Annotated in this window: 120 protein-coding genes, 3 riboswitches and 1 other annotated feature (2 of these 124 only partly in view); of the genes, 87 read left to right on the top strand and 33 right to left on the bottom strand. The window is 49.8% G+C overall.

Going from position 1 to position 114,104, the window contains the following annotated elements; translation table 11 throughout:
* A protein-coding gene (locus PGL02S_RS11255) for a M23 family metallopeptidase (protein WP_036644752.1) crosses the window boundary here: on the bottom strand, nt 1-960 show its 5' portion. 123 nt of this gene lie to the left of the window's left edge; the window shows 960 of its 1,083 coding nt (coding positions 1-960); its start codon is at nt 958-960; its stop codon lies off the left edge, out of view.
* A gap of 222 nt (nt 961-1,182) precedes the next feature.
* On the opposite strand from PGL02S_RS11255, the gene lipA reads away from it, so the two are divergent.
* On the top strand, nt 1,183-2,076 hold the full coding sequence (lipA, locus tag PGL02S_RS11250; protein WP_006212643.1) for a lipoyl synthase: 894 nt from the start codon (nt 1,183-1,185) through the stop codon (nt 2,074-2,076).
* Between the two features lie 27 nt (nt 2,077-2,103).
* Nucleotides 2,104-2,661: a YutD family protein gene (locus PGL02S_RS11245; RefSeq protein ID WP_006212642.1), complete on the top strand. Its 558-nt coding sequence runs from the start codon at nt 2,104-2,106 to the stop codon at nt 2,659-2,661.
* Nucleotides 2,662-2,709: 48 nt separating this feature from the next.
* Here PGL02S_RS11245 and PGL02S_RS11240 read toward each other — a convergent pair whose 3' ends face one another.
* On the bottom strand, nt 2,710-3,513 hold the full coding sequence (locus PGL02S_RS11240; protein WP_036644790.1) for an NAD kinase: 804 nt from the start codon (nt 3,511-3,513) through the stop codon (nt 2,710-2,712).
* Nucleotides 3,514-3,578: 65 nt separating this feature from the next.
* Complete coding sequence (gene ylbJ, locus PGL02S_RS11235; protein ID WP_006212640.1) at nt 3,579-4,811, bottom strand: sporulation integral membrane protein YlbJ; 1,233 nt, start codon at nt 4,809-4,811, stop codon at nt 3,579-3,581.
* Nucleotides 4,812-5,220: 409 nt separating this feature from the next.
* Between ylbJ and PGL02S_RS11230 the strand changes: the two genes are divergently transcribed.
* Nucleotides 5,221-5,598, top strand: a complete 378-nt coding sequence (locus PGL02S_RS11230) for a globin domain-containing protein (protein WP_006212639.1) — start codon at nt 5,221-5,223, stop codon at nt 5,596-5,598.
* 57 nt (nt 5,599-5,655) lie between these two features.
* Entirely contained in the window at nt 5,656-6,351 is a 696-nt protein-coding gene (locus PGL02S_RS11225; protein ID WP_172963903.1) for a DUF2225 domain-containing protein, read from the top strand.
* 79 nt (nt 6,352-6,430) lie between these two features.
* On the opposite strand, the gene PGL02S_RS11220 is transcribed toward PGL02S_RS11225, so the two are convergent.
* Together PGL02S_RS11220 and PGL02S_RS11215 are read right to left on the bottom strand one after the other, a co-directional pair.
* Nucleotides 6,431-6,661: a hypothetical protein gene (locus PGL02S_RS11220; RefSeq protein WP_009591425.1), complete on the bottom strand. Its 231-nt coding sequence runs from the start codon at nt 6,659-6,661 to the stop codon at nt 6,431-6,433.
* Complete coding sequence (locus PGL02S_RS11215) at nt 6,658-6,843, bottom strand: YycC family protein (RefSeq protein WP_006212637.1); 186 nt, start codon at nt 6,841-6,843, stop codon at nt 6,658-6,660. The genes PGL02S_RS11220 and PGL02S_RS11215 overlap by 4 nt, the downstream gene beginning before the upstream one ends.
* 127 nt (nt 6,844-6,970) lie before the next feature.
* Between PGL02S_RS11215 and PGL02S_RS11210 the strand changes: the two genes are divergently transcribed.
* On the top strand, nt 6,971-8,764 hold the full coding sequence (locus PGL02S_RS11210) for a M3 family oligoendopeptidase (protein ID WP_036644789.1): 1,794 nt from the start codon (nt 6,971-6,973) through the stop codon (nt 8,762-8,764).
* Between the two features lie 293 nt (nt 8,765-9,057).
* Nucleotides 9,058-9,462, top strand: a complete 405-nt coding sequence (locus tag PGL02S_RS11205; RefSeq protein WP_006212634.1) for a hypothetical protein — start codon at nt 9,058-9,060, stop codon at nt 9,460-9,462.
* 93 nt (nt 9,463-9,555) lie between these two features.
* Here PGL02S_RS11205 and PGL02S_RS11200 read toward each other — a convergent pair whose 3' ends face one another.
* Complete coding sequence (locus PGL02S_RS11200) at nt 9,556-9,777, bottom strand: alpha/beta-type small acid-soluble spore protein (protein WP_006212633.1); 222 nt, start codon at nt 9,775-9,777, stop codon at nt 9,556-9,558.
* 218 nt (nt 9,778-9,995) lie between these two features.
* On the bottom strand, nt 9,996-10,985 hold the full coding sequence (locus tag PGL02S_RS11195) for an aldose 1-epimerase (RefSeq protein WP_036644747.1): 990 nt from the start codon (nt 10,983-10,985) through the stop codon (nt 9,996-9,998).
* Nucleotides 10,986-11,161: 176 nt separating this feature from the next.
* Nucleotides 11,162-11,403 (top strand) — a binding site (T-box leader).
* Between the two features lie 106 nt (nt 11,404-11,509).
* On the opposite strand from PGL02S_RS11195, the gene trpS reads away from it, so the two are divergent.
* Nucleotides 11,510-12,496, top strand: a complete 987-nt coding sequence (gene trpS / locus PGL02S_RS11190) for a tryptophan--tRNA ligase (protein WP_036644745.1) — start codon at nt 11,510-11,512, stop codon at nt 12,494-12,496.
* Nucleotides 12,497-12,511: 15 nt separating this feature from the next.
* Here trpS and PGL02S_RS28150 read toward each other — a convergent pair whose 3' ends face one another.
* Nucleotides 12,512-12,679 carry a hypothetical protein gene (locus PGL02S_RS28150; RefSeq protein WP_006212630.1) on the bottom strand — a complete coding sequence of 56 codons (168 nt, stop codon included), beginning with the start codon at nt 12,677-12,679 and terminating at the stop codon, nt 12,512-12,514.
* Nucleotides 12,680-12,800: 121 nt separating this feature from the next.
* On the opposite strand from PGL02S_RS28150, the gene PGL02S_RS11185 reads away from it, so the two are divergent.
* The 3 genes from PGL02S_RS11185 to PGL02S_RS11175 all read left to right on the top strand — a co-directional run bounded on the left by PGL02S_RS11185 (nt 12,801) and on the right by PGL02S_RS11175 (nt 14,939).
* The gene (locus PGL02S_RS11185) at nt 12,801-13,019 is read left to right on the top strand and encodes an alpha/beta-type small acid-soluble spore protein (protein WP_006212629.1); all 219 of its coding nucleotides are present in this window, start codon (nt 12,801-12,803) and stop codon (nt 13,017-13,019) included.
* A gap of 283 nt (nt 13,020-13,302) precedes the next feature.
* A complete protein-coding gene (gene cyoE, locus PGL02S_RS11180) occupies nt 13,303-14,241 on the top strand; it encodes a heme o synthase (protein ID WP_006212628.1) in 939 nt (312 codons plus the stop codon).
* An 80-nt stretch (nt 14,242-14,321) separates the two neighbouring features.
* Nucleotides 14,322-14,939, top strand: a complete 618-nt coding sequence (locus PGL02S_RS11175; RefSeq protein ID WP_036644742.1) for an SCO family protein — start codon at nt 14,322-14,324, stop codon at nt 14,937-14,939.
* A 120-nt stretch (nt 14,940-15,059) separates the two neighbouring features.
* Here the strand turns inward: PGL02S_RS11175 and PGL02S_RS11170 are convergent, their stop codons facing one another.
* Both PGL02S_RS11170 and PGL02S_RS11165 read right to left on the bottom strand, forming a co-directional pair.
* The gene (locus PGL02S_RS11170; protein WP_036644739.1) at nt 15,060-15,407 is read right to left on the bottom strand and encodes a toprim domain-containing protein; all 348 of its coding nucleotides are present in this window, start codon (nt 15,405-15,407) and stop codon (nt 15,060-15,062) included.
* A gap of 427 nt (nt 15,408-15,834) precedes the next feature.
* Nucleotides 15,835-16,986: an MFS transporter gene (locus tag PGL02S_RS11165; protein WP_036644738.1), complete on the bottom strand. Its 1,152-nt coding sequence runs from the start codon at nt 16,984-16,986 to the stop codon at nt 15,835-15,837.
* A gap of 176 nt (nt 16,987-17,162) precedes the next feature.
* On the opposite strand from PGL02S_RS11165, the gene PGL02S_RS11160 reads away from it, so the two are divergent.
* The 6 genes from PGL02S_RS11160 (at nt 17,163) to PGL02S_RS11135 (ending at nt 24,123) form a co-directional block, all read left to right on the top strand.
* Nucleotides 17,163-17,609 (top strand): hypothetical protein, encoded by a 447-nt coding sequence (locus PGL02S_RS11160; RefSeq protein WP_006212624.1) that lies wholly within the window; start codon nt 17,163-17,165, stop codon nt 17,607-17,609.
* 120 nt (nt 17,610-17,729) lie between these two features.
* Complete coding sequence (locus PGL02S_RS11155; protein ID WP_036644735.1) at nt 17,730-18,878, top strand: transglutaminase domain-containing protein; 1,149 nt, start codon at nt 17,730-17,732, stop codon at nt 18,876-18,878.
* Nucleotides 18,879-19,006: 128 nt separating this feature from the next.
* The gene (locus PGL02S_RS11150; RefSeq protein ID WP_036644733.1) at nt 19,007-21,058 is read left to right on the top strand and encodes a peptidoglycan D,D-transpeptidase FtsI family protein; all 2,052 of its coding nucleotides are present in this window, start codon (nt 19,007-19,009) and stop codon (nt 21,056-21,058) included.
* A gap of 151 nt (nt 21,059-21,209) precedes the next feature.
* The gene (locus PGL02S_RS11145) at nt 21,210-21,956 is read left to right on the top strand and encodes a Cof-type HAD-IIB family hydrolase (RefSeq protein WP_036644731.1); all 747 of its coding nucleotides are present in this window, start codon (nt 21,210-21,212) and stop codon (nt 21,954-21,956) included.
* Nucleotides 21,957-21,963: 7 nt separating this feature from the next.
* A complete protein-coding gene (locus PGL02S_RS11140) occupies nt 21,964-22,443 on the top strand; it encodes a DUF456 domain-containing protein (protein ID WP_036644728.1) in 480 nt (159 codons plus the stop codon).
* Between the two features lie 54 nt (nt 22,444-22,497).
* The gene (locus tag PGL02S_RS11135; protein ID WP_036644726.1) at nt 22,498-24,123 is read left to right on the top strand and encodes a putative polysaccharide biosynthesis protein; all 1,626 of its coding nucleotides are present in this window, start codon (nt 22,498-22,500) and stop codon (nt 24,121-24,123) included.
* A gap of 50 nt (nt 24,124-24,173) precedes the next feature.
* Here the strand turns inward: PGL02S_RS11135 and PGL02S_RS11130 are convergent, their stop codons facing one another.
* Complete coding sequence (locus tag PGL02S_RS11130; protein WP_235187509.1) at nt 24,174-25,532, bottom strand: DUF2515 family protein; 1,359 nt, start codon at nt 25,530-25,532, stop codon at nt 24,174-24,176.
* A 183-nt stretch (nt 25,533-25,715) separates the two neighbouring features.
* Between PGL02S_RS11130 and PGL02S_RS11125 the strand changes: the two genes are divergently transcribed.
* The 8 genes from PGL02S_RS11125 to PGL02S_RS11090 all read left to right on the top strand — a co-directional run bounded on the left by PGL02S_RS11125 (nt 25,716) and on the right by PGL02S_RS11090 (nt 33,856).
* Nucleotides 25,716-26,060: a thioredoxin family protein gene (locus PGL02S_RS11125; RefSeq protein ID WP_036644721.1), complete on the top strand. Its 345-nt coding sequence runs from the start codon at nt 25,716-25,718 to the stop codon at nt 26,058-26,060.
* A 243-nt stretch (nt 26,061-26,303) separates the two neighbouring features.
* Nucleotides 26,304-27,278, top strand: coding sequence for a COX15/CtaA family protein (locus PGL02S_RS11120; protein ID WP_036644719.1), 975 nt, complete (start codon nt 26,304-26,306; stop codon nt 27,276-27,278).
* Nucleotides 27,279-27,399: 121 nt separating this feature from the next.
* Nucleotides 27,400-29,169 carry a UbiD family decarboxylase gene (locus PGL02S_RS11115; RefSeq protein WP_036644717.1) on the top strand — a complete coding sequence of 590 codons (1,770 nt, stop codon included), beginning with the start codon at nt 27,400-27,402 and terminating at the stop codon, nt 29,167-29,169.
* 46 nt (nt 29,170-29,215) lie between these two features.
* Complete coding sequence (locus tag PGL02S_RS11110) at nt 29,216-29,935, top strand: Cthe_2314 family HEPN domain-containing protein (protein ID WP_036644715.1); 720 nt, start codon at nt 29,216-29,218, stop codon at nt 29,933-29,935.
* A 121-nt stretch (nt 29,936-30,056) separates the two neighbouring features.
* Nucleotides 30,057-30,203: riboswitch (SAM riboswitch) on the top strand.
* Between the two features lie 107 nt (nt 30,204-30,310).
* Nucleotides 30,311-31,327: a methionine ABC transporter ATP-binding protein gene (locus tag PGL02S_RS11105; RefSeq protein ID WP_036644713.1), complete on the top strand. Its 1,017-nt coding sequence runs from the start codon at nt 30,311-30,313 to the stop codon at nt 31,325-31,327.
* A complete protein-coding gene (locus PGL02S_RS11100; protein WP_006212612.1) occupies nt 31,327-31,995 on the top strand; it encodes a methionine ABC transporter permease in 669 nt (222 codons plus the stop codon). Before PGL02S_RS11105 ends, PGL02S_RS11100 begins: the two co-directional genes overlap by 1 nt.
* A 66-nt stretch (nt 31,996-32,061) precedes the next feature.
* Entirely contained in the window at nt 32,062-32,904 is an 843-nt protein-coding gene (locus tag PGL02S_RS11095) for a MetQ/NlpA family ABC transporter substrate-binding protein (RefSeq protein ID WP_036644711.1), read from the top strand.
* 178 nt (nt 32,905-33,082) lie between these two features.
* Nucleotides 33,083-33,856, top strand: a complete 774-nt coding sequence (locus tag PGL02S_RS11090; RefSeq protein ID WP_036644707.1) for an SDR family oxidoreductase — start codon at nt 33,083-33,085, stop codon at nt 33,854-33,856.
* A 76-nt stretch (nt 33,857-33,932) separates the two neighbouring features.
* Here PGL02S_RS11090 and PGL02S_RS11085 read toward each other — a convergent pair whose 3' ends face one another.
* Nucleotides 33,933-34,178 carry a NifU family protein gene (locus tag PGL02S_RS11085; protein ID WP_006212609.1) on the bottom strand — a complete coding sequence of 82 codons (246 nt, stop codon included), beginning with the start codon at nt 34,176-34,178 and terminating at the stop codon, nt 33,933-33,935.
* A 91-nt stretch (nt 34,179-34,269) separates the two neighbouring features.
* Between PGL02S_RS11085 and PGL02S_RS11080 the strand changes: the two genes are divergently transcribed.
* The gene (locus tag PGL02S_RS11080; protein WP_376168090.1) at nt 34,270-34,509 is read left to right on the top strand and encodes a YuzB family protein; all 240 of its coding nucleotides are present in this window, start codon (nt 34,270-34,272) and stop codon (nt 34,507-34,509) included.
* A gap of 38 nt (nt 34,510-34,547) precedes the next feature.
* On the opposite strand, the gene PGL02S_RS11075 is transcribed toward PGL02S_RS11080, so the two are convergent.
* On the bottom strand, nt 34,548-35,606 hold the full coding sequence (locus PGL02S_RS11075; RefSeq protein WP_006212608.1) for an NAD(P)/FAD-dependent oxidoreductase: 1,059 nt from the start codon (nt 35,604-35,606) through the stop codon (nt 34,548-34,550).
* Nucleotides 35,607-35,760: 154 nt separating this feature from the next.
* Nucleotides 35,761-36,867: an aminofutalosine synthase MqnE gene (mqnE, locus tag PGL02S_RS11070; RefSeq protein ID WP_006212607.1), complete on the bottom strand. Its 1,107-nt coding sequence runs from the start codon at nt 36,865-36,867 to the stop codon at nt 35,761-35,763.
* Between the two features lie 391 nt (nt 36,868-37,258).
* On the opposite strand from mqnE, the gene PGL02S_RS11065 reads away from it, so the two are divergent.
* Both PGL02S_RS11065 and PGL02S_RS11055 read left to right on the top strand, forming a co-directional pair.
* The gene (locus PGL02S_RS11065) at nt 37,259-37,618 is read left to right on the top strand and encodes a HesB/IscA family protein (RefSeq protein ID WP_006212606.1); all 360 of its coding nucleotides are present in this window, start codon (nt 37,259-37,261) and stop codon (nt 37,616-37,618) included.
* 401 nt (nt 37,619-38,019) lie between these two features.
* Nucleotides 38,020-38,757, top strand: a complete 738-nt coding sequence (locus PGL02S_RS11055; RefSeq protein ID WP_036644701.1) for a hypothetical protein — start codon at nt 38,020-38,022, stop codon at nt 38,755-38,757.
* A gap of 909 nt (nt 38,758-39,666) precedes the next feature.
* Here PGL02S_RS11055 and PGL02S_RS11050 read toward each other — a convergent pair.
* Both PGL02S_RS11050 and PGL02S_RS11045 read right to left on the bottom strand, forming a co-directional pair.
* Complete coding sequence (locus PGL02S_RS11050; RefSeq protein ID WP_036644699.1) at nt 39,667-40,218, bottom strand: zinc metalloprotease; 552 nt, start codon at nt 40,216-40,218, stop codon at nt 39,667-39,669.
* A gap of 269 nt (nt 40,219-40,487) precedes the next feature.
* Nucleotides 40,488-40,697 (bottom strand): hypothetical protein, encoded by a 210-nt coding sequence (locus PGL02S_RS11045; RefSeq protein ID WP_006212602.1) that lies wholly within the window; start codon nt 40,695-40,697, stop codon nt 40,488-40,490.
* A 223-nt stretch (nt 40,698-40,920) separates the two neighbouring features.
* Between PGL02S_RS11045 and PGL02S_RS11040 the strand changes: the two genes are divergently transcribed.
* Both PGL02S_RS11040 and sda read left to right on the top strand, forming a co-directional pair.
* Nucleotides 40,921-41,583: a YheC/YheD family protein gene (locus PGL02S_RS11040; protein ID WP_036644697.1), complete on the top strand. Its 663-nt coding sequence runs from the start codon at nt 40,921-40,923 to the stop codon at nt 41,581-41,583.
* A 298-nt stretch (nt 41,584-41,881) separates the two neighbouring features.
* Nucleotides 41,882-42,025 carry a sporulation histidine kinase inhibitor Sda gene (gene sda / locus PGL02S_RS11035; RefSeq protein ID WP_006212600.1) on the top strand — a complete coding sequence of 48 codons (144 nt, stop codon included), beginning with the start codon at nt 41,882-41,884 and terminating at the stop codon, nt 42,023-42,025.
* Between the two features lie 194 nt (nt 42,026-42,219).
* Here sda and PGL02S_RS11030 read toward each other — a convergent pair whose 3' ends face one another.
* Nucleotides 42,220-43,221, bottom strand: coding sequence for an NAD(P)/FAD-dependent oxidoreductase (locus PGL02S_RS11030; protein ID WP_036644695.1), 1,002 nt, complete (start codon nt 43,219-43,221; stop codon nt 42,220-42,222).
* Between the two features lie 478 nt (nt 43,222-43,699).
* Here PGL02S_RS11030 and PGL02S_RS11025 point away from each other — a divergent pair, with 478 nt between their 5' ends.
* Complete coding sequence (locus PGL02S_RS11025) at nt 43,700-44,893, top strand: NAD(P)/FAD-dependent oxidoreductase (protein WP_006212599.1); 1,194 nt, start codon at nt 43,700-43,702, stop codon at nt 44,891-44,893.
* Complete coding sequence (locus PGL02S_RS11020; protein WP_006212598.1) at nt 44,894-45,157, top strand: hypothetical protein; 264 nt, start codon at nt 44,894-44,896, stop codon at nt 45,155-45,157. It begins immediately after the preceding gene.
* A 158-nt stretch (nt 45,158-45,315) separates the two neighbouring features.
* On the opposite strand, the gene hemQ is transcribed toward PGL02S_RS11020, so the two are convergent.
* Nucleotides 45,316-46,065 (bottom strand): hydrogen peroxide-dependent heme synthase, encoded by a 750-nt coding sequence (hemQ, locus tag PGL02S_RS11015; RefSeq protein WP_006212597.1) that lies wholly within the window; start codon nt 46,063-46,065, stop codon nt 45,316-45,318.
* Between the two features lie 250 nt (nt 46,066-46,315).
* Here hemQ and PGL02S_RS11010 point away from each other — a divergent pair, with 250 nt between their 5' ends.
* The 3 genes from PGL02S_RS11010 (at nt 46,316) to dnaI (ending at nt 49,306) form a co-directional block, all read left to right on the top strand.
* Nucleotides 46,316-46,615 (top strand): YuiB family protein, encoded by a 300-nt coding sequence (locus PGL02S_RS11010; RefSeq protein ID WP_036644784.1) that lies wholly within the window; start codon nt 46,316-46,318, stop codon nt 46,613-46,615.
* Nucleotides 46,616-46,814: 199 nt separating this feature from the next.
* Entirely contained in the window at nt 46,815-48,320 is a 1,506-nt protein-coding gene (locus PGL02S_RS11005; protein ID WP_036644694.1) for a replication initiation and membrane attachment family protein, read from the top strand.
* Between the two features lie 32 nt (nt 48,321-48,352).
* Complete coding sequence (gene dnaI, locus PGL02S_RS11000; RefSeq protein ID WP_006212595.1) at nt 48,353-49,306, top strand: primosomal protein DnaI; 954 nt, start codon at nt 48,353-48,355, stop codon at nt 49,304-49,306.
* A gap of 124 nt (nt 49,307-49,430) precedes the next feature.
* Here the strand turns inward: dnaI and PGL02S_RS10995 are convergent, their stop codons facing one another.
* Nucleotides 49,431-49,586, bottom strand: a complete 156-nt coding sequence (locus PGL02S_RS10995) for a hypothetical protein (RefSeq protein WP_006212594.1) — start codon at nt 49,584-49,586, stop codon at nt 49,431-49,433.
* Between the two features lie 252 nt (nt 49,587-49,838).
* Between PGL02S_RS10995 and trxA the strand changes: the two genes are divergently transcribed.
* Nucleotides 49,839-50,156: a thioredoxin gene (gene trxA / locus PGL02S_RS10990; protein ID WP_006212593.1), complete on the top strand. Its 318-nt coding sequence runs from the start codon at nt 49,839-49,841 to the stop codon at nt 50,154-50,156.
* A gap of 136 nt (nt 50,157-50,292) precedes the next feature.
* Nucleotides 50,293-52,302 carry an excinuclease ABC subunit UvrC gene (uvrC, locus tag PGL02S_RS10985; protein WP_036644691.1) on the top strand — a complete coding sequence of 670 codons (2,010 nt, stop codon included), beginning with the start codon at nt 50,293-50,295 and terminating at the stop codon, nt 52,300-52,302.
* Here uvrC and PGL02S_RS10980 read toward each other — a convergent pair.
* Nucleotides 52,274-53,962 carry a CPBP family intramembrane glutamic endopeptidase gene (locus PGL02S_RS10980; protein ID WP_036644688.1) on the bottom strand — a complete coding sequence of 563 codons (1,689 nt, stop codon included), beginning with the start codon at nt 53,960-53,962 and terminating at the stop codon, nt 52,274-52,276. The two genes, uvrC and PGL02S_RS10980, sit on opposite strands and share 29 nt — an antisense overlap.
* A 289-nt stretch (nt 53,963-54,251) precedes the next feature.
* A riboswitch (cyclic di-AMP (ydaO/yuaA leader) is annotated at nt 54,252-54,397 on the top strand.
* Between the two features lie 65 nt (nt 54,398-54,462).
* On the opposite strand from PGL02S_RS10980, the gene PGL02S_RS10975 reads away from it, so the two are divergent.
* Both PGL02S_RS10975 and PGL02S_RS10970 read left to right on the top strand, forming a co-directional pair.
* Complete coding sequence (locus PGL02S_RS10975; protein WP_036644685.1) at nt 54,463-55,803, top strand: TrkH family potassium uptake protein; 1,341 nt, start codon at nt 54,463-54,465, stop codon at nt 55,801-55,803.
* A gap of 16 nt (nt 55,804-55,819) precedes the next feature.
* Nucleotides 55,820-56,494, top strand: a complete 675-nt coding sequence (locus tag PGL02S_RS10970; protein WP_006212590.1) for a potassium channel family protein — start codon at nt 55,820-55,822, stop codon at nt 56,492-56,494.
* A gap of 34 nt (nt 56,495-56,528) precedes the next feature.
* Here PGL02S_RS10970 and PGL02S_RS10965 read toward each other — a convergent pair whose 3' ends face one another.
* A complete protein-coding gene (locus tag PGL02S_RS10965) occupies nt 56,529-57,446 on the bottom strand; it encodes a LysR family transcriptional regulator (RefSeq protein WP_006212589.1) in 918 nt (305 codons plus the stop codon).
* A gap of 479 nt (nt 57,447-57,925) precedes the next feature.
* Between PGL02S_RS10965 and PGL02S_RS10960 the strand changes: the two genes are divergently transcribed.
* The 5 genes from PGL02S_RS10960 to PGL02S_RS10940 all read left to right on the top strand — a co-directional run bounded on the left by PGL02S_RS10960 (nt 57,926) and on the right by PGL02S_RS10940 (nt 62,907).
* Nucleotides 57,926-58,597 (top strand): succinate dehydrogenase cytochrome b558 subunit, encoded by a 672-nt coding sequence (locus tag PGL02S_RS10960; RefSeq protein ID WP_006212587.1) that lies wholly within the window; start codon nt 57,926-57,928, stop codon nt 58,595-58,597.
* 16 nt (nt 58,598-58,613) lie between these two features.
* Nucleotides 58,614-60,356 (top strand): succinate dehydrogenase flavoprotein subunit, encoded by a 1,743-nt coding sequence (sdhA, locus tag PGL02S_RS10955; RefSeq protein ID WP_006212586.1) that lies wholly within the window; start codon nt 58,614-58,616, stop codon nt 60,354-60,356.
* A 19-nt stretch (nt 60,357-60,375) separates the two neighbouring features.
* Complete coding sequence (gene sdhB / locus PGL02S_RS10950; protein ID WP_006212585.1) at nt 60,376-61,140, top strand: succinate dehydrogenase iron-sulfur subunit; 765 nt, start codon at nt 60,376-60,378, stop codon at nt 61,138-61,140.
* A gap of 120 nt (nt 61,141-61,260) precedes the next feature.
* Nucleotides 61,261-62,061: an AAC(3) family N-acetyltransferase gene (locus tag PGL02S_RS10945; RefSeq protein ID WP_036644682.1), complete on the top strand. Its 801-nt coding sequence runs from the start codon at nt 61,261-61,263 to the stop codon at nt 62,059-62,061.
* A gap of 156 nt (nt 62,062-62,217) precedes the next feature.
* Nucleotides 62,218-62,907, top strand: coding sequence for a potassium channel family protein (locus tag PGL02S_RS10940; RefSeq protein WP_006212583.1), 690 nt, complete (start codon nt 62,218-62,220; stop codon nt 62,905-62,907).
* 83 nt (nt 62,908-62,990) lie between these two features.
* Here the strand turns inward: PGL02S_RS10940 and PGL02S_RS10935 are convergent, their stop codons facing one another.
* The gene (locus PGL02S_RS10935; protein WP_006212582.1) at nt 62,991-64,370 is read right to left on the bottom strand and encodes an aldehyde dehydrogenase; all 1,380 of its coding nucleotides are present in this window, start codon (nt 64,368-64,370) and stop codon (nt 62,991-62,993) included.
* Nucleotides 64,371-64,472: 102 nt separating this feature from the next.
* On the opposite strand from PGL02S_RS10935, the gene PGL02S_RS10930 reads away from it, so the two are divergent.
* A complete protein-coding gene (locus tag PGL02S_RS10930) occupies nt 64,473-65,381 on the top strand; it encodes a metallophosphoesterase (protein WP_036644680.1) in 909 nt (302 codons plus the stop codon).
* Nucleotides 65,382-65,612: 231 nt separating this feature from the next.
* Here PGL02S_RS10930 and PGL02S_RS10925 read toward each other — a convergent pair whose 3' ends face one another.
* Both PGL02S_RS10925 and PGL02S_RS10920 read right to left on the bottom strand, forming a co-directional pair.
* Entirely contained in the window at nt 65,613-66,422 is an 810-nt protein-coding gene (locus PGL02S_RS10925; RefSeq protein WP_006212578.1) for a histidinol-phosphatase, read from the bottom strand.
* 59 nt (nt 66,423-66,481) lie between these two features.
* Nucleotides 66,482-67,384 (bottom strand): LysR family transcriptional regulator, encoded by a 903-nt coding sequence (locus PGL02S_RS10920; RefSeq protein WP_006212577.1) that lies wholly within the window; start codon nt 67,382-67,384, stop codon nt 66,482-66,484.
* A 420-nt stretch (nt 67,385-67,804) separates the two neighbouring features.
* Between PGL02S_RS10920 and PGL02S_RS10915 the strand changes: the two genes are divergently transcribed.
* Nucleotides 67,805-68,263: a chemotaxis protein CheX gene (locus PGL02S_RS10915; RefSeq protein ID WP_006212576.1), complete on the top strand. Its 459-nt coding sequence runs from the start codon at nt 67,805-67,807 to the stop codon at nt 68,261-68,263.
* A gap of 96 nt (nt 68,264-68,359) precedes the next feature.
* On the top strand, nt 68,360-69,133 hold the full coding sequence (locus PGL02S_RS10910) for an SDR family NAD(P)-dependent oxidoreductase (RefSeq protein WP_036644781.1): 774 nt from the start codon (nt 68,360-68,362) through the stop codon (nt 69,131-69,133).
* A 13-nt stretch (nt 69,134-69,146) separates the two neighbouring features.
* Here the strand turns inward: PGL02S_RS10910 and PGL02S_RS10905 are convergent, their stop codons facing one another.
* Nucleotides 69,147-69,980, bottom strand: a complete 834-nt coding sequence (locus tag PGL02S_RS10905; protein ID WP_036644679.1) for a nucleotidyltransferase domain-containing protein — start codon at nt 69,978-69,980, stop codon at nt 69,147-69,149.
* Between the two features lie 62 nt (nt 69,981-70,042).
* Nucleotides 70,043-70,984: a helix-turn-helix transcriptional regulator gene (locus PGL02S_RS10900; protein ID WP_036644677.1), complete on the bottom strand. Its 942-nt coding sequence runs from the start codon at nt 70,982-70,984 to the stop codon at nt 70,043-70,045.
* 150 nt (nt 70,985-71,134) lie between these two features.
* On the opposite strand from PGL02S_RS10900, the gene PGL02S_RS10895 reads away from it, so the two are divergent.
* Nucleotides 71,135-71,884 (top strand): alpha/beta fold hydrolase, encoded by a 750-nt coding sequence (locus PGL02S_RS10895; protein WP_036644675.1) that lies wholly within the window; start codon nt 71,135-71,137, stop codon nt 71,882-71,884.
* Here PGL02S_RS10895 and PGL02S_RS10890 read toward each other — a convergent pair.
* Complete coding sequence (locus PGL02S_RS10890) at nt 71,868-73,151, bottom strand: adenylosuccinate synthase (protein ID WP_036644673.1); 1,284 nt, start codon at nt 73,149-73,151, stop codon at nt 71,868-71,870. The genes PGL02S_RS10895 and PGL02S_RS10890 overlap by 17 nt on opposite strands.
* 210 nt (nt 73,152-73,361) lie before the next feature.
* Between PGL02S_RS10890 and PGL02S_RS10885 the strand changes: the two genes are divergently transcribed.
* From PGL02S_RS10885 to PGL02S_RS10870, 4 genes are all read left to right on the top strand, one after another.
* Complete coding sequence (locus PGL02S_RS10885; protein ID WP_036644671.1) at nt 73,362-74,246, top strand: LysR family transcriptional regulator; 885 nt, start codon at nt 73,362-73,364, stop codon at nt 74,244-74,246.
* A 261-nt stretch (nt 74,247-74,507) separates the two neighbouring features.
* Nucleotides 74,508-75,854 (top strand): DEAD/DEAH box helicase, encoded by a 1,347-nt coding sequence (locus PGL02S_RS10880; RefSeq protein ID WP_036644668.1) that lies wholly within the window; start codon nt 74,508-74,510, stop codon nt 75,852-75,854.
* Between the two features lie 132 nt (nt 75,855-75,986).
* Complete coding sequence (locus tag PGL02S_RS10875; RefSeq protein ID WP_036644665.1) at nt 75,987-76,739, top strand: ABC transporter ATP-binding protein; 753 nt, start codon at nt 75,987-75,989, stop codon at nt 76,737-76,739.
* A complete protein-coding gene (locus PGL02S_RS10870; RefSeq protein WP_036644662.1) occupies nt 76,736-77,956 on the top strand; it encodes an ABC transporter permease in 1,221 nt (406 codons plus the stop codon). Before PGL02S_RS10875 ends, PGL02S_RS10870 begins: the two co-directional genes overlap by 4 nt.
* 143 nt (nt 77,957-78,099) lie before the next feature.
* Here PGL02S_RS10870 and PGL02S_RS10865 read toward each other — a convergent pair whose 3' ends face one another.
* The 3 genes from PGL02S_RS10865 to PGL02S_RS10855 all read right to left on the bottom strand — a co-directional run bounded on the left by PGL02S_RS10865 (nt 78,100) and on the right by PGL02S_RS10855 (nt 80,544).
* Complete coding sequence (locus PGL02S_RS10865; protein WP_081742878.1) at nt 78,100-78,216, bottom strand: sporulation protein YjcZ; 117 nt, start codon at nt 78,214-78,216, stop codon at nt 78,100-78,102.
* 289 nt (nt 78,217-78,505) lie between these two features.
* Nucleotides 78,506-79,804: an aminotransferase class I/II-fold pyridoxal phosphate-dependent enzyme gene (locus tag PGL02S_RS10860; protein ID WP_036644661.1), complete on the bottom strand. Its 1,299-nt coding sequence runs from the start codon at nt 79,802-79,804 to the stop codon at nt 78,506-78,508.
* Between the two features lie 125 nt (nt 79,805-79,929).
* Nucleotides 79,930-80,544, bottom strand: coding sequence for a pyridoxamine 5'-phosphate oxidase family protein (locus tag PGL02S_RS10855; protein WP_036644659.1), 615 nt, complete (start codon nt 80,542-80,544; stop codon nt 79,930-79,932).
* 120 nt (nt 80,545-80,664) lie between these two features.
* On the opposite strand from PGL02S_RS10855, the gene pdxR reads away from it, so the two are divergent.
* The 3 genes from pdxR (at nt 80,665) to PGL02S_RS10840 (ending at nt 84,378) form a co-directional block, all read left to right on the top strand.
* Nucleotides 80,665-82,128, top strand: coding sequence for a MocR-like pyridoxine biosynthesis transcription factor PdxR (gene pdxR, locus PGL02S_RS10850; protein WP_036644657.1), 1,464 nt, complete (start codon nt 80,665-80,667; stop codon nt 82,126-82,128).
* A gap of 61 nt (nt 82,129-82,189) precedes the next feature.
* Nucleotides 82,190-82,975, top strand: a complete 786-nt coding sequence (locus PGL02S_RS10845) for a helix-turn-helix domain-containing protein (RefSeq protein WP_006212562.1) — start codon at nt 82,190-82,192, stop codon at nt 82,973-82,975.
* A 551-nt stretch (nt 82,976-83,526) separates the two neighbouring features.
* Complete coding sequence (locus PGL02S_RS10840; protein ID WP_036644654.1) at nt 83,527-84,378, top strand: SDR family oxidoreductase; 852 nt, start codon at nt 83,527-83,529, stop codon at nt 84,376-84,378.
* 60 nt (nt 84,379-84,438) lie between these two features.
* On the opposite strand, the gene asd is transcribed toward PGL02S_RS10840, so the two are convergent.
* Nucleotides 84,439-85,242 (bottom strand): archaetidylserine decarboxylase, encoded by an 804-nt coding sequence (asd, locus tag PGL02S_RS10835; protein WP_036644651.1) that lies wholly within the window; start codon nt 85,240-85,242, stop codon nt 84,439-84,441.
* Between the two features lie 165 nt (nt 85,243-85,407).
* A riboswitch (TPP riboswitch) is annotated at nt 85,408-85,520 on the top strand.
* A 91-nt stretch (nt 85,521-85,611) separates the two neighbouring features.
* Between asd and PGL02S_RS10830 the strand changes: the two genes are divergently transcribed.
* The 7 genes from PGL02S_RS10830 to PGL02S_RS10800 all read left to right on the top strand — a co-directional run bounded on the left by PGL02S_RS10830 (nt 85,612) and on the right by PGL02S_RS10800 (nt 91,399).
* Complete coding sequence (locus PGL02S_RS10830; protein ID WP_036644649.1) at nt 85,612-86,241, top strand: ECF transporter S component; 630 nt, start codon at nt 85,612-85,614, stop codon at nt 86,239-86,241.
* Nucleotides 86,234-87,910 carry an ABC transporter ATP-binding protein gene (locus PGL02S_RS10825; protein ID WP_081742877.1) on the top strand — a complete coding sequence of 559 codons (1,677 nt, stop codon included), beginning with the start codon at nt 86,234-86,236 and terminating at the stop codon, nt 87,908-87,910. Before PGL02S_RS10830 ends, PGL02S_RS10825 begins: the two co-directional genes overlap by 8 nt.
* Complete coding sequence (locus tag PGL02S_RS10820; RefSeq protein WP_036644647.1) at nt 87,907-88,713, top strand: energy-coupling factor transporter transmembrane component T family protein; 807 nt, start codon at nt 87,907-87,909, stop codon at nt 88,711-88,713. Before PGL02S_RS10825 ends, PGL02S_RS10820 begins: the two co-directional genes overlap by 4 nt.
* Before the next feature lie 224 nt (nt 88,714-88,937).
* Nucleotides 88,938-89,507, top strand: a complete 570-nt coding sequence (locus PGL02S_RS10815; protein WP_036644645.1) for a TetR/AcrR family transcriptional regulator — start codon at nt 88,938-88,940, stop codon at nt 89,505-89,507.
* A 4-nt stretch (nt 89,508-89,511) separates the two neighbouring features.
* On the top strand, nt 89,512-89,871 hold the full coding sequence (locus PGL02S_RS10810; protein WP_006212555.1) for a DMT family transporter: 360 nt from the start codon (nt 89,512-89,514) through the stop codon (nt 89,869-89,871).
* Between the two features lie 144 nt (nt 89,872-90,015).
* Nucleotides 90,016-90,612 (top strand): LysE family translocator, encoded by a 597-nt coding sequence (locus tag PGL02S_RS10805; RefSeq protein ID WP_036644642.1) that lies wholly within the window; start codon nt 90,016-90,018, stop codon nt 90,610-90,612.
* Nucleotides 90,613-90,619: 7 nt separating this feature from the next.
* Nucleotides 90,620-91,399 carry an AraC family transcriptional regulator gene (locus PGL02S_RS10800; protein WP_006212553.1) on the top strand — a complete coding sequence of 260 codons (780 nt, stop codon included), beginning with the start codon at nt 90,620-90,622 and terminating at the stop codon, nt 91,397-91,399.
* 319 nt (nt 91,400-91,718) lie between these two features.
* Here PGL02S_RS10800 and PGL02S_RS10795 read toward each other — a convergent pair whose 3' ends face one another.
* Both PGL02S_RS10795 and PGL02S_RS10790 read right to left on the bottom strand, forming a co-directional pair.
* Nucleotides 91,719-92,144 carry an ImmA/IrrE family metallo-endopeptidase gene (locus tag PGL02S_RS10795; RefSeq protein WP_006212552.1) on the bottom strand — a complete coding sequence of 142 codons (426 nt, stop codon included), beginning with the start codon at nt 92,142-92,144 and terminating at the stop codon, nt 91,719-91,721.
* Between the two features lie 77 nt (nt 92,145-92,221).
* Nucleotides 92,222-92,641 (bottom strand): helix-turn-helix domain-containing protein, encoded by a 420-nt coding sequence (locus PGL02S_RS10790; RefSeq protein ID WP_006212551.1) that lies wholly within the window; start codon nt 92,639-92,641, stop codon nt 92,222-92,224.
* A 296-nt stretch (nt 92,642-92,937) separates the two neighbouring features.
* On the opposite strand from PGL02S_RS10790, the gene PGL02S_RS10785 reads away from it, so the two are divergent.
* From PGL02S_RS10785 to PGL02S_RS10670, 26 genes are all read left to right on the top strand, one after another.
* On the top strand, nt 92,938-93,414 hold the full coding sequence (locus tag PGL02S_RS10785; RefSeq protein WP_006212550.1) for an ArpU family phage packaging/lysis transcriptional regulator: 477 nt from the start codon (nt 92,938-92,940) through the stop codon (nt 93,412-93,414).
* Between the two features lie 539 nt (nt 93,415-93,953).
* Nucleotides 93,954-94,793 carry a hypothetical protein gene (locus PGL02S_RS10780; protein ID WP_036644639.1) on the top strand — a complete coding sequence of 280 codons (840 nt, stop codon included), beginning with the start codon at nt 93,954-93,956 and terminating at the stop codon, nt 94,791-94,793.
* 10 nt (nt 94,794-94,803) lie between these two features.
* Entirely contained in the window at nt 94,804-95,013 is a 210-nt protein-coding gene (locus PGL02S_RS10775; RefSeq protein WP_006212548.1) for a hypothetical protein, read from the top strand.
* Nucleotides 95,014-95,015: 2 nt separating this feature from the next.
* Nucleotides 95,016-96,482 (top strand): phage tail sheath family protein, encoded by a 1,467-nt coding sequence (locus tag PGL02S_RS10770; RefSeq protein WP_036644637.1) that lies wholly within the window; start codon nt 95,016-95,018, stop codon nt 96,480-96,482.
* Between the two features lie 93 nt (nt 96,483-96,575).
* Nucleotides 96,576-96,983, top strand: a complete 408-nt coding sequence (locus PGL02S_RS10765; protein WP_006212545.1) for a phage tail tube protein — start codon at nt 96,576-96,578, stop codon at nt 96,981-96,983.
* 587 nt (nt 96,984-97,570) lie between these two features.
* Complete coding sequence (locus tag PGL02S_RS10760) at nt 97,571-98,005, top strand: phage tail assembly chaperone (RefSeq protein ID WP_006212544.1); 435 nt, start codon at nt 97,571-97,573, stop codon at nt 98,003-98,005.
* A gap of 14 nt (nt 98,006-98,019) precedes the next feature.
* Complete coding sequence (locus tag PGL02S_RS28140; RefSeq protein ID WP_160164037.1) at nt 98,020-98,163, top strand: hypothetical protein; 144 nt, start codon at nt 98,020-98,022, stop codon at nt 98,161-98,163.
* A 17-nt stretch (nt 98,164-98,180) separates the two neighbouring features.
* Nucleotides 98,181-99,914, top strand: a complete 1,734-nt coding sequence (locus PGL02S_RS10755) for a hypothetical protein (protein ID WP_036644636.1) — start codon at nt 98,181-98,183, stop codon at nt 99,912-99,914.
* A 65-nt stretch (nt 99,915-99,979) separates the two neighbouring features.
* Nucleotides 99,980-100,624: a LysM peptidoglycan-binding domain-containing protein gene (locus tag PGL02S_RS10750; RefSeq protein ID WP_006212541.1), complete on the top strand. Its 645-nt coding sequence runs from the start codon at nt 99,980-99,982 to the stop codon at nt 100,622-100,624.
* Entirely contained in the window at nt 100,621-101,598 is a 978-nt protein-coding gene (locus tag PGL02S_RS10745; protein ID WP_036644634.1) for an XkdQ/YqbQ family protein, read from the top strand. The genes PGL02S_RS10750 and PGL02S_RS10745 overlap by 4 nt, the downstream gene beginning before the upstream one ends.
* Nucleotides 101,591-101,980: a hypothetical protein gene (locus PGL02S_RS10740; RefSeq protein WP_036644632.1), complete on the top strand. Its 390-nt coding sequence runs from the start codon at nt 101,591-101,593 to the stop codon at nt 101,978-101,980. The genes PGL02S_RS10745 and PGL02S_RS10740 overlap by 8 nt, the downstream gene beginning before the upstream one ends.
* Nucleotides 101,973-102,431: a DUF2634 domain-containing protein gene (locus PGL02S_RS10735; RefSeq protein ID WP_036644630.1), complete on the top strand. Its 459-nt coding sequence runs from the start codon at nt 101,973-101,975 to the stop codon at nt 102,429-102,431. The genes PGL02S_RS10740 and PGL02S_RS10735 overlap by 8 nt, the downstream gene beginning before the upstream one ends.
* Nucleotides 102,431-103,585, top strand: a complete 1,155-nt coding sequence (locus PGL02S_RS10730; RefSeq protein ID WP_036644627.1) for a baseplate J/gp47 family protein — start codon at nt 102,431-102,433, stop codon at nt 103,583-103,585. The genes PGL02S_RS10735 and PGL02S_RS10730 overlap by 1 nt, the downstream gene beginning before the upstream one ends.
* Nucleotides 103,586-103,592: 7 nt before the next feature.
* Nucleotides 103,593-104,144: a YmfQ family protein gene (locus PGL02S_RS10725; protein WP_081742879.1), complete on the top strand. Its 552-nt coding sequence runs from the start codon at nt 103,593-103,595 to the stop codon at nt 104,142-104,144.
* A gap of 1 nt (nt 104,145) precedes the next feature.
* Complete coding sequence (locus tag PGL02S_RS10720) at nt 104,146-105,642, top strand: hypothetical protein (protein WP_051449367.1); 1,497 nt, start codon at nt 104,146-104,148, stop codon at nt 105,640-105,642.
* Nucleotides 105,643-105,702: 60 nt separating this feature from the next.
* Nucleotides 105,703-106,140 carry a phage tail terminator family protein gene (locus PGL02S_RS10715; protein WP_036640749.1) on the top strand — a complete coding sequence of 146 codons (438 nt, stop codon included), beginning with the start codon at nt 105,703-105,705 and terminating at the stop codon, nt 106,138-106,140.
* A complete protein-coding gene (locus tag PGL02S_RS28135; protein WP_006212531.1) occupies nt 106,137-106,310 on the top strand; it encodes a hypothetical protein in 174 nt (57 codons plus the stop codon). The genes PGL02S_RS10715 and PGL02S_RS28135 overlap by 4 nt, the downstream gene beginning before the upstream one ends.
* On the top strand, nt 106,311-107,630 hold the full coding sequence (locus tag PGL02S_RS10710) for a phage tail sheath family protein (RefSeq protein ID WP_036640746.1): 1,320 nt from the start codon (nt 106,311-106,313) through the stop codon (nt 107,628-107,630). It abuts the gene before it with no gap.
* Between the two features lies 1 nt (nt 107,631).
* Nucleotides 107,632-108,090 (top strand): phage tail tube protein, encoded by a 459-nt coding sequence (locus PGL02S_RS10705; RefSeq protein WP_036640744.1) that lies wholly within the window; start codon nt 107,632-107,634, stop codon nt 108,088-108,090.
* A gap of 28 nt (nt 108,091-108,118) precedes the next feature.
* Entirely contained in the window at nt 108,119-108,541 is a 423-nt protein-coding gene (locus PGL02S_RS10700; RefSeq protein WP_006212528.1) for a phage tail assembly chaperone, read from the top strand.
* A gap of 194 nt (nt 108,542-108,735) precedes the next feature.
* Nucleotides 108,736-110,664 carry a phage tail tape measure protein gene (locus PGL02S_RS10695; RefSeq protein ID WP_036640742.1) on the top strand — a complete coding sequence of 643 codons (1,929 nt, stop codon included), beginning with the start codon at nt 108,736-108,738 and terminating at the stop codon, nt 110,662-110,664.
* A 1-nt stretch (nt 110,665) separates the two neighbouring features.
* Nucleotides 110,666-111,385, top strand: a complete 720-nt coding sequence (locus PGL02S_RS10690) for a LysM peptidoglycan-binding domain-containing protein (RefSeq protein ID WP_036640740.1) — start codon at nt 110,666-110,668, stop codon at nt 111,383-111,385.
* 12 nt (nt 111,386-111,397) lie between these two features.
* On the top strand, nt 111,398-112,363 hold the full coding sequence (locus tag PGL02S_RS10685; RefSeq protein WP_036640739.1) for an XkdQ/YqbQ family protein: 966 nt from the start codon (nt 111,398-111,400) through the stop codon (nt 112,361-112,363).
* Nucleotides 112,364-112,369: 6 nt separating this feature from the next.
* Nucleotides 112,370-112,666, top strand: coding sequence for a DUF2577 domain-containing protein (locus tag PGL02S_RS10680; RefSeq protein ID WP_036640738.1), 297 nt, complete (start codon nt 112,370-112,372; stop codon nt 112,664-112,666).
* Complete coding sequence (locus PGL02S_RS10675; RefSeq protein WP_036640736.1) at nt 112,663-113,091, top strand: DUF2634 domain-containing protein; 429 nt, start codon at nt 112,663-112,665, stop codon at nt 113,089-113,091. Before PGL02S_RS10680 ends, PGL02S_RS10675 begins: the two co-directional genes overlap by 4 nt.
* Nucleotides 113,069-114,104, top strand: partial view of a baseplate J/gp47 family protein gene (locus PGL02S_RS10670; RefSeq protein WP_036640734.1) — the 5' portion only. It continues 23 nt past the right edge of the window; 1,036 of the gene's 1,059 nt are visible here — the first part of the coding sequence; the start codon lies at nt 113,069-113,071; its stop codon lies beyond the right edge, outside the window. Before PGL02S_RS10675 ends, PGL02S_RS10670 begins: the two co-directional genes overlap by 23 nt.

Genomic DNA, 114,104 nt, shown 5'->3' with positions numbered 1-114,104 from the left:
AGGGAATTTGCCTTGGGTTCCGGGTTTTCCGTACCCGGAGCTGCCGACCCAGCCCAGGGTTTGCCCCGGCGTCACAACATCCCCAAGCGAAATGCCTTTGTCGAAGCCTTGCAGATGGGCGTAATAGTGGTAATGGTTATTCAGGTCACGGATGCCGATACGCCAGCCGCCGTATTTATTCCAGCCCTTGATTTCAACAACACCGTAACAGGTACTGCGAACGGGGACTCCATAATGGGCGAATAAGTCGGTTCCTTCATGGACTCTTCTGCCACCCCAGTTGCGTCCCATTCCGAATGTGCTTCGGTAGGAATAGTCGCTTTGGACAGGCAGAGGAAAGGCATGATCGAACAAATCCAGCTTCCCAAAGGTCTCATACAGCTTGGCATACTGCATCACGCGCTGTACGGCCCGAGTGTTCTGATAGTACGACCACAATCCGATGCTGAAATCATCAGCGGCATGCCCATACGGAGATAGTCTTGTCGCAACCGTATAGAGAAGATCGATATTATTATTGGGGTCTGCCTTGCCATCTCCGTCACCATCCAGACCGATCCCTGAAAACACGCTGATCGACATCGGATCAACATCTTCCTGATTGGGATTTAAGGGACCGGTCCATCTTGTGGGAGGGATGAAGATGCCGATTGTCCGCTCTGGATGCTTGCGATCCTTGGGATGGACCCGGGTAAGTGTTCTTTCATACTGGTCGATGGCCGCAAGGCGATACCATGGAATCTGGGTCACGGTAGCAACCTGGTCGTACAACGATTTCCGATCAGCAAAAATGGCTGCGGCATCGATGCTTTCTACGGATTCATCGGCTTTGTTTATCGCGATAGAAGCGGATGCAAACACAGGTCCGCACATGCAGCAGGCAGCGGTCACTGCAGCCACTGCTGCAGTGGTCCAGCGATAATAGATGCCGCTGCGGCTCAATGGTTGTAATATCCTCAATGTGTCCTTCTCCTCCTTCTAGATTGTCATAATTAAGGACGGACAGTCATGCCTACACTGTAGGGTGAATCGAAATAAGGATTTTTATCCATGCCGCAAGTAGATTAATCTCATATCGATGCGAAACAAGTAATATGATGGTTTTCATGATATAATATGGGACAGTAAACGATGGGTTATGTCTTGCGTTATATCATTACAATTCGAAAGAAGGTTTTTTCTTTGTCTAAAACCAAACAGCCAAAACCTGACTGGATTCGAATCAAGCTGACTACTGGCGATAATTATAAAGAAATCAAAAGCATGATGCGATCCAAGACGCTGCATACGGTGTGTGAAGAGGCTCGCTGTCCAAATATTTACGAATGTTGGGCAAACCGCACGGCAACCTTCATGATTTTGGGCGATATCTGCACCCGTGCATGCCGATTCTGTGCCGTGAATACAGGGCTCCCAACAGAGCTGGATCTGCAGGAGCCGGAACGCGTAGCGGAAGCAGCAGAACAGATGAACCTGCGCCACTGCGTAGTAACAAGCGTGGCCCGCGATGATCTGAAGGATGGCGGAGCATACATATTTGCAGAAACCGTGAAAGCCATTCGCAGACGTTTGCCGTTGTGCTCCGTGGAAGTGCTGATTCCCGACTTCATGGGAAGTGAGGAAGCACTGAAGATCGTCATGGATGTGAAGCCGGACATTCTGAACCATAACATTGAAACAGTAGAAAGAATGTCGGATCGGGTTCGTGCAAAAGCCAAGTATGAACGTTCTCTGCAATTGCTGAAGAATGCCAAAGCGATGCAGCCTGATATTCCAACCAAGTCCAGCATCATGCTGGGTGTTGGGGAGCAATGGCATGAGATCCTGGAGGCTATGGACGATCTGCGGTCCGTTGGCTGCGATATTATGACGATTGGACAATACTTGCAGCCTTCACCGAAACATCTGAATGTGGATAAGTACTATACGCCTGAAGAGTTTGCTATCTTGAAGGAAGAAGGAATGAAACGTGGATTCAGTCACGTGGAGTCCGGTCCGCTTGTGCGCAGCTCTTATCACGCCCATGAGCAAGTGAAATCTGCGGAACGCAACAAGGAAGAGACTGTACAGTCTTAACCTTTGGAAAGGCAGGGGAAGCTTTCAATGATCGTTATCGGAAACAAAAGTTATGAAGTGTTAAAGGACCATCGAAACGGCTGGAATCCGGAAGCTTTCCGTGAGCGGTACAGCGAGGTGCTGGAACGCTATGACTATATCGTGGGAGACTGGGGTTACAATCAGCTTCGACTTAAGGGTTTCTACCGGGACAACCATCCCAAGGCTGCCAAGGATTCCACCTTCTCCAGCATGTCCGATTACATTAACGAATACTGCAACTTCGGCTGCGCCCACTTTGTGCTGCAGAAATCCAAGGAGCAGAAGGAAGCGAAAGAACGGGATTCCAAAGAGCCTGCAGAGGGTCCCGCATCTCCCAAAGAAATTCGGGTAGATGGGGATCCTAAGGGAAACATGGATAACAAAGAAACCAAGGAAATGAAAGAAACACCGCAGGATGCCAATAAGGTTAGCAAGGATAACAAGAACCAGCGCGAGCGACGTGAAGCGAAGGAAGCGAGACGCGAGCAGCGCGATCTTAAGGAATCCAAAGAGAAGGAAGCCAAGCCGAAGGAGCTTAACCCTCCTGCAGAGCAGCACCAATAAAAAAGATCGGTCATCTGTTAAACAGATGACCGATCTTTTTTAGTTCAATCAGCCAAGAAATGCATCCCTCACACGATTCCAGAACGGGAACGGCCGATAACGGGCAAAGCTGACCTGCTGCTCCGCCACTTGACAGCGCACGGAAACGAGATCATCAATCGAGATGTTGACATGATCGATGGTCAGCAGCAGACGCTGCTCTTTACGCGAGAATATATCACAATGATGATGCTTGGGCAGGAGGAGCGGTGAGCCCAGCGTACGGAATATCCGATTGTTAATTGAGGCGATCTCCGCGATCTGAAGGGCATCGATGGAGGGGTGTACCATGGCGCCGCCGACACTCTTGTTATAGGCCGTGCTGCCGGACGGCGTGGACACGCAAATGCCATCTCCCCTGAACATCTCAAAGGTTACGTCGTTGATGTCAATCTGAGCGACGACAGTGCCGTCAACGCCCTTAAGCGTAAATTCGTTTAAGGCAATGTAAGAGGACGTCCCTGATTTCTTATGGATTTCCAGCTGAACCAGGGGATACTTGACGAGACGCGGCTTCATGCCGCTGTGTTCGCCTTCTCCGCTCATATGATCAATTAGCTCCGTCAGTTCATCCGCCTTCCAGTCTGCATAGAATCCCAAGTGTCCCGTGTGGACACCAACAAAAGCGAGGTCAGGAATCCGGTCAATAAAAGTATGAAAGGCGTGCAGCATCGTACCGTCTCCACCGATGGAGACCACAATCTCCGGAGATTCTGCATCCAGCACAAACCCCCGCTGTTCCGCCAGCTTGTGAAACTGCTGGGTCAGCTCTACAGACAATGGGTCACCGCGGTCCAGAACATAATATCTCAAGTTGATAAGCTCCTTTGTAAAGGTTATATAAAGATGATAATCAATCTTGAAGAAGAACACAATGTTCACCTTGGGAATTTGCGGAATTTCTGCTGCAGTCCTTTTATGACCTGGATCAACAACGTAAATGTTATGAGGAAACCAAGCAGCATGCAAAAAGCCGCCATAATATGGGTATACCCGTTTAGAACGGAATTCGAAACAGCCGGCAGCGCCATGGTCGGAATGGAAGATCCCATCACGCTCTTCCACAACAGCATGACTGCTGTCGCGGCAATCAGGCCATGAACGAGTCTTGCGATGACAAACGGGAAATACCTGAGGTTCGTAGAGTTCAGGATGCTGATGATCTGTGCATGAACGGACAAGCCGCCCCATGACAAGATGAAGGCCGCTGCAGCCGCTTTGTACGCCAACGGAATGGCGGCACCCGCTTCCCCGGCGTAACGCGCTCCGAGTGTTACTTCAAAAATCCCTCCTACGATGGCAGTGGAGAGGGACTCGGGCATGCCAACCAGGGACAGCATCAAACCGATAGCCTCGGTAAGCGCCGGGATAACGCCGGCACGGGTCCAAAGCTCGAGAAAGACGGAGAAGAATACCACGAGCCCGCCAACCACGATATTAAGCTGGAGCGATGATTGTATCGCTTGTCTCAGCAAGGTCCCCAAGTCCCGGCCATCCTGCTTCCTCGCAGCATGCATCGCACGAATCGCGGCTTTAACCCGGCTTGTCTTAACCTGAGACAGGTGAAGCGGCGATTCAGATGAGCTTTTAGCGTCATGTTTGCCATGAAACCTCATTAGCAGTCCGACAAGGAATCCACCGCCATAATGGGCTATTGCAAGAATGATACCGATTTTGGGATCGTGAAAAAAGCCGATGGAGACTGCTCCGATTAAAAATATAGGATCAGAGGAAGTGGTAAAGGCCACGAGCCGTTCGCCTTCCTCTCGACTTACCATTTTTTGTTCCCAAAGTTTGGCGGTTAATTTGGCACCGATCGGGTAACCTGATACATATCCCATTGCGGCAACGAATCCCCCTGCTCCCGGAATACGAAACAGGGGCCTCATCATAGGGTCCAGAAGGGTGCCAATCAGGTGCACCACACCAAACCCAAGCAGCACCTCTGAAATGACAAAGAACGGGAACAGGGACGGAAAGAGAACGTCCCACCATATCGCCAGGCCCCGAAGAGCGGATTGAAGAGCGGCATCGGGAAATACAGCCATCAGGATAATTACGCTGAGGAGTGCCGTTACAAGCATGAACCAGCCCATTTTTTTCATGGTCATATAATGAATACGCCCCCTGGCATCGATGTGAACTACTGAAATATAGGTCCATTAATTTAAAATCTATGCAGGATATAGGACAAACAGTATAAAAAAACATGAGAAAGCGGTTACAAATGTGCTTTATTTTCGAGGATATTGTGCTATAATAAAAAACATCAAAGCACATCTTTCGTATTATGTTTGGATGGAGTGATGATCATGAGCATAGTCGCAGGTATCCTAGTATGCGCCTTCGTTTATGTAATACGTGCTTCTCTCGTCCAGAGTGAAGAAGACTGGCGCAGTTATTAATAAGTTTCTAAAAGGTGCTAACCATTGCTTAGCGCCTTTTTTTGTTGTTTTTGCTATAATAAAAAGGTATATCCAATCGAAAGCGAATCATAAACAGATGGGAGAATTAGCGGATATGAATCCGAACTTAAGCATCTATGATAACCTCGGGGGTGCCGAGGGTGTACGTTCGCTCGTCGAAGCTTTTTATCCGAGAGTTCAGCAAAATGAATTGCTCTCGCCCTTGTTTCCGGAGGACATCATGCCGGTGATGGACAAGCAATATATGTTCCTGAGTCAGTTCTTTGGAGGGCCTGCCCTATTCTCCGAAGCCTTCGGTCATCCCATGATGCGGGCCAGACATATGAAATTTCCGATTACGGACCGCCACGCTGAAGAATGGCTTGGCTGTATGGCAGGAGCCTTGATCGAAATCGGCGTGGAGGATGATCTGCGTGATTTTGTGCTACAGCGTCTTTCCGGTCCCGCTCACCATTTCGTCAATACACCTTAGTGCCTTGGACCTAGAAGTGGACTGGAATTAGACGCGAATGAAGGGATGGCGAATGGCGTGAAGTTAGAACCCTTGTATTCCATCAAGGTGGTTTGTGCGCACTGTGAGCAAGAATATTTAACATCTAGAGTAAGACCAAGCTTCAAAAAGGCATTCCGAACAGATACGGACTTCTGCGCTTATTATAAATCGGAGAATCCTGATTTCTACGTGGTCCGTGTCTGTCCTGAATGCGGATTTGCCTCAACGGAGAATTCGACTGTGAAATTGAATGAGCGGCAGAAGACGCTGTTCTACGAGCAGGTTGGATGCCGATGGGACAAGAGGGATATGGGCGGTCCACGCAGTCTGGAGGATGCCCTGGAAGCGTATAAGCTGGCTCTCCTCTGTGCGCAAGTGATCGGGGAGCGGGATCGGATTGTGGCCAGCCTGCTGCATCATATTGCTTGGCTGTATCGGTATCAAGGCAATCAGGACCAGGAGAACCGCTTCTTGAAATACAGTCTTGAATCCTATATCCGGGTGTTTGAACACGAAGGAGTAGGAGCAAACGATGCCCGTCTTCTATTCCTGATTGGAGAGATCCACCGCAGGCTGGGACAATTCCAGGAGGCGGTTCAATGGTTCTCCCGAGTGGTCCAGGACGAGAAGATTATGGATGCTGCCATGATCCGGGCTTCCAGAGAGCAGTGGAAGCTGATCTCGGAGCAGATACGGGAACAGAAGAACGCTGCAAAGGCGGAATCTCAATGAATGCAAAATGCAAACAGCCCGCCGAATGAAATGCCAGCAGGCTGATAAGAATGCTCATTCTTACTCGTACTAGGCGAAGTCAGCGAAGTCGCTGATCCGTGAGCAAGTAGTCGATGTCGCTGTCCAGTACGGTTACTTTATTATGGCAGCAGGGGAAGATCAGCAGCTTCTTTTTCCCCTCTCTAACACTCACTAATTCTTTGGGCTTCATTGGCAGTAATACATTGTCAGTTCCACAGAAAGGGCAGCTGTGTACATAAACGTCGTTTCCAACGACATCGTAAGGCCACGTATTAGAAAAAGGGATCATGAGTTCTCCGATGAGTGAGGCTCATCGTCCTTTTTCGAGGATGGCCCTTCATCATTTTTGGCAAGCTCGGCAATTTTCTGCATCAATATATGCTGTGGCATATGCATCAGCTGTTCCAGCGGAACGCCCAGCTGCTTGGACAGTGTAACCGCCGTCTCCGGTGATATTTGTAAAGGTCTCATGGCTTCCAGCTCCTTTTAGTTATAGCAGTAATTTGATTTATATATAGTTATACACTTTTCCCTATGCTCGCACAAATGGTATTACTGCATGGATTCATATTATGATTCGAAAGGTGATGAATGTTTGATGGCACTTCAACAAACTTGGGATTTAGATTCGATATTTCCTGGAGGGTCTTCCTCTCCACAGCTCGTAAGCTTTCTTGAGACCCTTGAGCAGGATGTACAACAGCTCGGGCAGGATGTACAGGCACTGTCCGTTCCGGAAACCGTCGAGCGTGCAGCGAGCCTTGAGCGTTTCCTAGAGCAGTTTCAGAGCGCCTATGCCCGTATCCGTGAAGTCTCCGCATTTGTGAGCTGCTTGACCGCGCAGAATGTGAATGACAAAAAGGCGGTGCAACTGTCCGGCCGGGTAACTTCCTTGTCCGCAACCCTGCAATCGGTTAAGAACCAATTCGATAATGTGCTCCGCGGCATGAACGATGAGCTTTGGACCGCTTGGACAGGTACAGATAAAGTGTCTCAGCTAGACTTTGTATTGAACGAAGCCCGCAACCTTGCCAAGGATAAAATGAGCCCTGAGCTTGAAAGCCTGGCACTGTCCCTCGGCGTTGACGGTTATCACGGTTGGGGAGAATTCTATGATACCATCGTGAAGAAAATCCAGATTCCATATGAGGAAGATGGCAAGACCGTCATGCTGTCCGCAGGACAGGCATTCAATAGAATGCATGATCCTCGCAGGGAAGTACGCCAATCCATGTTTGAAAAATGGGAGCAGGCTTGGGGAGATTCTGCCGATTACTGCGCGGATACCCTTAACCATCTATCGGGCTACCGCCTGAAGCTGTATGAGAACCGCGGCTGGGACGATGTGCTGAAAGAGCCGCTCGCCATTGGCCGAATGAGCCGTGAGACTCTGGATGCCATGTGGGCCGTCATTCAGGACACCAAGTCGGTACTGGTGGAGTATTTAAACCGTAAAGCGAAGCTGCTGGGCTTGGAAGGCTTGTCGTGGACGGATGTGGATGCACCGCTTCGTACTTCGGCTGCCAAAATCTCCTACGATGATGCTGCCGTCAACATTGTCGAGCAGTTCCGCAAATTTAGTCCAAGGCTGGCAGACTTCTCGCAAATGGCCTTCGACAAGAGCTGGATTGAGGTCGAGGATCGTCCAGGGAAAAGACCCGGCGGTTTCTGTACATCCTTTCCGGCAAGCAGCCAGACGCGCATATTCATGACATTTGGCGGAACCGCCTCGAATGTTTCGACGCTGGCTCATGAACTCGGTCATGCTTACCACCAGCATCTGATGGGCGGAATTCCGGTTCTCAACCAGAAGTATGCAATGAACGTTGCTGAGACGGCCTCTACTTTTGCCGAGATGATTGTTTTTGATGCAATGGTGAAGGGTGCCGGCAGCGAAGAAGAGAAGCTGGCTCTGCTGGAAGAGAAAATTCAGAACAGCGTAGCTTTCTTTATGAATATTCATGCACGGTTCCTGTTTGAAACCCGCTTCTATGACAAACGGAAGAGCGGACTGCTCAGCAGCGAGGAGATTTCAGAATTGATGGTTGAGGCACAGAAGGAAGCCTACTGCGATGCTCTGACATCCTACCATCCTCATTTCTGGGCATCCAAGCTTCATTTCTATATCACGGGTACACCATTCTATAATTTCCCATACACCTTCGGTTATATGTTCAGCACAGGCTTATATGTACGGGCATTGGAAGAAGGTCCGACCTTTGCTGATAAATATGACGCGCTTCTTCAGGATACAGGTGTCATGTCCGTTGAGGATTTGGCTAAAAAGCATCTGGATGTGGATTTGACTCAGCGTGATTTCTGGCAAAGTGCGGCGGATTCTTGCGTATCCGATATCAGACAATTCTTGCAAATGACTGAAAATTTGGCATAATTTGTTGATTTTCATCGGAAAAACAGATAAAAAGGCCGTTCCTGAATTGGATATCATCATCCATATTCATGTTTATCCCGTCAAAATAGAGAAGCTCCCAGCGAGCTTCTTTTTTTGTCGTAAAAGAAAGAAAGTTGACGCAAAAAAGGAGTGGAAATCTAAAATATTTGTGCAATTTTAGTAATAAATACCCAATTGTGTTGAATATTGTTGATACATTGATTTCTTTATCCTATAATGAGTCACAAGCCCTAATAATAGGGAAGATTTACTAATAAAGGAGGGGAGAAGAGATGGTAAAACTAGATCAATTATCACTGGCTAGACAATTGGACATTGTTTTTAAAGAGCTGGAAGAAGAGTTGGGAGGTCTAAGTTCAGGGACAGTATTTGTACAAATACGAAACAATGTAATTGGTAAATTTGGCATACGGCATAATCCATTGGCTGGGCGAAACGGGGTCATTGCTCCTTGTGAAGAGGGGCTTAGTGAAGCTCAACAATTCTCTTTTCGTACGATGGCGCTTGAGAGTTTGAAGCATAAACGCCATTGGACACATGGCGAAATTAGTTATGAATTTATGGTACGGCAAGGAATTGTCGTGGTAGATGCTATTCTTGAATCGAACTATAACATGGCCAATCTAATGATTCGGTACCCTCGTAATACATATGCCGAAGCTGCTTCGGAATCCTGAAATCATTTATCATATAAAACATATAACGAAAGAGGCGATCTTTGGGGAGAAGATCGCCTCTTTCTATTTGTGGCTGGAGGGAAGAGATGCGAATTACAGGTTCGAACGACCCGATAATTGCTGCTCAGCCAATTGAACCAGACGTTTTGTAATGTAACCTCCCAATGAACCGGTTTCACGGGAAGTATAGTTTCCATAGTAACCGTCTTGTGGAATCGTTACACCCAGTTCTTGTGCAGCTTCCATCTTCAATTGTTGAAGAGCTGCAGTTGCTTGAGGTACGACAAGATTGTTAGAAGAACGACCTTGAGCCATGTCATGTCACCTCCTTTGATGTTGTATGAGGATATTATGACCTGAATGCTAGGGGTCTCATTCGTTCTGGAGGAAGATTGATCACTGGTAAAATTAGCCGATTCATAAAAATCGTCGTTTATATAGAACAAACCAGAGCAGCACCCTGGTTTCAAAGGTCGACTCTGGTTTGGATAAGTTAAGTATAGATGCTGGTCATCCAGCAGGGATAGAGTGAACTAATCTTGATGCGTTTCCGGTGAAGTTCTCTGGATGCTGATCTTGGTATTCAGATTGACGGTCTGTCCCGGTTCCAAATGAATCAGTCCGGTTTCGTCGTCCGGGAGATTCAGATTGGGAGCGTTAGGAAGCCAGGTATAGGGTTCGATACAGAGGAATTCCTCTGCGACGCCCTTGGTATAGAGCACCCAGTGCTTGAAAAAATCACGATCAGCCGAATAATGGATTTGATAGCCGTCATCCCGTTTAAGCAATGCCTCTGCCGGCTTGCCTTCAGGAATTCTCAGGATCGTATCCAGATTGGCATCCTTCATATTGAGTCCTGTATTCAGTAGTTCCAGATCGCCAAGCGGCGAGAGATCACCGGTTGGGATCAGTTCGTTGTCCAAGGTATAAATACCTTCTACAGGCAGATCAAGCGTCCAGCGATGCGGTTCGCCATCCAACAGGAACCACGTATGATAGCCCATGCCGAATGGTACAGGGCTAGAACCGAGATTGGTTACACGAAGACTCTGCGACAGGCGGGTACCTTGAAGGCGGAAGGTCATCTCCAGCTTCAGCGGTACAGGAAATTGAGCCATCCATTTTGGATCATCCGATGAGATGAACTCTGTCGAAACGGCACAACCGTCATCTTCTTCCTCAATGTCGCTGACACACCAAGCCTGTGAACGGTGGAGTCCGTGGATATGATTGTCGTTCGCGGTATTTTGATCAAATTGATACGTTGTTCCGCCATATTCGAAATGGCCCTTGGAAATCCGACCTGGCGGAATGAGCATCGGGATGCCGAAGTGGTAAGGCTTCTGCAGATAGAATGCAAGCTCACTTTCATCTGGTCTTCGGAGAATTTCGCGTGTGTTCTCGATGTCTTTGATCCCAATGACGTTGTTACCTAGACGAGGAAGGAGAGTCACTTCAAGACGGCCGCTGTTTAAAATATAGGTGTCGTAACCATTCCACTGGCCTTTGGTCACTTGATTCATATCGATGCTCCTTTACTAACAGAAATCATGGTCTGGACGATTAAACACATCATAACAGATTTTTGTGGAAAGGGTAAAAGAAAAGCTTCAAAACCCAAGACAACCTGATTCCAAATTGGAATTGACAAGGCAGAGCAAGAGTTTTATCATTGCATGTAATAGTGAACCATAATGATGGAAACACGATGACAAGGACAAGTAAGCAGTGCGGTCTATCCTTCAGAAAGCCGGTGGTTGATGTGAACCGGTGGATCCGCTTTGCTGAATGGACCTTCGAGTGCCGAGCTGAACGGGAGAATGCTGTTATTCCTTAATATGCCGGCCGGGTATTCTCCGTTACAAGAATCTAAGGCTGCATCGATTTTTTGATATGCTGTTGCAGCGAATAAGGGTGGCACCACGGTCACACGTCCCTTGCGGATGTGTGGCCTTTTTTGCGTTCATATAGGCACGTAGGCATGCTTCGTATATCGGGGCAGACTCGGGATTGAAAGAATTTTTCGAGATAAATTGGAGGGCTAATCATGAAAACTGTATTATCGGGCATTCAGCCAAGCGGTAACCTGACACTGGGGAACTATATTGGCGCCATCAAAAATTTTGTTAAACTGCAGGAAGCACATGATTGTTATTTTATGGTGGTCGATCTGCATGCCATTACCGTTCCTCAGGAGCCGAACTCGCTTAGAGACCGCTCCGAATCGGTTGCCGCACTGTACGTTGCTGCCGGAATTGATCCAAATCGTGCGAATATCTTTTTGCAATCCCATGTGCCGCAGCACGCTGAGCTGGGATGGATCATGACAACCCTCGTCAACATGGGTGAATTGGAACGGATGACGCAGTTCAAGGACAAATCAGAAGGCAAGGATTCCGTAGGAGCCGGGCTATTCGTCTATCCAGCGCTTATGGCTGCAGATATTTTGCTCTACAATGCCAATCTGGTACCGGTGGGGGATGACCAGAAACAGCATCTTGAGATTACGCGTGATTTGGCTGCGCGGTTTAATCACCGGTTCGGTGAGTATTTCAATGTACCGGAGCCTTTCATCCCTGAAGTAGGCGCTCGGATCATGTCGCTTGATGATGCATCTAAGAAAATGAGCAAGAGCAATCCGGTAGAGGGAAGTTATATCGCGATGCTGGATACGCCGGACCAAATTCGCAAAAAAATAAGCCGTGCCACAACCGATTCCGGAACAGAAGTGGTGTATGATCCATCAGCCAAACCGGAAGTCAGCAATCTCATGAGCATTTACTCCGAATGTGCCGGAGTGTCTTTGCAGGAAGTGCAAGCACGCTTTGAAGGAAAGATGTACGGGGCGTTTAAGAAGGAGCTTGGCGAAGTGGTGGTGTCTGCTCTGGAGCCACTACAAAACAGATACTACGAAATTCGCCAAACCGGTGAAATTCATGACATTCTAGCCAAGGGAGCGGAGCAGGCACAAAGAACTGCGACTCAGGTGCTGGATGGCGTGAAAGACAAAATGGGCTTCCTGGCTCCGAGATAACGCTGTCCAACCTGTTTAAGAAGGTCTGCGTTTCGCTTTGATAATGAAGCCCCAGCCGATGTTGAAAATGGATAGGATCCCTAGACCGACAGCAAGAAATCCGTTATAGCTGATGGAGATGGCTGCAGCCGCCAGCAGAACGATGGAAGATACCGCAAACCAAAGAGATAAGCCTTTACTCATATGAAAAAACCTCCAAAGATAAAAAATTTAAAAAATACGTATAACGCTTCAAGAAGGAGCCATAATAAGTTTGCAAGCTTGCACTGGAATTACAGACATTCAGTGAAGGGAGATATTTAATATGGCACGCAGCAGCAACAATTTGGTGGTACCTCAAGCAACAGCAGCATTACAACGTTTGAAACTCGAGGCTGCTCAAGAACTAGGCGTAACGATTCCTCAGGACGGTTACTATGGTAACTATACTTCCCGTGAAACAGGATCCCTGGGCGGATACATTACAAAACGTTTGGTACAGCAAGCTGAACAGGCTCTTTCTGGATCTGGCCGCACGCTGTAATATCTTTCTCATAACGTGAGTGGGAAGCCCGGAGCGCAATATTTGCGCTCCGGGCTTTGTATTCATTTCAGAGGCTCGACACGCATTCTAATACATAGACAAATTGTGCCTTAAACAACGGTATAACGTCAAGATTATATCGCTTCCAAATGTCACTGAATTGTCATATAGATGGAACGAATTCCGAAGGATTGCTAAACACTTTTTACTAATGATATGATAAACTTTATAGCGGAGGCAGTACTTCCTCCATAACGACAGATACAAGGAGGAACGTTTACACGTGGATAATCACTTGAGATACCAGGCTCCTTCAGAATCCGCGGCACTGGCCTCGGCAGCGCCTGCACCTCCCGATAAGGCGGGGACTTGGAAAGATTTTATCACGGTGACGAAACCCGGAATCATCCGGTCAAATTTGATAGCGGCTTTTGCCGGATTTTGGCTAGCATCGCGTTGGGATATCCAATTTGGATTGATGATTATGACACTTCTCGGAACCGTGCTTGTCATGGCTTCGTCCTGTGTATTCAATAACTATTTTGACCGTGAACTCGACATGAAGATGGAACGGACCCGGAACCGCTCTCTTCCAACCGGACGGCTGACGCCAAAGGTTGTTCTTTGGTATGCCGTCATTCTTGGGGTGGTCGGACTAGCTATACTATTTTCGTTCTCCGGTGTACTGGCAGGTATATTCGGAGCTATCGGCATGTTTGTTTATGTGGTTGTCTATACACTATGGCTAAAGCGCTCTTCGACATGGAGCACCTCGGTAGGCGCGATTTCTGGAGCAATGCCTCCGGTGATCGGTTATGTGGCAGTGACAGGAAGCGTAGATATGGCAGCAGTTCTGCTGTTCGCGCTGTTGTTCCTATGGCAACCGCCCCATTTCTGGGCGCTGGGCATTCGTCGGGTCGAGGAATATCGGGCAGCGGGCTTCCCTCTACTGCCAGTTGTAAAAGGAATCCCGCGCACGAAGATACAGATGATTCCTTATTTGGTGCTTCTCATTCCGATACCGATTCTGATGTACGCGTATGGGTATGCAGGTATATTTTTTCTGGTTATCGGACTCTTTCTGGCAATTTGGTGGCTTTACGCCGCACTGCAGGGTTTCCGTGCCAAGGACGACGAAGCCTGGTCCAAAAAAGTATTTATTATCTCCATTAACTATTTGACCTTGAGCCTGATCGTTCTCATACTTAACACCACTTTTTAATAAGGTGGAGTTGCTATAGGCAGTATATCACCTGATTAGGAACTGGGTTTGTTTGAGACGAAGGGAGAACGAGGAAGGTCATGAGTGCATTCAAACGGTATAAATGGACTTGGGTATTGCTTGCTGTCTGTGTAGTTGCAGCTGTTTATCTGGTTTACAATTCGCTCGGCTTCGGAAAAGAAAAATTTCCGATTGTTCGTGAGGTTGCCGCCTATTCCATGGAAAATGTGGATGGGAAGACCATCACTTCAGAAGATACCAAAGGCAAGGTGAAACTGATGTACTTCTATTTCACCAGCTGTCCGGATGTATGTCCGATTACAACATTGGTCCTTTCACAGATACAAGAAGACTTGAAAAAAGAAGGTTTGTTTGGAAAAGAAGTTAACTTTGTGTCCATCTCCTTTGACCCGGAAACCGATACAAAAGAGAAGATTAAGGCATTCGGGGACCGATTCTATGCCGATTATAGCGGCTGGTACTTTCTTCGAGGTGATCAGGAGGAAACGCGGAAGCTGATGCAGGAATCCTTCAAGATTCCGCTGCTTGGCAATAACTCGACCAATTTCACTCATGGCAACTCCATTGCGCTGGTTGACCGGAATAACAATATTCGGAAGACCTATAACGCAGCGGATCCGGCGCAAGTGAAGACCGAGGATATTGTGCAGGACATTAAGACCTTAGTTAAGGAATAACATAGTGGTAAAACCAAAAGACGCGCTTCATCGTTAAAGATGGAGGGCGTCTTTTTTATATTCTTCAACTGGCTCATAAAAGGCTTTGGACCAAATCAGGCGTTATTTACCCAGGGTAAATCAGAATTCATCAGGTGGCGGATAAATAATGAATTCTTCCAGCCCGGCTTTCTCCAACTGGGCAATCAAGTATTCATCCGGGGTTCCTTCAACACCGGCATACCCCCGGCGTGTATAGATTTGCCCGGCATCTGGGAAGACATCTCGCAGGGCCCCGCGAATTTTCTTGCCGGAGCTGTCATTATCCATAAACAGATAAACCTCCTGGTCTTTCACCTGTTTATGCAGGCTCTCAAGCTTGGCGGTGTTTAATGTTCCGAATGTACACAGGATGGTTATATCTGATGTCAGCAATCTGCGGATTCGGCTGCGATCGTTCTTGCCCTCTACAATGAGGAATATCGGCATCTTTTTTCACCTCTGTCATGATACGGAGATCCTTGGCAGCATTCCCCGGGAAATGTTGATTCGACGTCGAATGATGTATGTATAGTGTAACTTGTTTTTTGTTGATCATGCAAAGCAAACGAAATAAACGGCCATCCGAGTGGAAGGCCGTTTAAGCTAATCCATGTATTCTAGTAGAAGCAGCTCAAAATGATGACAAGCAGAATATACAATACAAGTACCATGCCTACAGAATTTCCATGGCCTCCATGACAGTGCTTATGATGATGAACATGACTCATGTTACTTCACCCCTTGGTTAGATGTCCGTGGTCATTTGCCACACTGTATCTTATGTGGTTTTACCCATACGGATTGTGTGTTGGCCTATCCGCCACTTTTTGGGCGCTTCATCATAACAGGGTACAGGTTCATTAGTCATTTCAGACTATAACGGTGAGATGACCGTTGATGGTGCTTCACGATTGCGTTTCGGAAGCAGGAGCAGGACTGTCATCAGCATGAGGAATGCGATAAAATAAGGAGACACTATCGTCCGGAACTGTCCAGCTGCAATCGGTCCGACAAAGGACCCCAGCGACATCGCAATGGATTGCAAAGAGAATACTTTGCCGAGCCTGCCTCCTCCGCTAAGCTCAATAAACAGGGAGGATAACGCCGGGAACAGCAGGCCCTTGGCAAGACCCAGGGAAAACAGGATAACCATAATCGGCACATGGTCTGCTGCAGCCAGAGCGTAAAAGCAGATCGCCAGTCCCAGCACGCCCAAAGCGACCCTGATATGAGGCGCATAACGGTTCAGGAACAGCATGCTTAACGTGACCAGAGCCCCAAGGCTAATGACGGAGAATAAAATCCCCGTAGACATTATGCTTGCCTTCCCGCTTTCGCGAAGCGGAATTTCGAAGAACAGTATGCCTTGAGAGCAGGCGATAGCAAACGGAATTAAATAAAGGCGCAAGCTAAACGGAAGCCGTGCCGGCTTCTCTTCCTTGGAAGCCAAAGCATTTTCTTTATTGGCGGCCGTGGCTGATAACCGCTTGGGTAGACTGAAGAATGCCATAAACCCGGTAAAGATCAAGAGCCAGCCCAAACTCTGAAATGTACCGGAAAAACCGGCGTTAGCGACAATAAAAGCTCCTGCTGCCGGTGACAAAACAGAGGCAAGGGTGTGTACGACGCCATGACCGGACATGTATTTGCCTTGCGTAACCGGATCACGGGAGAGAGACGCTAACAGCGCCAGGCAGGCTGGTGATAAAAAAGCCAGTACAAAGCCGCTGATCGAGCGAAGCGCGAGCAACTGCCAAGGCAATTGGACATGAGCTTGGAGTAGCAGGATAACTCCAGCCGCAGTTAAACTGAAAATAATGTAGCGTCTGCTGCCGTGTCGGTCGATCAGATTACCTGCAATCAAATTGCCAGGCAGATGCGTCAAAGCATAAATTCCCATCATCCACCCGATAAACGTGGGAGCTGCACCAAGGGAAATCGCAAAGGGTGTCAGCACGGGGTACTGAGCATGCAAATCAAAAAACGCCAGAAACAAAAACATATAGAGCCATAAAGCGGTTTTCAATATGGCACCCTCCTATCCGGCAAGAGTTCGGTATTACTACTTGTACGTTCGAAGGGGCAAGCTTATACCTTTTTGTGAAAAGACCCGGTTGGCTGACAGCTTTGCGGGGTATCATGTATAATTAATAAGACGGCAAAAAATACGCCGCCTGAAAGTATGGACGGGAGTGAAATAAATTGGATACACAGGTCTGGATTGAATTTCTTAAACAAAACTGGCTGGTCATTGCGATTGCCTTAATTATCTTGTTTATTGTACTGAATGTGTTAAGAACCGTAATCAAGTGGGTACTTGCGGTCCTTATCATTGGGGGATTGCTGGTGTACAGCGGAATTTCCTTGGATAAGATTGGGGAAGTGGTGTCCACGGTGAAGGAAGAGACGGTGGATACGATAAAAGCGGAAGCGATGAATATGATGATGAAGGAAGCGAAGGAAGCCAAATATACATCGAATGGGGACGGCACCTACTCGATTAAAGCTCCCAACCTGGAGCTAAAGGGCAGTGCTGGTTCAGAAAAGGTTGAGGTCACTTTCCGCGGGGTTTCGGTAGGAAAGTGGGATATCAATGATACGATCCGGAGTTTTATCAACGATGCCAAGTCCAATACAGCCACTAAATAAAGAATACTACCATAATCGGATGCGGATGTAAGGCAGCGTGGGCAAGTTTATCTTATTGCCAGCAAGCCTGCCCTCTTACATCGGTAGACAAGACATCTTAGGGAGAGGAGGGGATACCGTATGATGTCGGCATGGAAGGATAGCGTGCTCGATGGAAACGGAATTACCATCTTGCTGCTGCTGATTGTGGCTTTTTCATTATGGCAGGGGTGGAATCGTGGAGCCTCCCGCTCAGCCGGGAAGCTTGTTTTTTTTCTGGGGGATGCGGTGCTGCGTTTGGTTGGTCTTGCAATTTCCGTTCCGTTTACATTGTGGTTATCACCCAAGGCAGGGGACTGGCTGGGTGCCGCCTCAACGCTGCCGAATCGTGAACTGCAATTCTGGGAGCAGATTTATTATACGGCTCTAAAATCGCTGGCGGATTTTCCGCTGCTGAGGTTCGCCGTGCTGTTTATGCTCAGTTATGCGCTGATTGTATTTATACTTCGGCTGCTTGTTTCCCTGATCATGGGAAGCAGGATGGGAGTCTTCGGATCGAGAAAAGAAACCCGGGCATCGCTGCCCAGCCGGCTTGCAGGTGCGGGTATCGGAGCCATCATGGGGGCTGCGCGGAGCATTATCGTGATCGCGATTTTGTTCATCTATGTCAGTCTGAATCCGGACCACGGCTTTAGCCGGTATGTTGAAGCTTCGCCCGTATATCAGCAGGGTGCACAAGCTGTCATTGAGCCGCTATCCGGTTCGCTTGTCAAGGAAAAGCTGCCCGTATTCACCCAATCCGTTCAGGATGAACTGAATGGAATCATACAGCGCAAGTATGAGGTGATCGACCATAAGATTCCCGAGGGAATCGAACAGACAGCCGCCCATGTCGTGAAGGGGGCAGCCACCGACGAAGAAAAGGCTCGAAAGCTTTATGATTGGGTTGGCAGCCGCATCTCGTATGATCATGACAAGGTAACATTGTACGAAGAGCAGCGGATATGGAAAGAGCAGACGCCCCAGGATACGTATGATACAAGGTTAGGCGTATGTATCGACTATGCCCGGCTGTATGCCATGATGGCACGGTCACAGGACCTCGAAGTCAGGGTGGTGACCGGCAGGGGCTACAATGGACAAGGCGGTTATGGCCCCCATGCCTGGAATGAGGTTTATTTGAGTGAAGAAAAGCGGTGGATTCCGCTGGACCCAACCTGGGCACAGAGCGGCAACTGGTTTAACCCGCCGCGCTTCAATGAGACTCATATTAAAGAGCAAGTGTTTTGATGATGGACAGGGGCGGACTTTCACAAGGGAAGTCTGCCCTTCTCTTGAGGTCGGCCCTCCGCGTGAAGTGGGGGGGCGTTTATGTTAAGATGGGTTTATGTGATTGTGGGTAAAGGGGAGAAGCATACGTGAAAGGGTTTAGGCCGGATAAACGCAAACAAGAAGAAGGGGATGCCGGCAGTCAGTTTAATTTGCGGGTCAATCTGTTCTTTTTCAGCACATTTATCATATTCTGTGTCATTATTATACGTCTTGCGATACTGCAGTTTGTCGAAGGGCCTGAGCTGAAAGAGCTCGAAACCGGCGGGCAGGTTAAGAATTTCCCGCTGCAACCCATCCGGGGGAGCATCATCGACGCTTCCGGAACGCCGCTCGCTTACTCGACACCCTCCCAAGCACTGTATTTAACGCTGTTAAAGGATTACAGTTCCTCTGAGAGAGGGAAGAAGAACCGTCCGGAAATTGAGAAGTTGGCTGAGGAAATGGTTAAGATATTCGATCAGCATGGGGACCCGAAGGCAGAGAAGCTGACGGTGGACGACGTGATCAAAGCGATGGACCTGGAGTTCAATAAGCAGCCGGGTTATGAGCCGAGACGCATCAAGTCCGAGCTTTCAACCAAAGAAGTGGCTTATTTCATGGAGCACAAGAACGAGTATCCTGGGTTGGAGGTCGTTGAAGAAAGTCAGCGACAATACAATCAGGACAGAATCGCCGTTCAGACCATCGGTTATTTGAAAGAGTTCCGCGGAATTAAGACACTGGAGAAATATAAAGAGATTGATGAGCAGAACAAGAAGCAAAAAGATCCGGGACTCATCTACACCGAGCAGGAAAAGGTTGGTGTTGATGGCCTGGAAATGATGTTCCAGGATGAGCTGCGCGGCAAGAACGGATTTATCGGCATTCCGATTAATCCGCAGAACATGGCGGACGGGGTCCCAACAATGATCGCTCCGGAGAAGGGGTACAACATTCATACCACCATTCATAAGGATATCCAGAAGGTTACCCAGCAGGCGATCATGGATCAGCTGAAATGGCTTCATGCCAACCCGGTTTCTGGCAAAACGCACCCGAATGCACAAACGGGTTATGCAGTGGCCATGGAAGTGGATACCGGCAACATCGTGGCCATGGCCAGCATGCCTGATTATGATCCGAATGTGTGGGAGTTCGGGACCGAAGATTGGGAGACGGTCATGAAGTATTACGGGAACGGAACCATCTCTCCGTACAGCTCTGGGCGCTCCGGCAACAATCTGGAATCGACTGTGCTGCTCGGCTCTACGATAAAACCACTGAGTGTGTTGATTGGTTTGAACGAGAAATTATTCGGGCCGAACGACTACTACTATGATTCTGGTGCTGCATTCTTTGGTAAGGATAACTCAAGAGTTCAGAACTCCGGTGGTAAGGCCTACGGGTCCCTGAACGCAAGAAAAGCGATTGAGCATTCCTCCAACGCCTTTATGGTTGATTGGATTGGGGAAAAGCTATATAACAAATACGGCTCCGAATCCGTTGGAATATGGGATGAATACATGAAGAAGTTCGGTCTGGGTGTATCCACCGAATCCGGTCTGCCGAAGGAGCATAAAGGAATTATCGAGTATACCAATATTGAGCAGGCGGGAAGTTATTTGGCTGCCATGGCTTACGCTTCATTTGGCCAGTCGGGTAAATATACGACCCTTCAACTGGCGCAATATACCAGCACGCTTGCCAATCAGGGCGAGCGCATTCGGCCACAGCTTGCGAGCAAGATCGAGGATCAAGATGGCAATGTGGTCAAGGAATTCAAACGCGAGGTACTGGATAAAGTGGAATTTCCGCAGCAGTATTGGAATGAAGTTATTGCAGGGATGAATACCCAAGGGCTTCGGGCTTTTGAAGACTTCAAATATGATTTTGCCCGGAAAACAGGAACATCGGAGCAGGATATATATAAAAACGGAAGCCGGATTAGGGTAGAGAACGGGGTATTCATCGCATTTGCACCGCGGCAGAACCCTAAACTGGCCGTTGCAGTCGTAATCCCGGAGGCCGGCTTTGGTTCCCAAAGTGCGGCGCCGGTGGCCCGTAAAATATTTGATGCATATGATGAAATATACGGTCTGGACGGTACGCCTCATCCTAAAACCAATAATGATGAGAACCAGGACGGCGAAACGGAGTAAAAGGTAACGGCAAAACGGCAGCCAACAGCCCGAATGGGTTGGCTGCCGTTTCTTTTATGCCGTCGATACGGGGGAATGTTTTGGCGCACCCTCTTTTGTGGTAAAATGTCGTTATGTTTGCTTGTGATGGATAAGGGGGTTAATTAATACCATGAATTATAAATATCGTTTGTTAGCATTGGATATGGATGGAACACTGCTTCAGGATGATCATGAGGTGTCGGAGGAAACGGTGAAGTGGATCAAGGAAGCCGTCCGTCAAGGCATCCATGTCTGTCTCTCAACAGGTCGGCCGTTTGCGGAGGCTTATCCTTATGCCAAACAGCTTGAATTGACGACACCGATGGTGACAGTGAATGGCGGTGAAGTGTGGCGTGCGCCATATGAACTGTATCGCCGCGCGCTGCTGGACAGCAAGCTGGTGGAACAAATGCATGCGCTGGCTATTGAAACCGGATCCTGGTTCTGGGCGTATTCAGTAGGTAGATTATATAACTCTGAGAACTGGACAGATGATGTTGCGAATCAGGAATGGCTGAAATTCGGTTATACTACGAAGGATCATGAGGTGCGTCACCGGATCCTGATGCGGCTGCAGGACATGGGCGGATTGGAGATCACGAACTCCTCTCCCATAAACCTGGAGATCAATCCGCAGGGCGTCAATAAAGCGACGGGAATCGGGCAGGTATGTGAATTGCTCGGCATCAGCATGTCCCAGGTTGTAGCGGTAGGGGACAGCCTGAACGATCTGGCCGTGATTCAGGAGGCGGGCCTTGGCGTGGCTATGGGCAATGCCCAGCAGACCGTTAAGGATGAGGCAGACCTTGTGGTTTCAAGCAATAATGAGGACGGCATCGTGGAGGTCATCAGGGATCATATTTTGATCGAAGGGTGAGATGTAGATGGACGTATTGGGCTGGATTATCGTAATTGCTCTGTTTATCATTGGTATGGCCGGAGCAATTTACCCTATTTTGCCGGGGGTTGTTGCCATTTACCTGGCGCTGTTCGTTTACGGCTGGTTTTTTACATTCGAGCATTACAATGCATGGTTCTGGATCATCCAGACGATCATTCTGGTTGTGCTGTTTGTCGCCGATTATGCGGTTAACGCATGGGGAGTCAAGAAGTTGGGCGGATCCAAAGCCTCTATATGGGGCAGTACGATTGGACTCATCGTCGGTCCCTTTGTAATTCCTGCTTTCGGATTGATCATCGGTCCGTTCCTCGGCGCATTTCTGGGTGAAATGTTCGCGGGGTCAGGACCAAGCAAATCCGCGAAGGTGGGGTTCGGCTCGGTCATCGGATTGTTCAGCAGCATTGTGGTCAAGATCGTTTTACAGCTGGCGATGATTATTATTTTCTTCATCTGGATTTTCTAATAGACGTTTGGATCGCTGTGAGAGGCGTTTTGGAGGAGAAAGAAGGGTACGGTTTTGTCAAAGAAAGAATCATTTATTAAAGGCACCATCATCCTGGCCGTTGCTGCGCTGGTGGCCCGTGTACTTGGGCTTGCGCAGCGGGTGCCGCTTGAGCATATGTTGAATGATATAGGGGATGCCTCGTTTACGATTGCTAATAACGTATATTTAATGCTGTTAACCGTAGCTACGGCAGGAATTCCCAGCACGCTAAGCAAAATGGTCTCGGAGCGGCATGCACTGAATAAGCCTGCCGAGGCACAGCGCGTCTATCATGCAGCGCTTATCTTTGCCGGAGCGGCCGGCGTCATCATGACGCTCCTGCTGTATTTTGGAGCACCCTTCTATGCAACCAATATAGCTAAGGTGCCGGAATCCGCAGCTGCGATACAAGCATTGGCTCCTGCCCTGCTGCTGTTCCCGGCCATCGCGATGATGCGGGGGTATTTCCAGGGGCGCAACAATATGACGGCAGGCGGCATCTCTCAGATCATCGAACAGATTGCAAGGGTTTTAACTGCTATTGGTCTGGCATATGTGCTTCTGCGTCTGGGTTATGACGATACCTGGATTGCGGCAGGCGCTTCCTTTGGTGGCGTACTCGGCAGCATCGGGGCATTTGCGGTGATGCTGTACTTCACGGTAAAACTTCGCCGAAGTGACCGGGAACTCAAGCTACCGGCAGCCGACCGTTCCATTCCGCTCGGGGGAATATACAGGGATATCTTTACCCTGTCCATTCCGATTGTCTTATCATCGCTGGCAGTTCCAGCCGTCAATTTCATTGATGGTTCCATTGTTAAGCCGCTGCTTATGGGACAGATTGGTCCCGAGCAAGCAACAGCAGTACTTGCGGTGTTAGGAAACCGGGCACAGAGCGTGGCAGGAATTCCGCCGATCTTAGCGATTGCGCTGAGCACCTCGCTCATTCCGATCATCTCTGCAGCCTTTGCCCGAAAGGATCAGGAGCATTTGGAACGACAAGTGACGCTTGCTATGCGTGTTGCTATATTGACGGGAATGCCGGTTGTTATCGCACTTTGCGTTGCATCTTATTCTATTAACGGCTTGCTGTTCAGTTCCCTCGGGGGAAGCGGGATTATTGGCTTTCTGACGTTTGGCACCATTTTTCAGATTACGATGATGACCACGAACTCGATTCTGCTCGGTATCGGCAAGGCCAAGCTATCAATGGTTCACGTTATGATCGGCATTGTGGTCAAACTGGCCGCGAGCTTCCTGCTTGCACCGTTGTTTGGCATTTATGGCATCATTGCAAGCACGGCTCTCTGTTTCCTGGTGATCACGATGCTCAATCTGCGATCCATTAAAGCGATTGTTTCTTTCTCCATCCTGGGCAAACGCTGGACAGGCTTTGGATTGACCGTCATTGCAGCCGGCGGAATCGGCTACGGCCTGAATCAGGCCGGTATTCAATTGGTTGACGTCATGCCGGCACGACTGGCATTCCTGCTGACTTGCCTTATGGTGGGAGTAGTTGTTGTTATTGTATATCTGGTGCTGCTGGTGGTGTTTGGCGTACTGCGTCAATCCGAGCTCAGCAGTTACCCGCGCCCGTTGCAGAAGGTGTTCCGTCCGCTGATGAGACTGCAGCCTTCGCGGATGCGGGATCGGGGATAACCCAGAGTTTAAGAGCAACAGCACACAATAGAATGGAGACCATCCCAACCTCATCGGGATGGTCTCTTCCTGTTTTCATGGGAATGGATTCGCTCCGATACGTCATGCACGATGGAGGTCTTCTCAAGCGCCGCGCGATGGGCGTGGGTCATATCCGGCAGCAGTGGGCGTATTGGTTTGCGAATGTGACGGAGCATCACGCGGCCTTGATACCAATCGTACCGGGGAATGGGTTCCTGGGATTCATCCTGCCAGATCTCCTCAATATGGGGGCTGTATAGACGTCCTCCCTCCGGCAGCCACTCAGACTGGATCAGGTTGCGACTCTCGTGAGCATTATTCATAGCGGACTCAAGGGCCGGGGTAAACAATGCAGGCCAATATTCGGCCCGCGATCCCCGATGCTTGGTCGACTGCGCGAATGCCAGCACGGAGTGGAATATTTCCTCATAACCAAACAACAAAGCGTATAACGTTCTGCCCGCCTTGATCCGAATGCTCAGATCAGCAAACTTGGGGATCGTCATTCCGGCTAAAGGCCTAGTTGTGTCAGGCGGATCTTGGGAAGCCATCATGTCCGCCTCGGGTCCGCTGACTTGTCCAAGTGGAAATACAATCTGATTCAGCCTGGCCAGCTCATGGATCCGAAAGAAGGGTTGCTCCAGAACATGCTCCAGGTAAAAAGGGTGCCTTGCCACACGTCCTTCAATGTAGTTCTGCTCGTTAATGATCAGGGCAACCGTGAGCAGCGAACTCCCACGGTCCAGCCAGAACTGCTCCCAAAACGGAGTCATGAAGGCCGAAATATGGAAGTGAGGGAGCAAATGGAATAAAGGAGCTCCTTTTTTCCGACTGTGGATATAGAGAAGCAGCTGTGGATAGGCATCCTGAAAGATCAGAGCATTGCAGCGCTCGAGGAACCGGTACAGATGGTTCTTGAACTGTGAATCCGTGAGATCGGACATTAATCCACCCTTCAGATCACTCATATTCCACCCGGCATTTCGTGATACCATATGGGCCAGCAAAGCCCAGTGCAGCTCAGGATATGACTTATAGCAGTCATAATACGCTTGTGTACGGGTCACATTGCTCCGATTCGCATTCGCTGCAGCCTCCTGAATGAGAAGAATCAGCTCTTGCTCTTCCTGGGTTAGGTTATGAAGTTGATTATGAATTCGAATGCTGCTGTATCCTTCTGTAGAGGACATCAGTGAACCGGGCGGTTGAAGATAGGGATGGGAGGAGAGGATATCCTTAAGTTTCCTACGGATGGTTCTTACTGCTGCGTAATCCCATCGTAATTCATGCTTGTTGGTCGTGAGTTTTAAGGAAATTTGCCATGAGGCGAGCGTACCGGACCAAGATTCTGCAAGGGCATGCGGAATGGCGGCTGTCCAGGCCCACACATCCTTTCCCCCCTTTTTATTATCTCTGGTTCCGTGCGAGTGCATTGCAGTTGTCACCTGCACTTTCTGATGAAATTCCAGGGTTTCAACATGGTAATGTCAGTATGCCTCTAAAATTTGACTTCCACTCAACATTTTGATTCACTAAGGGTGAAGGAATTCGACGTAAAGGGGAGATAATCAATGGAAAAAATCACTTCAGAAGCAGAATTTCAGGTTGCAATCCAGTCTCCGCGACTGACCGTTGCCGTATTTAAAGCAGACTGGTGCGGCGATTGCAAGTTTATCGATCCGTTCATGCCGGAGGTAGAGACTAAATTCTCGAATCAACTGACTCTGGTAGAAGTTGACGTCGATGCTGTCGGTGACGTGAGTCACCAGCAAAATATTTTGGGAATCCCAAGTTTTGTTGCTTATACAGACGGACGCGAGCTGGTTCGCTATGTTAACAAACTTCGCAAATCGCGAGAAGAGATTGAAGACTTCCTGCAGCGCGCTGTGAATGTATACGATACGATTCACAAGTAAAGCATGGATAATAGCACCGCCGCCTCATAGCTATATCGGGCGGCGGTGCTATTTTACATATCAAAGGGTTTGGGTTGAAGAGCCAAGCGTGTCCAAGAATGATTTTCTCATTTTTGAACATTTTGTCACAATCGCTCAAGTGACCGTAGCTCCAGAATCAGGTATAATGAAATGTGGACTGTGTTCGATGCGATCCTGTAAAGGTTCCAGATAGTTAATGATTACGAGCAGCAGGTGAGATGAGTGAATGATAAACAATTAAAATGGTTGAGTTACATAACATGCATCGTTATGTTCTGTGCGACTTTTGGAGGCATGGTTGTAACGAAGACGGGCTCGGGACTCGGTTGTGGCCAGGAGTGGCCGCTGTGCAACGGGAAATTTGTTCCCGCTTACACGGTTTCCTCCATGATCGAATACTCGCACCGGGCAGTTAGCGGAATGGCGGGTTTGGCAGCTCTGGCCTCGCTTATCGCGTTCTGGAGATATAAGCGGGACCGGCGGGATCTGATGGCTTACGTCATTGGCACCTCGGTGTTTGTTGTGGTACAGGCTATTATGGGAGCCTTTGCCGTGGTCAAGCCCCAGTCGGCAGCAATCATGGCGCTGCATTTTGGATTCTCGCTGATTGCGTTTGCCAGCTCGGTTATGCTGGCTCTTGGCATGCGGCGGGTAGAACAGGCCAAGGAATCCGTTGATCGGGAGCGGCTGCCGCGGGTAACCAAAGGGTTCCGTAATTTGGTGTGGGGAACCACGTTGTACAGCTACGTCGTTGTTTATATCGGTGCATTCGTCAGCCATACCGATTCGCGGGAAGGCTGTTCGGGATGGCCGCTGTGTAACGGAGAAGTAATACCCGAGCTGACCGGTGGCGTGGGGATTGCCTTTATGCACCGCGTCGCAGCCCTTCTGCTGCTGATTGTGGTGGCTGTTATGGGGCACTTTGCTTATTGGCGTAACCGGAACAATAGGGAGATACAGATGCTGGGGATTTCGGCAGCCTTGCTCTGTCTGCTGCAGGTGTTCAGCGGGGCCCTCATCATGGCAACGATCCATAATGAGGAGGTTTATGTATTCTCCGCATTGGGGCATACACTGCTGATCTCGGCGCTGTTCGGCGTACTTTGTTATTTAAGCGTGAGAGCATGGCAGCTAGGCAAGCCGCTTGAAGCGAAATTGCAGCGGGACCAAGGTATTCCCCGCGAGAAGATTGTGTAAGTAGTAAAGGCTCATGCCTGAGCCTGATCAGATCGAAATTTTTAATAACATAGATGTACGCAAAGTCCCCGGGCCAGCAATGCAGTTCGAGGGCTTTGTTGTATAGGAAGGAGGGGAGTCGTTGATCGTTCATAATCTTCGCCAGTGGCTCGAAACGCTACGCAAGGAGAATGATCTTGCTGTCATTGATACCCCGGTAGATCCGTATTTGGAGCTGGCCGAGATTCATCGGCGCGTGATTGATGAGGGAGGGCCGGCCTTGCTCTTCACTAATGTGAAAGGCACGCCCTTCCCTGTGGCTACGAATTTGTTCGGCACGCCGCGCAGAGTCGATATGGCCTTTGGGCCCAGACCCGAGCAAATGATGAAATCGCTGATCGGTGCTGCGGAGACATTGCTTCCACCAACCTTTTCAGCGCTGTGGAATGAACGGGGGCTGCTTAAGGACATTTTAAAGGTAGGCATGAAATCAGTTCCGCAGCATGAAGCGCCTGTGATGGCAATAAAAGTGACGGAGAATCCGCTGAAGGATCTGCCGCGGCTGACCAGCTGGCAGGATGACGGCGGACCTTTTGTTACACTGCCGCTTGTATACACGGAGAGCCCATCCAAACCGAAGGATCATAATCTGGGCATGTACCGGCTTCAGATTTACGATGACAACAAGGCAGGTATACACTGGCAGATCCATAAAGGTGGCGGTTTCCATTATGCTGAAGCAGAGCAGCAGAATCAGGCGCTTCCGGTCTCAGTATTTGTAGGTGGACCCCCAGCTCTGATTGCCTCTGCGATTGCACCGGTTCCGGAGCATTTGCCGGAATTGCTCCTGGCCTCCCTCATTCTTGGCGGGAAATTGCCAATGACCGACAACCCGCTGGGAGGACATCGCATTCCGGCAGAGGCGGAATTTGCGATTAGCGGTGTGGTGCCACCGCATGAACGCCGTCTGGAAGGCCCTTTTGGGGACCACTACGGTTATTATTCCCTTGCCCATGATTTCCCGGTCCTGCATGTGAAGCATATGTGGCATCGCAAGGAGGCGATATATCCGGCTACTATCGTCGGTAAACCGCGGCAGGAGGACTATTACCTGGGTGAATTCCTCCAACGGCTGCTCTCCCCGGCATTCCCGATGGTTATGCCATCGGTACGCTCCTTGTGGACTTATGCGGAAACCGGCTTCCATGCCTTAACCGCAGCTGTCGTACGGGAGAGCTATTCCCGTGAGGCGCTTGTGTCCGCATTCCGAATTTTGGGCGAAGGGCAGTTGTCACTAACCAAAATGCTGCTCCTGACCAACCGTCCGCTCGATCTGTCCGATTTTCGTGAAACATTGGAAGCGGTATTGGAACGGTTTAATCCGGCATCAGATTTGTTTATATTTAATAAAACGTCCCATGATACCCTGGACTATACGGGGAATAAGCTCAATCATGGCAGTAAGGCCGTGCTCATGGGTATCGGTCGGCCAATTCGTGAGCTGCCGCGCAGTTATACCGAAGGTGAAATTCCGGGCATATCTCAAATGGCTCCATACTGTGGGGGTTGTCTGGTCGTTTCGGGGGCATCCTATGAGAACGATCCCGGACTGGCCCAGCAAGTGATGGGGTATTTAAAAGCACGGGATACCGCATGGCCGTTGGTGATTGTGGTTGATGATGCCGAAGCGGCAGCGGCCACACAAACCTCACTCCTGTGGACGGTTTTCACCCGCTTCAATCCGGCAACGGATATTCATGCGGCAGCTGATATCCAGCATCATCATCTATCCTATAAACTTCCGCTGGTTATTGATGCACGAATGAAACCGGGATATCCGGAGGAGCTGTCCCCGCGAGAAGATATCGTGCAGACGGTGGATGCTCGCTGGAGCGATTATTTTGGCAAATAGCAATTCATGAAAGAAGGTTAATCTGACGACGCGAGGGGGTACCGCCATGCTGCGAATGTTACTCGGGGAACAGCCCCGACACAACAATGGCTTGCTTGAGGAGGCCATCGAATCGATGGTCAAGACAACCCGGCTGCTGCAAAAGGAAATGGAGAAACATCAGGATCCAACGCATGATTTTCGCAAGCTTGAGATTTGGACCCGCGGATTGATTGTATCCCTTGATGAGCTGGAGCAGAGCTGGAATGCGGCCAAGCATTTCAGTCAGTCGGTTAAATCGGGTTATATCGATGATATGTCAATTCAGGAGCAGGGCGAGTATCAAAGGTATGTGTATTTTTACAAAAACGGATTTATACGCGTATTCTCCATCCTTGACAAGCTGGGTACGGTGCTTAATGAGCTGTATGATCTCCACACCTCGAAGGTTAAGGCTCATTTCTCCTATTTTACGGCACTGCGGCAGTTCAAGTTTCTAAAGGCACACGGTGAGCTGGCGTCAGAGCTTGAGGCGATCAAGGAACGCTATAAAATACCGCTGAACACACTTCGGAAACGCCGCAACGCTGAGATCCACTATATGAATTCAGAGATGCAGGATGATCTGTGGCAGCGCCATCAGGGACTGTCGGATAAAATCGAGCTGGAGGATATCGACCAGCACCTCGAGGATCTTAAGCAGGGTGTAGATATGGTATGCCGAAGCTTGGCTGCCTCGTATCGATATACTAATCGGATCTGGGCGGAAAAAGGAGTGAAGGTTTAGGCACAAAATCGCCATGAAATTCCTTTTGACAAAAACCTGAAAAGAATCTATACTAACTATTGCATTCATTAAATGTTATTAAATCAGATCAAATTAATTGGAAAAATTTCATATCGATGTTTTCTTATCGAGAGAGGCGGAGGGACAGGCCCGATGAAGCCCGGCAACCGGCTCCAGCGTATATCGCGTAACGCGATGACGGATGGAGTGACATGGTGCTAATTCCTTCAAAGCTGCAGGATCATCCTATGGCTTTGACAGATGAGAAAAGGCGTTGACTTTTACGTAAAGAGAGCCCTTTTTGATTCTACAAAAAGAGGCTCTTTTATTTTGGGTAAATAGATATGAGGCTATGGAAAAAGGAGGATTATCGGATTGATTGAGCTCAAGCAATTGACGAAGCAGTACGGAAAAGCCCGAACGCTAACCACAGCCTTGTCCGAATTGGATTTGTCGATTGAAAAAGGAGAAATCTTCGGTGTGATCGGACACTCCGGCGCAGGTAAAAGTACATTGATCCGTTGTATCAATTTGTTGGAACGTCCCACCTCCGGCGAGGTGTGGGTTGACGGTAAGAATTTGACACTGCTCGGCAAGAAGCAGCTTCAGGCAGAGCGTCGCAAAATCGGGATGATCTTTCAGCACTTTAACCTACTGTCATCCGCAACGGTCTACGATAATATTGCCTTTCCGCTGCGGCTGATCAAAACGCCGAAGGCTGAGATGGAACGCAAAGTATCTGAGCTGTTGGCCTTGGTTGGCCTGGAGGCTCACCGGGACAAGTATCCGTCCCAGCTGTCAGGAGGACAGAAGCAGAGGGTCGGCATAGCCAGAGCGTTGGCAAGCGATCCGGAGGTTCTGCTGTGTGATGAGGCCACTTCAGCGCTGGATCCGCAGACCACGGATTCGATCCTGCGCCTGCTGCTGGATATTAACAAGAAATTTCATCTCACGATTGTGTTGATCACCCATGAGATGCATGTCATCCAGAGCATATGTGATCGGGTGGCCGTTATTCATCAGGGCGGCATTGTGGAGCAGGGGCCGGTGACGGAAGTGTTCCTGAAACCTAAACATGAGGTGACGCAGGAATTCATCCGTCAAGAATTGGACAGCGGAGAAGCGCTCCGGCTGGCCATGCAGGGTCAGGCGAACAGCTCTTCCCAAGCGGTGCAAATTACGTTCCTGGGATCGAAAACGTACGATTCCATTCTATCCCATACCGTTCATGAGACGGGCGTGAATTTTGCGATTCTGCAGGGCACGATCTCCACGATCAAGGAAACACCGTATGGTCAGCTCATCGTACGCTTCGAAGGGGAAGAGAGAGCCATCGAAGAGACGATTCGGAAGCTGCTTCAACAAGGATTAGACGTGGAGGTGATTCATTAATGTTGGAGCTCGATTTTACCCAGATCGACTGGAAAGAAATCGGTACGGCAACATTGGATACCCTGCGAATGCTGGGGGCTTCGGCTTTGTTCAGCTTCATTATCGGGCTGCCGGTTGGCGTGCTGCTGTATATGGCTGCAAGATCCACATCGGGCTTGGTGCGCTTCGGATATTCGATCCTGTCGTTCATTGTGAACATCCTGCGTTCGGTTCCGTTCATCATCCTGATCGTTGCGATGATCCCGATTACGAAGTCGCTTGTGGGTGTATCGTACGGCGTCCTGGGAACCATTCCGCCGCTCGTTGTGGGGGCAGCACCGTTCTTCGCCAGACTGGTGGAGACGGCCCTGAATGAAGTGGACAAAGGCGTCATTGAAGCCGCTCATGCGATGGGCTCCTCGACAAGCCAAATCGTGTGGAGGGTGCTTCTTCCAGAGGCTCGTCCGGGTTTGCTGGCGGGCATGACCATCACGATTGTGACCCTGGTATCCTATACGGCGATGTCGGGTCAGGTCGGCGGCGGCGGTTTAGGGGATTTGGCCATCAAGTACGGCTATTACCGTTATGAGACGGAGATCATGATTCTGGCCGTTGTGTTAATGATTGTATTGGTGCAGCTGCTGCAAATGGCAGGAGATCGCCTGGTACGGCATTTTACAAGAAAATAACGGGATTGGTAAAGCATCAAGGCAGACATTATATAGATAATACATTTTCGGAGGGAGAGTTTAAGAATGAAAAAATGGACATTGGCACTCATCAGTTTGACTTTGGTTACGGTGCTGGCTGCATGCGGCAGCAAGCCTGCGGATAACGCTTCGGAGCCAGGGGGAACAACGGGAGGCAGCGGTCAAGAGACCGTAACCTTGAAAGTAGGGGCTTCGCCTGCACCACATGCGAAAATTCTGGAGCATATCAAACCTGCGCTTGAAAAAGAGGGCGTGAACCTGGAAATCGTGGAGTTCACGGATTATGTTCTGCCGAATACGCAAGTAGATTCCAAAGAAATCGATGCGAATTTCTTCCAACACAAGCCTTACCTGGATAATGAAATCAAGGAACGCGGCTTGAGCTTGGAATCGGTGATTGCGGTACACGTTGAACCGCTGGGTGCTTACTCCAGAACGATTAAGTCTGCGGATGAGTTGAAGGATGGAGCCGTTGTAGCAATCCCTAGCGACCCATCGAACGCTGGTCGTGCATTGTCCCTGTTGTCCAAGAACGGCGTAATTAAGCTGCAGGATGAGACGAAGCTTGAAGCTACCGCCAAGGATATCGTGGAAAATCCGAAGAATCTGCAATTCAAGGAAGTTGAAGCTGCCATGCTGCCGCGTATGCTGGATGAGCTGGATCTGGCTGTCATCAACACGAACTATGCGCTTGAAGCGGGACTCGACCCAACGAAGGATGCTCTCTTTATCGAGGACAAAGAGAACCCTTATGCAAACTTGCTGGTAGCCCGTCCGGATAACAAGGATTCCGATGCCATTCAAAAATTGGCGAAGGCACTGACTTCCGAGGACGTGAAGACTTTTATTGAGGAAGAGTACAAAGGTGCCGTCATTCCGGCATTCTAATGGATCATAGCAGGTATCTGCTGTATCCATGAATAGAGGGGCATTATTCGAAAAGACCTGCGGGTCTATCGGGTAGGCCCCTTTTTTTGTTTACCTTAGTCGCTGCCCCCCACAAGTTGTGAGGTTGGATCAAATCTTTTATACTGAAGGAAGGATATCCATCTGAGGAGGGAAAGCCTTGAAGGGAAAAGTGGCGCTGGTTACAGGCAGTGCGACAGGTTTAGGAAAAATGACTGCTCTGTCGTTAGCGCGGCAGGGATGTAATATGGCTATAAATTATGTAAACAGCAAGGATGAGGCAGAAGCCCTTTCTCGTGAAATTGAAGGACTTGGCGTCAAGTCGATAGCGATTAAAGCTGATATCGCCAGCGAGTTGGAATTGTATTCTCTGGTGGACCAAACGGAAGAACGTCTTGGCAGCGTCGATATCCTGGTGAATAACGCAGGCCCTTTCATTCGGGAGCGTCGCCTGTTCTCGGAGTACACCCGCGACGAAATTGTACATATGGTCAATGGCAACCTAACCGGTGTCATGCTGCTGGACCATCGCGTTCTACCTGCCATGCGTGAGAAAAAATGGGGTCGGATCATCCATTTCGGCTTCGGGCATGCCGGCGAAGCACGAGCGTGGCCTCAACGCGCAGCCTATGCGGCTGCCAAAGTGGGCCTTGTTTCGTTTACCAAGACGCTTGCGGTGGAGGAAGCGCCATATGGAATCACGGTCAATATGATTTGCCCTGGAGATATACGCGGTGCAAACAAGGAGAAGTCCATTGATGAGGTGTCAGGTATTCAGGATGGTCTGACACCGCGCGGACGATCGGGAAGCGGGGAGGACATCGCCAGGGTAATCGAATATTTATGTCTGGATCAATCGGATTTCATTACCGGCAATATTATGGACATTTCCGGCGGACTGGACCCGATCCGGCCGTTAATCAAACCGGAATAGGATCTCATTATATTCTCTCAAAAAAAAGAGTCTTGGTTCCGTAAGGAAACCAAGACTCTTTATAGTTAAAGAAGATTTAGAATACTTGAACTACTTCTTGAATGCCTTCTACTTCTTCAACCAGGGCGCGTTCAATCCCTGCCTTCAGAGTAATGGTGGAGCTTGGGCAGCTGCCGCATGCACCCATCAATTTCAGCTTAACGATGCCGTCTTCAACGTCGACCAATTCCACGTCACCGCCGTCGCGCTGCAGGAACGGACGAAGTTTATCAAGCACTTCAGCCACTTCATCATATACAGTGGTTTGCGTGTTTTCACTCATCTTGTTCAACTCCTTTCCTCCCTATATTATAGTACATAAACCGGCAAATTAAAATGCCAATCTTAAGGCGGGTTGAATAACAATGTCCATCATGATTGAGTTTTGTATAAGTAATTCCTATTTCGGAACGGATAAAGTTTTACAACCGCTTGAAGCCAGGTTTGATTGTCAAGTCATTGAATATGGCTGCCTGACAAGCTGCGGCCAGTGCTATTTGACGCCCTTCGCCTATGTCGATGGCGACTGGATGGAAGCCCCCACGGCTGAAGCGCTGCTTGAGGCCGTAGTGCGCAAGTTGGAGAGCCTAGAGCCCAATCAGGAGCAAGGCTGAGCTGCAGTTTTTCCATGAGCGACTCGTCATATTTCAGACTAGTAGTGGCGCTTGGATTTCCAGAGTACACCGCTCTTCAATATTCTTGGCACTCGGCCCATAACCGAAGTGCTGCCCATCAGGCCAAAGCCTGCATGCTTGCCAAGGGAACCCAGCGTTCCCTTCAGCTTCAGCGGAGATACCTTAGGCGTATCCTCACGCCAAACCGCTTTCAAGACATGTCCCACTTGCTCGGCTTGAGCTCCGGCCGCTTGGGCACTCGGGACGAACGGAAGGCTGGCGCAGTCGCCGATGACATACACTTCCGGATGGGAAGGAACCTGGTACCACTCGTTTAGCAGAATGCGCCCGCTGCGGTCTTTTGGCAGATCGAGATCCTGCACGACTTTTACAGGCTGGATGCCAGCCGTCCAAACAGCCAGATCGGTTGCGATGGGCACATCGAGATTGTACACGGCGTCCTTCTCAACCCGGGATACGGAAACGCCGCTGTGGATATCCACGTGATGCTCCTCAAACCAGCGTTGAATATAAGCAGACAAACGGTTAGGAAAAGAAGAAAGAACGCGTTGTCCCCGGTCCAGTATGGCGATATTAAGGTCAGGTCGGCTTTCACGAAGATCGGCAGCGAGTTCGATGCCGCTTAAGCCTCCGCCAATGATATGAACTTGACCGTAAGGTCGCAGGTTGTTCAGGTTCAAATAGGTTTCCCGGGATGCAGAGAAAGATTGCAGGCTGAACGTAAATTCCTCAGCGCCCGGTACTCCATGATAACGGTCCGTACATCCCAGGGCAATGGCGAGCTGATCGTACTCCACAGGATCGTTGTTTGTCAGGTTAACAAGCTTCTTCTCAAGGTCAACGGATGTAACTTCACCGTATAGAATATGGAGCCGATTATACACTGGAAATTTCACACGAACGGCGGTATCGGCCACGGTGCCTGCTGCCAGCGCGTAATATTCGGTTTTGAGTCCTTGATATGGCATGCGGTCGATGAGCACGACCTCCACGTCTGGAGGAAGATAGCCGCTGAATAATTCCTGAATTAAGGCAAGACCACCATAGCCTCCACCGAGAATGACGAGCTTTTTCATAAATTTCTTCCTTTCTCAAGAGATAAGAAGGTGAGTGGATGTTCGCAAGAAAAACGCCGCTAAAAGCGGCTTAGGGTACCCACGCTATATTATCTCTTTAACCTGTTTTCCGTTTTTTGGAACGTCTGCTTGTATTCATCGCTGCTGATAAGGGTTATTCGTAAACCTTGATCTCGTTGTAGAATGTATCTCTTTCAACCGGAATGCGGCCAGCGCCTTTGATAAGCCACACAAGCTCTTTACGTGTCAATCCCTCCGGTGTTAAAGCTCCTGCAGCATGGCTGATGCGTTCCTTCAGGATGGTACCATGCACATCGGAAGCGCCAAAGCTAAGCGCCACTTGAGTCAACTGTGCTCCGATATTAATGAAATAGGCTTTGATGTGGTCGATATTATCGAGCATCAAGCGGCTGATGGCAATGGTCTTGAGATCCTCGTAAGCCGAGTTCCGGCGCATAATGCCCGCATTTTTATTCTTAGGCTGCATGGACAGTGGAATAAATACCATGAATCCATTGGTTTCATCCTGCAGATCCCGGATTTGCAGCATATGGCGGATACGGTCCTCATGGCTCTCGATAGATCCGTACAGCATGGTTGTATGGGTCTTCATGCCAAGCTTGTGCGCAGTACGGTGAACATCGAGATACTGATCCACATTGGCTTTATCCACCTTCATCTTCTGACGGTATTGATCCGATAGAATCTCGGCGCCGCCGCCTGTCAAGGATTGCAGACCGGCCTTCTGCAGTTCCTGCAGCACTTCCTTCGTGCTGAGCCCGCTGATCCGGGTGAAGAACTCGATCTCTGCCGCGGTGTAGGCTTTCAGGGTCACTTCCGGGAAACGTTCGCTCAATGCCTTCAGGGAATCTACGTAGTACTGGAAAGGCACATGATTATTATGTCCGCCAACGATGTGGAATTCTCGAACTCCCGGATGAATATGCTGTTCCACATATTCAATCATCTCAGCACCGGATAGGGTATAGGAGCCTTCCTCGCCTTGATCCTTCCGGAAATTACAAAACGCACAGTGGGATTCGCATACATTCGTGAAATAGAGACTCATGTTCTCGATGAAGTATACTTTTTTCCCGTTCTTTCGCAGGTTTGCCTCATTAGCCAGCTGCCCGAGGGTCAGCAGGTCATCGGTTTGGTACAAATACACACCGTCTTCGAGATTCAGGCGTTCGCCGCTTCGGACTTTGGCAACGATTTCGGCCATTCTCTGATCGGTAAAGGGTGTTACAATCGTGGACATGTTCAATCCTCCTGTTCACACTTGATCTGTCTGAACATTCAGCAGCCAAGTGATCATAAAGTGGATCACTCCCCGTAGGGAACGGTCCGTCTATAATGGTATAACTGCTGCATCCATAATGGGCTGAATAATTAATGGAGTTTGTGAAAAAATATACAACTGTGGACCAGCCATAACCTTTGCCGCATTTAAGCCGGGGGATGTGACAATTATCCAACAGTTGCCGCCCATGTTCCTTCCCTATTATAAACCTGACCCCTCGGGGTAGCAATACAAATAGAGGAATTGAAAACAGGTAATTGTTCATATGGCAAAATGACCATCATAAGAACCTTGAGCGAATCCGCGAAGAGGAGTATACTTAAAGGGTGAACGAAAAGGAGGGTGACCTATGATAACAATCAGCGAAACGGCTGCAGAACGGTTGAAAGAAATGCTTGCTGAACAGGAAACGCCCAATATGTTCCTTCGATTGGGTGTCACTGCCGGCGGTTGCAGTGGTTTTTCATATGCAATGGGCTTTGATGACAGTGAAACGGAAGCAGACGTATATATGGACTTGCAGGATATGAAGGTGGTCGTTGAGAAGGACGACCTGAAATACCTGAACGGTCTTGAGATTGATTTTGAAGAATCCGGCATGACCGGAGGCTTCACCATTCACAACCCGAATGCTACGGTTACTTGCGGCTGCGGTTCGTCGTTCCGCACGCGAGAAGACGCAGGCAAACCGAGCGAGGAGCCTTGTTAAGAAGCGGGTTTTCAGCGTTGACGGTTCCGGATGTGCCTAGCGGAAGCATAGGCGCCATGATTGTGGATCACGGCCTTTATGACGGTAAATAACCGTTATGGAGGTCGTTTTTTATGTCTTTAAAAAAGCGCACGAAACGAATCAATATTGATAAGAGTTATTCGCAATTAACGTTTAAGCAAGCGCTCGACATGGCAATCAGCGAGAAGAAGGCGGAGGGTTTGCGTGATCGTACGATAAAGGATTATGAGAAGCATTACGGATACTTCGTTAAATGGCTACACGATTATATGAATATTCTATCAATAAAGAAAAATAATTTATTAGTATTTATAGACACATTTTATATACATATATTACTATATAAAGGTAATTAAATCTTGAAATGGGAAGAGGTAACAATGAAGAAAAGAAGGGTATTAAGTATTTTGTTTTCTCTGACACTAGTAGCTGGTTTATTTTCTGGAGTAGCGTCTGCAGAAGAAGAAAAAGAAAGTCCAAAGGCTGTTGTTAAGGAGACTATTCTGTCATCGGTAGAAAAGAATGAGAGTTTGAAGGTGACCATTCAACAACTTTCTGATGGAACACAGAGAAGGATTTTTAGTGGCTCAGGTAATGCTGCTGATAACCCAGTTCGATTAGACATTAAAGTGAACTCCGAGAATAATACATATAACGTTATCAGAACTGACCTGTCTAATGACCCCAAATACCAAAAAACGATTGAGCCTTTCGCTCCCTTGTGGAACAAGCAAATTAAGTTGTTAACAAAAGATCCCGCGAATTGGGATATTGTCTATACAAAAGCTCTGCTATACTGGTATTCACAGAATGGGTATCCTGCTTATAGTACTGGCGGATCTGCAACTTGGGCTGTTAAAAATTCTCCACTCAAAACTAATTGGTACGTTGATCTTGAACAATCATGGAGAAATGATAGGCAAGATGGCACTGCAGTAGGACAAGCAGCATATGGGAGTTTTCATAATTATGATTTTGGTGACCATAATAAAGGAACATGGGTTACTCACAATGTCTATGTTTGGGGAGAAAACAATGCTGGGTTTGACTATGATGCGATTCAGGACATAACTGGTGAAGGCGAACTATTGTTATGGAGTACAATCGAAATATATTAAGTGAAAATGACCGACTACCTACTATGGGTAGTCGGTTTCTTAAAGTTCATTAAGATAAAGCTAACAGATAACAACACGATTATAATCCACGTATATCTATATACTCCATTTCCCCCAGAGAAATAAAGAGCCACAGGTATCAACCAAACTATAGAAATTAGCATGAGTCCTCTTCTACGTGCTATGGCTGAAAAAACTGCCAAACAACCAGGGATAAATAACATAAAGAGTAAGATCGTAATAGTACCCCAATTCAACATTTCGGTAGGGTTGAAAAAACAAACGATAATATAAATCACAACGCTACACAATCCTCCGCAAACTCCTAGCAACTTATCAATAAACATTATCTTCCTCCCCTCTTGAGGTATAAGGACCTACTTCCATTCTAATTGATATTATTTCACAGATCAGTATAAATTTATAATTTTTAATTTTCACTATTGTTCACTATACCTTTGCTTCGGCAAAGAATTACGTGTCCTGTATCTCTCATCCGATCCTTAGTTCGTGTAGTTTTAACGACTCATGATTATTAGGTTTCCCCTCGTTGTATGACTGAATCAACACTCCAATGCACATTTTTCTCCTAGATCGAAACATCGTTCCGTAAGCCGCCGGGATCAAGCAAATTATACTGCCTAACGAAGTATCTTGCTTGTTCTGATCGTTTCTCTTCCGGTTCTTGGATTGAGCACGTTTACGCAGCGTTACAAATAGTCGGAATATTGCGGTCCTAACGACACGGACGACATTAGCAGATTACGGTCGAAAATGAGCGGATCTACGGAAGGGCGATTTATACGTTGTGATTTATTGTGAGTTTGCGCGATTTTCCTGCCGCATGCCTCTGACGCGTGACCCCTCCGAAATCTCATAGTTTGTTTTTTCATGGATTCTCCCCCATTCTTATTGTTTAGGGTAAACATAAGCGTTTACACCATTAATATCATCTGGTTGAGGTTTAACTATTTTATTTCGATCTCTAAGCTGATTCATTAGTACATCGCCTGATCTGAGGTCACCTATATGCAATGCATGGCCCAATTCATGAGCGAATATACTCTGAGCAACATTCCAAAAATCCTTCCCTAGAGTTGTTTGATTAACTACTGCAGTTTGGTTGATCCAAATCTGAAATTGAGAAGCTTGACCATGTCTATCTAAAAACTGTGGCGTGTAGCTTCCAAAAATTTGAGTATCGGATAAATTACCCATTATAACAGTATTATCAGCGTTAGCATCTCGGCTAATATACACTTTAGTAGAAGCCGCATTCCAAGAAGCCGCAGCGCTGATGAGGGCCGATTCATACTGTGAAGGTAAACCCTGGGGGGCAAACCTTATACTTGGTGACAAATACCCAGTTTTTAAAGATACGTAAGCGTATACACTTGAGGAGAACAATAATACTAACGAAATAATAGCTGTTAAGATTAATGACGTTTTCTTTTGTAACATTTTATACCTCCTGTGTTTTCAGTGGACTCTTTTTGAGGCAATTGTAATTGAGAAGGCTGATGAAACTATTACGGTAACATCCAATGAGAATAGGACCGCTGCGACGTTTCTCGTCGCAGCGGTCTTTTTTTGTGTAACACCTGCCGCTTCCTACATATATATAGATGAAGAAGAAACTCAGGCCATAATTCAGAGGCACATAACAAAAAAATGCAGCCCGCCCGACATAGAGGTGGTAAGCTGCATTTTTTTATGTTCTCCTTAACCGATCATACCGGGAAGAAGAAGGTGTCGTTCAGCATCAGCACAATCATACCGGCTGCCACAAGCGAAAAGACGATACAGCCCGCTCCGAGTACCCGGCGCTTGTCTTTGATGAACTTGAAGCCCATGACAAAGATAAGAACGGTGATGGCTGCAAGGGCAACGGACATGCCGACAATGGCAATCCAGTACAATACTTCAAACAACTCTGCCAAGGTGACAAAGCCTCCTTTATCGTTATCCAAGCGTGATGGATTTATTACGGACAAAGCTCTTTTCTTACTATACGATAGATCACATCATTTGGAAAGGGAAGCCATCGCGACAACACCGGATAGACAAATTATTAGGCATACTCTCACGGACAATCATCCAAGAAAAAGCGCGGATACGGGAATAGAATAACGTATGTCATGAATAAAAGGAGGCGAAAGCAGCATGGCGGGAAGACAGCTGGCCAGCAAGTGGCTAAAGACGGAGGCACTGCTGACCGATCCGCAGGTTGCTCCCTACATTCCGGCTACCGAGTCGTATGGAGGGGATACCCTGGTCTCAATGCTGGCGGAACACGAAATGGTCGTGATCAAGCCGATTGTAGGTACCGGTGGTAACGGAGTCATCCGAATACAGAAAGACGGGACGGGGTACCTGGTAACCCATAAGAGACGTACGGTTCATGCAGATACATTGAATTCCCTGTTGCAGGTACTGGGCAGAATGAAACTTAAACGGCGTTACATGATTCAGCAGGGCATTCATTTGGCTAAAATCCATGGGCGTCCACTGGATTACCGGGTGAAGGTGGTTAAGGAGAGAGGGAGATGGGAGTTCAGAGCAATGCTTGGGCGGCTCGCCAGCCCGGGGCTGTTTGTTACGAATATTTGCAAAGGGGGAACGCTGCTTCGGTGTCGCCACGCGCTTCGGTTGTCGCTGCCCCATATCAATGCAAGGGAAAAGCGAAATGAAATGCGTCGTGTAACCAGGCAGTGTATTTCAATAATGGAATCACGCTTTCCGGGAATCGGGGAACTGGGGTTTGATTACGGTCTGGACAACGAAGGGAAGATTTGGATTTTGGAAGTTAATACAAGACCAAGCTGATTTTTTGTTCGTTATTCCCCCTGATATTCGTTTATATGATTTTTTAATAGGGTAATTAAAAAATAACCACAAGTTTCCGATATAATAATTGATTATTTTTTTTTATAGTAGAGTTGTTCCAAATCCTGTGTATAACATTTATCCCCATAATCCACTTTGATATGACCCTGTTTTTTACACTTACCAACAAATTATACACAGGATTTCCACAGAAGGCTGTGGATAAGCGAACAGTTGTTCCGCTTTAGTATGTCTGATATGATAGATTCAGGAAATTTGAGGAAGGGGTGTGAGAGGGATGGCTATGTTGACGGATGAGATGCTTCTCGATTCCTATCATATGGCTGTTGAATTGAAGTTGGAGCGAGAGTTCATCACTCTACTATTAGCTGAAATTCATAAACGGAACTTGGACACCGATTCCGGCAGCATCCTGCATTAATCAGATTTTTCGTATATAGAGCAGATAACTTACGACATGATACGTATATAATGTGGGAGCTTTCAACCAAGTTCTACATAGGCTTTGACGAAATAGAAAAGGTATCTTCGATTCTGGGCCGGGCTTAAGCCCTTCAGAACGAAGATACCTTTTTTTCTATAATAACGTTCTATATGAAGTCGAAGTCATGTACCTTATAATTTCATGTTACTGCTGTGGCCCGGAGCGAGTCTGGCCTCCGGATCAAAGTATACCTTGGCGTTATTCACAGCGGTTGGCGCTTCACCAAATCCGACGGCGATCAGTTTAACCTTGCCCGGATAGGTGGTGATATCACCGGCCGCAAAAATTCCGGGAATACTGGTTTCCATGCGGGAATCCACAACGATGGAGTTGCTTTCAATCGCAATGCCCCATTCGGAGATTGGACCGAGGGAAGAGACAAATCCGAAGTTGACAATCACATCGTCCACTTCAATCTCCTGCGTTTCCTTGGTCTTGATATGGGAAAGGGTAACCTTGGAGATGGCTTCCTCACCAAACAATTCGGTGATTTCTGTTGGTGTAATGATGTTCACCTTGGACGCCAGCAGCTGCTCGACACTATGCTCGTGAGCACGGAACTTGTCGCGTCGGTGAACCAGGGTGACTTGCTCTGCAATGGGTTCGATCATGAGTGCCCAGTCCACGGCGGAATCGCCGCCGCCGCTAATGAGAACCTTCTTGCCCTTGAAGCGGCTGAGATCGTTCACGAAATAATGAAGGTTGCTCTTCTCGTATTTCTCGGCACCTTCAACTTCCAGACGACGGGGTTGGAACGCACCTACACCTGCTGTGATAATCACGGCTTTGGCATGGTGTTCACCCAGATCGGTTTTCACGACAAAATGACGTTCCTCGAGCTTTTCCACAGCCTGGACTTTTTCTTCAAGACGAATATCCGTTTGAAAGAGCTCCATTTGTGTGGACAGATTGTTCACAAGCTCCTGAGCGGTCACTTTCGGAAAGCCTGCTACGTCATAAATATATTTTTCCGGATACAGCGCAGCCAGTTGACCTCCGAGTTGAGGCATGCTCTCGATAAGTTTTACCGAAGCTTGGCGCATTCCGCCGTAAAAAGCAGCAAACATGCCGGCAGGTCCGCCACCGATAATCAAAAGATCCGTCATGTTGTTGTCTTGTGGCATCGTTGTCATGCGGTAAGCACCTCCATAAAATGAGATTATATTCGAATCAGACAGACGTTCTTGCCTGGATTAAGCTGATTCATGAATTCCTTACCTATTATAATCGCCCCGAACCAGCATGAAAAGACGAGAATTGAGCTAAAATACCTAACATTGGAATGTTTGCGCTTACTTAGTATGTCAGGGTAAAAATGGTGGATAAATTTGCATATTAAATGGCAAAAAAAATCTTGATATTTGCATGGTTTATGCATATGATTAACGTGATAACTTGTGTTCATTACAGGGTTGCAATATATTTTGATAATAGTAGCAACTGTACGGAAACCGCAGAATGACAGCTGTTTTTGAACAAAAATGGATAATCAGGTCAAATGATGAAACGGGCTCTGATAAGGGCTCTTCTCTTTTTTTGGGTGTAATTCACAGAATGTTAACATGTGTACCATACTGTATATATAAAGAGTAAGCTGGAAGGAGCAGTAGAATGAGCAGCATACCGAAGATCGTAATCCTTGGCGCGGGTTACGGGGGCATATTGACAGCGCAGCGGCTGCAAAAAGAGCTGAATTATAATGAGGCCGATGTTACATTGGTGAATCGCCATGATTATCATTATATTACAACGCATTTGCATATGCCGGCAGCAGGAACAGACAGCATTGAGAACACCCGGGTATCCATTTCGAAGCTAATTGACGAGTTTAAAATCGATCTGGTCAAATCCTCGGTGCAGGAGATCCGTCTTCACGACAAGAAGGTGATTCTTGAAGATGGCACTTTATCTTATGACTACCTAGTCATCGGGCTTGGAGGGGAACCGGAAACCTTTGGTATTCCAGGGCTCGCCGAGCATGCGATGACCATCCGAAGCATCAACTCGGTCCGATTGATTCGTGAGCATATTGAGTATCAATTTGCTTTATATAAGAATGAGCGCAGACCGCAAGAGCGCATTAACTTTGTTGTGGGCGGGGCAGGTTTCAGCGGCATCGAGTTTGTAGCCGAGCTGGCGGACCGCATTCCGAGATTGTGCAAGGAATATGATGTCGATCCGACACTGGTGAATATCTATAACGTAGAAGCCGCGCCAGCTGCTCTTCCGGGATTTGCACCGGAGCTGGTGGAGTACGCCATGAACGTTCTTGAGAAGAAGGGCGTAACCTTCAAAATGGGCATTGCCATCAAGGAATGCCTGCCGGGCGGCGTCGTGCTGAACAACGGCGAAGAGATCAGAGCGGCAACGGTGGTATGGACCGGCGGTATCCGCGGCAATCGCTTGGTTGAAGCAGCAGGCTTCGAAACGATGAGAGGCCGCGTGAAGGTCGATGAATATCTGCGTGCTCCCGGGTACGAGAATATTTATATTATCGGCGATAACTCCCTGATTTTTAATGAGGAAGGCCGTCCTTATCCGCCGACTGCCCAGATGGCGATGCAGCAGGGCGTATGCTGCGCCCAGAATATCGTTGCGGCGATTAGGGACAAGTCAATGCGCAAGTTCGAGTTCAGTAATAAAGGCACGGTAGCCTCCCTCGGCCGAGGTGAAGGCATTGCTGTTGTCGGGGATAAGAAATATCAGGGCTGGAAAGCGGCTCAGCTGAAAAAATTGGTTGATCTCCGCTACCTCTTTATTATCGGGGGGATTCCGCTCGTCCTGAAAAAAGGTAGGTTTCTGTAAATGAGACACTGCAGCGTTCAAGTACGGGGGCTGCTCACAAGAGATGAGCTGGATCGTTACAACGCCTTAATGGAGGTTGGCTCCTATCTGGAGTCGCAAGATCAATACGATCTTGCGTATACGATTCAGCAGGAAGTCGACATTCTTATTCTTCCTGCCATCGAGCGGCTAAAGGATAAAGGACGTGCCCGCGACCGGGCGACAGCGGAATATCTTGAAACCTTGCGCAAGCAAGAACAAGATGAGGAAGACGATAATGAATGAAGAAGGGATGCTCTCCTGAATTAGAGAGCATCCCTTTTTTGACATATTAGAATTTATAAGTTTTTTGGGGTCCCCGCAAAGTATTTGGAATAAACATCGTAGCATAGGCTCCACTTTGTGGGGTTATTTTGTACATGTTATCTATGTGTTAGAAGGAATTATACCTTCATCAAATCGGTAAATGAAGCCTGGTCAAGCAGGTTGCCGACATAGAAAGGACCGAACTCGCCAAAACGTGCACTCACTTCGTCAAATCTCATTTCATACACGAGTTTTTTGAACTGAAGGGCTTCATCGCTGAACAGCGTTACGCCCCATTCCCAATCGTCGAGTCCAACAGAACCGGTAATGATTTGTTTTACTTTGCCTGCGTAGCCGCGGCCAATCATCCCATGGCTCTTCATCATGGATTTACGGTCATCCATGCTCAGCATGTACCAGTTGTCCGACAAGTCTCGCTTTTTGTTCATCGGATAGAAGCAAATATGCTTCGATTTAGGTAGGGCTGGCTTCAGACGAGCGATAACATGCGGATTCTGCATCGGATCCTCATCGGAAGAGCCGGCCAGATAGTTGCTCAGCTCAACAATGCTTACATAGGAATAAGCCTTGGTGGTGAACTGCGCAAACGTCGTTTTGTTAAAGGCATTCTCTATCGCGTTTAGATCTTCTAGCGTCTCGCGCAAATGCATGAATACAAAATCGGCTTTCTGGCCGACGATCGTATATACAGCGGTGCTGCCTTGCTTAGCGGCTTCGATCGCATCCCATTCCTGAAGGAACGCATTCAGCTCGTCCAGCGCAAAAGCGCGTACTTCTTCATCTGCAGCTTTCCAGGCCGGCCAATTGATGGTACGGAAATCATGCAGCGCATACCAGCCCTCCAGCGTCATTGCAGCTTCGTTCATGTAATCACTCCTAAACGTTATGTTCGTTATCATTGAAGCGGATAACCGCTTGCATTAACTCCCTTCATTGTACTGTAAGCGTGGTCGGAAGGGCAAACGATGACACAATGTATTCACGATTGTTCGTTGATCTGTGACATGATTTTTAGTAAACTAGCTATTAGCTAAAGCTTGGTGTGCTGTTTCTTGCTGCAATATTGTAGAATAGCTGCTATGCGTAGGTGATAAAGAAGAGGTGAAAACAGCGATCATGCTTCAATTTATTCCTGTGCTCGTGCTGATGATTTTGTTTTTTGTCATGATGTTCGGTATCGGTTTTATCCTGAATATGTTGATGAAAACGACTTGGTTTCCATGCTTTTTGTTTGTGATTGTTATCTTGCCAGTCGTTGTATACAGCTTGTGGGATCGGGGCCAAATGTCGTTCTGGACTCACGTCGGATCATTCCAACTGGTTGATTACTTAACGGGGGTTGCAGGTCTGATCGGTGCTTATTTGAGCGGATGGACCATTAAGACATTGCGTATTAAAGGCTTTAGAATGTTTTAGTGCGCTTGGCGCAAATTGAATGTAGTGTTAATGGCGGCTCTTCAATACCCGGGGGCCGTCATTTATTTATTTGTGGAACCATGCAAAGCGTGAATATGCGAATTCCATAATTTTTGATGCGAAAGAACCGACTTCTGATCTTCGGATTTATGATAGAATAGAGGAAGTCTATTTTTGGGCGACAGGGGGAGCATAAACGATGCGCATGACTAATTTTTTACATTTTACCGAGAACCACCGTTACTGCGTATACCGTGACTTCTGTTTAAGCGGCCTGGATGACAAAATGCTTGGTTCGATTTATCAACCGATGGTTGGTGCGTTTGCGGTCAGTCTTTACCGTCTTCTCGTTTCCCATGTACCGGTGGAGAAGGTGGGTTATTCGGCCATTGAACAGCAGCGACGATTATTCCTGACCCTGGGACTTGATCCTAGTGAAAAAGGACGCCGTTATCTCATTGAACAAACCTCCAAGCTTGAAGCGGTAGGGTTACTGCAGACAAGTCGGATGTTCGTCCCGGAAACGGATGACCATGTATATGAATATGAGCTGCAGGCGCCGCTCAGTCCGGCGGAGTTCTTCAACACACAGCATCTGACACTGCTGCTTCGGGACAAGGTGGGGAAATTCGCCGTCCTGTCGCTAAGGGAAGAGCTGTGGAGCAAGGAGCCTCTTGAATGGTCCGGTATTTCCTTAAACAAGGAGAACATTTCGGTTCCCTTTTATGATATTTTTGAGTTGAACACGCACGTTATTGATTATGAGCTGGAGCAAGCGCTGGAGGAGGTCGCGGTGTCGCGTAAGTCCATCCTGCCGCCGAATCCGCAAGGGGATGGCCTGAATTATGCCGACATCATTCTTCGCTTCCCGCGTGAATCCCGCAATCGGGTATTTGTGGAGCGGCTCCGCTATGATCACGAGCAAATGGGCATTGTGAATTACGTTGTGCGCAAATACGATCTGAGCACGCAGGACTTGTGCCGGCTGCTGGACGAGGACGGCATATTTACCGAGCATGGCGAGGTCGTGCTGGATGATCTGCAGCACAAGGCAAGCCTTCACTTCCGTCAAGGAATGAAGATGCAGGAGAAGCGGCAGATTACGGCAGGCAAAGTGATCGCTCTCCATCAGGAGATGACAGCCGATCCGGACGAGCCCGTACAGGAGCATGCGGTACAGACGGAATTTTATGTGGAGGTTCCAGCCCAGTTCCAATCGAAATGTGATATACACCAATATAATATGATGCTTCGCAACGAACCCTATACCCGGCTGCTGCAGACGTTCTTTCCAGGCTCCGTTCCTGCACAGTTCCTGGATATCTTTGAAAAGATTGATCTGAGTTACAAACTGCCGGGCGAAGTCATCAACGTGCTCATTCATTATTTAATGTCGCTTATTGCCGCAGGCGGCGAGCAGCGGATCAACCGCAATTTTGTGGAAGCGATCGCTTCCAACATGCTGCTGAAGCAGGTTAACAGCTACGAGAAAGCTGTTCAATATATACGTGATCAAGCCAAGATGAAAGGCAAACAGAAGGCAACCACGCAACGTACGCGTACATACGCTAAGGGCGGGAAGGTGAAGCCGGAAATCCCGGTGGCGCTGGAGTCCGATCAGGGTGAGGCCGTATCGGATGAGGAGTTCGAGGAAATGATGCGATTTGCGGCAGAAATGCAAGCCGGCAATAAGAAGGGCGGATAATGAGATACCGCTCATGAGAGGAGGAAAAAGAGATGGAGTCCCTTGGTGAACTGCTGGAGAGTATGAAAAGTCCTGCGCTTCGGCGCAGAACCGAGCAGATTACGGAGGATTTACTCAAGAATCCTCTGATACAAGCATTGCGGAGCGAATTCCCGGAAATCGATGATCGGGTCATACGCTTAAATTTAAGTAAACTGTATCAATACGCGGGGGACCAGGCCCATTGCCAGTCGTGTCCGGGGCTGGACCGCTGTCCGAATGATTTCCAGGGGCATATCAGCAAGCTGGATATTCAGCGGGTGAATGGAACGGTAGAGATTTATGAGCGGAAGGCGCCTTGTTCCTTGCAGATTGCAAAGACCAGCGAGGACCAGATCAAGAAACGGATTCGCAGCTTTTATGTGGATGAGCATGCCTTGAACGAAGGTTATAACAATATGGAGATTATGGCAAAGGACCGTTTGCGGGCACCTGCGGTTCACCAGGTCTTTAAATATATCCGGGATACCAAGGAGAACGGCTTGTCTCCGCGAGGACTGTATCTTACCGGTTCGTTTGGCACCGGGAAGACCTATCTGATGGGGTATTTGATGCATGAGCTCGCGAAGGTGGGCCACTCGGGCGTCATTGTGTACATGCCTGATTTCGTGGAGGATCTGAAAACCATGATGCAGGATGGACAGAAGCTGAAGGAAATGGTGGAGACCATGAAGCATTGCGATCTGCTGATCTTTGACGACATTGGTGCGGAGAACTTGAATCCGTGGGTTCGAGATCATGTCCTTGGTTCCATCCTGAATTTCCGGATGAACCGGCTGCCGACCTTCTATACGTCAAACTATCCGCTCGACGGACTTGAGCAGCATCTCAGCTTCACAAGCAAGGACGGCGAAGAAGCCCATAAGGGGCAGCGGTTGATGAACCGGATTGCGCCTTTTGTGGATGTGGTCCACTTATTCGGCGAGAACCAGCGAGGTAAATTTTAGATCGATTGCGGCGGTCACATCTTTATCATGGACAAACTTCCCGGAAATCGTAAAAAGTCTGATCCCGTTAGCGTACAGAACGCGGCGGGATCAGACTTTTTAATGCTGCACAAGGAATCATCAATTAGCCGACCAGGAACTTGATAATAACGAATCCGAAAAAGATGATGGTCATGAAACCGAACATCCCCACGAAGCCCATCATCAAATCGCCAAAGTCATTGCGTGGTTCTTCATTGATGTGCTCCCGTGGATCGTTAACGCGTACGTTTACATCCATGGTGCTTGCCTCCTCAAAAGGTGAACATGTCGTGTGAACACGAAAACTTGACAGTCACCCGACTTGTTACTAGTAGTATACCCAATGCGCAAATCATTTGTAAAGATTGCATAAAAATCCCGTGAAATCCTCTTTCTTTAGGTGAGTATATTTCACTTTTTCGGGCCGATTGTGGTATACTAAATTCGTCGACCCATTCGACAATTATGATTTGCACTATACCCGATCTTATCCTGTGAGGAGGAGAATACAATGGCTATCGTCAATGTTACCGACCAAACCTTCGTGAATGAAGTTGAAGGCGAAGGAACGGTTGTAGTTGATTTTTGGGCGCCGTGGTGCGGCCCTTGTAAAATGCTTGCTCCGATTCTGGACGAATTGTCTTCAGAACTCGGTGATGATGTGAAAATCGCAAAGGTGAACGTGGATGAGAATCCGGAATCCGCAGCACGCTTTGGCGTGATGAGCATTCCGACCATGATCTTCTTTAAAGACGGCCAGCCTGTCGATAAAGTGGTTGGTTTGAATTCCAAGGAAGCCTTGAAAGGCATTATTGCAAAACATCAATAAGCGTGGTTTGGCATCAGCTGAAATCCGCTTTCATACAGCGCCTTCGGTATAAACCCGAAGGCGCTTTGTGTGGTTATTCATAATGGTTTATATTTATGGTTAATAATATATAATCTCCTTGGAGAGGAGGAAAAGCATGGACGATTTTGCCAAACAGCTGCAGGAGCAGGAGAAGGCGCTTGAGAGTATTCGCCATAAGCTGGCATTACTGCCGGATCTGCCCGGCTGTTACCTGATGAAAAATCAGGATGGAACGATTATCTACGTGGGCAAGGCCAAGGTGCTGAAGAATCGGGTGCGCTCTTATTTTACCGGTAGCCATAACGGAAAAACCCAAATGCTCGTTTCGGAAATTCGCGATTTCGAATACATTGTGACAGGCAGCAACATGGAAGCGCTCATTCTGGAGTGCAACCTGATCAAAACACATCAGCCCAGATTCAACGTGCTGCTGAAGGATGATAAAACCTATCCATACCTTAAAATTACGAATGAAGAGCATCCTCGTCTGGAAGTGACCCGAAGGGTGCTTAAAGATAAAGCGAAATATTTTGGCCCCTACCCGAATGCGTATGCGGCACAGCAGACCAAAAAGCTGCTGGACCGGATGTACCCTTTGCGCAAATGCGGTGTCATGCCTAAAGAAGTGTGCTTGTATTATCATATGGGGCAATGCTTGGCTCCATGCGTGAAGGAAGTGCCGAATTCCGCCTATGAGCAGATTACCGGCGAGATTAACTCTTTTCTGAACGGCGGACATGAAGAGATCAAGAAGGAATTGCAGCGCAAAATGCAGGAGGCCGCGGAGGATTTATATTTTGAGCGTGCCAAAGAGCTGCGGGATCAGATCATCCATATCGATACCTTAATGGAGAAGCAGAAGATTACGACCACGGATACACGGGACCGCGACGTATTCGGTTATGCTGTGGATAAAGGCTGGATGTGTGTGCAGATTCTGTACATGCGGCAGGGGAAAATGGTGCAGCGCAACAAATCCGTCTTTCCGTTCTACGGGGATGCGCACAGTGACTTTATGTCTTTTATTGCCCAATATTACAGCGACAATCCTGCACTGCCGCAAGAAATTCTGCTCCCTGGCCCTCTGTTGATAGAGGAAGCTGCTGGTTCAGTAACCGCAACGGGAACCGTTATGGAAGCTGAAAGCGTACAGGGCAAGGAGAATACCGCGGATTCGGCGAGCCAGCCAACTGCAGGTTCTGCGGAAGAGCTGCAGGAAGCCTTAGTCCAGGCTCAAGAGGAGAAGGCGGAGGCAGAGGGTATCGTGGATGCCGCCGGCGGGGCTGCCGCCTTGCAGGAATGGCTTGGAGTGAAGGTACACGTGCCGCAGCGGGGCTTGAAGAAACAGATGGTGGGCATGGCATCGGATAATGCGAGGGTTTCCCTGGACGAGAAGTTCCGGTTGATCGAGCGCGATGAAGAACGCACCTCGGTTGCGGCGGCTAATCTGGGTGAAGTGATTGGACTCCAGTCGCTAAACCGGATTGAAGCATTTGACAACTCGAACATACAGGGGAGCAATCCGGTATCGGCCATGGTGGTATTCACCAATGGGAAGCCGGATAAAAAGGAATACCGCAAATACAAAATCCGCACCGTCCTGGGACCGGATGATTATGATACGATGCGTGAAGTGATTCGGCGGCGGTACGAGCGCGTCTTGAAGGAGAACTTGCCGCTTCCCGACCTTATCGTGGTTGATGGAGGCAAGGGACAAATCTCTGCGGCCATCGATGTATTGGAGAATGAGCTGGGACTGTTTGTCCCGGTATGCGGGCTTGTGAAGGACGCCAAGCACAAAACGGCGCAGTTAATGATCGGAGATCCACCGGAGCCGGTAACACTGCCACGGGACAGCCAGGAGTTCTATTTACTGCAGCGCATCCAGGATGAGGTTCACCGCTTTGCGATTTCCTTCCACCGCGATCAGCGCGGCAAATCGATGGTGACTTCGAAGCTCGATTCCATTCCCGGCATAGGGGAGAAGCGCCGCAAGCTGCTGCTGAAGCATTTTGGCTCGGTCAAAAAAATAAAAGAGGCTTCAGTCGAAGACTTCAAGCCCCTTTCCATAGGTGAAAAATTAGCAACGCAAATTCTTAATGCACTTCGTGAGGAGGAGTCGTAACATACGGCTTCTCTTTTTTTGTCGGATTGAAACGGTATATCAAATATGCAACAATTCCCGGCAGCACCATGTAGAACACCCCGATCAGCAAGTTGGCGGTATCCTTGAGCATAACGAGGCTGAGGCCCATCAGAATGCTGTTGAAGATGACGTGGGAGAACATGGCCGCGAGATACCCGTATTTCAAGAAGATGTAACTGAACAGCAAGCCGATGATGACCAGCTCGATAGGCCTCGAGATCACAGGGTATATCGGATAAAGCGTATGCCCCAGCGCCCAGATGAGCGAGGTGATCAAACTTGCCACAAAGGTATTGCGAACGATTTTCTTCACCATTTTAATACCAAACAGCCGGTATACGGCTTCCTCCGATATGCCTGCAAACCAGGCCATCAAAGGGAACAGCCATGGATACAGCATATTGTAAGGCGATTGCGTGGCATCGGTTGTGGACCATGTATTCAAGGTAAGACCAAGAACAATAAAGATCAGAGATTGAACTCCGAGCAGAATGAACGCCCACATATACCCCAGCTTCATGCTATCCAGCACATAACGTCCATACCCGGCTTCCTTGGCCCGCGGCCATGGGTTAAGGCCGTCTTCTTTTTGCCACAGCCCGTTGCCCCCGACCAGGGAGAAGTAGAGCAGCGCGGAGAAGATGAGTGAATAGACCGCATAGAATATCATCATGCCGAGAATGCCGGTAGAAGACATGCCCTCGGATTTGAACACGGGTACCAGATTGTACGTATTCAGCATTTGAATAACGAATAGCAGCGCCGATAGGAACAAGCCGCGTTTAAACGAGGTGTAAGCTCTGGTCTTCACGCTGTACACAATGGCAAGTATGCCAAGAATCAGGGTAAACAAACCGTAACCCGCCAGCGTCAGCAGTGTTGCATCTTGAGTCTGCTTGTTAACATAAGCGGAATGCGCAGCCGGAATCGAGAAGGATGGCTCATAGGAGCGTAATTTCCCGTGCTCGAAGGTGAAGCGCAGCTCCAGCACGGAATCGCCGATCTTGGTTTCCGGATCCACGTATTTCAGCCGGGGTTCTCCTTCCCGCGTAACCAGCTTCAGATGCGAAATATCGTAGCCTGCACGCTTGAGCCAAGGCTCGGCAAGCTGCTGCTTATCGGCCAAAGTCATGCCGTCCTCTACGACAAGGAGCATTTGTTTCTGCACTTTACCCTTGTTCAGTTCAATCCGGTCATAACTGGAGCGGGCAAAATCATACGAGAACCCGACGATGCCGGAATTCTGCATATGCACGTCCACATTGAGGGCATCGCCTCCCGGCTCGCTGAAGCGAACGCGGTATACGTCATAGGGATATTTGGCCTCAAAGGTTTTGTTGTACTCCGAGAGTTTCTTTTCCCTCGCTAAATATCCGTAAAGCTCAGATTTGGATTGATATGTAATCAATGTCTCCTCAGCTTCCGCAGCGGAGAACTGCAAGTGCTCCTGTGCGAACCTGGAAGCGGCTTGCTGGGCTTGTGCTTTGGATATAATATCCGGAGTGGCCATCTCGGTAGAATCCGTATTGGCTGATGGAAATACCTGAAATAACAGGAACAAAATCAGGCCAACTGCGGCAGGCGCGATGAGCTGCTTCAAGTTGGGCTTCAGCCTCAAAGGCTCTCTTGCACGATTCATGAATTTCCTCCTCTGGAAAGTTGATACTCCACTGGGTAATAGAGCTGCCTGATGAAGAACGCATAGAGCCAATATAACATAGATATGAAAGGGATAAGCAGCTTATCCCAATTTGGTAATAATGAAATAAAACGATGAAAATGAATGAAAGGTTTCGAAAATGTTAGAGAACCATACGCTTGTATTCTTGAATATGCCCAATTCGAGCTCTTTTAAAGACTTTTTGGGTGAAAAACAGCGTTGGGTTACGCACCGGATTGGGTTATAATCACATCATGCTTCAAGGAACCGAATATTCCAGCCGAATTTCGTACTGAAAATGGGGGAACCATGTAATTGGGGTGAATTTCATTATTCTATAGAATAATGAATAGGGCGACCTGTGGAAATGCCCGAATCCGTCAGCTAACCTCGTAGGCTGCAGCACAGGAACCAGACCGTAAGGGGCACTGCGTTTTCCAGTGTCTTTTTTCTTTGACTTTTTTTAAGAAGGTGACGGATTGAACTCCAAATTAAAATGGCTCAGGTTGTCCCCGCCGCAGATTCTCGTGCTTGGTTTTGCGGCCATTATCTTCATCGGGGCTGCATTGTTAATGCTGCCGATTTCCAGTAGAACCGGCGAGCCGCTTGGATTTATTGATGCATTGTTCACTTCGACATCAGCAACGTGCGTAACGGGTCTGGTTGTGGTGGATACAGGGACAACATTCAGTTCTTTCGGTCAGATCGTGATCATGCTGCTGATTCAGATTGGCGGGCTCGGCTTCATGACGATGGCTACTTTGTTTGCCCTGGTCCTCAAACGGCGAATTTCCCTCAAGGATCGTCTTGTCCTGCAGGAGGCGATGAATCAATCCTCGATGGAAGGCATCGTAAGGCTGATTCGCAGAGTATTGTTATACTCACTCGTGATTGAGGCTTGTGGCGCTGTACTGCTGTCTATCCGGTGGGCGTTTGATATGCCGATCGGAAAAGCGATATATTACGGTGTTTTTCATGCGGTGACCATGTTCAACAATGCCGGTTTCGATTTGTTTGGCGATTTTCGAAGCTTGACCGGGTATGTATACGATCCGGTGGTAAACGTAGTCGTGATGTTTTTGATTGTTTCAGGCGGTATTGGATTCATTGTTTTGTCTGATCTGATTGACTTTCGGAAACAGCGGAGACTATCATTGCATTCCAAGGTGGTGCTCTCTATGACAGGAGCGCTGCTGCTGGTCGGATTTATCGTTATTCTCATATTTGAATTCACCAATCCGCGAACGCTCGGCTCCCTCAACTGGGGCGGGAAGTTCTTAGGAGCGTTGTTCCAATCCGTAACGCCGCGCACAGCGGGTGCGAATACTATAGATATTACGGGCCTAAGGCAGGCCACACAGTTTTTCATCGTGATTCTCATGTTTATCGGCGCATCTCCCGGATCAACCGGGGGCGGTATCAAAACAACGACGTTTACCATTATGGTTGGTGCGGTCATCGCCATGATGCGGGGACGCGACGACATCGTCATGTTCCGTTACCGGCTTGCACAGGAGCGGGTACTGAAGGCGTTAACCATCGCACTTCTCACCTTGCTGCTCGTTCTTGCGGTCTCCATGATTCTGTCCACGACAGAGGAAGGGGAGTTCCTGGAAATCCTGTTCGAAACAACGTCCGCGTTCGGTACGGTGGGGCTCTCGATGGGCTTAACGCCTGATCTGACCGTGTTCGGCAAAATATTGATCAGTATTACGATGTTTGCAGGACGATTGGGTCCGCTGACACTTGCTTATGCACTAGGGCCGAAAAAGGGTAAAGAATTATATCGTCATCCGGAAGGCAAAATGATTATTGGATAAGGAGTATAGGAGAGACATGAAACCAAAGCAATTTGCAATTATCGGTTTAGGACGATTTGGCTCCAGCCTGGCGCTTGAACTGATGGAACAGGGATATGAGGTGCTCGGCATCGACCGGAACGAAGAGGTTGTCGAGGATATGAGCGAGCTGCTGACACATACGGTGGTCGCGGATGCTACAGATGAAGAGGTGCTTAAATCACTCGGGATCCGCAACTTCGATTGTGGGATTGTTGCAATCGGGAATGATATCCAGATGAGTATTTTATCCGCCATCTTGTTGAAAGAGCTTGGTGTTACCACGGTAGTGGCCAAGGCGATTTCGGTCCTGCATGGCCGTGCTCTGGAGAAGCTGGGCGTGGACCGGGTCATCTTTCCGGAGCGGGATATGGGCATTCGGGTAGCTCACCAGCTCGTTACGCCGAACCTGCTTGATTATATCGAATTATCCAAGGACTATTTGATTGTGGAGATGACGGTTACGGACTGCATGGACGGAAAAACACTGAGCGAGCTGAATACGAGGGTTCGTTATGGCGTAAGCGTGGTAGCCCTGAATAAGCAAACCGGCATTATTGTGGCTCCGACCGCCATGGACGTGGTGAACTCGGGCGATATTATGGTCGTTATCGGATCCAATGATAACGTAGACCGCTTTGAATCTGAAGTCGTGAACATGCTTGAGAAATAAATATAGAAGAAAAACCTGACGGCTATGATCGCTGTCAGGTTTTTTTTGATTTTTCCTCTTCCAGTCTCCGGAACAGAATCTCTGTCTCGTCAATCCACCTGCTGGCCGCTTTGCTGAGCTCCGAGGCCTGGCCGTAAATCAGCGACGTCGTTCGACGGGTTTCGATGAGTGCGGGAATATGAATGTCGACCAGTCCGTTATCGGATAATAACTGTGGACGGAGGTACGACTTGGGCAGAAGTGCTGCCGCCTTGCAGGTAGGAATCAAACGGACGATCGCCTCGAAGGAGTCAATTTCCATTCGAATATCCGGCATAATGCCCCAGCGGTGGAACAGGTCATCCGTCAGCTTGCGGTACCACGTTCCGGTCGAGAAGATAATCATTGGCAGTCCTTGGAGCTGCTCAATTCCGACGTCTTCGATGTCAGCCAGCGGGTGCGATGAGGGAATGACAAGCTCCAAGTGGTCATCAAACAGCGGAATACAGTTTAGGCCGGGCTGGTTGATTGAGGAGGCAACGATGCCGACATCCACCCGCTTATCTCTTACATACGAAACGATTTCATGGGTTTTGCCGGTAATCAGCTTGATTTCGGCTGCAGGATGGCGCTCCATGAATGCATTGACCAGCGGGGGCAGCGTCGTCTGAAGGGTGGTCAGGCTGGCACCCAGATTGATCGATATTTGGTCGCCCTCCCGGTAATGGGCCAAAGTCTGCATGAATTTGAGCTGCTGCTGCCGCTGCTCCAGGGCAAAGGTGTACACAATCTGACCGATGGAGGTGAGCTCCAGGCGTTTGCCGCGGCGGTTAAAAAGCTGCAGTCCGAGCTGATCCTCAAGCTTCGCTATTTTTCTGGACAGGGCTGGCTGTGACAAATTAAGCAGCTTGGACGCCTGATTAATGCTGGATTGCTCTACAACGACGGCAAACATGTCCAGTTCCTCGAACATGAAATTCCTCCTATATAAAATAGACATACGTGCAAATAATTGCTTATGCGTATAGATTATAACGATTAATAATTATATTGCAATTCCATTATAAGAAAAAAAGGAGTAACATGAGACATGACACAAGTTGTTCACACTATTGCAGAAATAGGCAGCTTTTTGTCGTTGAAACGGTTTGAGTCCGCGTTCAAAGAGGTCGGTTTTCAATACTGAGGCTTGTGCTGCCGGTGTGCGTTTCTTCAAAACGCTTAGATTGGATGAAGCCAGGGACGTCAGGTGCGCAGCTGGAAGTTTGGGTACGCTGCACCGGAAGGCGCGGCTGAATTCAAGATTCGATCCCGAGTGGCTTCTTGATTCACTTCGCGATCCCAAGCGGGCTTTTTGAACAACCTCTTTAGGACAGGGAAAGTGTAATTGTTCTGAAAATAGGAAAGATTGAAAATGAAAACGCTGCACATTGGAAAGGGGAACGTCAACTAATGAAAGGGTATTATTCCAGAAAGCTACATTCCTTACTTGGTGTCATACCGCTGGGAGCATTCTTGATCAGCCATATGATCTCCAACTTTAAGGCTTTCGAGGGCGGAAAGAAGGGCTTTGAGGGGGCCGTGCATTTCCTGAACAGCATGCCGCTCGTTTTTTTCCTCGAGCTGTTCCTGATCTGGCTGCCATTGTTTTATCATGGCATCTACGGTCTGTACATTGCTTATCAGGCCAAAAATAACGTAGGGAACTACAGTTATGAGCGCAATATTCGCTTTACTATCCAGCGTGTCACCGGGGTTATCACGTTTGTATTCGTTATCTGGCATATGTACGATACGCGTTTCCAAATCATCATCGGCAAAATCACGCATGATGATCTGGGCGCCACGATGCACAACATTATGAACAACCCCGTGCTGTTTATTCTGTATGTTATCGGTGTAGTCTCAGCAACCTTCCACTTCGCAAACGGCCTGTGGGCGTTCCTCGTCAGCTGGGGCATCACCGTCGGTCCGCGCGCGCAGAAGGTATCTACTTACATCTGCATGGGCTTGTTCGTGCTGATGAGCGTGCTGTTTATTCTTGCTATGACTGCATTCCGCAGTTCTGAGTTCCAAGCGGCGGCAACAGCAGCGATCGATGTAGTTAAGACAGTCTTAAGTTAAGGGGAGTGAACGAAAAATGGCATCTAATATTATTGTAGTGGGCGGCGGCCTTGCCGGGTTGATGGCAACCATCAAAGCGGCAGAAGCCGGGGCTCACGTTCATCTATTCTCACTTGTACCTGTTAAACGCTCTCACTCCGTGTGTGCGCAAGGCGGAATCAATGGAGCTGTTAATACCAAGGGCGAGGGTGACTCTCCTTGGGAGCACTTTGACGATACGGTATACGGCGGCGACTTCCTGGCGAATCAGCCACCTGTAAAAGCGATGTGTGAAGCGGCTCCTGGCATTATCCACCTCATGGACCGCATGGGCGTTATGTTTAACCGTACGCCGGAAGGGCTGCTCGATTTCCGCCGTTTCGGTGGAACGAAGCGCCACCGTACTGCGTTCGCTGGCGCCACCACAGGCCAGCAGCTGCTGTATGCGCTTGATGAGCAGGTTCGCCGCTGGGAAACCGCCGGTCTCGTTACGAAATACGAGAACTGGGAGTTCCTGAACGCGATCATCGACGACGAAGGCATCTGCCGCGGTATTGCTGCCCAGGATCTGCGCACGATGGAGATCAAGGCGTTTAAAGCGGAAGCCGTCATTCTGGCAAGCGGTGGTCCCGGCATTATTTTCGGTAAAACCACGAACTCGGTCATCAACACCGGTACAGCAGCAAGCGCTGTCTATCAGCAAGGCGTTCATTATGCAAACGGGGAATTCATCCAGATTCACCCGACGGCGATTCCAGGTGATGACAAGCTTCGCTTGATGTCGGAATCGGCACGCGGTGAAGGCGGACGGATCTGGACCTATAAAGACGGTAAGCCTTGGTACTTCCTCGAAGAGAAATACCCGGCTTACGGAAATCTGGTGCCGCGTGACATCGCAACCCGTGAGATTTTCTCTGTGTGCGTAGACATGGGACTCGGCATCAATGGCGAGAATATGGTTTACCTCGATCTCTCCCATAAGGATCCGAAAGAACTCGACGTGAAACTCGGAGGCATTATCGAGATCTATGAGAAGTTCATGGGCGATGATCCGCGTAAAATCCCGATGAAAATCTTCCCGGCAGTCCATTATTCCATGGGCGGCATGTGGGTCGATTACAACCAAATGACAAACATTCCGGGGCTGTTTGCAGCCGGGGAATGCGAGTATCAATATCACGGTGCAAACCGTCTGGGTGCGAACTCCCTTGTCTCCGCGATTTATGGCGGCATGGTGGCCGGACCGAAGGCCATTGAATATATCAAAGGCATGAAGAAGTCGACAGAGGACATTTCCTCGACCGTATTTGATCGTGTAGCGAAAGAGCAAACCAACAAATACGAAGGCCTGCTCAAGATGGAAGGTACCGAGAATGCTTACGTGATCCATAAAGAGCTGGGCGAATGGATGACCAACAATATGACGGTTGTTCGTTATAATGACAAGCTTGAGGCAACCATCGGCAAAATCAAGGAATTGAAGCAGCGCTACCGCAATATCAATATGACGGATACGTCCCGCTGGAACAACCAGGGCGTGGCATTCACCCGTCAGCTGTGGAACATGCTGGAGCTGTCCGAGGCGATGACGCTGGGCGCACTTCTTCGGAACGAAAGCCGCGGCGCTCACTACAAGCCTGATTTCCCTGAACGTAACGATGAAGAGTTCCTGAAAACAACGAAAGCTGCTTGGACGCCTGACGGACCACAGATTTCATACGAAGAAGTGGATGTTTCCTTAATCCCGCCGCGTATTCGCGACTATTCGAAAGACAAGTAAGAAGGAAGGGGGATTTAATATGTCTCAAACGGCAGCCGCCTCAAAGAGTGTCAAGTTTATCATTACACGCCAGGACAACCCGGAGACGAAATCCTACACTGAGGAATTCGAGCTTCCGTACCGTCCAGGTATGAACGTCATTAGTGCGCTGATGGAAATTCAGCGTAATCCCAAAAATGCGCAAGGTCAGACAACCGCGCCGGTATGCTGGGACTCCAACTGCCTTGAGGAAGTTTGCGGAGCTTGCTCCATGGTAATCAACGGCAAGCCGCGCCAAGCATGTGCCGCGCTGATCGACAAGCTGGAGCAGCCGATCCGGATTCAGCCGATGAAGACGTTCCCGGTCGTAAGAGACCTGGTTATCGACCGCAGTCGTATGTTCACGGCGCTCAAGCGTGTTAAGGCGTGGATTCCAATCGACGGCACCTATGACCTGGGACCTGGACCGAAAATGGCTGAGAAGAAGCGCCAGTGGGCTTACGAGCTGTCCAAATGCATGACATGCGGTGTATGTCTTGAAGCTTGCCCGAATGTTAACGAAAAAACGGACTTTATCGGTCCTGCGGCCATTTCCCAAGTCCGCTTGTTCAACGCTCACCCGACAGGAGAGATGAACAAGGAAGAGCGTCTGGAAGCTCTGATGCAGGATGGAGGCATCGAGGGCTGCGGCAACTCGCAGAACTGCGTCCGTTCTTGCCCGAAAGGTATTCCGCTTACAACGTCCATTGCGGAAATGAACAAGGATACAACCAAACATCTGTTTAAGCGCTGGCTTGGCGTTTAATCGAATTTCAGGTTTCACAACCAAGGCGTCTGACCGGGGCATCACTTCGGTACAGGCGCTTTTTTTAATGTGTGATATAATTCATGTGTTTTACGGATATTTAAACAGAGGTGAGTTAGGTTGATTATAGAAAGACCGATTACGATACAAGACATAAGCGATGACTTGATGATTCTGGGCGTACAGAAGGGAATGACTTTGCTTGTCCATTCCTCGCTCAAAAGCATTGGGGGGTGGGTTGTTGGCGGTCCAGAGGCAGTCATACTGGCGCTGGAGGAGGTGTTGGGCGAAGAAGGGACACTGGTCATGCCGACACAGTCCGCGAACTTGACCAATCCTGAGACGTGGGGCAATCCTCCGGCGGACCCGAAATGGTGGGACTTGATCCGCGAGGGCATGCCGCCCTATCATCCCGATATGACGGTCACTACGGGCATGGGGATTATACCGGAGGTGTTCCGGAAGCAGGAAGGCGTTATCCGCAGCGCTCATCCTCATGTCTCGTTTGCTGCCCGCGGCAGGAACGCAGAGTCACTCATGCATCCTCATGCGCTTGATTATAGCCTGGGAGAGACCTCGCCTTTAGCGCGTTTATATGAGACAGGAGCCTACGTGCTGATGCTGGGGAGCGGTTATGGCAATAACACATCATTCCACCTTAGCGAATATCGCGCCGATTGGGGAGGAAAGAGGATAGTTACCGCCCATGCCCCGGTACGCAGAGTGCAGGGGAGAACGGAATGGGAAGCATTCCAGGATATCACCTACCATTCCGATGATTTCGAAGCCTTGGGAACAGCATTTGAAGTTGAATGCAGGGAAGCATACAAGCATGGCCGTGTAGGCAAGGCGAAATGCATCTTGGCTGAACAACGGGCCATGGTGGATTATGCGGTGCGCTGGATGGAGGAGAATCGATAGACTCGTAAAGTGTCTTGAGAACCAGCTGCCATGAACACATCAAGCCAATTACGCCGATTACCAACCACCTCCAGGTGTTTCAGTACCGTTTCGAGGGTAATAGGATGATAGTAAGGCCTGCTGGTCAGGCCCCAAGCCGAAGGAGGGGACTGAACTATGTCCTGGTGGATGTGGCTGCTCAATTTAACCGGATTGCTGCTGTTGATCTATTTTTTCTACAGCATGGATAAGAAATGGTCCAGCAGGCCTTTGCTGCTAGCCCCGCTGCTCATTTATGCCCTGGTGTCGGTTGAAGATCTGCTCGGGTGGATCGATCTCATGAAGATTGTGCCCGGAGAAGGCGGCATGCGCGCTTTGATCCTGCTGTTTGCGTTATGCTCCGTTATTTTTTATGTGCTGTACATATTTGATAAGATCGCTGACTCTGTTCATCAGCACGTCGATATGAAAACAACTCTGGTTCGAATCAGCATGGCGGCGGGCATGTGTATTTTGTTCTTCACGTTGGTGTATATGTCCATTTATAAGCTCTTTGGAGGTGTATCCTTCGAAGGTGTTAATATCGGTCAGGATTTGCTGAGCCAGTTCATTACCTTCCTGTATTTCAGTATGGCGACGTTTGTGACGGTGGGGTATGGTGATGTAGCCGCTGTGGACAACACGTCCCGGCTTGTGGTCGTGCTGGAGATTGCATTTAGCTTCATTACCGTAGCCTACGCGCTGTCGATGCTGGGAACGCTTCGCCGGATCTTTAAACCGGGTGGAGACGGCTCGGAGATGCTGGATGGCGGCGAAGAGAGTAAGAAGGCCAACATGCCGCACCGGAGAAAGCATTCTTCCATGTAATAAAAAAGAGGCGCACCAAGTTGGTGCGTCTCTTTCAGTTCTGCCGGCGTAGAAGGAAACGGACGCCTTGCTTACAGCCGGGCCTACGGCTTCATTAATTTTTTCAGGATGCCCAGACCGTTTTTTGAAGGGTAACGGAATTTAAAATCAAACCGGTTGGTTTGTTTGAGCACACTCTTCATATGGGAAAAGGTATGAAAGCTGTATTCTCCATGGTAAGAGCCCATGCCGCTCTCCCCGACACCCCCGAACGGAAGGAAGGGCGTTGCCAAGTGCATCAGCGTATCGTTCACACATCCTCCGCCAAAAGAAACGGAAGAAAGAACGTAATCCTGCACGTCTTCATTCTCGGTAAACAGGTACAACGCCAGCGGTTTAGGGCGAGCATTAATCGCCTGGACAGCTTCATGCAGATGGTCATAGGTCAGGATCGGGCACAGCGGCCCGAAGATCTCTTCCTCCATCACGGGCATATCCCACGTGATATCATCCAGCACGGTGGGTTCAATGAGCAAGCGATCTCTAAGGGTATTTCCGCCGTGACGAAGGGTCCCATTGTTCAGAAATCCGGATAATCGGTCAAAATGCTTCTCCGACACAATACGGCCGTAGTCGGGGTTGGCCAGTGGTTCCTTGCCATAGAACGAAGTTATGGCATCCTTCAGATGCGAGATGAACTTCTCCTTCACCTGGCTGTGGACCAGAATATAATCCGGGGCAACACAGGTTTGGCCGGCATTCGTATATTTGCCAAAAGCGATACGTGAAGCCGCTAAGGCAAGGGGGGCATCCTCATGGACGATGCAGGGACTTTTTCCACCAAGCTCAAGTGTGACCGGGGTCAACTGCTTGGCAGCCGCTTCCATGACAATTTTGCCGACATGGGTGCTGCCGGTAAAGAAGATATAATCCAAAGGCTGCTCCAGCAGGCTTGTGCTGACCTCGGGTCCTCCCTCGACAGATGCTACGTATTCGGGATCGAACGTCTCTTCGATCATTGCAGTAATCAGCCTCGATACGTTAGGCGTTAGCTCGGAAGGTTTCACAATGGCAGTATTCCCGGCCGCCAGTGCTCCGATGAGCGGAGAGATGGCCAGCTGCCAGGGATAGTTCCATGGGGCGATAATCAGCGCGGTGCCGTATGGCTCGGGATAGACCATCCCTTTGCTGCCGACGTGCGTCAGCGCGGTTTTGACACGCTTCGGCTTGGCCCAGCGCTTCAGATTCTTTATGATGAAGGAAAGCTCTTTGTAGACAATTCCAATCTCGGTGGAGAAGGCCTCCTGCTCGCTCTTGTTTAAATCCTTGCGAAGGGCTTCCATGATGTCGTTTTCTCTGGCTATCACAGCTTGTCGCAGTTTCCCCAGCTGCTGGAGACGGAAATCGATTTCCTTGGTGATATCTTTATGAAAAAAATGCTGCTGTGCCGAAACTATTGCTGCTATAGAATCGTTAACAGTCATAATTAAGACCCCTTTCTCTTCGGATCGTTTATGTATATGAGTCATGGGTAAGGCTGCAAAACGGGTATTCTTTCATTTTATTATATAGGAGGATGTCCATATATGAGAAATCCATCCTCAGAACCGCTGCATGGTACCGCTCGCCAAGGAACAGAACGAGTTAGTCAACGTAAGACGTTGTCGCGCCGCCAGTTTCTTAAGGCAGGTCTATCGACAGTGGTCGGAGCAGGCGCTGCAGCCGGGGCCTACGCCTATCTATGGGAGCCTCATCGGCTGGAGGTTACTCGACTGGAGGTGCGGCTTCCTTCACTGCCCAAGGCTTTTGACGGGATGAAAGTGGCACACTTTAGCGATTTGCACCTGGGTTTTCATACTGGAGCGAAAGATGTGGAACGTGTGGTGCAAGCGATTCATGCAGAGAAGCCGGACATGATCTGTTTTACAGGGGATATGGTGGATGGTCATGCAGAGGATATGACAGAAGCGATTAAGCCGTTTGCCACGCTCAAGGCCCCTCTTGGTTTATTTTCCATACTGGGTAATCATGATTACGGAGACGTGGAGAAGCTGACCCACATGGAGGAGGAGGCCGGGTTTAGAGTGCTTCGGAACTCTTCGGTGAAGCTGCGGCGGGACGGTGCTGTGATCGCGGTGGTGGGATTGGACGATGGAATCTGGGGAAATCCGGATCCGATAGCGGCCACTCGCGACTTGCCTGAGGGCATGTTCAAGCTGCTGCTGATGCATGAGCCGGATTATGGAGACATTGCGGCAGGGTATTCATTCCATGTCCAGCTCTCCGGACACAGCCATGGGGGCCAGGTCCGCCTGCCCTTGGTGGGTGAGGTAATAACGCCTCCCGGAGCAAAACTTTATGTGCAGGGGCTGTACCATATTGGCTCTCAAGGGATGTTGCTCTATGTAAACAGAGGAATCGGCACGACAGGGCTGCCTTTTCGTTTCTTGTGCAAGCCGGAGCTTACCATGCTCACATTACGCTCAATGACATGACAGGATCTTTAGTTATCTATCTAAAAATTTCAATATGAAAGGTTCAACTGGAATTTGTTACACAAATGAAATATACCTGTTATCAAACTCTAACAGCCGCAGGTTAAACTTATCACATGACCCCCTTTTGAGAATATATATTATGTTTTGGACCCGGAAACGGGTCCACTTTTTTTTGCCTATTTTGCTTAACTTCATAGGTATATACGAAAAAACAGAAGGGGTACCCCATTAGAGAGGTACAGTCACCTTCTGTTTTTGTTCGAAGTATACCCATTCCTTATATCCGATTTCTTTGAGCACTTTGGCAACTTCATCGAACTCATCCCCGACACGGGAAGGCTTGTGTGCGTCAGAACCGAACGTAATATCAACACCATGGTGGTGGGCAACTTCCAGTATGGCATGGGAAGGATACCAGCCGCCGGATAACTTGGTTTTACCCGAAGTGTTGACCTCGATAGCCAAGCCGCATTCTGCGATAACGCGTAAGGTTTCATCGATAGCAGCATCGGTCATGATATCGGAAAAAGGCGGGTAATTGCCTTTCATGGCATCCATGTGGGCGATAATCTGGAACATCCCGCTTCGCGCGGATTGACGGATCAGATTGAAGTATTCCTCTTTATCGGCAATCTGCTGCTCCGGGGTCAGGTTGTTCCAGCGCTTCTTGTTAAAGATGCTTACATCTCTGACGTGATGAATAGAACCGATGATGTAGTCAAAAGGGTGAGCAGCTAACGCTTGCTGATAAACCGGGGCATGGTCAGGAAAATAATCGGATTCAATGCCCAGCAGCACCTTGATTTTCCCTTCGTATTCCCGCTTTAATTCCAAAACCTCTTGGACATAACCTTCAAAATCCGTTTTCCTCATGGAGATGGCCGGGAAGGGCTGATCTTCGGGGCTTCCAAAATACGGAGTATGGTCAGAGATCCCAATCACCTTAAAATCCGCGGCGATCGCAGCGTCGATATAATCCCGAATGCTGCCTTCTGCGTGACCGCAGCGGAAGTGATGGGTGTGCAGATCAAATTTCATATGGACCTCCTTCATGTTGATAGAATGGTTGTTAAGATCCTCTAGGGATTGTATTTGCGTTATTCACTGCTGATGAATTGTGTTTCCGGCATGCCTTTCAGATCGCTGAGGAATTGACGCATCGCGGAACTGACGTATCGCCCGCTCTTATAGATTACGCCGACAGGATGGCTGACTTCAAGCTCGCTGAGTGGTACGATCTGCAGGGTGCCGTTGCGGAGCTCGGTAGAGACCGACTGCTTCGAGATGATCGCTGCGCCCAGATTGATCTCGACCATCCGTTTAATTTCTTCGCTGCTGGACAATTCCATGACAACCTGCGGATTGATGCCGTGCTTTTTCATCACGTCATCGGCGAAACGTCGGCCGACGGTGTCACGCGTAAGCAGAATGAGCGGCGTTCCGCCCAGTACGTCCATACTTGCAGTAGACAGTTTAGCCAGCGGATGCTGTGGAGATACAACCAGCTCGAAGGTATCGTAATACAGAATGGATGTGCTTAAGTTGGGATTGCGCTCGATCAGATAGCCGATCCCGATGTCGATGAGACCATTCTCCACGCTGTGATAGATCTGTGAGGAAGCCATGGATTGAATGGTAGTTTTGATATGAGGGAATTGATCCTGAAAGTAGGAAAGCACCCGTGGCAGGATTTGAATCGCAATGGAAGTAGTTGTACCTAGCTGGATATGTCCCTGGGGAGTTTGGTCAAGGTCGGATAACCGCTGTTTCAGCTCATCCACAATGCTGAGGATTTGTTCGGCGTGATCCACAAAGACCTGCCCCCGGTCGGTTAACGTCACTGGCTGGCTCCGGTCGACCAGTACCGTCTTGAATTCTTCCTCCAGGCTTTTGATCTGAGCGGATACCGCTGGCTGTGTCAGATTAAGAAGCTCTCCCGCTTTGCGAAAGCTCATCGTTTTGGAGATGGTAATTAGCGTTTCCAATTGGCTGATGTTCATAGCCTTCCTCCTTACTTGATATGTTCTTCCGCTCCTACGATCGCGTGCAACCTGTATTATTTAAATTATAGGTTATTCTCCCCGGTGGAGCAATGAAGAGAGCAAACCTGCCGGTTATCGACTAAAAAAGCTTAAAAACATTTTAATTTCCGCATAATTATTATTAAAAGATGGGGCAACCATCCGATAATAGTAAAGTAGACATAGAAAAAAGGTGAGACCAAAGGCCCGTTTAAGCGAAAGGATTATCTTCGTATTAAAGCGTTTCAGGCGATATCTGACATAGCAAGACAGTTGTTGTCATGGGGGCTGTCGCTATTTTGTGATGATTTATTACAAGGTATCCATTATAATGTTTAAATAAATAGGTGGGACTTTGGGACCCTGACCAACAACCCAGTGAAAGGGGCGTAATGAGGAATGAAAGCTGAAGTCATCAATCCTTTTTTAGAGTCCGCACGACACGTAATCGAACAAGTCATACAGGTTTCACCTTCCACGGGGAATCTTGGGGTCAAAGAGATCGCGTATATCGAGAATCATATCTGGATCCAAATCGGCATGACAGGTCAGATGAATGGTGATATTGTATTTGGAATTCAGGAGCATGTAGCGCTGCAGATGGTATCCGTGATGATGGGCGGTTATGTCATTACCGAGATGGACGAGATGGGCCGGAGTGCGATTTCAGAGCTCGGCAATATGATCAGCGGCAATGCCAGCACCATTTTATCGAATCAGGGTGTAAGTGTAGATATTACGCCGCCAAGAGTGATGAAGTCGGATAGTACGTCAAATCTTATTCAGAAAAAGGCGCTTTGCATTCCGCTCTTCATGGAAGGAATCGGAGAGCTGGATATTCAAGTCATGATTTCATAAAATAAGAGTAATAAACCCAAACCGTGCACGTAACGGCCCTTCATCTAAATCGGTGAACGGGAGCTGCTGCCGGTGAAGAAAGGGATAAATGAAATCATGCTGAAAAACAAAGTTGTTGTCGTTACAGGAGCATCGAGCGGAATCGGGGCCTTGATTGCGGAGAAACTTTCTGCGGAGGGCGCCCATGTAGTGCTGTGCGCACGTTCAGCAGACCGACTGCAGGAGGTCGGCGAACGGATATCCGGATCTCATGAATTAGCCATAATGGATGTCCGGAATTCCGAGCAGGTTGAGTCCGTCATGAAGGGGATTCAACGTCAGCATGGCAGAATCGATGTGCTGGTCAACAATGCCGGTTATGGCAAGTTTGAAGCCATTATGGACATGCCGACGGAAGAGTTCCAGGACATGATGGACGTGAATTATATGGGCATTGTGCGGTGTACCCAAGCCGTGCTGCCAGGCATGCTGGAGCGGGGAGACGGCCAAATCGTCAATATCGCGTCCATGGCCGGGAAGATCGGAACGGCCAAATCGACTTCCTATACGGCTACCAAACATGCTGTGCTGGGATTTAGCAATGCCTTGCGACAGGAGCTGCGTCATACCGGAATTACGGTATCTACCGTCAATCCGGGACCCATCGATACCCCGTTCTTCTCGTTGGCGGATCCAACAGGCGGGTATGTCAAGAATGTGAGCTGGTTTATGATGAAGGCAGACTATGTTGCGGATCAGGTTGTGAAGCTGGTTAGAAAGCGCAAGGAAGAACTCAATCTTCCAAGGCTTGCTTCATTCGGTATAAGGCTGTATCAGCTATTCCCACGGTTTGCGGACCGTGTGTCGTATAAATGGATGAACAAGAAGTAGCGTGCCTGCTGATTCACAATGCTTCTGTTTCGATGATGATGTCCTGAAGCAGTGACAAGGCCAGTTTTGTTTTTTCTATATCGGATGAGAGCAGTGTAATCACTTGGTCCAATCGATCCTTGTAGTTCGCAGGCTTGAGGAGAAAGGTCTCGATCATGGATACTGCACGCTTCTCGTTGATACAGTATAGCCCGTTTTTGGCGAAGATCACCTGATTCAGGCACGAAATACTGCGGAAGCAGTGACCGGTTACATAAGTGATATCATCGATTAATACTGCTTTTTCCGCAAGCATCAAGGAGAAGGATGCCTCGAAGGTAAAAGAGCCGATCATCGCATCCTTTAATGCTGGTGGATATGGAATTGTTTTGGCTTTCCATGTCTTGATCCGATCATCGGGGTCAGACAGTATCTGGCAGATTGCAACTTCCCCCATATACATAACATTCAGATAAGCGTGTGGATGTCCGGTCTGGTAATGGGCTGATACCATGCCAGTAGAACATTCCTCAATTATGCGTGACACGCGGTGAACATCGCGGAATAAGAAATCCACATGGTAGCCTTCTGACCTTAACCAGCCGCCCCCGTTAACCCAGGCTCCCCATTCTCCCAGGGAAGTGATGATGTTATCACGATGCTCGTCGTCTAATTTCCTGGCTGCCCTGGCTACATTCTCCACCTTGAATCCCTGTGATTCATCATAATAAATGCCAATATCGATGTCGGAGTCCGCTGCGGCGGTGCCTTTGGCCCTTGATCCTCCAAGGACTATACCTGTAATGCCAGGCAGACCCTGCAATTCTGTCGTTATGCGCTGGATTAAATGCTCCAATTCTGAATTCATTACGAGACCATCCCCTTTATCGCCATTCTAAAAAGTCTGCTATCTCTATTGTCCGATGTCTTTTATGTATATCTTCGCTTCATGGCCTCTATTCTCTCTAACGTCCATTGGACCGCTTCAGTCGGTGAGATGATGGTTGCTTCCTCTCCCAGCCGCCAAACATAGTCCGAGTAGAACGCAATGTCTGCTGCCGGAATTTCAATTTCAACCGATCCACTGCCGTCCTTGTTCTTGTGGATAATGGGACCGAGCCGTGTATCCGTTTCGAGCTGCCAAACCCCTTTGGAAGTTAATTGTACCTTGAACTCTTTCATTTCCCAACCACTGGTTACCGGTTTGTCCTTCAGCGTCTTGACGGCGATGTCCTCGCGGATGGCGATGGACTTATTCAGGCTGGCAGCCGTCATCCGATCAACTCTGAATTGCCTGATGTCATCTTGTGTGAAGCAGTATGCCGGACAATACCAGTAGCCCGAGCTTGCATACAGGCCGATCGGTTGTATATCCCGCTGGCTGCTTCCGGTTGAGGAGCGGTAGTGGACGGTAACGACTTGCCGAACCATTACAGCTTGCATAAGCGTCTGGAGAATGTTGGCTGACATCGGCCGGAACGAATTGTGAATCATGACGCGGTCTTTAAGGCGATCGATCTGTTCCTTGATGTCTGCGGGCAAGTAATGATAGAACTTGTGGATTGCCGCGGCTGCCCCGTCACCGAACGGTAACGAACTGAAGTCGTTCAGGGATTGGCAGGCAAAAAAGATCGCGATCGCTTCGCTTTCCGTGAAACTGATCGGCGGCAGCATCCGCTCCTGCAGCAATCGGTAACCGCCGCCCCGCCCTTGCACGGAATAGATCGGCACGCCGAGAACGCTCAGCTCATCCAGATCTCTGGACAAGGTTCTGACGGAGAGGCCAAATTCGTCGGCCAACTCTTTAACGGTAAACGTTTTTTTTGCGTTGATCATCATCATTAATTGAATCAGACGCTGGGATTTCTGCATGGCACGCCTCGTCTCATCATTTTTTATTTATTTTATCTTATTCCTTAAATAAGACAATATCTGTCTTATTTAGTTGATACGATATCACCAGAAGATGGATTTCATGATAAACCGGGAACATGACAAGTCATTGGAAGGGAGTCATAAAGGATGAAACAAGAAATGCCTCAAGAGCTTGGATTTGTGTTTGTGCATGGTGCAGGGTTGAACGGAGGGGTTTGGAATTCGGTTGTAGATGAGCTGGGCCATCCGTATTTGGAGGTCGATTACCCTATGCGAAGCGGGTCAGCAGCACCGGGACATCATCTAAAGCTTGAGGATTACGTAACTCATATGACGGAACAGGTGAGAGGGTGGAAGACGCACAAGTTTGTAATCGTGGCTCATTCTCTGGGTGGAGTGTTTGCTCTGGAGATGGCTGCTCAATTATCCGATCGTGCTGTAGGATTCGTGGCAATCGGTGCCGCCATTCCTAGGCGCGGCAGGTCGTTTGTTTCGATTCTTCCGTTTCCCCAGAGAGTGATCATGCCATGGGTTCTAAGAATGGCCGGGACGAAGCCGCCGGAATTCGCAATCCGTAAAGGGCTATGCAGTGACCTGCCGGTGGAGCATGCCTCCCGCATAGCAGCAGCGTTTGTTCCAGAGTCACGCCGAGTCTATACGGATCGGATTCAAGTGGCTGTTCCCGATATACCCAAGCTTTATGTGAAGCTTACCCGAGATAAGGAGTTTGGAGGATCCACACAGGATACCATGATAGCCAATCTGTCCCCGGATGGGGTAGAGAGCCTGGACACCGGGCATTTGCCGATGTTGAGTAATCCCGGTGGAGTCCGGCGGATTCTGAAAAGCTTCGCCGCTCAAGTGAATGCACGCCACTCGTCTATGATCTCATCATAATTTGATCCCGTCTTGGACCGACGGATATCGTCTTGATCGGAACTCCAATCGACGATTCAACAAACTGCACATATTGCTGCGCGGCTTCAGGGAGCTCTTCAAACGATCGGATGTCCGACAGGTCACACTTCCAGCCTTTGAGCGTCCTCAGGACGGGTCTCGCGGATTGCAGATCGGCCGTGACCGGAAAATGATCCAGAATTCTTCCGTCCTCTAATTCGTAACCAACGCATACTGGAATGTCATCCAGGTATCCCAGAACGTCCAGATTGGTCAGTACGGCCTCCGTAGCGCCCTGTACCATACACCCATAGCGTGTGGCTACCGTATCAAACCACCCCATTCGTCTGGGCCGGCCGGTCGTTGCGCCGTATTCCCCGGCATCTCCACCGCGGCGCCGGAGCTCGTCGGCTTCATCTCCGTGGAGTTCGGTCACGAAAGGACCCGCTCCGACACAGCTTGAATAAGCCTTCACCACAGCGATGACATTGCTGATGGCGTACGGCGGGAGCCCGGCACCTACTGGTGCATAACCTGCCAGAGTAGATGAGGAGGTAGAGAACGGATATATCCCGTGATCCGGGTCGCGCAGTGCTCCTAATTGGCCTTCAACCAGGATGGGATCGCCTTTGATATAAGCCTGCTGCAGCATCGTGGTGGTGTCTTTTATATAAGAAGTTAAGTATTGGAAAGGCTCGAGAAGCTGATCGACCATTTCATCCACGCTTAGCGGATCTCTGCCGTAAAGGTGCTGAAGCTGTACATTCTTGATATCCAGCAGCTGCTGGAGTCGCACACGAAGTCGATGGGGATGGAACAGATCAGCGACCTGTATCCCGAGCTTAGCATATTTATCCGCATAGAATGGAGCAATTCCTCGTTTGGTAGAACCGAATCCCCGGGCACCGAGTCGTTCTTCCTCCAGCTCATCCAGCAGCCGATGAATGGGCAGCACGACTTGGGCACGTTCGGATATAAACAGATTGGGCTTTGGTACATTCCTAGCTTCCAACTCTTGCAGCTCCTTCAGTAATACATCCATATCCAGAGCCGTCCCTGGACCGATAATATTCGTTATATTCGGATAGAACACACCGGATGGCAGCATGTGCAGTGAAAACTTCCCGTAATCGTTAATAATGGTGTGGCCGGCATTGCTGCCCCCTTGAAATCGAACGACATACGACGATTGTGCCGCAAGAACATCCGTCATTTTACCCTTGCCTTCGTCTCCCCAATTAGCACCTACAATGGCTGTGACTGTCAAACTGTTCGCCTCCTGCGATCATTTTCTTTTACTGGCTCATTATAATTGGTTGTTACAATATAAATAAAATTGATATTAATAATGGTAGACATTAGTTTAAGTTATGTTATACGATTCTGTGGTGAAGGATACTTCGATGCCGGATGAATTCCGGTCCGGCTGTCATGGATCCGGTTCACGTTATCATTTGACAAAATCGAGGTTATCATTATGGAAATCAATATGGAGTGGTACCGCGTCTTTTACTGGACATCCCGGCTCGGCAGTTTATCCAAGGCAGCGGAGCATCTGCATATCACCCAGCCGGCTGTCAGCCATACGATTAAGCATTTGGAAGGAACGCTCGGAGGACCGTTATTCTTTCGAACGACCAAGGGAGTGAAGCTTACATCGGAGGGGGCTGTGTTGTTCCGCTACATCGAGCAGGCATTCAGTTTCATTGAAATCGGCGAGAAGGCAATTGGGGACATGCATAATTTGCACAGCGGCGAAATCAATATCGGTGCCAGTGATACCTTGTGCAAGTATTACTTGCTACCGCATTTGGAACATTTCCATGCTGTTTATCCGGATATCCGCATCCGCATTACCAATCGCACAACACCGGAAACCTTAGTCCTTCTAAAAGAAGGGAAGATTGATTTCGGCATCGTTCATTTACCGGCCTCCGACAAACAAATCGACTTTCGGGCCAGCTCACCGATCCAGGATTGTTTGGTTGCCGGCAAGCCGTTTGCGGAGCGGGCTAACATCCAGAACCCTTTACCCCTTCCCGATATTCAGGACTTCCCACTGCTCATGCTGGAGGGAGGAGGGAGCACGAGAAGATATATCGACCAGTATGCGGCGCAGCAAGGTGTGACATTGAAGCCCGAGTTTGAGCTTGGCAGCATTGAGCTGCTTGTGCAGTTTGCACGGAGCGGCTTCGGACTTGCCTTTATTATTCGTGACTATGCTTCTGAAGAATTTCGAACGGGTCAGTTAGTGGAGGTTCCCCTTCATCCACCGATTCCTGAGCGGAGCATCGGCATTGCGACGCTTCGCGGAATTCCGCTGTCCGCTGCAGCTAAATCATTTCTCTCCTTACTGCCTTAGCTGTCTATAAGAATAAGACAAATCTTGAGTTATCCATAAATAATGGGATATTCGCAGGTATTCCTCATGTTCTATTTGGTGAGGACTCCTGTTTTGGCATATAATGATAAAGAGCGAACAAGGCTTGTGAAGAAATACGCCTGCTTGCACCACTTGTAAAGCAACAAAACGGAAATTAACGGAAGTTTTTCTAGCGATATCAGGCAGACGCGCTTTGGAATATATAGACTTCTGATATCTAAAAAAAGGATGGACTAACATATGACTTCGACTACATTTCATACATTAGGAATAACAGAGGATTTGTCCTCCAGACTTACGGAGTTCGGCATCGTTACGCCTTCTCCCGTTCAGGCTGAAGCTATCCCGCCCATACTGGAAGGCAAGGATGTGCTTGCGACTTCACAGACAGGCACAGGAAAGACACTGGCATATCTGCTGCCCGTGCTTCAGAGCATCGATCCGGAGATCAAGGGAGCACAGAAACTGATCCTTGCTCCGACACAGGAACTTGCTGTTCAGATTGTCAGAGAGAGTGAGCGTTACGGAGAGACCCGTGGAATCGGTGTGCTCGGATTAATCGGCGGGGCCGCGGCCAAGCGCCAAATCGAGAAGTTGAAGTCGCATCCGCAGCTGATTGTCGGGACACCGGGGCGAGTACGAGAGCTGATCGAAATCCGGAAACTCAAGATGCACCAAGTGACCACTATTGTGGTTGACGAGGTGGATCAGGTGTTCAATCTAGGCGGTGCCGGCGATGTTGACCGTATTCTGCGCAGTGCGCTTCGCGACCGCCAATTGGTATTCTTATCCGCCACGGTGAGTCCGGAGACAGCGGAGCTTGTCAAGAAGGAGATGGACCAGCCGGTTGAGATCGGGATCGATCCGGAGCAGCGGACACCGTCTGCGCTGGAGCATTATTATTTTGTGACGGAAGAGCGTGACAAGTTGGACATGCTGCGCAGAGTGGTTCGGCATTACAACCCCGATCGGGCTATTGTTTTCGTGAATGCCACCGAGGATTTGGCAGAAGTCGAGGCGAAGCTGAACTATCTGGGATTAAATGCAGCTGCCATATACGGAGATGCGGACAAGATGACAAGAAGCCGCGTGCTGAATGCGTTTAGAGAAGGGCGAACCAAACTTCTTGTAGCTAGTGACGTTGCGGCCAGGGGGCTTGATATTGAAGGGCTCGGGATGGTGATCAACTACGATCCGCCCATCGATGCGGAGCATTATACCCACCGTGCCGGTCGTACAGGGCGTATGGGGCGAAGTGGCATGGCGATTACGCTTGTCACGGACCGTCAGACGTTCATTATGCGCAAGTTCAATCGTGAGCTTGGCATTTCGATTGAAGAGCGCGCACTCTATGGCGGCAAGGTAAGAACACCGCGTTCAGCGCCTCCGGACCGGAGAAGCGGCGCCCGTGGGCCAGCAGGGGGAACCGCCCGTAAAGATAAGCCAGCGGGCAAGCCGGCTTCCATAAGTGTGCAAGGAAAAGCGGGAAGCGGAAAGGCATCCGGTGAACGGCAAAGCGAGCGGGAGCGCGACCGCAAGAACAAGGGTGCTCCGAAATGGCTGAAGAATAAGCCTCCACGGGGCTAACGGTTCGCATTTTCCATCAGCTTAAAGTGTGTATCCTATTCGAATTTGTTGTTTACGGGGTCCGGACGGTTTTCAACCGAGGAAGAGTAAGCCAGTAGGGACCGGACTCTTTAGAATAAGAGGTGATTGATAATGAGTGAACAGCCGGTATTGTCTGTTCAAGGATTAAGTGGTGGGTATAGCATCAACCGCCCGGTTCTGCATGATGTAACCTTTCAGGTTGAACCAGGCGAGATGGTAGGGTTGATTGGTCTGAACGGTGCGGGCAAGAGTACCACGATGAAGCATATTCTGGGACTGATGAATCCCCAAAAGGGAAATATAGAGGTTCAGGGCAAACGCCGGGCGGAGCATTCAGAGGCCTATCACAGCGCATTGGCGTTTGTTCCCGAATCCCCGCTTCTGTATGAGGAAATGACCGTGCGCGAGCATTTGGAATTTACCGCGCGTTCTTACGGCGTATCCCGCGAAGATTATGAGGCGCGATCGGAGCAGCTGTCGAAGATGTTCCGCATGGAAGAGAAAATGGACAGCTTGTCCACCCATTTATCCAAAGGCATGCGTCAAAAAGTGATGATTATGTGCGCGTTCGTGGCCAGACCGTCCTTGTATATCATTGACGAGCCCTTTCTGGGTCTTGATCCGCTAGGGATACGATCCCTGCTTGATTTTATGCTGGAGTTGAAGGCATCCGGCGCTTCCGTATTGCTCAGCTCGCACATTCTCTCCACGATCGAGAATTATTGCGACCGGTTCATCGTGCTGCACCGCGGCAGCATTATTGCTCAGGGGACGCTGAAGGAAATCCAGGATCAAACCGGAAGACCGGGAATGTCCCTGGAAGAGCTGTTTAACGTGTTGATTCAGGATGGTAACAACGAATGAATCTGCGTGAGCTGTATGTCAAACGACGCGGACAGTTCTGGGGCGAGATTCTTCCCTATCTGGGTTATGTCATACAGAGCGGCGTGGCAGTGGTATTTCTCTTCCTGCTTATCGCATTCGCAGCCTGGTATACCGCCCTTCTGCAGCAAGTTCCGCCAGATCTTCCGATACGCTGGATCATGCTGGTCATACTTGTGCCCATCATGATAAACAGCAGCATCCGCACGTATCTTCGTACTGCGGATACGGTGTTCCTCATTCCACAGGAATCTCGGATGAAGGAATACTTCCGGAAGGGCTGGTTCAGCGGAGTCATTTATAAAATCATCGGCTTAGGCTTAGTCATGCTAATCCTGTGGCCATTGTACATACGCAGCGATATTTCGCCCAAACCGCTTTTGGTTACATTTGCGGTCCTGATTGCCTTTAAATTGCTGTCCAGTTATGGAAGCTGGAAAGAGCAGCTTATGGTTTCTAGGAATGCTGCAGCCGCCTATCGGGTGCTTCGCTGGATCGTTCCCGCGCTAGCCGCAGCTGCCTGGCTATGGCATCCAGCAGGCCGGGCGTTCATATTTATGGGGCTGCTCGCTCTAACCTATGCTGCCGCCTTGTCCGTACCTGCGAGGCATCTGGTAGCCTGGGAGCGATTAATTGCGGTGGAGCAGAGGCAGGCAAGCCGGGTGATGATGGTCCTGAGCTGGTTTGTGAATGTGCCTCAGCGTGGACAGCGCGTGCATGCGCGAAAATGGCTGTCCGGGTGGGGGAAGGGGCTTGCTTGGAAGAAGGAGAGCGCATATCGCTTTCTTCTTATCAAGAGCCTCTCACGCAGCGATATTCTGGGCATATTGATTCGGGTCGGATTGCTTGCGGCTTTTCTTGTATGGATAACCCGCGATAGTCTGTCATCTGTGCTGGTGTATCTGATTAGCCTTATGATTATCGGACTCCAGCTGTCCGCACTGCGAAAACTTCATCCTGAATCGTTCTGGCTGCATGTATACCCGCTTCCGGAGGGAACGCGCCGCGACAATGAAGGGAAGCTGATTTTCCAGGTGCAAATGTTCTGGGCTGTGCTCCTGTGGCTTCCGCTCATTCCGAGTATCTTCAGCGCTCCAGGCCGGATCCTCGGTACGGCAGCTGCAGGCATCGTGTTGGTATTCCTGTTCCGAAGCGCAGCTGCACGAAAAAATCGCCGCGAGGACGAAGATGACGAATAGAGACGAATAGACATAGAAGAGGCCGAGACGTTGACGTCTCGGCCTTCTATGGGTGAGGATATAGTATAAGTTATTGCTGCAGAAATCGCAGTGCTTTCTCGCGTGAAGACTTGCGATTTCTGTACGCTGTTATCTAGATGTCATTACACCCAGAAAGAGCGAGTGATGATAACGAGCAGGATAAAGAGAACCAGAATTGCTCCGACTCCGTATCCACCGCCGTATCCGCCACATCTTGCTTCTTCTACTACTCCACTCATGTTCATTCCCCTTTCGGTTCGTTGATTTGTAGTACACGGTATTGTATGTAGCAAAGGAGCTATGTGTATGGGCGAGCGCTTATTTACGAATATAGAAATTATAAGTTCTCTGCGAAGCTGAATAAATGCGATAATTCCATGAAAAACATTTCCTTCAGCCGAGGGATGTCTTCTTGGTCATGGTATGTTGATGCATTCTTCTTATGGCTGAAGGACAAATAAAGACCGGGAGGAATCCCGGTCTTTATTAGGTATGATGGATTGGCCATGTGATCTCCAAACGTTTAATTTAAGCCTGCTGCAGGTCCTGAATCCCTCTGTAAACCAGATCAAACAGATCCTCCAAGTACTCTTCATCGATACAGGAGAACGCAATTCGGAGATCATGCTCTCCGAGGGCGATCGTTCCCACGCCGTACTCATGGATCAGATGGGAGCGCAGCGCTTCCGCGGATACCGTGTTCAGCTTGAGGCACATGAAATAGCCGGAATTGAACGGATAATACTCCCATACGTCACCATACTTACCGCTGTCGAGAATGGATTTCACTTTGTTGGCGCGGCCCTTCATAATGACAAATTTCTCTTCCTTCTGCTCGTGGAACTCAGGTGCCTTCAGCGCTTCCAGAACAAAGGTTTGCGAAGGATGCGAGGCGCTGGAAATCGTCGCGCGGATAATGCCGAGGGTCTTCTGTTCCAGTGCGTCCAGTACGTCTTTATCGTCAGCCGCGAACGTTATGAAGCCCACGCGGAATCCCCACACAAATTCTTCCTTGGTTGCACCGTCCACTTTAACGGGGAGCACCCGAGGATGAAGGCCAGCCAGACGGCCGAAGAGTGATTCCTTCAGCGAATCCTCAAAGAACAATCCGAAATACGCGTCATCCGTAACAACAACAACGTTAATGCCGGCTTCGGCAGCTTCCTGGATCGCGGAAACAATGGCAGCCCCTTCTTGGGCGCCAGGCGTATACCCTGTCGGGTTGTTCGGGAAGTTGAGCAGAACGACAGCTTTGCCTTTATCCTTCTGGCTCAGCAGAGCCTGCCGAAGTCCTTCGGCGTTGAATTTCATATCTTCAGTGAAGAGAGGATAGGTTACATGAACGCCATGGCGGCGAATGCCAAATGTGAGCTCGTAGTTCTCCCAATTCTTGTCCGGATAAATAACGGCATCCCCTTCATCCACAAACAGATCCGCTACAATGCTAAGTCCGTGCGTCAGGGCATTGGTCACAATCGGATTGCTGAAGTTCTTGCCTTCCAGGGAGGGATTCTCCTGAATCATTTTGCTTCGCCATACGGAGCGCAGCTCCGGCTTGCCTGCCGGCGGGGCATACGGGTACAGATCCTTCGGCTGGTAAGCCGAAAGTTTGTCTTGGATGACGCCAAGATGCATCGGGATTCCACCTTCGGTGGCAATACCGATCGTCGCGTTATATTTTTTCGCATGACTCGTTGCTTCCGCAGATTGGCTCAGGATGCCTTCCTTCGGGAAGTAAATTTCTTTGCCGAGTGTGGAGAGCATGTCGTACACATGCGGATTGCCAGCTTGCATTTTTTCATTCAATTGACCAACCAATGGGTTCATGAACTGATTCCTTCCTTCCGATTGCTTTTGGTTAACGTGAGAGCAGATGACGTGTTACCTTTACGTTTTCATTGCCTAACATTATACCACCTACCCCTGGAACCGTCACGGATAAATGTAATGCTTTAACGCGGTCCAGGATGATACTTGCACATAAGTTCCGCGGTCTCCTCATCCCGGTGTTTTCCCCGGCACTCAAGCTCCTCTACGACCGAGTTCAGCCGTTCCGGCTTCAGGTTCTGACCGAACTTGAATTTGGCACTCATTCGCTGCGGAGCAAGTTTAATGACGGCTACCCCTTTTAGTCTGGGAATATAAGCCCGGTCGCTTGCATCGATGGTGCGGTACCCGCCCTCAGGCTGCAGCTTTTGCATTAAAGCCTCCATCGCAAGTGCTTTCTCCTCCAGATCATCGACGAGGATCACCTCTCCGACAGCCGTTACACTTTTGAAAAAAGCCGTGGCCGGGCATGCCATCTCCGGATCGGAGAAATAAGAAGGGATGAGGGCATATTCGTCGGCAACGGTAAAACAGACCGCTGGCGTTCGGCGCAGATGCTCCATTTTCTCACCCATTCGGCTGCCGTGGAAATAAAACGCACCGTTGACATAGGCGAAGTTCAAGGGGGTGACGCGAGGGATTCCCGCCTCATCCGTCGTTCCAAGGAAACCAAAACTCATGCCATTCAGGAAATCCTCGACCTCATGTGGGTCTTCCATCGCAAATTCGTCTCTTCTCATGATTAAACTCTCCCTCTATCATTTTGAATAACAGCATACGATGAACATTGACAAGGAAAAAGCGCCAATTTAGAGTAATTTATATAGTCCAATCTTACAAAGGTTAGAGGAGTAGGTAACATGGAGCTGGGATTGCCTTTCGAAACGTATGTGGAACAATATCGATATAAATATTTGGCTTTATATCACGCCATTCGTACTGCGATACACAGCGGCAAGCTGCCGGAAGGAACCCGTCTTCCTGCAACCCGGGAGCTGGCGAAGCTGTACGGGGTGTCCAGAGGATCAGCCGCACAAAGTTATGACATGCTCATGGCAGAAGGGTATGTTGTATCCAGACCGGGCAGTGGAACCTATGTGGCTAAGGGGATTGCTATGATAGACCAGCCGCCGGCGGCAGATCGCGCACCCGTTCTCTCGGCTTGGGGTCAGCGATTAATGGAGAAGAGCGGGGAATATGCCTCTGCTCTCATGTCGATTCAAGAGCCTCCCCTAGGTACGATCTCATTCGCGAATGCAAGGATGCCCATTCAAGATTTTCCGTATTCGGAATGGAGGAGTGCCCTGTCCTACGCGGGCGGAAGCGGAGGAACGCAGCTCCAGAGCGGAGCACCGCCCGAGGGAGATACGGAATTGCGTCAGGCGATTGCCGGGCACTTGCGTTTTACAAGGGGGATCCAGGTCGATCCCGAGCATATTGTCATCTTCAGCGGATCGATGCAGGGGCTTGTTCTGTTATTTCAACTGCTTGTGGATCCTGGTGATCATGTGGTCATGGAAGATCCGGGATATCAGGGAATCCACCGGGGTGTAAGCCTTAGCGGCGGAATCCCGCTGCCCTCCCCGGTTGACGAGGCCGGACTGATTCCGCGAGAGTGGGATGCCGGGCTGCTGGTCGTAAGCCCCAGCCGTCAGTACCCGACAGGTGCTGTGCTGCCGCTGGAGCGGAGAAGGGCTTTGCTCAATTGGGCGAGAAGCCGTCAAGCCTTTATCATTGAGGATGATTATGACAGTGAATTCCGCTGGGGCGGCAAGCCAATCGAGCCCTTGAAAATGCTGGATGACGAGGGACGTGTCATCTTTGTCGGTTCCTTCTCCAAAACGATGTTTACCGGGCTTCGCATCGGTTATGCTGTACTGCCCCCAAGCCTGGTAGAGGCGGTCGTGCAGGCCAAGGCTCTGTACGAGCCGATCTCGCCTGCCGTACTGGAGCAGCGTGCGCTTGCGCGTTTTATTGTAAGAGGTGGCTATGGACGGCATCTAAGAAGGATGACGAGGCTGTACGGTGCGCGGTACGAGGCGCTTCACCAAGCGATGGATGCTTATGCCTCCGATCTGTTCTGCCTGCACTCCGGTGATGCAGGTCTGCACGTGTACGCGAACTGGCTGCGATCGGGGGAAGAGTATGCGGCGCTGCGGGATGCAGCCCGTAATCGAGGGGTTATGTTTCGGGATGCTGCGGTCTATCACCTCACGCCTGGACCGCCTGCCGCCTGCTTTGGCTTCTCGCATTTAGATGCTTCTATGATTGAGGAAGGGGTTAGACGAATAGCCTTGGCATGGCTGGACATGCAAAAAACTTAAAAACCGGGTATGATGGAAAAGAGATAATTTTCAAGAAATGAGATGAGGGGGTAATGACGTGATGCTGAATGCATCGCCGTCTTCTTTTATAATCATGCCTGCGCTTGCCAAAATCGTCTGTGAGCCGGGCTGGAAATGGCAGAAACGCGAAAGACCCATGCAGAACTATGATTTGTTCTATGTATGGAGCGGGGAAGGCACAGTCGAGGTGAATGACGAGCCTTTTACCGTGGGAAAAGGAAGCTGCTTCCTGTTCCGACCTGGAGATCATACGAGTGCAACGCATAATCCGCAGAAGCCGCTCGTATTGACATATATCCATTTTGACGTGACCGATCCGGTCCAAGACATCCCTGCGCCGTATCGCCAGCTGACGGAAACGATGGATTTTGAATACTTGCTGGCACGATACGTGCGATTGTATCTGGACAAGCCTTACGGGGCATTGGAGGAGGGTCAGCTGATTCTCAAGCAGCTGATGATTCATCTGCTGCGTGTGGACCTGGATGAGCCCGTTGTCAAAAAAGCGAGCAATCAGCTGTCAGAGGCGATCCATGAAATCGCGAATTACGTCCGTCAGCATCCGGGGGTTCCCCATCGGGTAGAGGATTTGGCGGCGAGAGCGGGTTTGTCCCCCCGCTACTTCTCGATCAAGTTCAAGGAACTGATCGGTACGCCGGTGCAATCCTACATCATTCAGATGCGGATCGAGCGGGCACAGCATCTGCTGCTGCATCAAGGGATGAATGTCACGGAAGTAGCCGACGCGCTGGGCTATCGGGACATTTTCTTCTTCAGCCGTCAATTTAAACAGTATACGGGCAAGAGCCCATCCGAAATTCGGTGATTCCCCCACCCTTCCATAACTTACCTGATTGATGGAAGGGGCTTATGGGTTTCATAGTAAGCGCTTTAGGGTAAATGTGACGTACAGTTTAATTTTATGAAGGGGGGAGAGGGGAATGAGCCCAAGAAGACGGGTGCGCGGTCGTTTCTTCAGCCGCGGTGGCTGCGGTATATTCAGAAATCGCTTGCGCCGCATGAAGACAGCGAATCAGGATCATCAGGATGTGTGGTTTTAATGAGCCTTGGCCTTCATACGGGTGATGTTGAATCCCGATTTCATATATGCTTTTCTCAGGATGAACCGCAAAGGGAGCTAACCGGCTCCCTTTTTCTCGTATATATAGAGTACGCGATAGGTATTTTTTTCTTATGTGTACCTTCGGGTGCCAGACCTTTTCATACAACGGAAATTTGATATATTAAGCATATACATAAAGTTTGTTCGGCTGAGGCCAAAGGGAGTAAGTTTGTTAGTAAGGTATTCTGAAGGAATAGAAAGGTGATGGGAGTGACGTTGTTGGTGGCAAGTACGGAATATGTGGTGAACCGTTGGTGATTGCAGGGACAGGAAAAGTGGCATTGGTGACGGGGGCCTCCAGCGGCTTTGGGCTGCTTATCAGCCTGGAGCTGGCGCAAGCGGGATATGATGTGGCTGCAGGGCATCGCAGACCGGAGGCGGCTCAAGAGCTGATGACCCGCGCGGAACAGGCGGGTGTTGCAGAGCGAATTCATCGGGTTCGATTGGATATATGCGATGAAGAGCAGGTACGGGCGGTTGCCCTGCATTTGGAGCAGCGGTTTGGTCGATTGGATGTGCTGGTGAACAATGCTGGTGAAGCGGTAGGCGGAATGGTGGAGGAAGTGCCGCTGAGTGGGTGGAGAAGACAGATGGAGACGAATTTCTTCGGAACGGTATCTGTGACACAGCACATGCTGCCGCTGATGCGCCGGACCGAGAATTCCAAGATTATTCTCATGAGCAGCATCAGCGGCGTGGTCGGCTTCCCGGGTTATGGACCGTATGCTTCCTCCAAATTTGCGATTGAAGGATTCGGGGAGAGCCTGTCGCTGGAGCTTATGCCCTTCGGCATGCACGTTGTGCTGGTTCAGCCAGGTGCTTATGGCACACCGATCTGGAATAAGAGCTTTGGTGAATTAGAGGTGAAGGAAGGGTCACCCTACAGCGACATGCTGAAGGGTGTGCTGGACTATTCCGAGCGGACAGCCAGGGGAAGCGGAAATCCGCTGGAGGTGGCGAAGCTCGTGGCAAGGATTGCCTCCATGTCCAAACCGAGATTCCGATATAAGCTGCCCCAAGGCACGCGTATAACCGCATGGATTAAGGGATTGCTGCCGGACCGGTGGTTTCAGCAGATGATTTATCGGATGCTGGGCAGACGTTAATCATTCATGCTGCTAATGATCGAATGCCTTAACTTGTCATGTGCGCTGGGGCGGCAGGAATTACCCTTTTTTGGCCGTGGAGGGGTGCAGCAAACCGAGTAATTCTCCCATTTTCACTTTGGAGCCGGGCTCCAGGTCGCCGCGAGGGCTAAACGTGCCGTTCTCCGTCAAAAGCACAACGGTAGAGCCGAATTCAAAATACGCGAGTTCATCGCCGATCTGCCATTTCTTAACGCTCTCATCGGCGTAACGGATGCTGCTCACGTTCATTGCGCCCACCTTCACCACGGCAACTTCTCCGAATTCATGGGCAATGTAGGTAATGAGACGCTCATTGCGGCTCAGCACAGTTCGGATATGGGTCATCGCAAAGTCATTCACGGGGTAAACCTTCCCCTTCAGATGCTCGCTTTCCGCCTGAACACCGGTTACGGGTGAATGGATGCGGTGATAATCTGTTGGGCTTAAATACAATACGAATGCATAACCGTTTATATAGTTTTCCATTCTCGGGGATTTCGCGAGCAGCTCGCTCAGGGTGTAATCCTGTCCCTTGACACTCAGAATGGTGCCGGCATGAATGGCGCACATTGCTGAAATAGTGGCATCGACAGGGCTTACCATGGCATCGACGGTGTCATCGATGGCACGCAGGCCTATTTTTAACCGGCGGGAAAAGAACTCGTTCAATGAGCGGTATTCGTGGATCTCTTTCTCCGCTTCATGAGCCGGAATTTGATAGATTCGTATAAATGCAGGTATTAGATGACGGCTCAGCCGGTTGTGGGAACAATGCCCCATCATTCGGGACAACCATTTTCGGGAGGAGAGCTCAGTCATCAGACGCAGCAATTGTTTAGCCATGTCATTCTCCTTTGTGCATAGGTGTAAGCAATATAACGATGGTGGAAAAGCCAATCACTTTGATATTGACATAGAATGAGATGGAAATCAATAAATAGCCATATTTGAAAAAAGGTTCTTGCAAATTCTGGAGCGGACCTGTATTTTAAAATTAACATAAAACCGAATAGGGAATACGGGGGCTTGAGTGAATCAGGCTGAGATTGCAGCTATTATCCGCTGTTGACCGTTAATCTGAACTGGGTAATGCCAGCGTAGAGAATATCCGACCCTGCCTACATAGGGCCTATTTTTCCGTCTGCGCGTTTTTCCAGACGGTTTTTTGTTGTGTTTACACAAAAATAGCGGTGGAGAGGGGTACAGGTTGTTATGGGAACATCAATGCAAGAGAAGTTGGGGGTTCAGCCCAGAAGAGGGCTGCGGTTAAGCGATATTTTGGTGACGGTGCTGGTATCGCTTGTGTTTGGCGTGATTTATCACTTCTGGGGGTCGGTCTATAATCTTTTTAAACCGTTGTTTTTTGAAGCGGATGAGCTGCTCTACGGCATGTGGTTTGCGGCAGCTACGCTGGCTTATTTGTTAATTCGCAAGCCGGGCGTGGCCATCATCGCGGAAGTGGCTGCGGCCCACGTGGAGGTGCTGTTTGGCAGCGGCTGGGGATTGACTCTATTGTTATATGGCTTGATTCAAGGACTGGGGGCAGAGTTGGTATTCGCGGCGTTCCGCTATCGGAGTACCTCAGCGTGGACCTTGGTGATTGCCGGGGCCGGAGCGGCCATCGGTTCGATGATGATGGACTTTTATTACAGCTATACGGATGATCTGCAGACATGGATGTTCCTGGCCAAATACGGTATGCGGGTAATCAGCGGTGCAGTTATTGCAGGTCTGTTAATGCTGCTCTTGGCCAAGGCGCTGGATCGCACAGGCGTAACGTCTCTGCTGCGTCCCGCATCGAAGAAGGATTACGAAGCGCTGGATGATGCGCGCCATGTCTAATGCCACGGTAAGCCTATTTCCGGCTCAGTCCGCTGAGGTTCAACAGGAGCAGGCTGTGCAGGTGGAGGGACTGCGCTTGAAGTATCCCGGGGAAGAGAGGCTGATGTTCAAAGATCTCTCGTTCTCGGCAGCCCGCGGGGAAAAGGTGCTGCTGCTTGGTCCGAGCGGATGCGGCAAATCCACGCTGCTCCAGGTGCTTAGCGGAATGATTCCCCGCGCTACGGAGGTGCCGATGAAGTGTGAGGCACAGATTGTCCCGCGCTCCTGGGGATACGTATTTCAAGACCCGGATACGCAGTTTTGCATGCCGTATGTGGATGAGGAGCTGGCCTTTGTACTGGAGAATCTGAGTATTCCCCGAGACGAGATGAAGGAACGGATGCAAGCGGCGCTGCATGAGGTGGGGCTGAATTTGGAGGAGCTTCATCTGCCGATCGGCCATCTGTCGCAAGGGATGAAGCAGAGGCTGGCGCTGGCTTCCGCCCTGCTGCTGGAGCCGGAGGTGCTGTTCCTTGACGAGCCGTCCGCACTGCTTGACCCGGAAGGACGGGAGCAGATCTGGGATGCGGTGAAATCCGTATCGGAAGGACGTACACTGATCATCGTCGAGCACCGGATCGAAGAGATGGCGAAATACGTGGATCGTGTCGTTCTGTTCAGTCCGGATGGCGTTATTCTGGGCGATGGACCGCCGGCGGCAGTATTTGCTAAGTATGAGTGCGAGCTTAAATCCTATGGAATCTGGTATCCCGGCGTGTGGGAAGATTATGCTCAGACCCGGGCCGGCCGGGAATTGTTTGCTCCGGTTGATGCCTATGGCGAAGATCTGGGGAATCTCCTGCACGAGGCTGCCCTGCCTTACCCTTTAGATGGGGAGCCTGTGATCCGTTTAGAGGATTTTAAGGGACTGAGATGGGATAAACCTGTGATTTCTCTCCCTTCGGCAGAAGTTTATCGGGCAGAATTTATTGCGGTGGTAGGGCCGAACGGAGCGGGGAAAAGCTCGTTTCTTCTCAGTCTGATGGGACTGCTGCGCGCGCAAGGGACCTACGTGCTCTGCGGGGAAGAGGTTGTGCAAGGCAAGGCGAGAAAGGTGCGGAAGAAGAGAGAGCAGCAGCTCCGTCAAATCGGATTCGTGTTTCAGAATCCGGAGCTTCAGTTTCTGACGGAGCGTATTGGCGACGAGGTTGTTTACTCCTTGCTGGTGGATAACATGCCTGCGGAGGAAGCGAAGGCCCAAGCCGATCGCTGTCTCGAACGCTTCGGACTAAGCGGAATGGAGAACAGGCATCCCTATCAGCTGTCAACCGGTCAGAAGCGGCGCTTAAGCGTTGCCACTGCGATGGCCAGACAGCCGGAAGTTCTGCTCCTGGATGAGCCGACCTTCGGTCAGGACGCGCGGAATACGTTTGCGATTCTGGAGATGTGCGAGCGGCTGCGCCGTACGGGAACCGCCATTCTCATGGTGACCCATGAGATGGAGATTGCGCAGCGGGTCGCCACGCATATATGGGAAATTCGCGAAGGTCAGCTGACCTCGAGCATGGCTTCCCCCCGCTTGTGTACCGGAGCGGAATCCCGGCAGGAGGATGATGGATTGAACCGGGCCGGAGAATCCTACGATCCCTCCTCCGCAAGCGCAGCTCACCTCACGGGGGTGAATTCATGAATATATGGAACCCTGTACGGATCACCTGGCTGCACCGGGCCAATCCGGTGGTGAAGCTCGGCCTTATTTTTGCCCTCTTTTTCATGACGGTGCTGACCCATGATCTGGATTTCATGATGTATCAGGCACTGGTATTTATGGTCTGTCTGGTGGTGCTGAGTGGGGTTAAACCGTGGAAGATGCTACTCTTCTTCATTCCGTTTCTGCTTGCCTTTATATCTTCGTCCTCTTCCATGATGCTGTTCGGCAAAGGGGAGACTCTCTGGTGGGAGTGGGGGTTGTTCCGGGTATCGGAAGAAAGCTTCTACCGGGGACTGCATCTGGGGTTTAAGGGGATTGCTTTTGCCTCGGAGGGACTGCTCCTTGTAACGACAACGTCCTCCGTGGATTTATTCTACAGCCTGATGCAGAAGCTGCGGCTTGCGCCCAAGTATGCGTACAGCTTCATGGCTTCGATACGGCTTCTGCCCATGGTGTGGGAGGAGTTTGTGATTCGCCGTCAAGCCTTGAAAGTAAGGGGAGTTCGCCCGATTCGGGGCGTGCGTAACATGGTCAACCGTGCGGGGATGTACGTGGTGCCGCTGCTGGCGCAGAGCATCCGCCGGGCACACCGGGTGGCTGCGGCAATGGAAGCGAAGCAGTTTAACGGGGACCAGGTGAAGGCCCGGACGTATTATTATCCGTCACGTTATTCGCGGTATGATCTGCTGGTGATCGGCTTGCTGGCGGCCGCAGCCTGCTGCGCTTATGTGGCAGCCGGGTATTTTCCGTGGTTCGGGATTGGCGATGTGCGCTTTGATTAAGAAGAATTCATTTTGCAGCAACTAAGCCGGGGATATCCTGAAGGGTCTTTATGGACCTTTTGGGATATCTTTTTTTGGTGGGATTTCAAGGCTATACCTGAGTGTGGAAAAAGGCCATACGTCATATTTTTGTAAGGATGTCTGGATTTAATGCCGAGTTTGGCGTTATAATACTGTTGGTACTGATATAGTATTTGCAGTACCGGAAGTGGGGGAGTATTCACTTGCGTGAGCGAATATTGAATGAAACGATGCGATTGATTCAGCGGCAGGGCTTCACCTTCACCGTTAGTGACCTGGCCCGAGAACTTGCCATCAGCAAACGGACGATTTATGAGCATTTCTCTTCCAAGGAAGAGATTGTTGAACATATCATTGATGGAATGATCCGGCATATCCAGGAACAGGAACGTGACATTGCAGCGGATGAGGAGCTTACCATTCCGGAGAAGCTTCGCCAAATTCTGATCTGTCTGCCTCAGGAGATGGAGAAGATGGATTTGGGGATGCTGCCGGATTTGAAACGGTCGCATTATCCGCAATGGGAGAAGCTGGACACCTTTTTCAGAGAAGAATGGGGTATTGTCAGCGAGCTGATGGAGCAGGGGATGGCGGAAGGAAGTCTAAAGAGAATCCATCTGCCGGTGTTCATTGATCTGTACCTCGGGTCGCTTCATCAGATTTATGACTCGAGAGCGACGGTTAAGCATCAATTGCCGCTGGGAGAACTGCTGGAGTCCATCATGGACATATTACTGTTTGGCATCGCCGCGGATAAACGGGAGGGGTCGTAAGATTATGCATTGGTTGTATTTAGGTTTGGCGATTGTGTTTGAGGTGGCGGGTACCCTGAATATGAAACTGTCGGAAGGGTTCAGCAAACCGCTGCCCAGCGTTCTGCTGGTTGTATTCTACATCTGCAGCCTGAGCTTTCTGACGCTGAGTCTGAAGCAGATTGAAATCTCGGTGGCATATGCGATTTGGTCAGGTCTTGGCATTCTTATTATTACGCTTATCGGATATATGTTTTTTGCGGAGCAGATCAATGGATTGAAGGTCTTCTCCATCCTGCTTATAATTGCGGGTGTAGTGCTGCTGAATTTGTCAGGCAGCGCGCATGCGCAGGAACAGCCAAGGATTCATCAGTCCGGCAACTAAGTGCGTCAACCATATAGGATTCTTAGAGAAGAGCTGTGCCAAGTGCTTGGTGCGGCTCTTGTTCTGCTGCAATAATGTACTATGCCCCGCAGCGCAACCGGCTCTATAATGGCAAAGGAAATTCCTTTGTAAGGAGCTATCATCATGAACCTTTCGTCGTTTTTTATTTACTGTGTCATTGTGGCGTTCTCGCCGGGGCCAGCGAATATCGTCATCTTGGCCTCTGTTCAAAATTCCGGCATGAAAAAGACGCTGCGCTACATTGCCGGAGCATCGATTGCCTTTTTCCTATTAATTGTCGCTTCGGTTGTGTTAGGTCAATTGCTGACGTCCAGCATGCCTTTCATTCTGCCGGTGCTGCGAATTGCGGGCTGCCTGTTTATGCTGTATCTTGCGTATCAAGTGTATACCATGGATGTATCCAAGTCGTCCGGTAACCAAACGACATCCTTCACATCCGGTTTTCTTATGCAGTTTCTCAATCCGAAGGTGGTGCTGTTCACCCTCACGGTCATTCCAAGTTATGTCATGCCATATTATACGGCAGGCCCTGTCATCTCTGCGTTTGTTGTTGCGGTATCACTAATCGGGCTGTCTGCGTACATGACCTGGGCGGTGTGCGGTAGCCTTTTTCAAGGAATTATGCAAAAATATCGGAGAACGACCAACACGATTCTGGCTTTGTTTCTGCTGTATTCGGCTATCGTCGTATCTGGCATACCGGAGCTCATAAAGGGGTGATGGAAAGATGGAGCAGTTTATCTATAAAAAAGCGGTAGGCATTACGGCGCTGTCCGCGAGCCTGACTGATTTTAAATACAAAAAACATTACCACGAGGAGTATGCCCTTGGCGTAACCCTGCGCGGCATTCAGAAATACTCGCTGGATGGCAGTCAGCAGGCTTCCTACCAAAGCGGGGTGATGCTGTTCCATCCAGAGCAGAATCATGATGGCTGGTCGCAGGAACGGACGGGTATCGACTATGTCATGATCTACATCCATCCTGAGCTGTTCCTGGAATTGATCGAGAAGAAGGATATTGTCCGTTTTCAGTCCCCGGTTGTGTATCATGCCGGACTTCGGCAAAGCATCCTGGACGTGACAAAGTCGATTTTCACCGGTCAACCGGAGGCAATGAGCAGCGAGCTGCTGCTGGGTTTGGCGGGACATTTTAACGAGCATATTCTGAACCCGGACGGCAGGAGGGACACCATCTTTACCCGGAAGGCAAAAGAATTGATGCAGGGTCACCTGGACCATGTTCTAAGGCTGGACGAATTAAGCGGGGAGTTCGGGATGTCGAAGTATCAGTTCATCCGTTCCTTTAAAGCGAATACGGGGCTCTCGCCTTATCAGTACTATCTGAACTGCAAAGTGGAGCGCGCCAAACATCTGATCGAGGACAGCAGGGATGTCTATCAGGCTGTTACCCAGTGTGGCTTCACGGACCTTGCCCATCTGAACCGGCATTTCAAGAATGTGTACGGCACAACGGCGTTTGACTACATGTCCCACCTGGATAAGTAAGGGACAGCAGCGTATTTCAGGCGATGCGTGGCATTCGTGCATCATCTCCGTTCTAATGTGTTTAGAATGTAAGAGGGACCGTGGGCTAACACGATCCCGGGATACAAGGTACCGCTATAAGGGCGGCCTTGCTATGGGAAATCCGATCAGAAATAGACCGCTATCCTGACCAAAGGACGGTCTATTTCTTTTTATGTAAGGAAAGTATGAACACAACCACCGGTGCAAATGAAATCATTCGCGTCACTTTTTAGGGTCTGATTTCAAGTTTGTTTAGAGCTTTGGCATATGGATATACATATTCAGAACGTATGTTCGATTAAAGTCTAAAAAAATATAGCATTTCCTGTGGGATGCCAGCCCGTAGATAGAATTCGTGCAAGGATTCTCCCGGTCCCGGGGCCAGATTGGCCGTCAACAGGGCGATGGCAAAACGGTTGGCCTGCCGCTCCAGTTTGCCGGGGCTGAAATAGGAATGCTCCTCCAGAAAAAAACGGCTGATTCCCTTATGGAGACGATCATGTCCCAGCTCATGGGCGCACACAAAGCGCTGCCAAGGTGGTGGCAGCTGATTATGAATGACGATGAATCTCCGTCTTAATTTACGGAAATACAGCCCTTTGGTCGTCTGGCCTAAATCTGCAAATCGAATATGTATGCCCAGCGAAGCCGCAATTTCAAAAGGGCAGTTGGTATGATGTTTTTTGATCAGCTGGCGGATTACGGGTTGTAATTGATCATCCATGCCGGTTCACCTGCAATATTGGTATTGGTTGAATCGTAGTAATCGGTATGTAGCTCCTTATTATGTAGATTAGTAGATTATTTCTTGCGTTTGTTCATCTGTTTGGCTTCCCAGAACAGTCCGGTCAGCACGTCCTTGATGCGCTGCTTGTCCTCTTCATTCAGAGGGACGCCATCAAACATCAGCTCTCCGTCATCCTCAAGCATTTTCTTAAAATCCCGTTTATCCCTGGAGGTTGCCCAAGCGGGAGCCGATATTTCATCTTGATGTGCGGCATCCGTCGGCAGATAGCCTGCTTTATTCATTAGCTCTTCGTAGGGGATTTCAAGTGCATCGGCAATCTTGCGCAAGGTTTGCGGCTTGGGTATGCCCCGCAGCCCGTTCTCGATACGGGAGATCTGTGATCCGCTGATGTCAGCGGCGTGTGCCAGCTGATTGATGCTCCAGCCTTTGTCCTCCCTGATCTCTTTCAAGTATGTTCCAAATATGTGATCCACGTTCCGGCCACTCCTCACCATAGTCCATCTGAGACATCTACCCCTAGTATAAACACATTCACAATCTTTGCCAACAGGTAAAATAAAAGAGAGGATTATTGCCAAAAGGCAAGAAAACGAGAGTTATGATCCCTATTTTCGTGAAAAGTTCACCCTTTTGATGGTTTACGTCTCTCTCCAAATAGTGGTATATTAATGAAAAAATACGAACAATATACGAACGTAAGAATGAGACCACCTTCTGCCAAATGGCAAATTAAACTTTGAAAATGACATTCAAAAGGGAGTGTTTTAAAATGAATCCATTTTTACCGGAATTAGATCGCAGAAAAACCCAGCATGCCGTTGAGGCGATATTCGAGAAATATCGTATCTATAAAACCATTACATTCGAAGTAAGAGAGGTAAGCGTCACCGCTTCCTACACGGAACGGTTCCATGGGCCAACCAACGTAACCTCGGATCAAACGGCGAAGGTCGCTATATATAATGTAGATGTTCCAGCGGCGAGGAAGCAGTATTGCGAGACCATCGAATCGATTGTGGAACGGCTTGGCGAGCGGGAACAGCTCCTGATCCGGGAACGGTATATGAAGCATGACGACGTATTTGATTACAAGGTGTACAACCATATCCTCGAACCGCCGGTCAGCAAGGATACGTATACGAAGATCCGCACCCGGGCGTTCTATAAACTGGCCTTGGCCTTGGCGGACAGGGGATTGCTGAAACTGAACGAGTTGGAAAAAGCCATGAAAAGCACACGGAGCTGAGCTGATACATGTCCAGCTAGAACAGCATATGGAAGTTTAAAGCTGGTACATGCCCAGCTAGAAAAGCACATGGAAGTTTGAGCTGATACACGCTCAGCTAATGGATCCAGGCAAACGATAACCGGAGACCTCTAATAGGCGCTTCGGTTTTTTTGTTTCAAGATGTGTGCAGTTTACCATGATGTTAGAACTCAAAGGAGGTTGTGGATTATACAATAAATACGAACAAACGTTCTTACTTTTTTCCGCCGACAATCCACTTTAAGTTCCGCTTTAACCGTCCAACGATACGTCAGCGTATCCGATTTAGGGGTGTAAGATTGTATTATCGGGAATGAAGCAAAAGAGCATACCGAACACGCATCGTGTAGATGTAGGCCGGCCTTGTAGAGGACCGGTTTTTTGCTTTCGGATGAGTTTCGATTGCTTCATTTTCGATCCCTATATGAACAGAAAGGAGGGGCCGTGTTGCACAATGTGATCGTAGTGACAAGCTGCCTGTCCGATGAACGAGCGGAAGCCGTCCGGCAATCTGCGGAATGAGAGGGGCGGTCAGGCAGGCCGTTGTAGGCATCATTCCGGAGCTTGAAGGCCGCGTGTATGATGTATACCCTCCGGATGGGGCCGTTGAGCCTCTTTTTGCGGCCATCACGCTCGGTGAGGACGTATGGAAATCCTCATGGGCGGGGTACCGGCAGGTGGTTCGCTTGAAGCTGTATGCGAATCCTACCGAATTGCTGCAGCTGGATCGCTGGGCGAATCAATTAATTCCGGGACTTCACCGCAAGCGGGTTACCGGAGCAGATGGGAACAGCTTCAAGCTGCATTATTTGGGTGTGCCGGAAGCCGACAAGTTCGATCCATCCACAGGCAAAATGATCCGAATCATGCGATTCGGTGTCTATGTGCCGGAGCTTTCAGGAGCCGGTTTCACCGGACAGCCTGACGAATGGCTGAGTGCGCTGGCAGCCTGGACGGGAGATGTGCTGGGCAATTCCTGGAGCATCTACCACACGGCATGGCCGGCAGGGCGGGACGATTGCGCCATGTTATGGCGGATGACGGGTTGTGAGACCCGAATGGCGGGTGCTTCGATGGTTGAGGTCCGCAAAACCTTCACCGGGCACATCGCCGCTCTGGATTCCGGAAGCGAGCAACTCACCACTGTAAGGCTTGTGGAGGAGCTGGGCACCCAGGTTCAGCTGCTGCTGGATTCACAGAACCGCCGCTATGCATCGGTGGTTGAGATTGCGAGCGATATGCAAGCCGATCCCATTCTCGACGGACAGCTGAAGCTGACCCTGGCGCAGCGGAAGCTGCGTTCACCGGAAGAAGCAGCCTTGATCAGGCGCGTTAACATTCAACCTATTTTAAAGTGAGGTGGCCACAATGGCTGTGAAAAAAACAAACAAGGCGGAAGCCCAGAGCAGCAGCGCTCCGCGATATGCACTTGCAGAGCTTAAAGCACACGCCAAGGAATTGTTCGAGGTTCGGACGGAAGTGCTCGCAGGCGCCATGTATGGAATTGACGGAGCGTTGTTCACGGTAGCCGAGGTCAAAGAAAAAATCCAACAATTTATGAAAGCGAAGGTGGTCTAATCATGGCGGGTGGAACATGGGAAAGTACAAATAAACCGGTATTGCCGGGGTTGTATATGAATTTCAAGGCGGCGGCCGCTTCGGCGATCCAGGGCGGAGCCCGAGGTACGGTCGTTGTGCCGGTCAAGGCCAATTGGGGACCGGTGCGCGAATTCGTAGAAATCGGAAGCGAGTCTGCGATTGCCGACCTGTATTCTGTGGATAACCAGGACGGGGCAACGGCCTACGAGACGCTTTACCTGGCCTTGCTCGGCGGTCCGAAGAAGCTGCTGGCTTATCGCCTGGCAGATAACACAGCAGCCGCGGCAACTGTTACGCTTCAAAATGCGGAGGCCACGCCATCCGATGTGCTGAAGCTCACGGCTAAATACCCGGGCAGCCGGGGCAACGGCTTCTCGGTCAGCGTTCAGCCGTCGCTGATTGATCCGGCAGCCCGGGAACTTCGCCTCTATGAAGGCGCCAAGCTGCTGGGTTCTTACACAAGTGAAGACGGTTCAGCCGCTTCGATTGCGGCTCAGATCAATGCGGATGACGCGAATCTCTGGGTAACGGCTGCAGCGCTGGATGCTGCCGGTATTCCCGCCGATGTGAGCGGTGCCATGCTGTCCGGAGGCAAGAGCGGCAACGGCAGCCTGACCAACGCGGATTACATCGAGATGCAGGATGCGGTCGAAGGTCAGGAGTTCAACGTGCTGGCACTGGATTATGCGGCCGATATGGCTCTGCTGCAAAGCTTTGCCGCTTGGGTGAAGCGCCTCCGCCAAGAGGGACGCGGCGTGCTGGCGGTGTTCGGAGGGAGCGCTGCGGACGACACCTCCAAGGATGCAGCAAAACTGGCGGCAGATCGTTCGCTTGCATTGAACCACGAAGGGATTATCAATGTCGGTTCGGGCGTGCGTCTGTCCGGCGTGAACTACAGTTCCGCCCAAACCGCTGCTTATGTAGCCGGGCTCATTGCCGGCCAACGCTTGAATCAATCCGCTACATACGCGGTAACGCCTTTTGAGGATGTGACCCGGCGCTGGACACGCTCCGAGCAGGAGCTGGCCGTACGCAGCGGTGTGTTCGTGCTCTTCTATGACGGACGCCAGGTAAAGGCGCTGCGCGGAATCAACACACTGGTGAGTCCGGCAGAAGTTCAAAACAATGCCTGGAAAAAAATCCGTTCGATCCGCGTCATGGATGCGATCCATGCGGATTTGCAGCTGGCTGCCGAACAAACCTACATCGGCAAGGTAAACAACACGGAGGAAGGCCGACTCGCATTGATTGGCGCCGTGAAGGAATATCTCGCTTCGTTGTCGCTCAGCAATGTCATTGAGCCTGATGGCTATGACGTCATTCTCGATCCGTCCTATTATGGCGATTCCGTCGTGAACACGCCGGAACCCGATCAGGTCTTCCTGCAGTGGAACGTGAAGCTGACCGACGTGATGGAGCAGCTGTTTGGAACATTCTACGTGCAATAAATGGGACGCCCGATCAGCGTATTTATGATACCACGAACTGCCCGAAGAGGGCTTTGTTTGATTAAAACCTAACCATTCGAGGAGGAACTTAACATGTTGGATGCTTCAAGAGTCATTATGGGGACATACGGCCAGGCGTATATTGACGGGGTATGGCAGACGCATATTAACAAGCTGGAAGCCAGCGTGGAATTGGAGAAGCGCGAGCTGAAGCTGGTCGGCAACGACTGGACGGTGCACAAGAACGGCAGCAAAAAAGGGACAGGCACGATGACCGGCTACAAGGTCACCTCCGATATGATCTCCCGCGGCTTCACCAAATTCGATATCATCTCCAAGCTGGATGATCCCGAATCCTACGGTCATGAGCGCGTTCGCCTGATCCGCTGCATGCCGGACAAAATCCAGCTGGCCAACTGGACAGCGGGTGAGGAAGTGCAGGAAGAAACTTCCTTCACCTTCGAGGGGTATGAGCTGCTGGATCCGATTCAGGGGGATTAAGAGGGATAGACTTGATGTGTGCAGGATGTAAAGTCGGGGGTTGTTCGTTTTAGGACGCCAATGGCTTCTCAGAGTGCAGCGTGTCCCCTTTACGGGTGTACTTCTATTTGTGTCTTTTGAGTAGCGGACTCTGGTTCCGTTATGTCTTGGGATATTGCCATAATTTTAGATTTAGCGGACATGAGATGCGCTATTGGTTCTATTATTGGCACTTTTATTGTGTTTTCGCGCAAATAGCGGATCGTGGATCCGTTCAGTTTCTAAAAACAACCCATTTATTCGAAATAGCGTCTGCTGGGTCCGCTTTAAGAGTAGGGTTCCTACCGATGGGAGCCGGTGGCTAGCCGCTGGATGATTTTGATGAATGCTATGTTGGTTATGACAGCTGAAGTTAAGCATAGAGGGAGTGGCTGCATGTACGGATTCGTTCTGCCCATTTCCTCATGCGTTTGAAGGTAGGGGATTATTAGCAGTTGTACACTACTGTACCCTTCAATCCTTCATCGGAACAGACATTGGCTCGCGCAGCAGCCCCATTGAGGGCACCGATTTGATTTGATTACTTGATTCATAAAGGAGATAGACGCATGAGTTTAAACGAGAACATGAGCGAAGAGCAAATTTTGGATGGTCTTTTTGAGGCGGCGGAGAAGCTGCCGGAGGAAACCGTACGCATTAAGCGGCTGGATATGCAGATGGTACTGCAAGGCTTGACCTCTAGTAAAGTGGACAGCATCCGCGAGCGCTGCACAGTCCGCCGGACGATCAAAGGCGCGGTGGACGAGAAGGTGGATACGGAGACTTTTAATGCATTGCTGATCTCCGAGGCCACCAGCAGCTTGTCCGTAAAGGGTCTGACGCTTAGCGGCTGGGGTGATTCCCGGATTACCAGCCGCTTGAAGCTGTCGGGCGGAGAGCAGGCGGTCCGCCGCATGCTGCTGGCGGGTGAACTGGATGCCGTAGGCGATAAGGTGCTGGAACTGTCCGGCTTCGGGGTCGAGATTGCTGACCTAAAAAACTGATCGGCTCCGGGGGAATGACAACGATGCTGTATCATCTGTGGGTCCGGCATCACCTTCGTCCCGGAGATTTTTGGCTGCTGCCGCGAGGCGAGCGGCTGCTGCTGCTTGCCTTCTCCCAGGAGGAGATGGAGGGCATGGCTGGTCAGAGCTTGAAGTGAACAGGAGGTGAAATGAAATGGCTGAAGCCATGAACTACCGCATGAATCTGGTCATCGATCCGAAAAACGTGATCAAGGCCAACCGCGAGCTGCGGGCGATGGAGCGTTATTTCGAGCGGATCCAGGGACGCGTCATGCGAATCGGGCGCACCCGCATGGCGCCTGAAATCGTGCTGAAGGACAGCGCCTCGAAAGGGCTGGATAACCTGCTTGCCAAGATGCAGCGGGTGAAGTCGCAGGTGATCCAGGCCTCGGCCAATGTGAAGCTGAACGTGCAGAAGCAGATCGATACGGGTGTAAAGATGGATCTACGGGCATCAGGGCTTGATTTTTCTCCCGTGATAAAGGCACTGCAAGGAAATACGGTTGCGGTGAATCAGCTTACGGCTGCGCTTGGGTCACTTCAATTTGGAGGTGGGGGCGGATCTGGTGGGCAAAAGCCGAAATCCCAGTTAGATAAGGTGGTGGATCTCTTTAGCGCTACTAAAACATTGGGCGGCGGGGTAAAAAGTTTTGGCGAGTTGCCGGACAAAACGAGAAAGATCGGCGATGCCTGGCTTGGAAATCAACCGACAGACGCGAACAAAGGAAACTCTAATTCGGATACCACTACCGAATCCAGAACAGAACGAGGGAAGAGGCAGAGGAAAGGGAGAACTTGGAGAACGATTGCTGCGGCTGGCGACTTAATGGAAACCGTAGGAAATGCAGGGGCAGGCATTCTTGGCGGAGGAAGAGATCTGATTAAAAGCGGAAGCGCACTTTTTGGCGGTGGAGACAGTGGTATTGTTCCAAGCTCTAAAGATGCAGGTGGAAATGCCGCCTCACATTTGGCAAAAGATGTGGGCAGCGGCAGTCCCGTTGCAAACATGGTTCCCGCCACAAATAGTCCAGCCTCAAATATCACGAAAGGCATAGGAGCAAGCGGCATTTCCTCCGGTTTAATGAAGGGTCTTGGTAAACGGGCCCTTGGTCCGTTAGGATATATAGCCGATGCGGCCGCAATCGCTACCGCTAAACCAGGGAAAGAGCGCAATCAAGCCATGGGCTCTGCCGTTGGCGGCGGCATTGGAAGCACAATTGGCGGAATAGTCGGCTCCGTGATCCCGGTTGCAGGGACCTTGATTGGATCGACGCTCGGCGGCACCGTTGGAAGTTTTGTTGGCGAGAAGGTAGGCGGTGCCATTACGGGCATCAGCGAACAGTTTAATGAAAGCAAGGAGAAGGTATCGGCATGGTTCTCCAAGACGTTTTCCTTTGGAAAAAAAGACGAGGAAGCAGTCAAGCCGAAGGAGGCTCCAAAGTCGCCGCCTCCTAATTCCAACGTGGCTGCTCTTCCTGCTCCCATCATTCCGAAACCAGCGCCGGCTGATTTCAACAAGCCGCTGCTGCCGAACCCAGCTCTGAATCCGATGTATGGTTCCTATGTGCCGCCTAGTCATGCTGCAAGCATGAGTACTTTTGGGCCGCCTGCAAGTGCTGCCCAGAACCAGGCTTTTGCCGGGAAGCCAACGTCCCCGCAGTCCGTTCAGATTAGTCCGGACCAGATGAGCACCATATCCGGCTTGCTGATGGACTTCAAAACGGAGACAACCGTCAACTACAATCTTCCTCCAGGTGCGGTGCAGGTTACGGTTCATGAGGAACACCCTGTCGATGTCGAAGGCTTGATCCTTCTGATTGGGCAGAGGCTGAGAGCCGAATTCAGCAAGGCGGCGCAGAACCGGAAGCCGACCCCTATGGCCTATTGAGGATAATCGATAATGACAGGCATGAAAGGGGCGGAACGCATCCATACAGAAAGGAGGGGCCCAAGGTGGAGTTTCTTTTGAAGAATGGAAAGGGCATGACGTTCATATTCCCGGTTAATCCCGAAGAGGTGACCATTTCACGGCAAAAGGGCCTGGAAACGGCCACGATTCTTAACTATGGAGAGTTTGATTTTCCCCAGGGCAATCGGATCAAGGAGATTTCGTTTTCTTCATTTTTCCCGCAAGAGTATGATGCAGCATTCTGCAAGGGGGATAAGAAGGATCATATTAAACCCCAAACCGCGATGAATAAACTTAACGAGTTTCTGGCGTATAAAACGCCGCTGCAGTTCGTCATTACCGAGACGGCGGTGAATGTGCCGGTGTATGTTGCTTCCCATCAGTCCACGTTCCGTGGCGGCGAGGTCGGGGATGTGTATTTTGATATCACGCTTCGGACCTGGAGCGATATGAAGGTAGCCAAAACAGCGGGCAGCAGCGGGGCAGCGGGAGCGAATAAAAAGCCTCGGGCAGACATGAAGGAAAAGAACAAAACCTACATTGTGAAGTCAGGGGACTCACTCTCCAAAATCGCCAAGCTGGAGCTCGGGGACAGCTCAAAATGGAACCAGATCTACAAGCTGAACCAGAAGATGATCGGTAAAGATCCGAACGCCATCAAGCCTGGACAGAAGCTGGTGTTGTCATGAGTTACAAGGTGATTTTGCAGGATCAGTACGATTTATCTCCCTTAGTAGAAGCTATCCATCTGCGGGATTCGCTTGAACAAGTTGCCTATCAGGGGACCGTCAATCTGGTCGTAACGCCGGATATGCCGCCGATCTCGCCGGGAATGGCAATCCGTATCAGCGGAATTCCTTACGGCAAGAAGGATTATGTCCCCCTGCTGCACCCGGCTGTCGTGTGGGAAGTGGAAACCTCGAATAACGGGGTGAAGCGAATGACCCTCACGCTGTACGACCGTACGGTATATTTGGACAAATCAGAGGATGAGTACCTGTTCCCGGCGAAGCAGACGGCCACCCAGCGGTTCAAAAAGTACGCAGCCGACTGGAACCTGAAAATTGCGGTTTTGCCGGATACCGAGAAGCAGCTGGGACGTTCCGTTTACCGCACGCAGTCGATTTACGCAAGTATGTTCGCTGATCTGCGGGAAACGGCCAAAGCCGGCGGCAAGCTGTACCACCCGAGGATGATCTCTTCCGGGCTGGAGCTGTATGAGCTTGGAACGAATCGAGATGTGTATATCCTGGAGGCTTTAACCGATACCACGCAATCGCGGACACTGGAGGGTGCGGCGACCAAGGTCAAGGTGCTGGCAACGGCCGCAAGTGAGACGGGACAAGAGGTTCCGTCCAAGGTGATGGCGATTGAGGAAAAAGATATCGCTAAATATGGCCAGCTCCAGGCCATTATTCAAGATGATGAAGTGAAGTCGCCTGCGGCTGCCCGCCAGCTGGCTCGAAATAAATTGAGAGGAATTCGGGAGACCATTTCCCTCAATGCACCCGACATCAATACGATTCGCGCCGGTGATGCGGTGATGCTCGGTTCGATGAGGCTGCTCGTCATTTCCGTCAGTCGAGAGCTGGGCAGCCCCGGTAACATGATGCTGGAGCTGGGGAGTTACGACGATGTAAAAAGGAGGTTTTACCTTGAATAAAGACCCCTATGGACAACTGGCGTCCTCCCTGTATGCCTCATTAAACAAGCAAACTCGTCAAGCCGTGGGCGGCGTGGGGGCCGTGCTTGGCACGATAACCTCGACAGGACTCAAGCTGGATGATTTTAAGCATGAGCTGCAAGACTATATGGTGGCGGAGCTGCCGGGCTTGTTGTCCTTACCCCCTTATACGGCTGCTGGCAGCGCCAATCTGGGGGGCCAGCAGCAGGATATGACGTTCGATGTGGAAGAGCATGAAATGGAAGACACCCTTTTTCAATTGGGAAAAGGCTTGAAGCCGGGGGATCGTGTGCTCGCCGTTCGGGTCAACAGCGGCAATGACGTGGTGGTCGTGTGTAAGGTGGTGAGCAGCGGTGGCTAATTTATTTCCGGAAAGTGATGACATGATCTGGAGTGATGCCACGGATCCGGAGGTGCTGGAGGGAGACGGGGCTGTTTTTGGACGGAGCTGGCGGTATGATTTTGAAGCTGGCGAGTTTATTATGACACCCACCCGGAAGATTCCGGTTGCGGACGAGAAGGAAGCCTGGGTCATCTGGTGTGAAAAAGCGATTCGTACGCCGCGTTACCGTCATCTGATCTATACGCGGGATTACGGCAGCGAGCTAGAGGAGCTGGTCGGCAAAGGCTACGACCGTGCCTTGCTGGAAAGTGAGATTCAGCGCATGGTGACCGAGACGCTGCTGGCAGATGCGCGGACGGAGAGCGTGGACCAGTTTCTTTTTGCCTGGGAAGGAGAAGCTTGCCGTTTCAGCTGCCGTATTACGAGTGTCCGGGATGAAACGGAAATTATAGAAAGCGTGGTGATCTGATGGCAGACTTGCCGTTGTATTTGTTGGATCAGACGGAAGAAAATATTATGAACCGCATGCTGAATCAAGTGCCTTCGGACATCGACAAGTCGGAGGGCTCTTTTATCTGGGATGCGCAGGCACCGGTGGCATTTATGCTGTCCGAGGCGGCCTTGTGGGCGCAGGAGCTGCTGCGGCGCGGCTTTGCAAGCACCGTGGCAAGTGATCGTCCGGAGATCCGGTCAGCCGAACTCGATCTGAGGACAGCAGAACATGGGATCACGAGACGAGAAGCGGTCGCTTCGTCCGGTAGTGTTGTGTTTACGGGAAAACCGAGGACAACGGTGCCTGCCGGAACTTATGTAGCAACACCGGCCGATGAAGGTTCCGGGGAGTCCTCGGTGGAATATGTGACGATATCCGGCGTTACGCTGGGTGACTTGGGTACCGGCACGGCGCCGATTCGAGCCGTTACACCGGGCAGCAGCGGGAATGTTCCGGCAGGCGTTATTCAGCTTATGATGACGTCGGTCAGCGGCGTAACATCGGTTACCAACCCGGAACCCACACGGAGCGGGACGGATACCGAAAGCGACCAGTCGCTGCTGGAGCGTTTTTACGCCAAGGTTCGCAGTCAGGGGACCAGCGGCAACAAAGCGCAGTATATGCTGTGGGCCAATGAAATTGCGGGTGTTGGCGGTGTGGAAGTGGCGCCGCTGTGGAAAGGGCCTGGTACGGTCGGGCTGTATCTTCTGGATACGGACAAGCGTGCGGCAAGCCAGGATATCGTGGGTGCCGTTCAACAGCACATTGACCCGTCCCAGGATGGGCAGGGGGAAGGCGTTGCCCCGGCTGGGCCGGTTATCACGGTGATGCCCGCAGCGGAAGTAGCGATAAATATTTCCGTCAAAGTGCAGCGCACGCAGGAGCAGCCCTCGACGATGGATGAAATCCGTAAGCTGATTGAGGACGGTGTTCGTTCATATTTACAGCAGATTGCTTTTAACAGGAAAGATCCGTTGGTTCGTTACACGAGAATTGCCGCTGTACTGCTGGATATTCCGATTATCGTGGACTACTCGGATTTGACGATTAACGGCCACAGCGAGCAACAAAATATTGAAATTGGCTCCGGTCAGGTAGCGGTGCTGGGGACGGTGAGCGTAAGTGAATAATGTCCGAATGAACAGCTTGCGCGGTCGCGAGCTGTTTTCTTATCTTCCGGCCTATTACGAGACCTCGCGCGTCATGTTATCCGATTTGGATGCCAAGGGCAGCGAGCTGGACGCGCTATATCAAGCGCTGAATTCAGCGGCAGACCAGTTTTTTGTCCGTACAGCCACCTGGGGGCTGGCACGCTGGGAAATGGAGCTGGGCATTCCAACCGACCGAAACAAGCCGATCGAGCAGCGCCGGGCGGTATTGGAGTCCAAGCTGCGCGGAGCAGGAACCTTCTCAGGGGCGCTCGTGAAAAATGTGGCGGAGGCTTACGACGGCGGCACGGTCGAGGTATCCTTCCAGCCCGAGGAATGGGGCTTCACGGTTAAATTCGTGGATACGCTCGGCATCCCGCCGAACCTGGAGGATCTGAAGGCAGCGATCGAGGAGATCAAGCCAGCGCATCTGGCGGTGGCGTATGCGTTCAACTATTTGCTCATACGCGATATTCATGACGTGATGACTTTGGGCGAGCTGGGGCAGACGCCGTTAAACAAATTTGCAGGAGGTGTTTGAGTTGTCCAGTAACACACCGAATTTAGGATTGTTGAAGAAAGACCCGATGGTGGATGGCAATGAGACCTTTAACATCGAGACGATGCTGAATGAGAACTGGGATAAGGTTGATGAGGCGGTGGGGAGAACAGGCGGATACGGAGTAACAACTCAGTCCAAAGCGAACGAATATGAGGTTAATCTAATGCCTGCCCCGGCGAGTCTTACAGCTGGGATTCGGGTTACCGTAAAGATCAACATTGCAAGCACCGGAGCCCCAATGCTCAATGTTAATGGTTTGGGAGCCAAGCCAGTGCTTAGAACAAGCGGTAGTTCTGCCGGTTTTAAGCAAGATGGCGTCTACACATTGGTATATGATGGTCAGGCTTTTATTTTACAGGGTGAAGGAGGTGAGGTAGGAACAGCCACTGCAGGAGATGTGCTGTTTGGTAAGACGTTTCCAGGTGAGGAAGGATTAATAGAAGGAACAATGCAAAAGAAAGGAAATCAGTTTAAAGCTGGACTATGGTCGAATCCAGATGGCGATGCATATGTTGATACCTATGTGGATGTAGATAGCGGGTATTACCCGCCTAATTCAAGGATAACAATACAAGCTCATGATCCGGATCTCTTATCAGAGAATATTCGTGCTGGTACTAATATTTTTGGTGTGGATGGGATCCCTGCAGTTGTAAATACATCTGATGCACACTTGGATCCGCAATATTTACTTACCGGATATTCAGGTTATGATGATGGGATTTTAAAAAATGGAACGATGCAACACCTTACTGGGATTCGAACTGCTACCGGGGTATCAAAATGGGGTAATGGTGATTTGGCAGTATATCCTGAAAGAGGTTATCAAAAGGGAGGGGCTGGGGATGGCGAGATTAAGGTAACACAGACGCAACTAAGGCAAGCTGAGCCTGCTCTAGTTTCAGAAAATATAAAGCAAGGTGCATCAGTTTTTGGAGTTATTGGGAATTTTAAAACATTGCCAAGTCTATTTGAAGTCAACGAGTCGTTAACTTATTACAATAACAATAATCCCATTACTATGACTAAAAACCTTTTTACACTTCCTAGTTTAGACTCGCTCTCATTTATTTCTTTTCGTAGCTCAAGTACATCTTGCTCTGAGACTTATAGTCCTCAAATTCCAATTGTGTGTTATTTAGAAGTACTGGATCCAACTGGTATCACATATCCATTTATTACTTTATCGTTCGGTTATAGTAACTATTATAATTTTCGTTCTTCCGGTTTTTTTATTGATTTAAAGAACAATTTTATGGGGCTATCCACCTATAGCAACATACCTAATTCTAGTTCGAATGATAACGGAGTTATTGAGAATTTGAGTTATAATAGAAATTTTACGGAATGGCGGACCCATAGGATTGCAAAAAATGAGCCTTTAACACTTCGGATGCGTATGGTGTGCAGTCAGGGGAACTATCATGTAGAACGAAGTGCTGAGTTTTACGTTAGTGGTATGTTTCATTATATGTAAAAAATGAAACTAATAAGTTTACACTTAATCACCCAGCTTACTTATGAAAGGAGCACCAGCATGCTCACCCAACACATAAGCGAAGCCCTAACAACCAAAGTCTCCACCTCTTTCCCTGACATCCCCCTCATCACCAAAGAGGATGCCGACCCACAACCACCAACCCCATACTTCCAAACCGAGCTAACCCTAGCCGAGTTCGAGCCGATATCGACCCATCGATATACGGCTCGTTTTCGTTTCAGGATCCATTACATTCCGGTTACTGGTAGGCCAGTGTCCACCATCATCGACGAGATGCTGGAAAGCCTGACATCCCTGGATGTCAGCGGCCGACCATGCCGGGCATCGGCAGTGGCGTGGGAGCGTCCAACGGGGAGTGACGGGGCAGCGGGAGAAGGTTATTTTCGCGCAGAGTATGTCATTCAGATGACGACCGATCAGGTCGAAACGGAAACCAAGATGCAAACATTGAAACAGGGAGGCGGATTGAAATGAGTAAAAAAGAAACAGCACCGACGTTCAACAAACATCAGCTGGCACAATCCAATCAATTCAGTAATCGCGAGAAGGATGTGCTGAGCGCCATTCTCGAAGAGGGCAAGGCGTACACCGTTCAGCAAGCGAAAGACCAGATGACTACATTTTTGAAAAAGGAGGTCATTTAAATGGCCGGAGGAACATGGACAACACCTAACAAAGTAAGACCAGGCGTATACACCCAAATCTCATCGCAGGAGCAGCCGATCGGGCGTGTTGGTGAGAGGGGGATTGCGGCACTGGGTCTCTCCCTTCCATGGGGGGAGTCGAACAAAATTCTAACCATTCAACCAGGTACTAATCTGGTCGAGGTGCTGGGTTATGATATCACAGCGCTGCAGCTGCTTGCGGTAAAAGAAGTGCTCAAGCGTGCAGGTACTCTTCTGCTGTACCGCTTGAATAGCGGTGTCCAGGCAGCGGGTGCCGTTGCCGGGCTCAAGGTAACCGCACGTTATGGCGGCGAACGCGGAAATGACATCCAGATTGTCGTTGAGAACGCCGTGGATGATCCCGGCAAGTTCGTGGTCAGCACCCTGCTCGGCGGCAAAGCCGTGGACAAGCAGCTTGTCGCTGGTGCAGCAGAACTGCAACCGAACCTGTATGTGACCTTTGCACCGGATACCGGCGATTTGGCGGCAACGGCAGGATTCGCTCTGATAGGCGGCGCCAACGGCACCGTGACCAATCAAGAGCATGTGGATTTTCTTGCTGCGCTCGAGGTCCAAGACTTCCAGACCGTAGGTCTGTTGTCTGGAGATCCAACGCTCAAGTCCCTGTATACCGCCTTTGTCAAGCGTCTTCGCGAGTCAGAAGGCAAGAAGGTGCAAGCTGTATTGTCTGATTACCCTGCTGCGGATTATGAAGGCATCATTAGCGTGAAAAATGGTGTTGTTCTCACCGACGGGACCGTTGTAGATAAAGTAAAAGCCGTTGCTTGGGTTACTGGTGCTACGGCTGCGGCAGCTGTTAACGAATCGCTCACGTATGCAGCGTACGACGAAGCGATGGATACCGATGTTCGCCTGAGCCATACGGAGATTGAAGCGGCTCTCACGAAGGGCGAGTTCCTGTTCAGCTACAGCGGCGGCAAAGCCGTGGTCGAGCAGGATATTAACAGCTTTACTTCGATTGAACCGGCGAAACAGCGCCATTTTTCCAAAAACCGAGTGGTCCGCGTGCTGGATGGCATTGCAAATGACCTGAAGCTGATTTTTGAGAAGTCTTATATCGGGAAGGTAGACAACAATGTGGATGGCCGAACGCTGTTCTGGGCGGAATGTGCCGCGTATTTTGCTTCCTTGCAGAACATAGGGGCGATTCAGAATTTCAATGCGAACGAGGATATTGTGGTGACACCGGGTACAGAAGGCGATGTGCTGTTTGTGGATATCAAGGTACAGCCAGTGGATGCAATTGAAAAAGTATACATGAAAGTGAAGGTGGTCTAAGATGGCATTTTTGCGGGCAAACGACACGATTTCCGGGCAAGAGGGCAAGGCATTCGTCAAAATTGGCGAGCGTATGGAGGAAATGTTCTACATTAAAACACTGGAAGCTACGGTGGAGAAGGAAAAAGCCGAGCTGAAAACGATGGGCCAACGCGCCGTGCAGCACAAAGCCATTGGCTGGAAGGGCAGCGGTACGATGACAATCTATTACGTGACCTCGCTTTTCCGCGAGCTGATGATGGAATACATCCAGACCGGCAAAGACGCCTACTTCATGATCGAAGTGCGTAATGAGGATCCGGGCTCGTCGACCGGGCGTCAGACGGTGATTTTGGAAGGCGTCAACCTGGACAGCGTGATTATGGCATCCCTCGACATCGAAGCGGAGGCGCTGGAGGAAGAAGTGGCTTTCACGTTTGAGAATGTGCGAATTGAGACGCCGTTTAACCCATTGGCCTAATACTTAACATGAATGAGGAGGAAGGAATATGAGCGATTTTAGTATGTTTTTTGCTGGACAGTCGTCTGCGGAGATCACGGAGGAATTCGTGGTCTCTGTTCGTTTTAAGGATGCTGAGGGGAGCCCCGTACCTTGGAAGCTGCGCAGCATCACGGAGGAAGAGAACCAGGAGTGCCGCAAAGCCGCTACCCGTAAGGTCAAGGGCAAGAACGGCGTATTCACGCCGGAAATCGACCCGAATGACTATATGGCGAAGTTGATGGTATCGAGCGTTATTTACCCGGATCTGAAAAACAGCGAGCTGCAAAAATCCTACGGCGTGCTTGGTGCAGAATCCCTGCTCCGCAAAATGCTGCTGCCCGGCGAGTTCGCCGCGCTTGGTGAGCGGGTGCAAGCCCTGAACGGTTTTGATCGGGATATGAACGATCTGGTAGACGACGTAAAAAACTAATCAAAGAGGGCGACGGTGACGCGAACTATGCGTACTACGCCCTCCATGAACTGCACATCCTTCCTCACCAGCTCATGGCGATGACGGCCCGGGAACGGGCCGCCATCTATGCCATGATCTCGATGCGGGTGGAGAAGGAGAAGCGCGAGCGAGTCCGGAAGCGGAGATAGGTTGTAGAAGAAGGGGGTGAAGGAATGGCGAATTCTCAAATACTTGTTCCACCAAAAATCATGAAGGCATTAAGCAACTGGGATAAACTCGTTTTTGAACAGTCGTTTATATTCGGTCTGAGCTTTGAGCACGCTACCAAAAAAATAAAAGAAGCTGAGGCTAAAGTTAATGAAGCGGCAACAGCTCAACAAAATCTGAATACTGAAGTGAAAAAGGGAGAGAAGTTATCGAGTAAATTTAGCGGTGCGCTAGGTGCAATTAAAGCTGCGTATAATGGAATGAAATTCATAGCGGATGTTTCCATTATACCGGCGGCAAAACAACAAAATTTAGAGAATGTTATTCAGAGTAAGATAGGAGATCCAGAAGTTGGCTCGGCTATGTTTGAAAAATTCAAGCAGGATGCATTGAAATCGGGAGCCGATGTCAATAAAACGCTCGGTAATTCAATATCTTTCATGAACATGACGACAAACTCAGATGAGATTTCCACGTTAAATGGTTATGCTGAGCGATTGAGTAAGCTTTCATCTACGGGAAAGAGTTCGGGAGATGCCGCTTCTGCCATAATGAGTGCCATGCAAGGCGACACGAGCTCGCTTGCGAAAGAGTTTAAGTTACCTGAAACCAACATCAAACAATTCTCCAAGGAAGTGACATCATCAAAGGGCAATTTTGGGGCATTTTTAGCATCTATGGATCAACTCTTACAAAAATCGGGGATGACGGAGGAAGCTCTTCAAAAGATGATGGACTCTCCTATGAGTAAGTGGCAAAAGATGTTGGGATATGTGAATAATTCCTTTATTCAAATAGGGAGCGGGGCACTTGAATCTATAATGCCTATTCTAGATATAATTAGCTCTGCATTTGAATCAGGGGCATTTGAACCGTTTTTTAACATATTGAATTCTGGACTAGCCTTATTAGCTCAAGGGTTTTTATGGATTGCTGAAATGATACCTTCAGCCTGGGAATTCATTAAAGCAACCATTGCGGGTGTTGGTAACACTATCTGGAATTTGATCACGATCTTTATGGGATTAATTCCTGTTATTGCTTTAGTAGGTGTTTTTTTTGCAGCGTTAAATGCAGGGTTAATCATGGGGAAAGTATATGCTTACGCGTTTGCAGCAGCTCAAACGACTATGGCTATGATCACGAACGTAGTGACAGGAGCGATGAGAATATTTAACATGGTTATCAAAGCTAATCCTCTTATGCTGTTAATTTCTTTGGTCATCGCTGCTATGGCCGCTTTCGGTGCTTGGAAAGTAGTAACCCTCGGACTTAAGCAAATTTTCAGCAACGTATTCGGCTTCATCGTCGATCTTGCGCAAAACACCGTCAATACAGTAATTAATCTTATTAACGGCATCATCAAAGGTGTGAATGCGGTAGCTGGCTTTTTTGGCAAGGTTCTTGGCGTGGATACCAAGCAAATTTCAGAGATTGAATATAAGGCGGACTTTACGAATTTTAAGGAAAATGGGAAGGATTTTATAGAAGATTTTTCGATGGATACGTTTAAGGACAGTTTCATGCCGGATAAAAGTGCGGGCAAGAACAACGAGGATCTTTTGGAGCAGTACAATATAGGCAAAACCGGTTACGATGTTACGATGCCGAAAACAACTCCAACCCCGGCCATGCCCGGGATGTCTTCCATGCCGGCCATGTCAAGCGCCCCAATTCCTGTAGCCCCTGCGGGCGGCAGCATCGATTCCATCGGTCAAGTGGACAATTCGGTCGACGTGGCGAGCGAGGATCTGAAGGTCATGCGCGACCTGGCGGAAGTGAACGCGATCAGCAATATGATCACCCTGACGCCGACTGTACAGATGACAACGGGGGATATTAACTCCGGCGCCGATCTGGATACCATCATGTCAAGAATAAATCGTACGCTGGAAGAACAGTTTGTGTCCAGTGCCGAGGGGGTGTATTTGTAGCATGAGCGACTACGGATTTTTCCTGAGCTTTAATAACCAGGAGGAGGTTTTTCGATTTCCGGTGAACCCTGAGCGGATTGAAGTCAAGGATAGTGGTGAGGGCAAATCCTATACGGTAGCGGGACTTGGCGAAGTGAATGCGATTCTGCATCCGAAGCTGACGGAGATTTCGTTTGAGAGCTTTTTCCCGGGCAGGGTATATCCCTTTGTCCATCTAGGGTCTGATGAGAAGCTGAAACTTCCAATGGAATACGTAAATACCATCAAAGGCTGGATGGAGAGCCGCAGACCGGTACGTTTTGTGATGACGGGGCTTGTTCCCGATCCGCTGAGCGGTACAGACGGCAAGAATGTGGTGCGGGCGATGAAGTCATTTGGCATCAACATGGCGGCATCCATCGAAAGCTTCAACTGGAACACGATGTCCGGATCGCCGGAGGATATTGAATTCTCCATTACCTTAAAGCGCTATGTGTTCTATGGGGCAAGGAAGGTGGTACCGCTCAAGGATAAGAAGGCGGCAGCCGTGAAGAAGAAAGACCGGCCGGATGACCGGAAGAAGCCCGTCTCCTATACGGTTGCCAAAGGCGACACCCTGTGGAGCATTGCCCAAAAGCTGCTCGGGAGCGGCTCGCTCCATACGGACATCCAAAAACTGAACGGAATCAAGGACCATGAGGTTCGGAAGCTGGCGATTGGCCGGGTTCTCAAGATTCCTTAAGGAGGTGGCTGCATGATCGAGCTGATGATTGACCGAAAGAATGGAAGCGTGTGGGATCTGGGGCAGATCGTAACGGATATTACATGGAAAACAAGCCGTCAGGCAAAGCCGGCGAGTCTTGATATCAACTACGTCAACAATGGTCTGGCGCAGAGCAAGGAATTTGACGTGGAGAATGGTGACATTGTGCGTTTCCGCAAGGATAACAAGGACCTGTTTTATGGCTATGTTTTTTCAAAAGAATGGGGGTTGGACGCCCAGGTGAAACTGATGGCCTACGACCAGCTGCGCTATTTGTCCAGCAACGACACCTATCGGTTCACCAATGCCAAGGTAGAGGAAATCATTCGCAAGATTGCCAAGGATTTTAATCTGAAAACAGGCACGCTGGCCCAAACCGGCCATACGATTCCCGCGATGCTGGAAGCAGACAAAAAGCTGATTGATATAATCTGCAAGGCGCTGGAGTCCACGCTGATTGCGACCAAGCAGTATTATATGTTTTATGACCAGTATGGTGAACTGACACTTCGCAACATCAATGATATGCTGCTCATGCTCGCTGTTGGAGAAGACAGCCTGATGACGGATTTTTCATATAAAAAAAGCATCGACAACGAAACGTACAACCGCGTTAAAGTCGTGCGGGACAACAAGGAGAGCGGGAAGCGGGACGTGTATATGTACCAGCATGGGCAGAACATCGCCCAGTGGGGCTTGCTGCAGCTGTACGAGGTGGCAGACGAGAACATGAACCCGGCCCAATTGAAGCAGCTGGCACAGAATTTGCTCGAACTGAAGAACAGGGAGCAGCAGACGCTGTCGATTGAGGCTATGGGAGACTTGCGGGTCCGTGCGGGAAACACGATCTATGTCAATCTTCCCGAAGAAGGGCTGAAGCCGTATCTCATCGATGAATGCACGCATAAATTCTCGGACGGTACGCACACGATGTCGCTCAATATGAAGGTGGTGTAAGCAGGAATGCTGGATATTATCAAAAAAGCCAGTCTCAGCGCCGTAGGAAGCACGAATCCGATGGCGGTGCTGTATGGCACAGTCACATCTGTACATCCTCTGGAGGTGAACGTGGATCAGCGTTTCAGCCTGACGGAGGATTTTTTGGTTATCGGCGAGTCGATGACCGAGTATAAGCTGAACATCGGCGGCGAAGAGTATTACATTCGCAGAGGGCTGGAGACTGGGGATACGGTGCTGCTCATTCGTTATCAGGGCGGGCAGACATACCTCGTGCTGGATCGGCTGGTGAAGCCGTCATGATCCCGCAGGGAGGAACGATTCTACCGGGTAGTGAGATCGTGGAAACACTGGAGCAGCCCAGTTTGACGTACCAATTGAACCTGGAGGAAGGCTCGATATCCGGTCACATAGACGGTCTTGAGGCCGTTAAGCAGGCTGTCGTAAAAATCCTTCAGACCCGCCGGTTTGAGCATTTGATCTATAGCAGTAACTACGGGCAGGAGCTGGATTCCGTCATCGGGCGTGACCCGCTGTGGGCTTATGCCGAAATCGAGAGGCACATCAAGGAAGCGCTGCTGCAGGATGACCGGATTGTGTCCGTGGATGATATGAATATCACTTTTGCGGGCGAGCAGGCGATAGCGAAATTTACGGTTCGGAGTCTGTATGGGACTTTCAATATGACGAAGGAGGTGAGGGAGGATGGTAGAGGATCAGACGTATGAAGCCATTCTGGAGCGGATGCTGGATCGGATTCCGGACGGCATGGACAAAAGAGAGGGCAGCATCATCTACGATGCGTTGGCACCTTCTGCTGCTGAGCTTGCTCAGATGTACGCGGAATTGGGATATTCCATGAATCTGAAATTTGCCGCTACGGCATCGGGTGAATATTTGGATCGGAGCATTGCGTGGTCGGGATTGACCCGGAAGCAGGCTACTAAAGCGCAGCTTTTGGGGCACTTTTCTGGCAGTAATGGTGTCCCGGTGGATGTACCGCTGGGAAGCCGGTTTTCGTTGGATCCGCTGAACTATAAGGTCATTACCCGGCTGGAAGCGGGTCAATATATTGTGGAATGCGAGACGATCGGGAAGGATGGCAACCGCCGCTTCGGTTCGCTGCTGCCACTGGAATACATTGAAGGCTTGGTGAAGGCAGAGCTGATGGAACTGTGGGTACCAGGCGAAGATACCGAGTCGGACGAAGCGTTGTATGACCGTTACCGGGAAAAAATCGCCCGTCCCGTGACCAGCGCGAACCGGAATCAATATGAGCTGTGGGCCAGAGAAAAGGCCGGAGTTGGCAAAGCCAGGGCTTTTCCGTTGTGGAATGGTCCGGGTACCGTGAAGGTCGTGCTGCTCGACAATGAGATGCGATCGCCGACGCCTTCTGTTGTGGAATCGGTGCAGCAGTACATCGATCCGACCATGGATGGGATGGGCGAAGGAGCGGCTCCCGTCGGCTCGGTGGTTACCGTTGTTGGCGCGAATGAAGTGCCCGTTCATATCGAAGTGCAGGTTACGCTTCTGGAAGGAGCCGGCATGGATGGCGTGCAGGAAGCGATTGAGCAGGGGGTTCGCCAGTATCTTAAAGATCTCGCCATGTCCGATCCATTGGTCCGGTTTAACCGGATTGCCAACGTGATTTTGGACATACCCGCGGTAATCGACTATGAGGTACTGACCATTAATGGAGGAACGGACAGCATTCCCATTCACCCGGAAGCGGTAGCCGTCT

It is taken from the genome of Paenibacillus glucanolyticus NBRC 15330 (genome assembly GCF_004000885.1).
GTDB lineage: Bacteria > Bacillota > Bacilli > Paenibacillales > Paenibacillaceae > Paenibacillus_AQ > Paenibacillus_AQ glucanolyticus.
This window is presented reverse-complemented; position numbering and strand designations above follow the sequence as displayed.

Bases quoted from the DNA above. Each gene is read 5' to 3' on its own strand.
- pdxR (WP_036644657.1), top strand. From the start codon at position 80,665: ATGGAGCTGGGATTGCCTTTCGAAACGTATGTGGAACAATATCGATAT.
- PGL02S_RS10870 (WP_036644662.1), top strand. From the start codon at position 76,736: ATGAATCTGCGTGAGCTGTATGTCAAACGACGCGGACAGTTCTGGGGC.
- PGL02S_RS10785 (WP_006212550.1), top strand. From the start codon at position 92,938: ATGAATCCATTTTTACCGGAATTAGATCGCAGAAAAACCCAGCATGCC.
- PGL02S_RS11030 (WP_036644695.1), bottom strand. From the start codon at position 43,221: ATGACAACGATGCCACAAGACAACAACATGACGGATCTTTTGATTATC.
- PGL02S_RS11095 (WP_036644711.1), top strand. From the start codon at position 32,062: ATGAAAAAATGGACATTGGCACTCATCAGTTTGACTTTGGTTACGGTG.
- PGL02S_RS10930 (WP_036644680.1), top strand. From the start codon at position 64,473: ATGAGAAATCCATCCTCAGAACCGCTGCATGGTACCGCTCGCCAAGGA.
- PGL02S_RS10875 (WP_036644665.1), top strand. From the start codon at position 75,987: ATGAGTGAACAGCCGGTATTGTCTGTTCAAGGATTAAGTGGTGGGTAT.
- PGL02S_RS11110 (WP_036644715.1), top strand. From the start codon at position 29,216: ATGCTGCGAATGTTACTCGGGGAACAGCCCCGACACAACAATGGCTTG.
- trxA (WP_006212593.1), top strand. From the start codon at position 49,839: ATGGCTATCGTCAATGTTACCGACCAAACCTTCGTGAATGAAGTTGAA.
- PGL02S_RS10880 (WP_036644668.1), top strand. From the start codon at position 74,508: ATGACTTCGACTACATTTCATACATTAGGAATAACAGAGGATTTGTCC.
- PGL02S_RS10935 (WP_006212582.1), bottom strand. From the start codon at position 64,370: ATGACTGTTAACGATTCTATAGCAGCAATAGTTTCGGCACAGCAGCAT.
- PGL02S_RS11205 (WP_006212634.1), top strand. From the start codon at position 9,058: ATGGTAAAACTAGATCAATTATCACTGGCTAGACAATTGGACATTGTT.
- PGL02S_RS10685 (WP_036640739.1), top strand. From the start codon at position 111,398: ATGATCGAGCTGATGATTGACCGAAAGAATGGAAGCGTGTGGGATCTG.
- PGL02S_RS10705 (WP_036640744.1), top strand. From the start codon at position 107,632: ATGGCATTTTTGCGGGCAAACGACACGATTTCCGGGCAAGAGGGCAAG.
- PGL02S_RS10780 (WP_036644639.1), top strand. From the start codon at position 93,954: ATGAGAGGGGCGGTCAGGCAGGCCGTTGTAGGCATCATTCCGGAGCTT.
- PGL02S_RS10965 (WP_006212589.1), bottom strand. From the start codon at position 57,446: ATGTTCGAGGAACTGGACATGTTTGCCGTCGTTGTAGAGCAATCCAGC.
- dnaI (WP_006212595.1), top strand. From the start codon at position 48,353: ATGGAGTCCCTTGGTGAACTGCTGGAGAGTATGAAAAGTCCTGCGCTT.
- PGL02S_RS10805 (WP_036644642.1), top strand. From the start codon at position 90,016: ATGAACCTTTCGTCGTTTTTTATTTACTGTGTCATTGTGGCGTTCTCG.
- PGL02S_RS10940 (WP_006212583.1), top strand. From the start codon at position 62,218: ATGTCCTGGTGGATGTGGCTGCTCAATTTAACCGGATTGCTGCTGTTG.
- PGL02S_RS10960 (WP_006212587.1), top strand. From the start codon at position 57,926: ATGAAAGGGTATTATTCCAGAAAGCTACATTCCTTACTTGGTGTCATA.
- PGL02S_RS10925 (WP_006212578.1), bottom strand. From the start codon at position 66,422: ATGAAATTTGATCTGCACACCCATCACTTCCGCTGCGGTCACGCAGAA.
- PGL02S_RS11055 (WP_036644701.1), top strand. From the start codon at position 38,020: ATGAAGAAAAGAAGGGTATTAAGTATTTTGTTTTCTCTGACACTAGTA.
- PGL02S_RS10725 (WP_081742879.1), top strand. From the start codon at position 103,593: ATGAACAGCTTGCGCGGTCGCGAGCTGTTTTCTTATCTTCCGGCCTAT.
- sda (WP_006212600.1), top strand. From the start codon at position 41,882: ATGGCTATGTTGACGGATGAGATGCTTCTCGATTCCTATCATATGGCT.
- PGL02S_RS11010 (WP_036644784.1), top strand. From the start codon at position 46,316: ATGCTTCAATTTATTCCTGTGCTCGTGCTGATGATTTTGTTTTTTGTC.
- PGL02S_RS11200 (WP_006212633.1), bottom strand. From the start codon at position 9,777: ATGGCTCAAGGTCGTTCTTCTAACAATCTTGTCGTACCTCAAGCAACT.
- PGL02S_RS11085 (WP_006212609.1), bottom strand. From the start codon at position 34,178: ATGAGTGAAAACACGCAAACCACTGTATATGATGAAGTGGCTGAAGTG.
- PGL02S_RS10980 (WP_036644688.1), bottom strand. From the start codon at position 53,962: ATGAATCGTGCAAGAGAGCCTTTGAGGCTGAAGCCCAACTTGAAGCAG.
- PGL02S_RS10995 (WP_006212594.1), bottom strand. From the start codon at position 49,586: ATGGATGTAAACGTACGCGTTAACGATCCACGGGAGCACATCAATGAA.
- PGL02S_RS10820 (WP_036644647.1), top strand. From the start codon at position 87,907: ATGAATATATGGAACCCTGTACGGATCACCTGGCTGCACCGGGCCAAT.
- hemQ (WP_006212597.1), bottom strand. From the start codon at position 46,065: ATGAACGAAGCTGCAATGACGCTGGAGGGCTGGTATGCGCTGCATGAT.
- PGL02S_RS11005 (WP_036644694.1), top strand. From the start codon at position 46,815: ATGCGCATGACTAATTTTTTACATTTTACCGAGAACCACCGTTACTGC.
- PGL02S_RS11100 (WP_006212612.1), top strand. From the start codon at position 31,327: ATGTTGGAGCTCGATTTTACCCAGATCGACTGGAAAGAAATCGGTACG.
- PGL02S_RS10715 (WP_036640749.1), top strand. From the start codon at position 105,703: ATGCTCACCCAACACATAAGCGAAGCCCTAACAACCAAAGTCTCCACC.
- ylbJ (WP_006212640.1), bottom strand. From the start codon at position 4,811: ATGACCATGAAAAAAATGGGCTGGTTCATGCTTGTAACGGCACTCCTC.
- PGL02S_RS11140 (WP_036644728.1), top strand. From the start codon at position 21,964: ATGGACGTATTGGGCTGGATTATCGTAATTGCTCTGTTTATCATTGGT.
- PGL02S_RS10680 (WP_036640738.1), top strand. From the start codon at position 112,370: ATGCTGGATATTATCAAAAAAGCCAGTCTCAGCGCCGTAGGAAGCACG.
- PGL02S_RS28150 (WP_006212630.1), bottom strand. From the start codon at position 12,679: ATGAGTAAAGGCTTATCTCTTTGGTTTGCGGTATCTTCCATCGTTCTG.
- PGL02S_RS10900 (WP_036644677.1), bottom strand. From the start codon at position 70,984: ATGCAGAAATCCCAGCGTCTGATTCAATTAATGATGATGATCAACGCA.
- PGL02S_RS10800 (WP_006212553.1), top strand. From the start codon at position 90,620: ATGGAGCAGTTTATCTATAAAAAAGCGGTAGGCATTACGGCGCTGTCC.
- PGL02S_RS11230 (WP_006212639.1), top strand. From the start codon at position 5,221: ATGAATCCGAACTTAAGCATCTATGATAACCTCGGGGGTGCCGAGGGT.
- PGL02S_RS11210 (WP_036644789.1), top strand. From the start codon at position 6,971: ATGGCACTTCAACAAACTTGGGATTTAGATTCGATATTTCCTGGAGGG.
- PGL02S_RS10810 (WP_006212555.1), top strand. From the start codon at position 89,512: ATGCATTGGTTGTATTTAGGTTTGGCGATTGTGTTTGAGGTGGCGGGT.
- PGL02S_RS11220 (WP_009591425.1), bottom strand. From the start codon at position 6,661: ATGATCCCTTTTTCTAATACGTGGCCTTACGATGTCGTTGGAAACGAC.
- PGL02S_RS10795 (WP_006212552.1), bottom strand. From the start codon at position 92,144: ATGGATGATCAATTACAACCCGTAATCCGCCAGCTGATCAAAAAACAT.
- PGL02S_RS11155 (WP_036644735.1), top strand. From the start codon at position 17,730: ATGATGTCGGCATGGAAGGATAGCGTGCTCGATGGAAACGGAATTACC.
- PGL02S_RS11195 (WP_036644747.1), bottom strand. From the start codon at position 10,985: ATGAATCAAGTGACCAAAGGCCAGTGGAATGGTTACGACACCTATATT.
- PGL02S_RS10860 (WP_036644661.1), bottom strand. From the start codon at position 79,804: ATGAACCCATTGGTTGGTCAATTGAATGAAAAAATGCAAGCTGGCAAT.
- asd (WP_036644651.1), bottom strand. From the start codon at position 85,242: ATGGCTAAACAATTGCTGCGTCTGATGACTGAGCTCTCCTCCCGAAAA.
- PGL02S_RS11050 (WP_036644699.1), bottom strand. From the start codon at position 40,218: ATGTTACAAAAGAAAACGTCATTAATCTTAACAGCTATTATTTCGTTA.
- PGL02S_RS11175 (WP_036644742.1), top strand. From the start codon at position 14,322: ATGAGTGCATTCAAACGGTATAAATGGACTTGGGTATTGCTTGCTGTC.
- PGL02S_RS10865 (WP_081742878.1), bottom strand. From the start codon at position 78,216: ATGAGTGGAGTAGTAGAAGAAGCAAGATGTGGCGGATACGGCGGTGGA.
- PGL02S_RS10855 (WP_036644659.1), bottom strand. From the start codon at position 80,544: ATGAGAAGAGACGAATTTGCGATGGAAGACCCACATGAGGTCGAGGAT.
- PGL02S_RS10825 (WP_081742877.1), top strand. From the start codon at position 86,234: ATGTCTAATGCCACGGTAAGCCTATTTCCGGCTCAGTCCGCTGAGGTT.
- PGL02S_RS10915 (WP_006212576.1), top strand. From the start codon at position 67,805: ATGAAAGCTGAAGTCATCAATCCTTTTTTAGAGTCCGCACGACACGTA.
- PGL02S_RS11185 (WP_006212629.1), top strand. From the start codon at position 12,801: ATGGCACGCAGCAGCAACAATTTGGTGGTACCTCAAGCAACAGCAGCA.
- PGL02S_RS28140 (WP_160164037.1), top strand. From the start codon at position 98,020: ATGACAACGATGCTGTATCATCTGTGGGTCCGGCATCACCTTCGTCCC.
- PGL02S_RS11080 (WP_376168090.1), top strand. From the start codon at position 34,270: ATGATTGAGTTTTGTATAAGTAATTCCTATTTCGGAACGGATAAAGTT.
- PGL02S_RS10745 (WP_036644634.1), top strand. From the start codon at position 100,621: ATGAGTTACAAGGTGATTTTGCAGGATCAGTACGATTTATCTCCCTTA.
- PGL02S_RS11075 (WP_006212608.1), bottom strand. From the start codon at position 35,606: ATGAAAAAGCTCGTCATTCTCGGTGGAGGCTATGGTGGTCTTGCCTTA.
- PGL02S_RS10895 (WP_036644675.1), top strand. From the start codon at position 71,135: ATGAAACAAGAAATGCCTCAAGAGCTTGGATTTGTGTTTGTGCATGGT.
- mqnE (WP_006212607.1), bottom strand. From the start codon at position 36,867: ATGTCCACGATTGTAACACCCTTTACCGATCAGAGAATGGCCGAAATC.
- PGL02S_RS11040 (WP_036644697.1), top strand. From the start codon at position 40,921: ATGGCGGGAAGACAGCTGGCCAGCAAGTGGCTAAAGACGGAGGCACTG.
- uvrC (WP_036644691.1), top strand. From the start codon at position 50,293: ATGGACGATTTTGCCAAACAGCTGCAGGAGCAGGAGAAGGCGCTTGAG.
- PGL02S_RS10695 (WP_036640742.1), top strand. From the start codon at position 108,736: ATGGCGAATTCTCAAATACTTGTTCCACCAAAAATCATGAAGGCATTA.
- PGL02S_RS10675 (WP_036640736.1), top strand. From the start codon at position 112,663: ATGATCCCGCAGGGAGGAACGATTCTACCGGGTAGTGAGATCGTGGAA.
- PGL02S_RS11020 (WP_006212598.1), top strand. From the start codon at position 44,894: ATGAGACACTGCAGCGTTCAAGTACGGGGGCTGCTCACAAGAGATGAG.
- PGL02S_RS11215 (WP_006212637.1), bottom strand. From the start codon at position 6,843: ATGAGACCTTTACAAATATCACCGGAGACGGCGGTTACACTGTCCAAG.
- PGL02S_RS10775 (WP_006212548.1), top strand. From the start codon at position 94,804: ATGGCTGTGAAAAAAACAAACAAGGCGGAAGCCCAGAGCAGCAGCGCT.
- PGL02S_RS10700 (WP_006212528.1), top strand. From the start codon at position 108,119: ATGAGCGATTTTAGTATGTTTTTTGCTGGACAGTCGTCTGCGGAGATC.
- PGL02S_RS10755 (WP_036644636.1), top strand. From the start codon at position 98,181: ATGGCTGAAGCCATGAACTACCGCATGAATCTGGTCATCGATCCGAAA.
- PGL02S_RS11145 (WP_036644731.1), top strand. From the start codon at position 21,210: ATGAATTATAAATATCGTTTGTTAGCATTGGATATGGATGGAACACTG.
- PGL02S_RS10845 (WP_006212562.1), top strand. From the start codon at position 82,190: ATGCTGAATGCATCGCCGTCTTCTTTTATAATCATGCCTGCGCTTGCC.
- PGL02S_RS10765 (WP_006212545.1), top strand. From the start codon at position 96,576: ATGTTGGATGCTTCAAGAGTCATTATGGGGACATACGGCCAGGCGTAT.
- PGL02S_RS10690 (WP_036640740.1), top strand. From the start codon at position 110,666: ATGAGCGACTACGGATTTTTCCTGAGCTTTAATAACCAGGAGGAGGTT.
- PGL02S_RS10760 (WP_006212544.1), top strand. From the start codon at position 97,571: ATGAGTTTAAACGAGAACATGAGCGAAGAGCAAATTTTGGATGGTCTT.
- PGL02S_RS10730 (WP_036644627.1), top strand. From the start codon at position 102,431: ATGGCAGACTTGCCGTTGTATTTGTTGGATCAGACGGAAGAAAATATT.
- PGL02S_RS11170 (WP_036644739.1), bottom strand. From the start codon at position 15,407: ATGCCGATATTCCTCATTGTAGAGGGCAAGAACGATCGCAGCCGAATC.
- PGL02S_RS10710 (WP_036640746.1), top strand. From the start codon at position 106,311: ATGGCCGGAGGAACATGGACAACACCTAACAAAGTAAGACCAGGCGTA.
- PGL02S_RS10970 (WP_006212590.1), top strand. From the start codon at position 55,820: ATGAAACCAAAGCAATTTGCAATTATCGGTTTAGGACGATTTGGCTCC.
- PGL02S_RS10910 (WP_036644781.1), top strand. From the start codon at position 68,360: ATGCTGAAAAACAAAGTTGTTGTCGTTACAGGAGCATCGAGCGGAATC.
- PGL02S_RS11245 (WP_006212642.1), top strand. From the start codon at position 2,104: ATGATCGTTATCGGAAACAAAAGTTATGAAGTGTTAAAGGACCATCGA.
- PGL02S_RS10830 (WP_036644649.1), top strand. From the start codon at position 85,612: ATGGGAACATCAATGCAAGAGAAGTTGGGGGTTCAGCCCAGAAGAGGG.
- PGL02S_RS11025 (WP_006212599.1), top strand. From the start codon at position 43,700: ATGAGCAGCATACCGAAGATCGTAATCCTTGGCGCGGGTTACGGGGGC.
- trpS (WP_036644745.1), top strand. From the start codon at position 11,510: ATGAAAACTGTATTATCGGGCATTCAGCCAAGCGGTAACCTGACACTG.
- PGL02S_RS28135 (WP_006212531.1), top strand. From the start codon at position 106,137: ATGAGTAAAAAAGAAACAGCACCGACGTTCAACAAACATCAGCTGGCA.
- PGL02S_RS10905 (WP_036644679.1), bottom strand. From the start codon at position 69,980: ATGAATTCAGAATTGGAGCATTTAATCCAGCGCATAACGACAGAATTG.
- PGL02S_RS10920 (WP_006212577.1), bottom strand. From the start codon at position 67,384: ATGAACATCAGCCAATTGGAAACGCTAATTACCATCTCCAAAACGATG.
- PGL02S_RS10885 (WP_036644671.1), top strand. From the start codon at position 73,362: ATGGAAATCAATATGGAGTGGTACCGCGTCTTTTACTGGACATCCCGG.
- sdhA (WP_006212586.1), top strand. From the start codon at position 58,614: ATGGCATCTAATATTATTGTAGTGGGCGGCGGCCTTGCCGGGTTGATG.
- sdhB (WP_006212585.1), top strand. From the start codon at position 60,376: ATGTCTCAAACGGCAGCCGCCTCAAAGAGTGTCAAGTTTATCATTACA.
- PGL02S_RS11125 (WP_036644721.1), top strand. From the start codon at position 25,716: ATGGAAAAAATCACTTCAGAAGCAGAATTTCAGGTTGCAATCCAGTCT.
- PGL02S_RS11065 (WP_006212606.1), top strand. From the start codon at position 37,259: ATGATAACAATCAGCGAAACGGCTGCAGAACGGTTGAAAGAAATGCTT.
- PGL02S_RS10770 (WP_036644637.1), top strand. From the start codon at position 95,016: ATGGCGGGTGGAACATGGGAAAGTACAAATAAACCGGTATTGCCGGGG.